The following is a 115343-nucleotide window of genomic DNA, read 5'->3' as shown; positions in this document are numbered from 1 at the left end:
AAAAATTCTGCTTCCGGACCGAAATAGGCGGTATCGCCAACACCGGAGGCCTTCAGGAAGGCTTCGGCCTTCTTGGCCGTGGTGCGGGGGTCGCGATTATAGGCTTCGCCCGTGCCCGGCTCGAGAATGTCGGCCAGAATGATCGCGGTCGGTTGTTGGTAAAACGGGTCGACCTCGCAATAGGAGGCGTCCGGCTTGAGCACCATGTCGGACTCGTTGATCGCCTTCCAGCCGGCAATCGAAGAGCCGTCGAACATGATGCCATCCTCGAAGAAGTCCTCATTGACTTCCGAGCGGTCGAAGGTGACGTGCTGCAGCTTGCCGCGCGGGTCGGTAAAGCGCAGATCGACATAATTGATGTCTTCGTCTTTGAGCTTTTTGAGAATTGCGTCTGACATGGGCCAGGCTCCGGATTGCTGGTCGAGTTGGATTAGAGGGCATCCCGGCCGGTCTCGCCGGTCCGGATGCGAATGACACTTTCGATCGGGCTGACGAAAATCTTGCCATCACCGATCCGGCCGGTCTGGGCCGCGGTCTGGATGGCTTCGACAGCGGCGTCCACACGGTCGGCGGGAAGCACCAGTTCGATCTTGATCTTGGGCAGGAAGTCGACGACGTATTCGGCGCCGCGATAGAGTTCGGTATGCCCTTTTTGCCGACCAAACCCCTTGGCTTCGATGACCGTCAGGCCTTGCACACCGATTTCCTGCAGGGCCTCCTTCACGTCATCAAGCTTGAAGGGTTTTATGATGGCTTCGATTTTCTTCATCACGGACTCCATGATCTCAAGTCGACGCTAGACACGGGCTGCGGGGTGACAAGACAGAAATGGGACTCGCTCGCAGCCGCCAGACTATATGCCTAATAAACGGGCAGGGCTGCCTCACAATGGTGCGTCAATGTTGAATGATATCCTCGCCACCGACGACTGCGCCCGATGCGACCGTTTTGCGGCTGAAAACGGCGTGAGCTCTCAGAGCCTTATGAACAAGGCCGGGGTAGCCGTCAGTGCAGCGATCCGGGCCCGCTGGGCGCCGCGTCCAACGCTGATCCTGGCCGGGCCCGGCAATAATGGCGGGGACGGCCTGATTGCGGCGGCGTCATTACGAGCGGCTGGTTGGCCTGTCCGTGTTGTTTTGTTCGCCGATCCAGACCTCCTGACCGGCGATGCCGCATGGGCGCTGGGTGTCTGGGGTGACGAGACCGAGCGCGCTGCGGAGGCTGTTTATTCGGGCGAGAGACTGGTTGTTGACGCGCTCTTCGGGGCCGGGTTGTCACGACCAATTGCCGGTGAGCCGGAGCGTTGGATCGAGCAGCTGAGGGCCGAATCGGTCACGGTTGTGGCTATCGACCTGCCCAGCGGCGTGCCAGGCGACGCCGGCGCCATCACCGGGGCAGCGTTCAGGTCGGCGCTGACCGTGACCTTTCATGCCCGCAAGCCGGCTCACATCATCGAGCCATTTGCTGAAATGTGTGGTGAAATCGTCTGTGCGGATATCGGAGTCCCTGAAGGCTGGCAGCATGTGGTCGCGCCGATCGCGCGTGAGAATGCTCCTCCTGACTGGCCGGAGGTCCGCCTTTCTGACGGGACAGCGCACAAGCATCAACGCGGCCGCGTCGCGGTTTTTTCCGGCGGCGCCCGTGCGACTGGCGCTGCCCGCCTGGCGGCCCGGGCCGCCTTGCGCTCCGGTGCTGGCCTGGTCACGGTCTGTTCACCACCGTCAGCGTCCCTGGTCAACGCCTCCCACCTGACAACTGAGATGCTGGCCCGCTGGACGGGCGGTAGCGACACGGCGCGCCTCCTCGCGGATTTGAGAGCCCAAGCTGCTGTGCTTGGCCCCGGCATGGGGGTGGGGGAGGCAACCCACGATGCGGTCTTGTCGGCGCTCTCGGCCGGCATGCCATTGGTGTTGGACGCCGACGCCTTGACCAGTTTTGCAGAGTGTCCTGATACCCTGTTCCAGGCCCTGCATGCGGCTTGTGTACTTACCCCGCACCAGGGAGAGTTTGATCGGGTATTCGGCTCTGGCCGGGACAGAACCAACAAACTCGACCGAACCATCGAAGCCGCCGAGACCGCGGGTTGCACAGTCCTTTTGAAAGGGCCGGCAACGGTAATCGCATCGCCAGGTATGACACCGCGGATCAATCGTCATGCAAGTCCGTGGCTCGCGACCGCGGGCAGCGGGGACGTGTTGACCGGAATCATCGCTTCAGGCCTCGCATCCGGCATGGCGCCAGATGACGCGGCAGCTGGTGCTGCTTGGCTGCACGGTGACGCCGGTCGGCAGCTCGGAGCAGGCCTGATTGCCGAAGACCTGCCGGAAGTCCTGCCCGAGGTCCTGCAGGCATTGGGCCGGCGCCGGCGTCGAGAAGCGGCGCTTGGTCATCTGCTCACGCATGGAAGCTAAGCGTTTGCGGGGCTTGGCACTTGTCGCGCAGCGGTGCAGGGTCGCTCCACGTCCTTCCCCTGGGGTGAAATATGGCTGAATCGACCTATCGCGCGGACAATCAACTCGACGCTGACGCGCTTGTTTTTCATATGAAACCAACGCCCGGAAAGCTGTCCGTGGCTGCGACCAAGCCCATGGCGACGCAGCGCGACCTCGCGCTGGCCTACAGTCCGGGTGTGGCCGCACCCGTGCGCGCGATCGCAGAGAATCCGGAGTCGGTTTACGACTATACCTCGAAGGGGAATATGGTCGCCGTCGTGTCGAACGGGACTGCCATTTTAGGCCTTGGCAATCTCGGCCCGGCGGCTTCAAAGCCGGTGATGGAAGGCAAGGCGGTGCTTTTCAAGCGCTTTGCCGACATCGACGCTGTCGATATCGAGGTCGACTATACCGACCCGGACAAGTTCATCGAATGTGTGCGCGGTTTCGGCGACACATTCGGCGGCATCAATCTGGAAGACATCAAATCCCCGGAATGTTTCGAGATCGAAACGCGCTTGCGAGACGAGCTCAACATTCCGGTTTTCCACGATGACCAACACGGTACGGCGATTATTGCTGCTGCCGGCCTGATCAATGCCTGCGACCTGACCGGCCGCAAAATGGAAGACCTGAAAGTCGTCCTTTGCGGTGCCGGTGCGGCCGGCCTCACCGTCCTCGAATTAATCGAGTCGATGGGCGTGAAGTCGGAAAACACGATCGTTGTGGACATTGACGGTGTGGTCTATGAGGGGCGTCCGGGCGGTCATGACCGTCTGAACAAGCACGCGATCAAGACGGATAAGCGCACCCTCGCGGATGCGGCGAAGGGCGCGGATGTCCTGCTCGGTCTGTCGGCAGCGGGTGTCTTTACCAAGGAAATCGTTGCGTCCCTGGCGCCAAATCCGATCATCTTCGCCATGGCCAATCCGACGCCGGAGATTACGCCGGAAGAGGTCAAGTCGGTCCGTGATGATGTTATCATGGCGACCGGTCGGTCTGATTATCCCAATCAGGTCAACAATGTTCTCGGATTTCCCTATATCTTCCGTGGTGCGCTCGATGTGCGGGCTCGGACCATCAATGAAGAGATGAAGATCGCGGCGGCGCGCGCCCTGGCCGCCTTGGCGCGCGAAGATGTGCCTGATGAAGTCGCTCAGGCCTACAAGGTTGATCGCCTGCAGTATGGGCCTGATTACATCATCCCGACGCCATTCGATCCGAGGCTTATCTCCTGGGTGCCGCCTTTCGTGGCGCAGGCAGCGATTGATAGCGGCGTGGCGCGCCGGCCGCTCGAGGACGCGGATGCCTACAAACAAGTCCTGGCACGCCGCCTCGATCCGACAGCCGCCGTCCAGCAGCGCATCTCTGCCTCCATCCGTGCAGAACAAAAGACCATCGTGTTTGCCGAGGGGGAAGAGCCGGCCGTCATCCGCGCGGCGCACGCATTCCAGACCCAGGGCCTGGGCAAGGCTGTTCTGGTCGCGCGCGAGGACGTCGTCGCTGCCAATATGAAAGAATTAGGCATTCCGGCCGGCTCACTTGAAGTCTGCAATGCGCGTCTGTCCGAGTATAATGCCGACTATTCCGACTATCTTTATGAGCGCCTTCAGCGGCGGGGCTATCTGCGCCGGGATGTCCAGCGGCGCGTGAACAATGACCGGAATGTTTTCTCTGCCTGCATGCTGAAAATGGGCCATGCCGACGGTATGGTCACCGGCGTGACGCGGCACTCCAACGTGGTCATGAATGAGGTCGAGCTTGTGCTGGACCCGATTGAGGGCAGCCGGCCAGTCGGAGTGACCATCGCGGTGACGCGCGGGCGCAGCCTGGTCATTGGCGACACATCGGTCACGGAATTTCCGGATGCGCAGGCGCTGGCCGAAATTGCTGTGGTCACTGCCAATGCCGCTCGCCGGTTCGGCATCACCCCGCATCTGGCCTTCCTGTCCTATTCCAGTTTCGGCAATCCGCCAGGTGAGCGGACCGCCAAGATCCAGCAGGCCGTCGAAATTCTCGATGCCGAGGGCGCAGATTTCGAGTATGAGGGCGAGCTTGCAGCCGATGTCGCGCTCGACCCGGACCACCACACACTCTACCCGTTCTCGCGGCTGACCCAGCCGGCCAATGTCTTGATCATGCCGGCGATCCACTCGGCGTCCATTGCCGTGCGCCTGCTCAAGGCGGCGGGCGGGGCGACAGTGATTGGTCCGATGCTGGTTGGTCTTGAAAAGCCGGTCCAGATCGCGCGTCTGGGAGCGAATGTAACCGATATCGTCAATCTCGCGGGTATTGCCGCCTATGACCTGAACAAGGTCCCCGGCTGATTTGCGCGCGGGCGTTCCGGCTGAACCGATCACCGGCATTCACAGTGAATTGACGGTCCGGCGGTGCAGACAGGAGGCGGACGACCTATCTATGCTCGTCTGTGAGTGAAGAGGGGACGCGTATGGCGGGACGGGCAGCACACGATATGACGGAAGGTCCGATTTTCGGGCATATCCTGCGCATGATCATGCCAATGAGTTTCGGCATTCTGGCCATGATGCTGGTCGGTATTGTTGATACCTATTGGGTTGGCACGCTGGGTACGGCCCAGCAGGCGGCCGTGCAGATGAGTTTCCCCGTCACCATGCTGGTGATGAGTGTCTCTATCGGGCTTGGCGCCGGCGCGGTCTCGGCGGTTTCCCGGGCCGCCGGGCGCAAGGACGGCACCTCGACCCTTGCCCGGATTTCCACCGATGCTATGAGCCTGGCGCTGCTGTCTGTCGGCAGCGTGTCGCTTCTGGGCGTGATCTTCGTCGAGCCGATCTTTCGCGGTCTCGGCGCTAGCGAGACCATGCTGCCGCATGTGGTCGACTACATGACGGTCTGGTTTGCCGGAATCGTGCTGATTGTCGGTCCCATGGTCGCCGGCAACATCCTGCGCGCGCTCGGCAATGCGTTGGTACCAAGCCTGATGATGATTGCGGCGGCCTTCGTCAATCTCATCCTCGATCCGATCTTTATCCTCGACGATGTCTTCGGCCTTTTCCCCGGCCTGGGCTGGGGCGTGTCCGGTGCGGCCTTGGCGACGGTCGCGGCCAATGCCGTGACCTTTTTGATGGTGGCCTGGTATCTGGGCGTTAAGGAAAAGCTGATCGATTTCAAGCCGGAAGACCTGGGTGAGGTCTGGCACCACTGGCTCGATGTCGCGCGTGTCGGGGCGCCGGCCTGCCTGTCCAACGTCTTTAATCCGCTGGCGATGACGGTGGCCATGTCCGGTCTTGCCATGGCGCGTTTCGGTGATGCTGCGGTCGGCGGGCTCGGCGTGGCCGGCCGGATCGAGGCGTTCGCCATTGTTCCGCTCTTTGCGCTATCGGCCTGTATCGGCGCCGTGACCGGCCAGAATGGTGGCGCGGACCGGCTTGACCGGGTCCGTGAAGCCTTCCGGTCCAGCTTTCTATTCTGCATGGGCTGGAGCCTGTCCATTGCCGCGATACTCTGGGTCACAGCGCCTTGGCTCGCAGCGGCCTTTCTGCCCAGTGAGGCCGGTCAATCGACGGCGATCGCCTATTGGCGGATCGTGCCGCTGACCATCGCGGGCTATGGCATTACAATTGCCGCATCGGCTGGCTTCAACGGGCTGGGGCGACCGGCGCACGGCATGGTCATCACCGCGTCGCGAGCGCTGGGCTTGATGATCCCCGCCGTGGTTATCGGCGCTCATCTGATGGATGCGCCGAACGGGGTTATCTGGGGCGTGGCATTTGCCAACATCATCGCCGGGGTCGCCGCCGCGGTCTTTGTGCTCACCCGGGCTCCGATGACCGCAAAGCACGGAAAGCAACGAAAGCGGCGGGCGCCGGTAACCGATCCGGCCGCCGCTCAGGACACGCCTTAGCGCCGGGTCAGGACGGCGGCGAGTTCTGGCTTGCCATTCAGATTAGGGTGGGGCCAGGCTTGGAACTCGTTCGGGTCCGGCCAGATCCAGTCGGTATCGCTAAACAGGTCTCGCATTGCATCGAGCGAGCAGCCAAAGGGTGGCCCGCCGCGCTCATCCTTCTGCATGAAGAGGGCGAGTAATTGCCCGCCCGATTTGAGCCAGAGATTGGCCAGGGCATAGGCATATTGCTCGCGAAGCCGCGGATGGATAGCGCACAGAAAGGTCTGGTCATAGACCCGGTCGACCGGGACGTCCGGGCACCAGCGCTGGTCGTCGGAGCGCAGGATGTCGCCCTCGAAATACTCGCAGGACAGCTGTTCGTCCCGGATTTTGGCCTTCTGCCAGGCAATCGCTGTGTCTGACAGATCGGCGGCGGTCACTTTCAGGCCTGCGCGTGCGAAGGCCGCGACTTCCGCGCACCGACCACAACCCGGAATGACCACAGACTGTCCGCGCGCCAGGACGCCGCGGGCCAGCCAGGCCTCGGCTGCTGGATGCAGACCCGGGCGTTCCCAAGGTGTGTCATCATTCTGGAAGCGGGCTTCCCAATCAAAAGCGGAACGGTCTTCGGTCTGGCTCATGCCTGCACTATCGGCAGGCAGTGTCCGTGCGTCTAGGCAGCTTTGTGCATGCGGTAGAGGTCCACCATGGAGAGGGGTTGGCCGGGAGCCGGGGCGGTCCGATCCGGCACAACGCTCTGGCCGGAAAAGAAGCGCACGCCACTGGCCATGGCGGCCTTCAGCACCAGAAGGTCACGCACATCGTGCATATACGTTGCGGCCGAGTGCGCGGCCGCAGCCTTGACCATCAGATTCAGCGCACGGGCGTCATGGTCCATCATGCCTTCCGAATTGGCATTGCTCGGTGCGGGTGAGGCGCAGGAGAAAAGACTGACCGAACACCCGGAGAAGGCGTCCAGTTCGGTCGCTCCGAACGGGATCTCCGCCATCAGCCCGACGCCCAGCTGGCCCAGTTCGGCGAGAGCCATCGCCTGTTTTTGTGGTTGATCCGTCAATCCGTCAATCCGCACCAGAAGCGATTTCCGCGCCGGTTCGGGCAGAGCCTCGATGCGGGCGCTCAACGCCGCCCTGTGGTCGCGGTCCGACCAGCAGCTGGCATGAAGGGCGATGCGAAGCGTGATGCGCTTTTGCTTGCGGGCGAGGGCGGTCATCATGGCGATCGCCGTGTCCAGCGCGCAGGCGTCCAGATCGAAGTGGCTGACCTTTGACATCCCGGTCGAGATCGCGCGCCGCCCTTCGAGCGCCCGACCGCCGACCACGACCTTGGCCAGCGCGGCATTGATGGCAATGCTCTGCTTCTGGGCATCCCAGAGTGGCCGGTAATGGGCCAGCACATCGCCGTCCTCGCACTCCGCAACCGGTCGGCTGCGCGGCAAGGGCGAGGCGGTGGAGGACGTCTTGTCCGGCGCGCTGGTACTGCTCGATGGTGGGGTCGTGCTCGCCGTGGCCAGCTGTGTAATTTCGTCGGCCGCGACCCGGCTTGCCGCGCTTTCTATGCCCAGTGCCGCGGTTTCCGTTGCCCCGAGGAAGAAGGCCATTAGCGCCTCGCCCAGTTCGGCCAGAAAGGTCGCCGGGTCGTCCGGTGCCTCGGCGAAAAGGACCAGAAAGCCTTCCTCGCAGGGAATGACGGCATCATCATCGGACAGGCGTTTGGCCAGGAATTGGGTCCCGGCCGCGAAGACTTTTTTCTTGGCGCTTGGCCAGTGATCGCCGGCCTTTTCCCGCACCGCCGCCAGATTGACCAGGCGAAACTGCCCGACATCAATGCGTTCGCCGCGCGCCATGGCCCGTTTGATGAATGTCTTGAGGTCCGCCGTCATGTATGCCCGTGCCTGGAATGCTGGACGGTAGTCTGCCGATGAATGTTTAAGGCCCAATTGACCGTAGCGCGTGCCGGACAGGGCGGAATGCAGTGCGTTGTAGCTCGGTCTTGCCTGACCTGAAAAGCCGCGCCATAACGCGCGCCCGGCCTGCGGATGTGGCGGAACTGGTAGACGCGCCAGATTTAGGTTCTGGTGCCGAGAGGCGTGGGGGTTCGAGTCCCTCCATCCGCACCACCCTTTGCCCTTTGGGCTTTGGGTGGCGGGCCAATGCCGTCGGGCCCTTTCCTTACCCGGGCGTCGCGTGCAGGGTCCGTCCTGGCGCATCAGTGGCTGCAAACTCTGCTGTCCTGTGCGGCTGAACCGCTGCGCAGCGTTGCCTACGCCGAATCCCCGTGACATAACGCGCGCTCGATTTTGCACGCGGTTTCTGACCGCCCGTCTGTTTGAACATCTAAGGCTAACCCATGAACGTCATCGAGAAAGCCTCCGAAGGCTTGAGCCGCACCTATGAGATCGTCATCCCGGCTGATGATCTGCAAGCTCGCCTGTCTGCGAAGATCGAAGAGATTCGCCCGGAAGTCCGCCTGAAGGGTTTCCGCCCGGGCAAGGTGCCGACCAGCCACATCCGCAAGATGTTCGGCGAAAGCATCATGGGCGACCTGCTCAATGAGCTGGTTCCGGAGACCACGCAGAAGACACTCGACGAGAAAAAGCTTCGCCCGGCATCGCAGCCCGATATCTCGGTGACCAGCGAAGCCAAGGACGTGCTCGGTGGCAAGGCCGACTTTGTCTTCGAGATCGCCCTAGAAATCATGCCTGATTTCGAGCCGGCTGATCCGGCCAAGCTGTCGGTGACCCGTCCGGTCGCCGAGGTCGAGGACGCTGAAGTCAATGAGGCGCTCGAGCGTCTGGCCAATGAAAGCCGGGAGTTTGCGGCCAAGAAGGGCGGCAAGAATGCCAAGGCGGAAGATGGCGATGTCGTCGTTATTGATTTCGTCGGCAAGCTTGACGGCGAAGCGTTCGAAGGCGGTTCGGCCGAAGATGCGCGCGTTGCCATCGGCGATGGTGCCTTTATCCCGGGCTTTGAAGATCAGCTTTTGGGCGCCAAGGTCGGTGAGGAGCGCGAGCTCAATGTCACCTTCCCGGAAAACTACCAGGCCGAGCAACTGGCCGGTAAGGCTGCCGTGTTCGAGGTGACCGTAAAGGGTCTCGAATCCCCGGAGGACGCCAAGGTCGATGACGAGCTGGCCAAGCGCCTGGGTCTGGAGAATCTCGATAGCCTGAAAGAGGCGCTGAGCAAGCGTTTCGAGGGCGAGCATGCCCAGCAGTCGCGCATGAAGGTCAAGCGTGACCTCCTCGACAAGCTGGACGCCGAGCACAAATTCGACCTGCCGCCGAAAATGGTCGAGGCCGAGTTCGAGAATATCTGGCGCGAAGTGGCTCATGCCATCGAGCACGATCACCTCGAAGAAGAAGACAAGAACAAGTCGGAAGACGAGCTCAAGGGCGAGTATCGCGAGATTGCCGAGCGCCGTGTCCGTCTGGGCCTCGTGCTGGCCGAGATCGGTCGCCGCAACAATATCGATGTGACCCAGGAAGAACTGTCCCGCGCCATCAACCAGGAAGCGGTGAAGTATCCGGGCCAGGAGCGTCAGGTCGTCGAGTTCTATCAGAAGAACCCGAATGCCGTGGCCCAGATGCGCGCGCCGATCTATGAGGAAAAAGTCGTCGACTACATCCTCGAGCTGGCGGAAGTGACCGAGACCAAGGTTTCCAGGGACGCACTCTACGCGGACGAGGACGACGCTCCGGCCAAGCCGGCCAAGAAGGCTGCTGCCAAGAAGAAGGCTCCGGCCAAGAAGGCTGCTGCCAAGAAAGACGAGGCGGCTGCCGAGACCAAGCCGGCGGCGAAGAAAAAAGCTCCGGCGAAGAAAGCCGCTGCCAAGAAAGACGATACGGCCGCCGCGAAGAAGCCGACCGCGAAGAAGGCGCCTGCCAAGAAGGCTCCGGCCAAGAAGGCGGCTGCGAAGAAGGACGCGTAGTTCACACGCGTTTCGCAATGAGACAGCGCCGGCGCTTATTCAGCGCCGGCGCTTTTCGTTTCGGGATGAATTGGCAGGTCTGGCTGCAGCGTGCGCCTTGCCTACAACTTCGACGCCCGCAATAGTTCGATTATCCCGTCTGATGAGAATCGGCCCGATCCCGGCGCCGTCACCCCAAGGAGCGCGATATGCATGATCCCCAGGACGTAATGATGAATCTGGTTCCGATCGTCGTCGAGCAGACAAGCCGCGGCGAGCGCTCTTTCGACATCTATTCGCGGCTGCTCAAGGAGCGCATCATCTTCGTCACCGGTCCGATTGAGGATCACATGGCGAGCCTGATCATCGCCCAGCTTCTCTTCCTCGAGTCCGAGAACCCGAAGAAAGAGATCTCGATGTATATCAACTCGCCGGGCGGCGTGGTTTCAGCCGGTCTCGGCATTTATGACACCATGCAGTATATCCGCTCGCCGGTCTCGACCATGTGCCTCGGCATGGCAGCCTCGATGGGCTCCCTGCTGTTGACCGCGGGCGAGAAGGACATGCGCTTTGCGGCGCCGAATGCCCGCATCATGGTGCACCAGCCGTCCGGCGGTTTCCGTGGCCAGGCGTCGGACATCGAGCGTCATGCGGCGGACATCCAGAAGATAAAGCGTCGCCTCAACGAGATTTACGTGCACCACACCGGTCGCAAGTATGACGAGATTGAGTCCGCGCTCGACCGCGACAATTTCATGTCCGCGGAAGAAGGGCTGGAATTCGGTCTGATCGACAAGGTTATTGAGCGTCGCAATGACGACGAGAAGGAAGGTTCTGACAGCTAGCGGCTCATCGGGATGCAGGCTTGATGCTTGATCGGGACTGCATCCATGTGATCGAATGCGCAGCGACAGAAACCTTTCGCTAAAGTTCGGCCTTGATTTTGCACGAGGTCGTAAGCGAAAGCCGGTATTGTTCCGATGCCGGCGGGTTGAAATGGAGCGGTCATGAGTAAGACGACGGGCGGAGACAGCGAGTCGAAGAACACTCTCTACTGCTCTTTTTGCGGAAAGAGCCAGCATGAGGTTCGCAAACTGATCGCCGGCCCGACGGTGTTCATCTGTGATGAATGCGTCGAGCTCTGCATGGACATTATTCGCGAGGAGAATAAATCCTCCCTGGTGAAGTCCAAGGAAGGTGTGCCTTCACCGCAGGAAATCTTCAACGTTCTCAACGACTATGTCATCGGCCAGTCGCATGCCAAGCGCGTGCTCGCGGTGGCTGTGCACAATCACTACAAGCGTCTCAATCACGCCTCCCAGAATGCGGATGTGGAACTGGCCAAGTCGAATATCCTGCTGATCGGCCCGACCGGTTGCGGCAAGACGCTGCTTGCGCAGACGCTCGCCCGCATCCTCGATGTGCCTTTCACCATGGCCGATGCGACCACGCTGACCGAAGCTGGTTATGTCGGTGAGGATGTCGAGAATATCGTTCTCAAATTGCTCCAGTCGGCGGACTACAATGTCGAGCGGGCCCAGCGCGGCATCGTCTATATCGACGAGATCGACAAGATTTCGCGCAAATCCGACAATCCGTCCATAACGCGCGATGTGTCGGGTGAGGGCGTGCAGCAAGCGCTTTTGAAGATCATGGAGGGCACGGTTGCCTCCGTGCCGCCACAAGGCGGTCGCAAGCATCCGCAGCAGGAATTCCTGCAAGTGGATACGACCAATATCCTCTTCGTCGTCGGCGGCGCCTTTGCCGGTCTCGACAAGGTGATCTCACAGCGTGGGCAGGGTTCGGCCATCGGCTTTGGTGCCGATGTGCGTGAACCCGATGCCCGTCGCACCGGTGAAATCCTGCGCGAAGTCGAGCCGGATGACCTGCTGCGTTTCGGCCTGATTCCGGAATTCGTTGGTCGACTCCCGGTCATCGCGACCTTGGAAGACCTCGATGTCGGCGCCCTGGTGCAGATCCTGACCGAGCCGAAGAATGCGCTCGTGAAGCAGTATCAGCGTCTGTTCGAGATGGAAGGCGTCGGCCTGACCTTTACAGAGGACGCCCTCAAGGGCATCGCCAATCGGGCCATCGCCCGCAAGACCGGTGCGCGCGGACTGCGGTCGATCATGGAAGGCATCCTTCTGGAAACCATGTTTGACCTGCCAAGCCTCGAAGGCGTCGAGGAAATCGTCGTCAATGGCGAAGTGGTCGAGGGCAATGCCAAACCGCTGTCCATCTATGCCGAGCGCAAGGATGACAAGCGGGAGGGTGCTTGACCTTTCTGGGTCGCGTCGCCACCTCTTGAGGTAAGCTGGATGACCGGGCTGCATGTTATTCATGCAGGCCCGGAGTCATCCGATTAGAGTCACGATCTGTATCAAGGTCTGCACGCGCCCCCTCCGGTGAGCGCGAATGGAGCAAGCATGTCCACCACGAAGACACTTCCCCTTCTGCCTCTGCGCGACATTGTCGTGTTTCCGCACATGATCGTCCCGCTCTTCGTCGGGCGTGAGAAATCGGTCAAGGCGCTGGAGGAGGTGATGAAGGCCGACAAGCAGATTCTGCTGGCCACCCAACGAACCGCCTCGGATGATGAACCCGCCGCCGATGCGATTCATACGACAGGTGTGATCGCGTCAGTTTTGCAATTGCTGAAACTGCCTGACGGCACCGTCAAGGTGCTTGTCGAAGGCGGCGTGCGCGTCGAAATTGGCGGCTATACAGAGCGGGAAGATTATTACGAGGCTGTCTGCACCGTGGTCGATGAAGACCCGGGCGACGCGTCCGAGCTGGAAGCGCTTATGCGGACTGTGTCGGCGAAGTTCGACGACTATGTGAAACTGAACAAGAAGGTCCCGCCCGAAGCCCTGGCCTCGCTGTCGCAAATCCGCGAGCCGCGCAAGCTGGCCGATTCCATTTCCGCCCATTTGGCGGTGAAGATTGAGGAAAAGCAGTCGCTGCTTGAAGAGCCGGACGTCAATCGCCGTCTCGAGCGCATTCTCGGATTGATGGAAGGCGAGATCGGCGTGTTGCAGGTCGAAAAGAAGATCCGTTCGCGCGTGAAGCGCCAGATGGAAAAGACCCAGCGCGAATACTATCTCAATGAGCAGATGAAGGCGATCCAGCGCGAGCTCGGGGAGACCGATGACAGCCGCGAGGAGCTGGCCGAGCTGGAAGAGAAGCTGGCCGAGGCCAAGCTCTCCAAGGAAGCGCGCACCAAGGCGGATGCCGAATTCAAGAAGCTGCGCAATATGAGCCCGATGTCCGCCGAGGCGACCGTCGTGCGCAATTATCTCGACTGGATCCTCTCGGTCCCGTGGGGCAAGCGCAAGCGCCTCAAGAATGATCTCGATCGCGCTGAAAACATCCTGGAGTCCGATCATTACGGGCTCGAGAAGGTCAAGGAGCGCATCCTCGAGCATCTTGCTGTGCAGGCGCGGACCCGAAAGCTCAAGGGCCCGATCCTCTGCCTGGTCGGACCGCCCGGCGTCGGCAAAACCTCGCTGGGTCGCTCGATTGCCAAGGCGACCGGCCGTGATTTCGTGCGCATGTCGCTCGGTGGAGTGCGCGACGAGGCGGAGATCCGCGGGCACCGCCGGACCTATATCGGCTCCATGCCGGGCCGCATCATCCAGTCGATGAAGAAGGTCAATTCATCCAACCCGCTCTTCCTGCTCGATGAAATCGACAAGCTTGGCGCCGATTATCGCGGTGATCCGGCGTCGGCCCTGCTGGAAGTCCTGGATCCGGAACAGAACGCCAATTTCAACGATCATTATCTCGAGGTCGATTACGATCTGTCCGACATCATGTTCGTGACCACGGCCAATACGCTCAACCTACCGCAGCCGCTTCTCGACCGGATGGAGATCATCCGGATCGCCGGCTATACCGAGGATGAGAAGGTCGAAATCGCCAAGCGTCACCTTCTGCCCAAGCAGATGAAAAACCATGCGCTCAAGGAGAGCGAATGGTCCCTGACCGAGGACGGGCTGCGGGACCTGATCCGCTACTACACGCGGGAAGCCGGCGTTCGCAGCCTCGAGCGAGAGATTGCCAATCTGGCTCGAAAGTCCGTGGTTCGTTTGGAGACCGGGAAGGCCAGTTCCGTCACGATCACGCCGGACAATCTCGGTGAGTTTGCCGGCGTGCGAAAGCACCGCTTCGGCGAAACCGAGGATCACGATCAGATCGGAATCGTCACCGGTCTGGCCTGGACCGAGGTTGGCGGTGACCTTTTGACCATTGAAGCGGTCCGCATGCCGGGCCGTGGCAAGATGATGGTCACCGGCAATCTGCGCGATGTGATGAAGGAGTCGATCTCGGCGGCCAATTCCTTCGTGCAATCGCGTGCCCCGTCACTGGGTATCAAGCCGACGATTTTCCGGGCTGCTGACATCCACGTCCACATGCCCGAGGGCGCGACGCCGAAGGACGGCCCTTCCGCCGGTGTCGGCATGATGACGGCGATTGTCTCGGTGCTGACCGGTATTCCCGTGCGCAAGGATATCGCCATGACCGGTGAGATCACTTTGCGGGGCCGCGTCCTGCCGATCGGTGGCCTCAAGGAGAAGCTTCTGGCGGCCCTGCGCGGCGGTGTGAAGACCGTTCTCATACCCAAGGACAATGAAAAGGATCTCGCCGAGATCCCGGACAATGTCAAAGAGGGGATGGAGATCATCCCGGTCGAGACGGCGGATGAGGTGCTGATGCGGGCCCTCGTCGAACCGGTTGAGCCGGTGGAATGGACCGAGGCTGACGAGGCCGCCCTGGCCGCCATGGCGGCGCAGCAGGGTCCTGATGCCAGTGGGCAGCCGATTGCGCATTAGGCGCTGAAAGTCGTTTCATTTGAAACAATCTTGGCCGGAGACGTTTTCTCCGGCCATTTTTGTGCAAAATATTCCGACTGGCGCGCACAAAGTGCATTGACCGTGCGGCGGCCTCCGGCCACTCTCATCACCATGACAAGCGCGACGTATTTCTTTGCGGCCTATTTTACCAACGCAACCTCGGTGGGGGCGGTGGCCGGCTAGCTTGTGTGAAAGCGCAGCGGAACCAGGGCCTCCCCCACGGGGAGGCCTTTTTTATTGTGTGAAGGGACGACCGGTATGACCACGGAAATGACGCGGGAGGATATCCGCAGTGCGATCAGCGAGATTGATCGGGAATTGATCGATGCCATCGCCCGGCGCTCGGATCTTGTGGAGGAAATCCTCAAGGAGAAAGCGCGGTCTGGTAGTCCGGTCCGTGACCGTGAGCGGGAACGAGAGGTCTTGCGGGCCGCGATAGAACGTGGCGCCGAGAAGGGGGTGTCGCCTGAACTCGTGGAAACCCTTTTCCATGCCCTGTTCGAGGCTTCGATCCGTCGTCAGCGCGAGAATTTCGACTCGATGCGCAATGACGAGCTCAACGAGGCCAGTGTCGCCTATCTCGGCGGACCGGGTAGCTACAGCCATATCGCCGCCCAGAAAGTCTTTCAGCGCCGCAATGCGACGGTTATCCCTTCACCCAAACGGGATTTCGTCTCGATCTTCCGCGCGGTCGAGAATGCCGAGGTCGATTACGGTGTCATCCCCATCGAGAACACCACGACCGGTTCGATCAATGAGGTCTATGACATCCTCATCAACTCCCACACCCAAATCATCGGGGAATTCCTGTTGCGGGTGGATCATTGTCTGGTCGGACGGGCCAGCGGGCAGGGGCGTGTGCGCCGGGTCTTCGGGCATCCCCAGGCGCTTGCGCAGTGCCGACGCTATATCGCGTCACACCCCGAGCTGGAGACCCATATGGCCGCCTCGACGACGCGGGCGCTGGAGCGCTTGCTGGAAGATGATGACACGGCTGTCGCGGTTGCCGGGGAAGACGCTGCGCGTCTCTTCGGGATGGATATTCTGGAACGCAATGTCGGCGACCATGAACAGAATATCACGCGATTCATTGTCATCGGCCGCAAGTCGAAGCTTCCGACCCGGGAGGTTGAGTGCAAGACCTCAATGATGTTCACCACGCGCGATACGCCCGGCTCGCTGGTCGATGCCCTTTTGGGGTTTCGCGATAATGAAATCAATCTGGTGAAGCTGGAGTCCCGTCCCATCGCCGGCAACCCGTGGGAAGAGATGTTCATCATGGATGTCGAGGGCCATCTCGAGGACCGGAAGATCAAGGAATCCATGTCCGTGCTGGAAGCGCATACCCGGGAGATCAAATTGCTGGGCTGCTATGCCATGGACGCGATCGACAAGGTCTCGGTTGCCGAATAGGCGGAGAGGGGGATTGATGATCCCAGACAGCGGTTCGTTGGAGCGAAATGCGTTGCTTGTTTGTCGAGCCGTACGCGCAAGCAGCTACTTTCCTGATGTTCTGGCGCGGGCGGCTGATTGTGGTGCCGGTTGGTCCGTGGCGGAAATCCAGTATTCGCGTCGATACGCAGGTCGCGGATCCGAGGTTTGGGCTTTGGGATACCAGGCAGGCGGGCCGAATAATGAACATTGTTCGGAGGCGCGGCTGGAGGTATCAGGACAAGATGACAGATACTCAGGATTCAGCCCGTCCTCGCGGTCGCCCGGCGCTGGCACCGGAAGCGCGCGCCCAAGCGCTGGCTGCCGCCGGCCAATTACTCGCAGAAGAAGGCCTCAAGGGCATGAAAGCGCGGGCGATTGCCGAACGGGCCGGGGTCAGTGTCGGGTCCATCTACAAGCTGTTCGGCGATATCGACGACCTGGTGCGCGAGCTGAATATGCTGACCTACCGGGACTTCGCGGCTCATCACCGCGATGCGCTGGCCAAGTCCGGTCTGGATGAAAGCGATGTTCATGGCCGCGTGATGGTTCTGGCACGAGCCTATGTCGACTTCGTCACCCGGGAAGACGCTCGCTGGCGGGCCCTCTTGACTTTCAATCGGCGTCAGTCGGGAACCGCGCCGCGCTACTACACCCAATACGAAGACGAGTTGTTCAATCTCGTCATCGATGTGCTCGCACCGGCGCCTGGTCTGGAAGGCCAGTCTCAGCGAGAAGCTGCGGCTCGGGCGCTATGGGCGGCGGTGCATGGCATTGTTCTGATTGTTCTGCCCAACGCATCCTACGATTCGCCGATGGATGCGGCGATGAGCCAGATCGAGATGATAGTAGGTGCCTTCATCCGGGATGCTGCAGCGCGGCGGTGAGACGGGCTTGCGCGGGCGGCCCTCAAGGCATTACAAGCGCCACCTCGCCCGGAAAACGGGCGGTATGGACCGGGCGGTTAGCTCAGCTGGGAGAGCATCTCGTTTACACCGAGAGGGTCGGGGGTTCGAGCCCCTCACCGCCCACCATTCCCTGATCACGTAACGCTGTTAGTCGAGCAGCGTGTCAGTGGCGCTTTCAAACAGATCCAGCAGGGCGCCGGGGTTCTCCGGATCGAAAACACGCACATCGGCACGCGAGGCGAAGCGGCTGATTGTGGCGGCCGTCTCGGCAACCGGCGTTTCGCTCTGCGGATGATCATTGAGGATCACCGTGCAGCGGCCGTCCAGCACGCGCAGGGCCGTCAGCGTATGCGAGATCGTGCCAAGATAACTGCCAGCGACAAGCACGGGTCGGGCATCGAGCTCGCGTATGAGGTCGAGATTAAGTCCGTCCGAGGCGATGGGTGACATCACACCTCCGGCGCCTTCGATGACCGTCGGGACTTCACGGTCAATGTGATCGAGGCACCAGCTGACAATCCGGTCGAGGGCAAGTTCGCGACGCTCCTTGCGGGCAGCCAGGTCAGGCGAGAGCGGCGCCCTGAAGCGCCAAGGCGAGACAGCCTGAACGCCTTCACCGGTCAGTGGATCGTCATTCGCGCGCATCAGGCGGATCGTGTCGGTCTCGTTTAGCGCGGACTGGTCGAAGCCCGAAATGACCGGCTTGAGCACACGCATTGTCTTGCCGTTGGCGCGCCAGGCGCTGATCAGGGCACACAAAATGTGGGTCTTGCCGATATCAGTTCCGGTTCCGGTGATGAAGAGCGGACGCATTACTCGGCCGCCTCGGCAGTTTGGAGGATTGTCTTGAGTGACCGGGCGAGGCGATCCACATCCGCTTCATCCTGTGCCGCGCTGAAAGTGATGCGCAGCCGTGATGTGCCGCGAGGCACGGTTGGTGGCCGAATCGCCGTGACCAGAAAGCCAGCCGACTCCAATTGTGCAGACGCTTGCAGGGCGGCGGTCTCGGAGCCGATCAGGATCGGCACGATGGGAGATCTCGGAGCGGCCAGGCCCAGGGATCGACAAAACCGTTGCGCCAATAGCATCGGCCGCTCACGCAGCGCGGGGTCGTTTTCGATCAGATCCAGTGCGGCGAGTGCCGCCGCGATGCAGGCCGGCGGCAGCGCGGTCGTGAAGACGAGGGGGCGGGCGCGGGTTCGCAGTAACTCACAGACGGATCGAGAGGCACAGACATAACCACCATAGCTTCCCAACGCCTTTGACAATGTGCCCATTTGCAGGGGCGCCAGCGCCGGCGGTGTGAAGGCATGGGCGGTGCCCCGGCCTTCGCCGATCACGCCGACGCCGTGTGCATCATCCACCAATGCCCAGGCATCATGTCGCTCGGCCAGTGCAAGCAGGTCGGGAAGCGGCGCCAGGTCGCCATCCATCGAAAAAACGCCATCGGTGAGGATCAGGGCACGACGGTGTGAGCTGCGCAGGGTGCTGAGCTGATCGGCCAGGTCGGTCATGTCGTTGTGTTTGAAAGTTTCCACGCGTGCGCCGGACAGGCGGGCACCGGCATGGAGACAGGCATGGGCGAGGGCATCGACGAGGACCAGGTCGCCCTTACCAGCCAGGGCGGGCGTGATGGCGAGGTTGGCCAGATAGCCCGAGCCGAAGATCACGCAGTCCTCGGTCTGCTTGAAGGCCGCAAGGCGGCGCTCAAGTTCGAACAGGAGCGGATGCCCGCCCGTGACCAGTCGTGAAGCGCCTGACCCGGCGCCATAAGTGCGGCTGGCGGTACAGGCAGCCTCGATCACGTCGGGATGCTGCGCCAGGCCGAGATAGTCATTGGAGCAGGCATTGACGAGGCGCTGCCCCTTGCGCTCCACGCGCGCACCGCCAAGCGGACGGGTTTCCTGCAAATGGCGTCGCAGATTGCGCCGGTCGAGCCCGGCCAGCTTGCCGGCCGCGAAACGATCAAGGGAAGCATGCGCGGATGTCATAGAAAGCCTGTCGCACAGAATTGTGGCCTGCTAAAGCCTCCACATGAACAAGGATGCAGACAAGCTGAGCTTCGAGCCTGCCGAACATGCGCTGTGGCGGCCCTATGCCCAGATGAAAACGACGCCGCCGGGCCTGCCTGTGGCAAGCGCTGAGGGCGTGCGGATTCGCCTCGAGGACGGGCGTGAGCTCATCGATGGCGTGTCGTCCTGGTGGACCGTCTGCCATGGCTACCGCCACCCTCATATCATCCAGGCGGTGAAGGCCCAGCTTGATGCCGTGCCGCACGTCATGCTGGGCGGTCTGACGCATCAGCCGGCCGAGGTTTTGGCGCGTCGCCTGGCCGATCTCGCACCCGGTGATCTCAACCATGTCTTTTTTTGCGAGTCCGGTTCGGTTTCGGTCGAGATCGCGATGAAGATAGCGGTTCAGTCTTTCATCAATCGGGGCGAGCGCGGGCGGACCCGCTTTCTCGCATTCCGCGGTGGTTATCATGGCGACACGCTGGCCACCATGTCGGTCTGTGACCCGGAGGAGGGGATGCACACCCTGTTTGCCGGCGCGATCGCGCGTCAGGTGATCGCAGATCTGCCGGTTGATGAGCAAAGCCATGATAGCCTCGCTGCATTGATGGAGGAGCAGGCGCCAAACCTGGCCGGGGTGGTTGTTGAGCCCTTGGTCCAAGGCGCCGGGGGGATGCGATTCCATGATGCCGAGACGCTGCGCTCCCTGCGTGCCTTGTGCGATCAGCACGGCCTGCCCCTGATCTTCGACGAGATCATGACCGGCTTTGGTCGCCTGGGGACGCTGTTCGCCGCTGAGAAGGCCGGTGTCACGCCCGACATCATGACGGTCTCCAAGGCGCTGACGGGCGGCACCCTGCCGCTTGCGGCGGCAATTGCGTCCACGCGATTGTTCGAAACCTTCTGGGATGAGGATGCTGGCAAGGCCCTGATGCACGGCCCTACCTATATGGGCAATCCGGCCGCCTGCGCCGCCGCCAGTGCCTCGCTCGACCTGTTCGAGCGCGAGCCGCGGCTTGCGCAGGTCCATGCCATCGAATCGATGTTCGCCGCCCTTTTACCTCAGGCGCGGGACATTCCCGGCGTGGTCAATGTGCGTTGGCAAGGCGCGATTGGTGTGATCGAGATGGCGAGCCTGCCCGAGCTGAACGTCCTGAAGGCGGAATTCGTCGATGCCGGTGTCTGGGTCCGCCCGTTCAACAACATCATCTATCTCATGCCACCCTTTGTGATCAGCGCAGAGGACCTCCAGGCTTTGATCGTAGCCACATTGCGCGTGACCGACGGCTGGGCGCGGCGACATTTTTCCGTCCGACAGGGGTAGACTGCATTCGATCTGCAATCGGTCTGCAAAGCGTGCTGAAACCCGCTTGACCGCACCGCGCTCTGCTCATAAACAACGCACCTCGCTTCGGCGAGACGCCTTACGCGGGTGTAGCTCAGTTGGTTAGAGCGCCGGCCTGTCACGCCGGAGGTCGCGGGTTCGAGTCCCGTCACTCGCGCCATTTCCTTTCGGGAAATCGCGCAAACAAGATGGCCGCCCCTCGGGGCGGCCATTTGCGTTTCAGCGCTGGGATGTGCGGTTACTCGGCCGCCACAGGCTCTGCGAGGTCGAGACGGGCCTCTGTCTCGGCGATCAGATGGCGATCATCGATCTGCCAGGGGTGAAAACCGGGCTGAAAATAGGCGAACCAGGCTGGCAGGACGCGGCGCAAAACGCCGGGACGGCCCCACAGATACCAGGCCAGTCGCGATCGTGCTTTCAGGCCTGTAATACCGTCCTGGGCAAGCAGGGCGAGGCATTCGCGCCAGCGCTTGAACACAAAGTCGCGGGAAACACGGGCAAAGACGGTGCAGCGGATGCCCCAGCGTTTCAGCGGTTTCACATCGCGCATGATGTGGGCATAGGTGTCGAAGGCGACACTCTTGTGCTCGACCTCCTCGATCGCATGCCAGAGCCACATGCGTTGCGATTCTCGATCGGTATCGGCGTAGAGAGTCACATCCTTCAGCGCGAGATGGGCGAAGATGGCGGTGAAATGCTCCAGCGAGACCGTGATGCTGAGCTGGGCGACCGGGTGACCTTCGCGGGCGTGCGCGAGGCTTTCCTCGACGGTCGCCAGTGCGTCGCTGACATCATACCCATCGTCGATGACGCGTTGGTTGAAGGCATTGTGCTCGCGCGTATGGAAGGCTTCCTGGCGTGCGAAGTCCTTGATCTGGGCCGCGAGTTCGTCGGGAACGCTCTTCTGGAACCGGCGAACACTCTCGATGAAGAAGGTCTCGCCGGCCGGAAAGGTCACGGAGAGAGCATTGTGCCAGGCCGTGGCCACAGCATCGCCGCCCATCCACCAGCGGCCGCGTCCGGGCGTATCCTTGAAGCGTCGATTGCGCGGCGTGATGACGAGGTCGGTCGGGGTTTTTGTGCGGGGCATATCAGGTCTCGATAAGAGAAGTAAACGCTGTTCACACTCACGCGGAGGCCCTTAACTGTCAATGCGGCCTCTTGCTGCAATTGCGAAATGATTTGCCATGCCCGGCGAAACATGGGACACGCCGCTCACGACCTGCCGCGTGTAGGCAGCCATGTGGCTGCAACGGCAGGCGTTGGCGAGACTGTCCGTCGGTGATCCGGCGCGTATTGATCATTGCCACCGCGGTGCCAGGTCCGGCGCCAGTCAATTGGCAGCTGATCTACGCAAGCTTCCGCAACGCAAAACCCCAAGGATCCGGCTGGACGCTGTGGCGCCGCCCGATTCCCGAGAAAGATATTGATTTTTGACCCAGTTTACTGATCTCGGCCTGGCCGAGCCCATTCTCCGCGCTTTGACCGATGAAGGGTATGAAACCCCGACCCCGATCCAGTGCGAAGTGATTCCCGCCATGATCGAGGGCCGTGACGTCCTCGGAATCGCCCAGACGGGCACCGGCAAGACGGCCGCCTTCACCTTGCCGATCCTCAACAGCATCCTGGAGCAGGATCAGCGGCCGCAGCCCAAGACGTGCCGCGCCCTGATCCTCTCGCCAACGCGCGAGCTGTCCGCCCAGATTCTCGAGAATGTGCGCGGCTATGGCCGCCATATGCGCGTCTCATCCACCCTCATCGTTGGCGGTGTGAAGCCGGGACCGCAGATTCGCGCCTTGTCCAAGGGTGTGGACGTTCTGGTGGCGACGCCGGGCCGTTTGCTCGACCTTATGGAATCCGGTGCTGTGCGCCTCAATCAGACGACGACGCTGATTCTGGATGAAGCCGACCAGATGCTGGATCTCGGTTTCTTCCCTGCAATCCGCAAGATTGTCGGCTTCCTGCCGAAAAAGCGCCAGACAGCACTGCTCTCGGCCACCATGCCGAAACCGATCCGCGCCCTGGCGCACGAGATGCTGGATGATCCCAAACAGGTCTCGGTCGCGCCGGCTTCGCGCCCGATCGAGCGGATTGAGCAGTCCGTGGTTCTGCTGCCCAAGGAATCCAAGAAGGACCTCCTGCTTGAGCTGATGTCGGATCGTGCTGTTGAGCGGGCCATCGTCTTCTCTCGCACCAAGCATGGCGCCGACAAGATCAATCGCCATCTGGTGGATTTCGGCCTGAAGTCTGCGGCGATCCACGGCAACAAGTCCCAGGCCCAGCGCATCAAGGCGCTAGATGGCTTCAAGACCGGTTCCGTAAAAATCCTGGTCGCAACCGACATCGCCGCACGCGGCATCGACGTCGACAATGTCTCGCACGTCGTCAATCACGACCTGCCGAATATTCCCGAAGCCTATGTCCACCGCATCGGTCGGACGGCGCGCGCCGGCAAGTCCGGTGTCGCCGTCTCCATGTGCGAGCCGGGCGAGTATGAATATCTGCGGGATATCGAGCGCCTGACCGGCCTCGATATCGAGCGCGTCTATCTGGGTGATGAAGACAAATTCCTGGCTGAAGCCAAGAATGCCACCCCGGCAGCCTCGCAGAAGAAGCAGCAGCGCCCCGCGCGCAAGAAGGCCTTCACTGGCGGTGGACGTCCGCAAGGGCAGGGCGGTGGCCGTCCGCGCTCAGCCGGTGGCGGTCAGTCATCGGGTGGAAGCCATGGCGGCGGTGGCGCGAAACGTCCACGTCGGCGCAATCGCTCCGGTGCCGGTTCCCCGGCTCGCGCTTAAATCAGCCGGTTGATCGCAGGGGCGTGTCGTGGCTAGTCCGCGGCGCGCCCTGCGTCGTTGACGGCAGGAAGGCGCGGAGGATTTCGCTGTCGCGAAACCCTTCCTCCAGCCGGGGCTTGCTGAAGACATAGCCCTGTACGAGCTGGATACCGGCATCCCGGACCGCGGCTATTTCAGCCACCGTCTCGATGCCTTCGGCAATAACCTGGATCCCGAGCTCCTCGCACAGGCGCGCCGTGTGGCGCACGATCGCCCTGCGGCGGCGATCCAGATCGAGATTGCGGGTAAGGTCCATATCCAGTTTGACATAGTCCGGCTGCAACTCGGCCAGCTTGTTGAGGCCGGAATAGCCGGCGCCGAAATCGTCGATTGCGGTGCGCAGGCCGTGGCGGGCATATTCCTGAATGATCTCGTTGAGCTTGTCGCTGCCAGTCATGTCTTCGCCTTCGGTGAATTCGAAGATGATCCGGTCGAGGGCAAAGCCCGTCTTGGCAGCGGCGCCCAGGGTCGCCCGGATGCAGTTTGCCGGCTCATAGACGGCATTGGGCATGAAATTGATGCTGATTGGCGTCTGGAGCTCAATACGGCTGGCGGTCTTGATCGCGGTGACGCGGCAGGTCTGATCGAAATTATAGCGGTTCTCGTCGGTGACCTGTGACAGGACATGCACTGCACCCTCGCCATTTGCACCGCGGACAAGCGCCTCGTGGGCGAAGACACGGCCGGCCTCAATGTCGACAATCGGCTGGAAGGCCATCCGGATGGCCGGAGCGAACCGTGTATTACCTCGCGTGCGGCATAAATCGCACGCCGCTTCTTTGTCGATTTTTTCCATGGTCCCGGCCAGCAACTGATGAAAAGAGCATTGCTAATGCACTTGCGTTAACATCGCGTTTTGGCCGGGACCATTGCCGGTTGTCTGTGTTGGTCTCAGCCGCCTGTCCCGGCTTCGGCCGGAGCGCTCGCAGCGGCCGGGACCTCGTAGGTGAAGCTCGCATCGTCCGGCCCCAGCGGCAGGTCAAAGGCGAACCAGACGAAGATCATGGCCAGTGACGAGACCAGAATGGCCATTGAATAGGGCAGCATGACCGCGATGAGGCTGCCGAGGCCGAACTCCGGCACATAGCGCTGACAGAAGATCAGGATCAGCGGCAAATACGGCATGAGCGGCGTGATGATATTTGTCGCTTGGTCCCCCATCCGATAGGCCAGCGTCGATCCTTCCGGTGAAATTCCCAGCAGCATCAGCATCGGCACGAAGACTGGTGCCAGCAGCGCCCATTTCGCCGAGGCTGAACCCATGAAGAGGTTGAGGAGGGCGACCAGCAGGACCATGCCGACAATCAGCAACGGGGCTGGCAGGTTCAGCGATTGCAGCCCTTCCGCGCCGGAAATCGCGATCACGGTGTCCATTTCCGAGGCGCCGAAGAGAAAGATGAAGTGCGCCATGGCAAAGGCAAGGATGATGTATCCGCCCATATCGGCCATCGATCGTGTGCCAAGGGCCACAACATCCTTGTCCGATTTCACATTGCCGACGGCGATGCCGTAGAGCGTGCCGGACACCAGAAAGGCGATCATCAGGATGGCTACAATGGACTGGAAGAAGGGGCCCAGTCCGCCATTCGCGTCGCGCAGTATCCCGTTGGAAGGGATTGTGAGCACCAGAACAACCGCACCGATCACCAGCAAGGAGATGCCGGCCCAGGCCAAGCCCTTTCGCTCATTGGCGCTAAGCGTGCCGTCGCCTTCCGGCGCGGCGAAATCATCCGGTCGTTTCCATTCGCCGAGGCGTGGCTCGACGATGTGGTCGTTCACAAGCGTGCCCACGGCAACCAGGATCGGGGTGAGCGCGAAAGTGAAATAGTAATTGTCCAGATTATTCAGCGTCCAGCCCGGCTCGATGGACTGGGCGGCTGTTTGGGTGATGCCGAACAGGAGCGGTTCGAGCGAGGTAACCACCAGATTGGCCGAGAACCCGGCGGATACGCCCGCGAAAACAGCGGCGATGCCGGCGATCGGGTGGCGTCCAGCAGCCGCGAACACGACAGCGCCGAGCGGGACCATGACGATATAGCCTGAATCAACGGCCAGATTGCCCATCACACCGGCAAAGACGAGGACCGGGGTAAGCAGGACGCGCGGCGCGCCGGACACCATGACTCGCATGCCGGCGGACAATAGGCCGGTCTTCTCAGCGATGCCTGCGCCGATCATCACGACCAGCACCATGCCGAGCGGCGCAAAACCCGTGAGCACGCCCGGCATGCCGACAAGCAGGGTCTGCAATTGGCTGCCGGTCAGAAGATTGATAACGGAAATCGTTTCGCCGGTCACCGGGTGGTCGACCGCCGTGCCAAGGCCGGCTAGCGCCAGCGAAGCCAGCATGACGACACCGATCAGGACCAGGAATATGGTCACCGGGTCGGGCAATTTGTTGCCGGCCTTCTCGACCGAATTGAGAATGGCTGATCCGATGCTCATCGCGTCTCTCCCCCGCGTTTCAACTGGTCGGGAGTTTGGACGTATTTGGTGGCCCACTGCAATGGTTTGTAAGAGCGAGGCGATTCGCGGCGCCGAGTTCAGGCTTCGCGGTGCGTGTCATCCGATGCGGGCATGGCCACGCTGCCCATTGCATCGTCTCCAGCAGACAGGGCTGCCAGGGCGGGCGAGAAGAACTGCCGCGACAATAAGAGGCCGGCGACAAGGAGGGTCACGCCGATCTGGGCAAGGGGGCCTGCGATCCAGGCGAGATAGCCGATCGACAAGAAGAGGGCGCGCAGTCCGCGATTGAATTGCCGTCCGGCGACCACATTCATGGCGCCGGCGCGATAGGCGCTGCGCAAGGCGTCGGTTGTGACGTCATTATCGCGCGGAATGTCCGGGGTCGCGCCCAGTAGCATGGCGGAATAATTGACCAACCGGTAGGCCCAGCCGAACTTGAAGAAGGCATAGGCATAGATCACCAGCAGGCCCAGCGACATGACTTCCCACTGGATGCGTGACGTGGTGTCGAGAAAGGGAACATCTGCGACAGCCGACATCACCGGGTCGAGCGCGGTGATGAGCGTGAAGGCGGCGCCGATTCCCAGCAATGCTGTCGAAGCGAAGAAGGCGATCCCGTTCTGCAGGCCGGCAATGATCTGGCTGTCCATGATCCGCACCGAGCGGCGCGCCATGTGCTGCATCCACTCTTTGCGGTGAACATCCATCCGGCGCGACAGGGTGCGATGAGACAATGGGCTGTGATCGACCAGCCAAGAAAAGCCGGCGGCAATCACGAAGAACCCGATCACGCCATAATAGTCTGACAGCATTGAGACGACCCTGATTACCCAGGGCCATGCAGCCACGGGCCGTCAGGCCAGGCAAGGCCTTTTGGGGCCCGTCCGCCGAAAAGCGCCCATTTAGCTGCCGGTCATCCCGAACAGGACCGCCAGCGCCAGGATGGCGAGGGTCAGAGACACGCCCAGAATCCAACGGACATGGTGGCCGCTCTCGCCCTGTCGAGCTTCATTGGTCGTCAGCTTGGTCATATTGATCTCCCTGATTTCCAAGTCCTCAGCTAGCCCTGACTGCGTGGTTTTCAACACTTGATGGTCCCAGGGGGCGGGATCGCCGGCACACCTGTCCCGCTAGGCGGTTCGGACTCCGCACGCGATAGCAGAGCGATGAAACGCTTTTTCCGGACCTTCAAGAATCAACTCTGGTTCTTCCGTGCCACATGGCCGCCCCTCCTCCTGGCCGTGTGTTGTATGGCTCTGGTGCGGCTGCACGCGCCGCTGTGGTGGGGCGGATTATGCGTGATCGGTGCCGTGCTCCTTTGCCTCGACAGCTTGGCGCGGCATCGCGAATTTCGGGCCTTGCGACATTCTGTCCGCCTCGCACGCGGGCTGAGCGGGGAGGCTCTGGCCCGGTTTCGCGCGGCGCGTTCGACCTGGTGTTCTCGCCGGGCAGCCATCGCAGCCGCCCAGGCCGAAGGCTTCGGAGCGGATGCCCGGTCTTTGGTGAGCGGCTGGGGATACAAGCCCTGGCACGTCTTTCCAGATCGGGCCTTCAGTCTGCGCTCGCCGTTTTTCCGGTCCTCATTCTGGCTTTCTGTGCTGGGACTGGGTCGTTGAAACGCGTCGGACCTGCAAAGTTCCGAAAAGAGTAGTTGCAAATAGCTCGCAACTGAGCTTCCTTCTCCCCGGACCGCGACACAAGGAACTGATGTCAGGCGGTCTTTAGCCCTTGCTCCGAGCGTCTCTGCGCTCTAGCTTCCGCGCCAAATCGGGCAGGGGGCCTTTCTGGTGTTCGCGATTCGCGTTTGCGCGTATCCAGCCAGCCATACCGAGGCCTCCCGCACCTTACCGGACGCTCTTCAAGGCGAGGCTTGGCGATGGACGCATTGCTCCTGGAATACCTGCCCATTCTGATTTTCTTCGCGATTGCCGCGGCGATCGGGATCGGGTTCATGGTTGCCGCTTTTGTGATCGCCCCTTCGCGGCCGGATCCGGAAAAGGTGTCGACCTATGAGTGCGGTTTCAACGCCTTTGACGACGCCCGGATGAAGTTTGATGTGCGCTTCTACCTGGTCGCCATCCTCTTCATCATCTTTGACCTCGAGGTCGCCTTCCTCTTTCCTTGGGCGGTGACCCTTCGTGAGCATCTCGGCCCCTTTGAGTTCTGGTCGATGATGGTTTTCCTCGCTGTTTTGACCATCGGCTTCGTTTACGAGCTGAGAAAAGGCGCGCTGGATTGGGAGTAGTCCAAAATGGCATCTGACCTGACCCCTCATGCCGGCATGGCTGGGCGCGCAACCGTTCCCGGCTATGACCCGAAGAAGCACGACCCGTTCTTTGACGGCGTCAGCGATGCGCTGGCCGACAAGGGATTCGTGGTTGCGGCCGCCGATGATCTCGTCACCTGGGCCCGGACCGGCTCGCTGATGTGGATGACTTTCGGTCTCGCCTGCTGCGCCGTGGAAATGATGCAGGCCTCGATGCCGCGTTATGACGTCGAACGCTTCGGTTTCGCGCCGCGGGCCTCCCCGCGCCAGTCGGACGTGATGATCGTCGCGGGTACGTTGACCAACAAGATGGCGCCGGCCCTGCGCAAGGTCTACGACCAGATGCCCGAGCCGCGCTATGTCATCTCGATGGGGTCGTGCGCCAATGGCGGCGGCTATTACCATTACTCATACTCGGTCGTGCGTGGCTGCGACCGTATCGTTCCGGTGGACGTCTATGTCCCGGGTTGCCCGCCGACCGCGGAAGCCCTGGTCTACGGCATTTTGCAATTGCAAAAGAAGATCCGCCGCGAAGGCTCGATCGAGCGCTAGGAGAGAACGGGATATGAGCGAAGCCCTCAAGGTTCTCGGCGAGCATATTGCCAACGCCCAGGATGCGGCCGTCACCGGCTGGTCGATCGCCAATGGCGAGCTGACGGTTGAAATCCATCGTGACCGCATCGAAGCCGTGCTGACCTGGTTGCGGGATGATCCGGCCTGCCGTTTTACGACCCTGATCGACATTTGTGGTGTCGACTATCCGCAGCGCGCCCAGCGCTTCGAGGTCGTCTATCACCTGCTCTCCATGCACCAGAATCACCGTATCCGCGTGAAATTGTCGACGGATGAGGAGACGCCGGTTCCAACGGTGATCCCGGTCTATCCGGTGGCCGACTGGTTCGAGCGCGAAGCCTTCGACATGTATGGCATCGTCTTCGCCGATCATCCGGACCTGCGCCGCCTGCTGACCGATTACGGTTTCGAGGGCTATCCGCTGCGCAAGGACTTCCCGCTCACCGGCTATGTCGAAGTGCGCTGGGATGAAGAGCAGAAACGGGTCGTCTACGAGCCCGTCGAACTGGTCCAGGAATATCGCGACTTTGATTTCATGAGCCCGTGGGAAGGTGCCAAATACATCATTCCGGGCGATGAAAAGGCCCAAGACGGCCAGAAGGGTGGCTGAGCATGGCTGACGACCTGATCGAAACCGGCAAGTCCGAACGCAATTTCACGATCAATTTCGGTCCCCAGCACCCGGCTGCGCACGGTGTGCTGCGTCTGGTGCTGGAGCTGGATGGTGAGGTCGTCGAGCGCGTCGACCCGCATATCGGTCTCCTGCATCGCGGCACCGAGAAACTCCTGGAGCACAAGACCTATCTCCAGGGCATCGGCTATTTCGACCGTCTCGACTATGTCGCGCCGATGAACCAGGAGCACGCCTTCTGCATGGCCGCGGAAAAGCTGGCCGGCATCACCGTGCCCAAGCGCGGCGAGTATGTCCGTGTGCTCTATTGCGAGATCGGCCGAGTGCTGAACCATCTGCTCAATGTGACCACGCAGGCCATGGATGTCGGCGCGCTGACGCCGCCGCTCTGGGGTTTTGAAGAGCGCGAAAAGCTGATGGTCTTCTACGAGCGCGCCTCCGGCTCGCGCATGCACGCCCATTATTTCCGTCCCGGCGGCGTCCATCAGGACCTGCCGATGAAGCTGGTCGAGGACATTCGCGCCTGGTGTGACCAATTCCCGGCCAAGCTGGACGATATCGACAGCCTTCTCACCGAGAACCGCATCTTCAAGCAGCGCAATGTCGATATCGGCGTTGTCACCAAGGAAGACGTGCTGGCCTGGGGTTTCTCCGGCGTCATGGTGCGCGGCTCGGGCCTGGCCTGGGACCTGCGCCGTTCGCAGCCCTATTCGGTCTATGACGAGCTCAAGTTCGACATCCCCGTCGGCAAGAATGGCGATTGCTATGATCGCTATCTCTGCCGCATGGAAGAGATGCGCGAGAGCGTGAAGATCATGATCCAGTGTTGTGACTGGCTCATGAAGGACGAGAATGCGGGCGAGGTGCTGGCCACTGACAGCAAGTTCTCGCCGCCGCGCCGGGCCGAAATGAAGCGCTCGATGGAAGCGCTGATCCAGCACTTCAAGCTCTATACCGAAGGTGTTCGGGTAGAGGAGGGCGAGGTCTATGTCGCTGTTGAGGCGCCCAAGGGCGAATTCGGCGTCTATCTCGTCTCGGATGGCTCGAACAAGCCTTACCGCCTGAAGATTCGCGCACCGGGCTTCGCCCATCTCGCCGCCATGGATTACATGAGCAAGGGCCACATGCTGGCCGATGTCTCCGCGATCATCGGTTCGCTGGATGTTGTGTTCGGGGAGATCGACCGCTGATGAAGCATGGCCTTGCCATACTTCCGCTGATCGCGGTCGCAGCCTGTTCAGGTGGTGGGAATGGTATCGATGCCGAAACCCGCGCCGCCTATGACTGGGCTGTGCTGGAAGCCGCGCCGGACGCGGCACCGGTCTATTCCGAGGTGGCCCTGATGGGCTGTCGCATGTCCGGCGGTGAAGCGCTGTGCGGTTCATGCAACACCACGGTCGCCGCGGCCGAGTACGACCATGTTGTGGGCGCGATCCTGGAAGAGCACAGCCTCGGCCGGGTCGATTCCCAGGGGCGGATCCGCGTCAGCGTGACGTCCGAAATGGATCATGCGGATTTTCCGCATAATGGAAGCCGGGCAGGGATCGAGGCGGCTATCGCCGACGCTCAGGCCTGGTGTGAAGCTTTTCATCCGGAACGGTCCGAGGTGATCACTGATCGCCGCGAGACTGACATCGCCACAGGGGATGATGAATGAGCGTTCGTCGCTTGGCAAAAGAACAGCCGGACAGCTTCGCCTTCAACGAGAAGAGCGAAGCCGAGATCAAATTCTGGCTGGCTAAATATCCCGAGGCCAAGAAAGCCTCGGCGGTCATTCCCATGCTGTGGATCGCGCAGAAGCAGGAAGGCTGGGTCTGCGAGCCTGCCCTTCGCGAGATCGCGGGCCGGCTGGACATGCCCTATATCCGCGTCTACGAGGTCGCGACTTTCTACACCATGTTCAATCTCGAGCCGGTCGGTGAGCACCTGATTCAGGTTTGCGGCACCACGCCCTGCATGCTGCGCGGGTCGGAAGAGCTGATTGATGTGTGCAAGAAGCGCATCGGCAAGCAGCACGAGATTTCCGCCGACGGCAAGTTCACCTGGGTCGAGGTCGAGTGCATGGGCGCGTGCGCCAATGCCCCGATGATCCAGCTCGCGAACAGCGATGGCGATCATTACATCGAGGATCTCGACGGTGCCAAGCTGGAAGCCCTGATGGACGATCTGGCGGCCGGCAAGACCGTCAAATACGGTCCGCAATCGGATCGCAATGCCTCCGAGCCGCACGGCACCAAGGTTTTGAGCGACCCGTCGCTCTATGACGGCTCGCGCGCCAAGAAGATCAAGCTGCCGAATACCGGCAAGGCGGAGGGCTAATCCATGGCGACGCAACTCCTCCAGGACAAGGACCGGATCTTCACCAACCTGTTCGGGCATCACAGCCCGGATCTGGAAGGCGCGAAGCAGCGCGGTTGCTGGAACGGGACCAAGGACATTCTCGACCAGGGCCGTGACTGGATCATCGACCAGATGAAAGCCTCCGGCCTGCGCGGCCGGGGCGGCGCCGGTTTCCCGACCGGCCTGAAATGGTCCTTCATGCCACGTGAAGTGGGCGCCCGCCCGCACTATCTCGTCGTCAATGCCGACGAATCCGAGCCGGGCACCTGCAAGGACCGCGAGATCATGCGGCATGATCCGCACCTTCTCATCGAAGGCTGTCTGATCGCGTCATTCTCGATGCAGGCCCATGCCTGCTACATTTATCTGCGCGGTGAATATGTCACCGAGCGCCTGGCCATGGAAAAGGCCGTCAAGGAGGCCTATGAGGCCAAGCTGATCGGCGAGAAGAACGTCCATGGCTGGCCCTTCCACGTCTATATCCATCACGGCGCCGGCGCCTATATCTGCGGTGAAGAGACAGCCCTTCTGGAAAGTCTGGAAGGCAAGAAGGGGCAACCGCGCCTCAAGCCGCCATTCCCGGCCAATGCCGGCCTCTATGGCTGCCCGACCACGGTCAACAATGTCGAGTCGATCGCCGTTGCCGGCACCATCCTGCGCCGTGGCGCCGAATGGTTCGCCAGCTTTGGTCGCGAGCGCAATGTCGGCACCAAGATCTTCTCGATCTCCGGCCATGTGAACAATCCGTGCAATGTCGAAGAAGCCATGTCGATCCCGATGAAGACCCTCATCGAGACGCATGCCGGCGGCGTGCGCGGTGGCTGGGATAATCTCAAGGCCGTCATTCCGGGCGGCTCTTCGGTCTCGCTCCTGCCGAAAGACATTTGCGACGACGTCTTGATGGATTTCGACGCGCTCTCGGCGCACAAATCGGGTCTGGGCACCGCCGCCGTCATCGTCATGGACAAGTCCACCGATGTGGTGAAGGCGATTGCCCGCATCTCCTACTTCTACCGCCATGAAAGCTGCGGCCAGTGCACGCCGTGCCGCGAAGGCACTGGCTGGATGTGGCGCGTTTTGACCCGCATGGCGGCCGGCGAGTCGGCGATTGAAGAGATCGACATGCTGCTCGACGTGGCCGGTCAGGTCGAAGGTCACACGATCTGCGCCTTGGGCGACGCAGCTGCCTGGCCGGTTCAGGGCCTGATCCGCCATTTCCGGTCCGAGATCGAGGATCGCATCAACAATTACCGCGCTGGCAAACCTGTCTTTGTCAGCCAGGTCGCGGCCGAGTAGGGGCATCATCCGATGAGCGAAGATCTCCGCAAAATCATTATCGACGGCGAGGAAATCGAGGTTCCGAATTCCTTTACGCTGTTGCAGGCGGCTGAAGCGGCTGGCCGGGAAATTCCGCGCTTTTGCTATCACGAGCGCCTGTCGGTCGCCGGTAATTGCCGGATGTGCCTGGTCGAGCTTGTCGGCGCGCCGAAACCGGCAGCGTCCTGCGCGATGAATGTGCGTGACATGCGCGGCGGGCCGAATGGCGAGCCGCCGGCGATGAATACGCTGTCGCCGCTGGTCAAGAAGGCGCGCGAAGGGGTGATGGAGTTCCTGCTCATCAACCACCCGCTGGATTGTCCGATCTGCGACCAGGGCGGTGAGTGCGACCTGCAGGACCAGTCCTTGGTCTATGGCCGCACCGGTTCCCGTTTCCCGGAGAACAAGCGCGCGGTTGAAGACAAGGAAATGGGTCCGATCATCGCGACCGAGATGACGCGCTGCATCCAGTGCACGCGCTGTGTCCGCTTCGTGACCGAAGTCGCCGGTTCGCCCGAGATCGGCATGATCGGTCGCGGCGAAGATGCCGAGATCACCACCTATCTCGAGAGCGCGGTCCAGTCGGAACTGTCCGGCAATGTCATCGATCTCTGCCCGGTCGGCGCACTGACCTCCAAGCCTTACGCCTTCAACGCCCGCCCGTGGGAGCTCAAGAAGACCGAGACCATCGATGTGATGGACGCGCTCGGTTCGAATATCCGCGTTGATGCGCGCGGTTCCGCTGTGCTGCGCATCCTGCCGCGCGTCCATGAGGGCGTGAACGAGGAATGGATTTCCGACAAGACGCGCTATGCTTGGGAAGGTCTGGGCCGCCAGCGCCTCGACAAGCCCTATGTCCGCGAGAATGGCAAGCTGCGTCCGGCGGACTGGCCTGAAGCGCTGACCATCGCGGCTGAAAAGCTGGGCGGTGACGCCTCCAAGATCGGCATGATTGCCGGTGACCTCTGCTCGGCCGAAGAAATGAAGGCCGCCAAGGATCTCGCCGACGCGCTTGGCGTGACCTCGATCGATTGCCGCCAGGATGGCGCGAAGGTGGGCGGCGGCGCGCGTGAGGATTACCTCTTCAATGCGACCATCGCCGGGATTGAAGACGCCGATGCGATCCTCGTCATCGGCGCCAATCCGCGCAAGGAAGCGGCCATTCTCAATGCCCGCATCCGCAAGACCTGGCTGCACAATGACACCCAGGTCGGCGTGATCGGCGAAGCGGTCGATCTGACCTACCCGTATGAGCATGTCGGCACGTCGGCCGATGTCCTCGCGGGCCTCAAGAAGAAGCGCTCCGGCTTCATCAAGACCCTCAAGGACGCCAAGCGTCCGCTCATCCTGGTCGGTTCCGGTGCGCTGACGCGCGCCGATGGCGCCCAGGTGCTGCGCGCCGCCGGTGAACTGGCTGATGCGGTCGGGGCTGTCAGCGCCGAGTGGAATGGTCTTTCCATCCTGCACACGGCGGCGAGCCGTGTGGCTGGTCTCGATCTCGGTTTTGTGCCGGGCGAGGGCGGGCATGATGTGGCGGGCATGCAGTCCACCGCGCTCGACACAATCGTCCTGATGGGCGCGGACGAGCTGGATATGAGCCAGTTCGGCGACGCCTTCGTGATCTATGTCGGCAGCCATGGTGATGCCGGGGCCCACCGCGCCGATCTCATCCTGCCGGGCGCCGCCTGGACCGAACAGGATGGTCTCTTCGCCAATACCGAAGGCCGCGTTCAGCTGGCTTACCGGGCGACCTTCCCGAAGGGCGAGGCGAAGGAAAACTGGGCCATTTTCCGGGCCTTGTCCGAGCGTCTGGGCAAGACCTTGCCCTATAACAACCTCACCGAACTGCGTCACAAACTGTTCGAGGATGTTCCCGTTCTGGCGGGAATCGATCACGCACCGGGTGCAAGTGAGGGTTATGACGCCAAGGCAGCGGGCGCTGCCGGTGATGTCGAGGCGACAGATTTCGTCCCGGCGGTTGGCAATTTCTACTTCACCAACCCGATCGTGCGGGCGTCCAAGACGCTGGCGGAATGCTCCGCCCTTGCGTCCGGTCCGGCCCAGATGGCTGCGGAGTAAGCGATGACGGATTTCATCGAACAATTCGGTGTCTGGGGCGGTTTGGGCATGTCCCTGCTGCAGATCCTGGCCTTTGCCGTGGTTCTGCTGATCTCGCTGGCCTTCCTCCTGCTGATGGACCGCAAGGTCTGGGCCGCCGTACAGATGCGCAAGGGCCCGAATGTGGTCGGCGCCTTTGGTCTGCTGCAATCCTTCGCCGACTTCTTCAAATTCGTGTTCAAGGAAGTCGTGATCCCGGCCGGTGCTGACCGTTCGCTCTATCTTCTGGCCCCGCTGATCACGCTGATCCTGGCCTTCGTGACCTGGGCCGTCGTGCCGGCGGCTCCGGGCTGGGTGATCGCTGATCTAAATGTCGGCATTCTCTACCTCTTCGCCATGTCTAGCCTGGGTGTCTACGGCATCATCATCGGTGGCTGGGCGTCGAACTCGAAATATCCCTTCCTTGGCGCGCTGCGCTCGGCGGCCCAGATGGTGTCCTATGAGGTCTCGATCGGCTTCATCATCGTCACCGTGCTGCTCTTCGCCGGGTCGATGAATTTGTCCGACATCACCGAGATGCAGGCCGGCGGCTTCTGGAACTGGAATGTGTTGTCATTCCACGCCTGGCCAATGCCGATGTTCCTGGTGATGATCCCGATGGCAGTGATCTTCTTCATTTCGGCCCTGGCCGAGACCAATCGTCCGCCTTTCGACCTTCCCGAAGCGGAATCGGAACTCGTGGCCGGTTACCAGGTCGAGTATTCCTCGACGCCCTACCTGCTCTTCATGGTGGGTGAGTATCTCAACATCGTTTTGATGTGTGCGATGACGTCGATCCTCTTCTTCGGCGGCTGGAATGACCCGTTCGGCCTGGATGTGTCGGACTGGCCCTACATGGCCTCGCACGCCTGGTACTTCTTCTGGTTTTCCGCCAAGATCGTCTTCTTCTTCTTCATGTTCGCGATGGTGAAGGCCCTGGTGCCGCGCTATCGCTACGACCAGCTGATGCGGCTGGGCTGGAAAATCTTCCTGCCCATCTCGCTGGCCGCGGTAGCGCTTGTCGGCGCCGCCGTCGTCTACGGACCGCAGGGGTAAGTCATGGGTCGAATTCAACAAGCATTTCGCGGCGCGCTCCTGATGGACTTCTGGTCCGCATTCGGGCTCGGCATGCGCTATTTCTTCGCCAAGAAGGCGACGCTGAACTACCCGTTTGAAAAGGGGCCGCTCAGCCCGCGTTTCCGTGGTCAGCACGCCCTGCGTCGCTACCCCAACGGGGAAGAGCGCTGCATTGCCTGCAAGCTGTGCGAAGCGATCTGCCCGGCCCAGGCGATCACGATCGAGGCCGAGCCGCGATCGGACGGTTCGCGCCGCACCACGCGCTACGACATCGACATGACCAAGTGCATCTATTGCGGTTATTGCGAAGAAGCATGCCCGGTTGATGCAATCGTGGAAGGCCCGAATTTCGAATTCGCCGCCGAGACCCGCGAAGAACTTTTCTACGACAAGGCAAAACTGCTCGAGAACGGCGATCGCTGGGAACGGGAAATTGCCAAGAATTTGGAACTCGACGCGCCTTACCGCTGACGCGGTAGGTGTCTTTGGGACGCATTTGAGAGGACGAGGGCGCCATGCTCGCTAATCTGGCTTTCTGGGCCTTTTCCGGAGTGGCGATTTTGTCGGCCTTGATGGTCGTCATCGCGCGCAACCCGGTGCGGTCAGTACTGTTCCTGATCCTGGCCTTCTTCTCGGCGGCCGGGCTCTTCGTGCTGCTCGGCGCCGAATTCCTGGCGATGCTTTTGATCGTTGTCTATGTCGGCGCGGTCGCGGTCTTGTTCCTCTTCGTTGTGATGATGCTGGATGTCGATTTCACCGAGCTGAAACAGGGCTTTTTGAGCTATCTGCCGCTGGGTGGACTGGTGGGGATCATTCTCGCCGTCGAGCTGGGCATGATCGGCATGACCTGGCAGGCCTCCGACCAGGCGATGGCGTTGCGCGACGCGGCCATTCCGGAAGGTCTGACCAATGTCGAAGCGCTCGGTCTCGTGATCTACGACCAGTATGTCTATTTCTTCCAGGCGGCTGGCCTTGTGCTTCTGGTCGCCATGATCGGCGCCATTGTGCTGACCCTGCGCCACAAGCCGGGTGTGCGCCGCCAGAGCGTCAGTGCGCAGGTCGCCCGCGACCGCAAGGACGCAGTCTCCATGCATGACATCAAGCCGGGACAGGGGATTGGGGAATGATGGACGTCGGACTGGGACATTATCTCGCCGTCGCCGGTGTACTCTTCACCATCGGCGTCTTCGGCATTTTCGTGAACCGCAAGAATGTCATCATCCTGTTGATGTCGGTCGAGCTGATCCTGCTCTCCGTCAATATCAATTTGGTGGCCTTCTCGGCTCATCTCGGCGACCTCGCCGGACAGGTCTTTGCGCTGTTCGTGCTGACCGTGGCGGCCGCGGAAGCGGCGGTCGGTCTGGCCATTCTCGTCGTCTACTTCCGCAACCGGGGTGATATCTCGGTTGAGGGCGTCAATCTGATGAAGGGCTAGGGGATCATGGCACCCATTATCGTCTTCGGGCCGCTCCTCGCATCGGCCTTTGCCGGTCTTCTCGGCAATCATGTCGGCCATCGTACGGCGCAAATCATCACCACGGCGACGGTCCTGCTGTCCTTCGTGCTGTCGGTGATTGTCTTCTTTGACGTCACCTATGGCGGCAATGCCCAGACCATTCATCTGGCGACCTGGATGAGTGTTGGTGCTTTTGATGTCTCCTGGGCGATCAAGCTGGACAGTCTGTCCGCGGTGATGCTCGTCGTGGTGACGTCGGTCTCCTCGCTCGTGCACATCTATTCCTGGGGTTATATGGAGCACGACCCGCACAAGGCGCGCTTCTTCTCCTACCTTTCGCTCTTCACCTTCGCGATGCTGTCGCTGGTGACCGCCGACAACTTCCTCCAGCTCTTCTTTGGCTGGGAAGGCGTGGGACTGGCCTCCTATCTGCTGATCGGCTTCTGGTACAAGAAGAAGTCGGCCAATGATGCCGCCATCAAGGCCTTCGTGACCAACCGGGTCGGCGATTTCGGCTTTGCGCTGGGCATTATGGCGCTCTTCCACGTCTTTGGTTCGGTGAGCTTTGACGATGTCTTCGCGGCTGTTCCCGAGCACACCGACGCGGTGCTGGCCTTTGCCGGCATGGAGCTCAATGCCATCGAGCTGATCGCCTTCCTTCTCTTCATTGGCGCGATGGGCAAGTCGGCGCAATTCTTCCTGCATGTCTGGCTGCCCGACGCCATGGAAGGTCCGACGCCAGTCTCCGCCCTGATCCACGCCGCGACCATGGTCACCGCGGGTGTCTTCCTGGTCTGCCGCGCCTTCCCGATTTTCGAGAATGCCGAGGCGGCTTCGGCCTTTGTCACCGTGATCGGGGCCACCACCGCGCTCTTTGCGGCGACGGTCGGCATGGCCCAGAATGACATCAAGCGCGTGGTCGCCTATTCGACCTGTTCGCAGCTCGGTTACATGTTCTTCGCCGCTGGCCTCGGCCTTTATGGCGCCGCCATGTTCCACCTCTTCACCCACGCCTTCTTCAAGGCGCTCCTCTTCCTCGGTTCCGGCGCGGTGATCCACGGCGTCCATGACGAGCAGGACATGCGAAAGATGGGCGGGCTCTACAAGATGATGCCCATGACCTGGCTGATGATGATTATCGGCACGGTGGCGCTGACCGGCGTCGGCTTCTCCTTTGGTGTGCTCGGCCTTCTGCCTTGGGATCTCGGCTTCGCGGGCTTCTTCTCAAAGGACGCGATCATCGAGGGCGCCTTCATGGCCGGCCGCGAAGGGGTCTTCTTCGGCATCCCGGCTTTCTGGTTCGGTGTTGTCGCAGCCCTGCTGACCAGCTTCTACTCCTGGCGCCTGATCTTCATGACCTTCCACGGCAAATTCCGTGGGCCGAAAGACGTGTACGAGCACGCCCACGACCCGAAATTCGCCATGGCCATGCCTCTGGTCGTGCTGGCCATCGGCGCCATCTTCGCCGGCGGTATCTTCAAGAAGGACTTCATCGGCGAGAATGCCGGTCATTTCTGGCATGATGCGGTGCCCGCCGCCTCGCATGGCCCGGCCGTGGCCGGCGATCACGGCGAGGCTGCAGTGTATGGTGATGACCATACCGAGGCGGATACACACGCCACGCCCGCCGACGATCATGGCACGGATGCCGCCCATGCGGCTGTGGACGATCATGCCGAAGCCGGTGAGGGCGATCATGGCGGTGGGCATCATCCGCCGACCTGGGTCTTGCTCTCGCCCTTCTTCGCGACCCTGTTCGGCTTCTTGCTGGCAATCTGGTTCTACCTGATCAATGAGGGCATGGGCGCCCGTATCGCTGCGCGCGGCGGTCCGCTCCATTCCTTCCTCTACAACAAGTGGTATGTGGACGAGATTTACCATTTCGTCTTCGTCCGCGGGGCCAAGGGCCTGGGCGACCTGTTCTGGAAGATCGGCGATATGAAGCTGATCGACGGGCTCGGTCCCAATGGCGTGGCCGGAACAACGCTGGCGGCTGCCCGCCGCCTGGCGAAAGGCCAGTCCGGTTTCCTCTATCACTACGCATTCGTCATGCTGATTGGTGTCCTCGGCTTCTCGGTCTGGATTCTTGTCAGCCAAGGGGGTCTTTAGATGTTCGGCGAATTTGAAGCCTTCCTGTCGATCCTGACCTTTGTTCCGGCGCTCGGCGCGCTGGTGATTGCGACTTTCCGCTTCACCGCCCGCAATGAAGACCAGGGACTGATCGACCGCAATTCGCGCTGGGTGGCCTGGCTGGCCACCATGGTGACGCTGGGCATGTCGATCCTGCTTCTGGCGAATTTCGACACCAAGGCGACCGGATTCCAGTTTGTCCATGAAGTGACCTGGCTCGAGCAGATTGGCCTGGGCTACCGCATGGGCGTGGACGGATTGTCGGTTCTCTTCGTGGTCCTGACCGCGTTCCTGATGCCGATCTGCATCATGGCGTCGGGCGCAATCAAGAACCGCGTAGCGGATTACATGATTGCCTTCCTGTTGCTGGAAACCCTGGTCATTGGCGTGTTCTGCGCGCTCGACCTGGTGCTCTTCTACATCTTCTTCGAAGGTGGCCTGATCCCGATGTTCATCATCATCGGTGTCTGGGGTGGGCAGAACCGCGTCTATGCCGCGTTCAAATTCTTCCTCTATACCCTGCTTGGCTCGGTGCTGATGCTGGTCGCGATGATCGTGATGTTCCTGCAGGCCGGTACGACCGATGTCACCGTGTTGCTGGAGACCGAATTCGCACGCAATGCCCAGATGTGGATGTGGCTGGCCTTCTTTGCCTCCTTCGCGGTGAAGATGCCGATGTGGCCGGTCCATACCTGGTTGCCGGATGCCCACGTCCAGGCCCCGACCGCTGGTTCGGTCATCCTGGCCGGTGTGTTGTTGAAGCTGGGCGGTTATGGCTTCCTGCGTTTCTCGCTGCCGATGTTCCCGGAAGCGAGTGCCTATTTCGCGCCCATGGTCTTCGTGTTGTCGATCATTGCCATCATCTACACCTCGCTGGTGGCCTTCCGGCAGACTGACATCAAGAAGCTCATCGCCTATTCCTCGGTTGCCCATATGGGCTTTGTGACGATGGGTCTGTTTGCGATGAACGAGACCGGCGTCCAGGGCGCGCTTTACCAGATGATCTCGCACGGCTTCATCTCCGGGGCGCTTTTCCTCTGTGTCGGCGTGATCTATGACCGCATGCACACACGCGAGATCGCCTTCTATGGTGGTCTGGTGCATCGCATGCCGGTTTTTGCGGCCATCTTCGGCCTGTTCGCCATGGCCAATGTCGGCTTGCCCGGTACATCCGGCTTCGTCGGCGAGATCATGACCATGGTTGGTGCCTTCCAGGTCAGCTGGTGGATCGCCACCGGTGCCGCGGTCGGTGTCATTCTCTCGGCCATGTACATGCTGACCGTCTATCGCGATGTCGTGTTCGGCGAGATGACCAATCCCAAGCTGGAGAACATCACCGACCTGAACCGCATGGAGTGGCTGATCTTCATCCCGCTCGTCATCGGTACGCTGGTCCTCGGCGTGTTTTCCACCTTGATCACGGATGTCACCGCGACCGCGGTCAATCATCTGATTTCCAATTACGATGCGGCGCTCGCTGCATCGGCCCAGTAGGAGAAGCCAGCCATGACGGCCGACATGCTTTCCCAGGATCTGTCGCTTCTCATTCCCGAGCTCGTCCTCGCCGGCGGTGCCATGGCATTGCTGATGCTGGGCGTTTTCCTGAAAGGTGAAAAGACCTCCGTCCTGATCCAGTGGCTGACCATCGGCCTGTTGGTCGCCGCCGGTCTGGCAGCACTCTTTCTGGTCAGCGGTGAGGGCACGGCCTTCAATGGCAGCTTCATTTTTGACAGCCTTGCGCGCTTCTCCAAAACCGCCATCGCATTGGTCGCGGCGATCGCGATGTTGCTGGCCATGCCGTATCTGAAGGCGGAAAATCTCGGCAAGATCGAGTATCCGGTCCTGGTCGCGCTCGCTGTGACCGGCATGGTCATGATGGTCTCGGCCAATGACCTGATCGCGATGTATATGGGTATCGAGCTGCAATCGTTGGCGCTCTATGTCCTGGCCGCCTTCAATCGCGACAGCTTGCGGGCCTCCGAGGCTGGTCTGAAGTATTTCGTGCTGGGCGCTCTGTCTTCGGGCCTGCTTCTCTATGGCGCGTCGCTGGTTTACGGTTTCGCCGGTTCGACCGGATTTGCCGATATCGCCCTGGCCGTGGAAAGCGGCAGCAATGTCGGCCTCACCGTTGGCCTGGTCTTCGTGATCTGTGGTCTGGCCTTCAAGGTCTCCGCCGCGCCCTTCCACATGTGGACGCCGGACGTTTATGAAGGCGCGCCGACTCCGGTGACCGCCTTCTTTGCCACGGCGCCGAAATTCGCTGCGATTGTTCTTCTGGCCCGCGTGCTGATGGAGCCTTTCGGTTCGGTCGTTGATCAATGGCGTGACGTGATCTGGATGATCGCCGTCCTGTCCATGGGCGTAGGGGCCTTCGGCGCCCTGACCCAGCAGAATATCAAACGCCTGATGGCCTATTCCTCGATCGGCAATATGGGTTATGCGCTCGTCGCCGTCGCCGCGGCCAGCCAGACAGGCCTGTGGGCGTTGCTGGTCTTCATGTCGCTCTACATGGTCGGCGTGATCGGTTCCTTTGCCGGCATTCTCTCCATGCGCACCCGCGAAGGCATGGTCGAGCAGGTCTCCGACCTGGCCGGTCTGGCACAGCGCAATCCGGGCCTGGGCTGGTCGATGACGGCGCTGATGTTCTCCATCGGCGGCCTGCCTTTCATGGTGGGCTTCTTCGGCAAGTTCTTCGTGGTCTATGCGGCCGTCCAGGCCGATCTGATGATCCTGGCCGTTCTGGCCGTGCTCTTCTCGGTCGTCGGCGCCGCCTATTATCTGCGTATCGTCAAGGTGATCTGGTTCGACAGCTCGGATATCGAATTTGTCCCGGCTGCAGTCTCCACCTATTGGGTGGCACGCATCGCCGGTCTGGCGACGATCCTGCTCCTGCCGGCGCTTGGCTGGCTGGTCTTCCGGGCCTATTCGGTCGGCTTGTCGCTCTAGCGGGCGCGCCTTGTCCGACCCCAAGCCCCGGATCGACTGGGTCGAGGAAACAACCTCGACCAATGCCGATATCAAGGCACGCGCCATGGACGGCGAGCGCGGTCCGCTATGGTTGGCCGCGCGGCGTCAGACGGCGGGGCGAGGGCGTCGCGGCCGGGCCTGGAGCGGTCTGACCGGCAATCTCTTCACCACCGGACTTTACACCTTCCAGTGCGATCCGGGCCGCGCCGCGGAACTCTCCTTTGCGGCGGCGAATGCGGTTGGTGCTGTTTGCGATGCCGCGCTGGGTGATCCCGCACAGACCCGCCTGAAATGGCCCAATGACGCCCTGGTTGCCGGTCGCAAGGCGGCCGGCATCCTGCTGGAAAGCGGACCGGCGCCGGGCGGGGGCCTGTGGCTCGCTGTGGGTATCGGAATCAATCTCGCCGAAGCCCCGGAGGATGTCGAACGCCCGGCCACCGCGCTCGCGCATCATGGCAAGGCCCTCACACCAGACACCGCTCTCGACATCTTGATCGCCGCTTTCGAACGCGAACGCCGCGACTGGCTTCTGGGCGGTTTTGGCCCGATCCGCGACCGTTGGCTGACACGCGCGCACGGGCTCGGACAGAGCTGCGAGGCGCGGCTGGAGAACGAGACGATCAAGGGTGTGTTCTCGGACCTCGGACCCGATGGCGCGCTGCGACTGGACTTGGTCGGCGGCGGTCGCCGGTATATCTCCGCAGGAGACGTGTTTTTCCCCGATGCGGGATGAAAGGACAGCCATGCTGCTCGCCATTGATTGCGGCAATACCAATACGCTCTTCGCCATCCATGACGGCAATGACTGGGTGGCGCAGTGGCGTTCGGGCACCGACTCGACCCGGACCGCTGACGAGCATGCGGTCTGGCTGTCCCAGCTTATGGCGCTGCAAGGCCGGTCCTTTGCTGACATTAGCGCCTGCGTGATCTCGACCGTGGTGCCGCAAGCCCTGTTTAATCTGCGCAATCTCTCGCGCCGCTACTTCAAGGCCGAGCCGGTCATCGTCGGTGAGCCGGGCGTGCGTATGGATATCGAGGTTCGTCTGGATCGGCCTCAGGATGCCGGTGCTGACCGTCTGGTCAACGCGCTGGGCGCGCGGGCGGTTTATGACGGCGCGCTGATCATCATCGATAGTGGCACGGCGACGACCTTTGACGTCATCGCCGCCGATGGCGCCTTTGAGGGCGGCATTATTGCGCCCGGCATCAATCTCTCCATGCAGGCGCTGCATGCGGCTGCCGCGAAATTGCCGCGTGTTGCCATAGCCAAGCCGGCCCGCGTGATGGGCAAGGACACGGTCTCAGCCATGCAGTCTGGCGTCTTCTGGGGTTATATCGACCTGATTGACGGGCTGGTGCAGCGCCTCAAGAGCGAGTACGCCCAGCCCATGACCGTAATCGCGACCGGCGGCGTGGTCTCCCTGTTCGACGGCGCCTCCAAGGCGATCGATCATTATGACGCGGACCTGACGATTCGCGGTCTCCTCGAAGTCTGGAAACTCAATGGCGGTACCAATTCTTGACCGATAGCCTCTACTTCCTGCCGCTCGGCGGATCCGATGAAATCGGCATGAATCTCAATCTCTACGGCTATGGGCCGGAGGGGCAGCAGAAATGGATCATCGTTGATTGCGGGGTCACCTTCGGGGATCTGAATACACCCGGCGTTGATCTGATCATGCCCGATCCGCGCTTTATCGAGGAGCGGCGGGATGATTTGCTCGGCATGGTGCTGACCCATGCGCATGAAGACCATATGGGGGCCGTGGCACATCTCTGGCGCCGCTTGCGTTGCCCGATCTGGGCGACGCCCTTCACCGCCTGGCTGGTGCGCGATCGCTTGCGCGAATATGGTCTGCTGGACGAGGTCGAGTTGCACGAGATCGCGCTGGACAGTCGCTTCAGCCTCGGTCCCTTCGACCTGCAAATGGTCACATTGACCCACTCCATCCCGGAGCCCAACGGGATCGCCATCCGCACCCCGGCCGGCATGGTTTTGCACACGGGCGACTGGAAGATCGACCCCAATCCGCTGATCGGGGAGGTCACTGACAGCGACGCCATCTCCGCCATCGGCGATGAGGGCGTGCTGGCCATGATCTGCGACAGCACCAATGTCTTCACACCCGGCGAGGCCGGTTCGGAAGGCGATGTGCGCGACGAATTGATCAAGCTGGTCGGCGAATGTGGCACCGGCAAGGTGGCGATTGCGTCCTTCGCGTCGAACGTCGCGCGGCTTCAATCCGCCATCCAGGCCGCCGAGGCCAATGGGCGTCGTGTGTGTCTGGTTGGCCGCTCCATGCATCGCATGACCGCGGCTGCGAAAGCCGTCGGCATGTTGTCCGATGTGAAGGATTTCATCAGCGAGGAAGACGCAGCGCGTTTTCCCAACGAGAAAATCCTCTATCTCTGCACCGGTTCGCAGGGTGAGCCGCGGGCGGCGCTGTCGCGTATCGCCGAAGGCAATCACCGCAATGTCTCGCTCAGCAGTGGCGACACGGTGATTTTCTCGAGCCGGGTCATCCCGGGCAATGATGTCGGGATTTTCCAGCTGCAGAACCGGCTGGCCGAGCGTGGCGTGAATATCTTCACCGAGAAGGATCGACCGATCCATGTGTCGGGCCATCCCTGCCGTGACGAGCTGGCGCAAATGTATGCCTGGGCCAAGCCGAAAGTGGCGATTCCGGTTCATGGCGAGCGCCGCCACCTGCTGGAGCATGCCGCCTTTGCGCGTGAGCTCCAGGTCCCCCAAGCCGTCTCGGTCCGCAATGGCGACATGGTCCAGATCCGCAGCGATGGCACGGCGTCCATCGTCGATGAAGCGCCTGCGAGCCGGCTGCATGTCGACGGCAATTTCATTGTCGATGCGGGCGCGGACTCCATGCGCGAACGGCGCAAGCTGGCCCATGCGGGCCAGATCGCCATCGCCATGGCGGTGACCGATACGGGCGAGCTGGTCTCGGGGCCGGAAGTGCGTATGCAGGGCGTACCGGAAGACGCGCAAATGTCGCTGGACGATTTCGCCGACGCCCTGGCCGACGAGGCCGAACGCGCCTTTGACCGCCTGTCCAAGCGCGATCGCCGCGATGTCGAACGGGCCGAGGAAGAGGTTCGCCGGGCCGTACGCCGTGAAGCGAGCCGGATCTGGGGCAAGAAGCCCTGGGTCGAGATTCTGATGCTGGAAGTCTGATGAGGAGATCATCGCCATGAAGATCGGACGTTTGAACCATGTCGGTGTCGCCGTGCCCGATATCGAGGCGGCCAAGAAGACTTATGCCGAGCTCTATGGCGCGACCGAGGCGACCGAGACCAAGGACTTCCCGCATCTGGGCGTGAAGGTCTCCTTCGTGCATCTGGACAATTCCGAGATCGAGCTGATCGAGCCTTCCGGAGATGACAGCCCGATCCACAAATTCCTCGAACGCAATCCCAAGGGCGGCCAGCACCATCTGTGTTTTGAAGTGCCGGACATCATCGCCGCGCGCGATGACATGGTCGCGAAGGGCGCAACCGTGTTGGGTACGGGCGAGCCCTATATCGGCGCGCATGGGGTCCCGGTGATCTTCATCCACCCGAAAAACAGCCATGGTCAGCTCATCGAACTGATGCAGGAGCCGGCGCGATGATGGACTGGCTCAAACGCGCGCCGGTCGCGATCGCCGGCCTGCTCTGGCTCTCCGGTTTTTTCATCCGCGATGGCGGGGTTGGCGTCGTGAATGGCGTCGTGGTTTTCCTGATCGTCTGGTGGCTCTTCTTTTTCACCATGCTGCCGATCGGCGTGCGCTCGCAGGAAGAGGCGGGGGATGTGGTTGAGGGGTCTGAGCGTGGTGCGCCACAGTCTCCAAACCTGACGCGGAAGATGTGGTGGTCGACCGTGGCGGCTTCGACCGTCTGGATCATCTATTTCATCGTTAATGAGAGCGGCGTTCTGGAGCCGTTCATGCCGTCTGGCGCTTACTAGAACAAACGAGATGCCGCACAGTCCCGAAACGGGGAGGGGCTGGGCCTGCAGGATGGGGAAACGTCATGACCAAGTCAGTTCCAACACCGGACACCAAGCGCCGCAGTGCCTTCACCCGCTTTCTTGACGGCGTTGAATGGCTCGGCAATCTCCTGCCGCACCCGGTCACGCTCTTCGCCATTCTTGCTGTGGGCATTGTGCTGCTGTCAGGCCTGTTTGGCTGGATGGGCCTCGCCGTCGAAGACCCGCGCCCGGCCGGTGCTCGTGGTGTGGCTGAGGACGGGATGATCCGCGCGGTCAGCCTGCTCGATGGCGACGGGATCCGGCGTATCTGGACCAGCCTCGTCTCCAATTTTACCGGTTTCGCGCCCCTGGGCGTCGTCCTGGTGGCGATGCTGGGCGTCGGCGTGGCCGAGAAGTCCGGTCTGCTGTCCGCGGCCGTTCGGTCCATGGTCCTGTCGGCACCGCGGCATGTCGTGACAGTGGCCATCGTCTTTGCCGGCATTGTCTCCAATACAGCGTCCGAGGTCGGCTATGTCGTTCTGATCCCCTTGGCGGGCGCGATCTTCTATGCATTGGGTCGCCACCCGCTGGCCGGCATGGCGGCGGCCTTTGCCGGTGTGTCCGGCGGCTATAGCGCCAATATTCTCATTGGAACCATTGATCCGCTCCTGGCGGGCATCACACAGGAAGCGGCGCGCCTGATTGACCCGGACTATGTCGTGGTCGCCACGGCCAACTGGTATTTCATGGTCGCGTCGACCTTTCTGATCACGGCCATCGGGTCCCTGGTGACCATCTTCATCGTCGAGCCCAAGCTGGGCCAGTACAATCCCTTGAACGCTGACGAGACCGTGCTCGACAAGAATATGATGCAGCCGCTGGAGGCCAAGGAACGCAAGGGCCTGGGCTGGGCCGGCCTGGCCATTCTGGGCGTTTTCGCGTTGATGGCGCTGACCTTGGCGCCCGAATGGGGCGTTCTGCGTAATCCGGACACCGGCGATCGTATCAATTCGCCCTTCTTCCGTGGCTTCGTCGTCTGGATCCTGATCTTCTTCATTGCCGCCGGCTATGCCTATGGCCGCGCGACCGGGACGATGAAGACGGACCGCGATGTCATCGACGCCATGGCCAGTGCGCTGAGTGCCTTGGGTCTCTATATCGTGCTGGTCTTCTTCGCGGCGCAGTTCGTCGCCTTTTTCGGCTGGACGAATCTCGGCGCAATCACGGCGGTGACCGGCGCGCAATTCCTGCAGGATAGCGGGCTGACCGGACCGTTGGTCTTCTTCCTCTTCATCCTGATGTGCGCCGTCATCAATCTGTCGCTGGGATCGGCCTCGGCCCAATGGGCGGTGACCGCGCCGATCTTCGTGCCCATGCTGATGCTGATCGGTTATGCGCCGGAAGTGATCCAGGCGGCCTACCGGATCGGTGACAGCTCGACCAATATCATCACGCCGATGATGAGTTATTTCGGCCTCATCCTCGCCTGGGCGACACGCTATGACCGCAATCTCGGGGTCGGCACGCTGATCGCGATGATGCTGCCCTATACGATCTTCTTCCTCATTTTCTGGTCGAGCTTCTTCTTTCTGTGGACCTTCGGACTGGACCTGCCGGTCGGACCGGGCTCGCCGACCTATTATCCGGCGGAGGGATAGCGCGTCGACGCGGTCCTTGCGAAAGCCGCATGTCGCCGCTCCATCTCCGTGCGCGATGGGCATCTAGCGTCGCAATCTGGCGTCGGACGCGAGGCGATCCATACATGTCTTGTGGGCCAGCTGGCCGCATCCCATTCTTGAGGTCAAGGGCGCGGAGCGCCGCTTCGCGGTAGAAACCCTTGAGCTCAAGAATGGGATGCGGCTTTCTCTCGGCAAGAGATGAATGGTGAGCTTTGCGCGCCGCGCCCGAGGCGAACCCTGGTCGTCCGAAAATATTGCTGAGCGGAATGAGTGTGGAGTTGAGGACCTGTCACGCCTGCACGCCATCCCGCTCTCTGCACCTTAGCCCCCATCCATCCTTGTATTACGCCGCTCAGCCGGTCTAATGGGCGTCAAACACGAACCCACCGGAATCGCCCCATGCGCCTGTCCCGCTACTTTCTGCCCGTCCTCAAGGAAACGCCCTCCGACGCCGAGATTGTCTCGCACCAGCTGATGTTGCGCGCGGGCATGATCAAGCAGCAGGCGGCCGGCATCTATTCCTGGCTGCCGCTGGGTCATCGCGTGCTCAAGAAGATCGAGCAGATCGTGCGCGAGGAGCAGGACCGGGCCGGGGCCATCGAACTCCTCATGCCGACCATCCAGTCGGCCGATCTGTGGCGTGAGAGCGGTCGCTATGATGATTATGGCGACGAGATGCTGCGCATCACCGACCGCCATGACCGCGAGCTTCTCTTCGGGCCGACCAATGAGGAGATGATCACCGAGATCTTTCGCTCTTACTGCAAGTCCTACAAGGACTTGCCGAAAATGCTCTACCACATCCAGTGGAAATTCCGCGATGAGCGTCGGCCCCGTTTCGGGGTCATGCGCGGCCGCGAATTCCTGATGAAGGACACCTATTCCTTCGATGTGGACGAAGAGGCGGCCCGTCGCTCCTATAACCGCATGTTCGTGGCCTATCTGAACACTTTCTCGCGGCTGGGCCTGAAGGCCGTGCCGATGAAGGCGGATACCGGGCCGATCGGCGGTGATCTCTCCCACGAATTCATCGTCCTGGCCGAAACCGGCGAGAGCGAGGTCTTCTGCCATGCCGATCTTGTCGAGATGGGCGCACCGGGTCTCGACGTCGATTTCGACGGCGACCTCCAGCCGCTGGTGGATCAGCGCACCGCGCTCTACGCTGCGACCGAGGAAATGCACCAGCCGGACGAGTTTGCCGCCGTTCCCAAGGACCGGCAACTTTCCGCCCGCGGCATCGAGGTCGGCCATATCTTCTATTTCGGCACCAAGTATTCCGAGCCGATGAAGGCGCTGGTCCAGCACCAGGACGGCCAGCCACGTCCGGTGCATATGGGCTCCTATGGCGTTGGCGTGTCGCGCCTGCTCGGGGCGATCATCGAAGCGCATCACGACGAGAAGGGCTGTATCTGGCCGGAGAGCGTCGCGCCCTTCGGTGTCGGCATCATCAATATGCGGGTTGGTGACGAGGCCTGTGATGTGGCGAGCGAAGCCGCCTATGCGGCGCTTGTGGAAGCCGGACTCGATCCCCTCTACGACGACACCGACAATCGCGCCGGCGCCAAATTCGCGACCGCCGACCTGATCGGTCTGCCCTATCAGATCGTGATCGGGCCGCGCGGCCTGAAAGAGGGCAAGATCGAACTGAAGGTGCGACGCACCGGCGAGACGCATGAGATGTCGCCGGAAGACGCCGTCAGCCGCTTGGCCGAGAGAGCCTTTGCCGATGACTGATACGGTTCGCGAGACAGGTCAGGCTTCGGCTGGCGGGGCGCGCCCCTTCAGCCCCTATGAATTCCTGCTCGCTTTCCGTTATCTCAGGGCCCGTCGCAAGCATGGTGGCGTAGCGCTGATTGCCTGGATATCCTTTGGCGGTATCGCGCTGGCGGTGACCGGTCTGATCGCGGTCATGTCGATCATGAATGGTTTTCGCGCCGAGCTCTTCAACCAGCTTCTTGGCTTTCAGCCACATGTATACGTGGATACACGGGAAATCGATCCGGGCAATATTGATCGCCTGATCGAGGAGATCGAGGCGATGCCCGGCGTGAAGAGCGCCAATCCGGTCACTGCAGGCCAGGTCATGGCAACCTCTGAGCGCTACGAGACCTTCCTTCAGGTCCTCGCGGTTCGCCCGGATGATCTCGCCGCAATGGATGTCGTGCGATCCGGCGAGGATCCTCGCTCGCAAACCGGCCTCACGCATGGCGACCTGTCCGAGTTCGGCACCGGCCGGTATGGCGGCGATGTCATTGTCCTGGGTTCTGGCGTCGCCAGGCGGCTGGGCGTCAATGTCGGTGACCGCGTCACCTTCCTGTCCGCTCGCGCCGCGCCGTCGGCCTTCGGGGCCCGCCCGCAGCAGAAAGCCTATTATGTCGGTGCCATCCTCGCGGCCGGCGTCTCGACGATTGATGACAGTCTGGCCTTCATGCCGCTGGAACAGGGTCAGCTCTTCTTTGTGCGCGGCGAGGGGGTCGACCAGATCCAGGTCCGCCTCGATGATCCTGACCTCGCCCCGCTCTTTGTCGATCCGATCCGCATGATCACCGGCCCCAATACCTCGGTGTATGACTATACCCGGCTCGACCCGGCTTTCTTCAACGCGTTGCAATTCGAGCGGACGGCCATGCGGCTTATCTTATCCATCGTGGTAGCGATTGCTGCGATGAACATCATCTCGGGCCTGGTCATGCTGGTGAAGAACAAGTCGCGCGATATCGCCATCCTGCGCACGATGGGCGCGACCCAGGCCTCGATCATGCGCGTCTTCTTGATCGTGGGCGCCAGTATCGGCATGGCCGGGACTTTTGCCGGGCTGATGCTGGGCATCCTCTTCGTCGTGAATATCGGACCGATCCAGGATTTCATCACCTGGACGACGGGCGCCCAGGTCTGGGATCCGACGGTTTACTACCTCTATCGCATTCCCGCTCAGCTGGACTGGGGCGAGGTGGGCTTCATCTCGATCTTCGGCCTGATCATCTCCCTGGTTGTGACCCTGCCGCCGGCCTGGCGGGCTGCGCGTCTCGATCCGGTGGAGGCGCTGCGCTATGAGTGATTTCGTCCTCGAACTTGATGCCATCGACCGGACTTATGTCACCGATGCGGGCGAGCTCCCGGTTCTGCAGGGCGCCAGCCTGGCCCTGTCACCGGGCGAGATTGTCGGTCTGGTTGGTCCGTCCGGTTCCGGCAAATCCTCGCTCCTGCATGCAGCCGGTTTGCTTGAGCGTCCCAATGCCGGTGAAGTGCGGGTGAGGGGGCGGGCCACGGTCGACCTGTCGGACCGCGAGCGCACCGCCATCCGTCGCCGCGAGATCGGCTTCGTCTACCAATTCCACCATCTCCTGCCCGAGTTTGATGCGCTGGAAAATATCGTCCTGCCGCAACTGATCGCAGGCGTGCCGTCGCGCAAAGCGCGGGAGCGGGCGGAAATGCTCCTCACACAGCTCGGTCTGGCGGACCGCCTCCTGCACCAGCCGTCGCAATTGTCCGGTGGCGAGCAGCAACGTGTCGCCATAGCCCGAGCCCTGGCCAATGCGCCCCATGTCCTGTTGGCCGACGAGCCGACCGGCAATCTGGATCCGACAACCTCCGAGACCGTGTTTGATGCTTTTCGCCAAACGGTGAAGGCAGAAGGCGCGGCGGCCCTGGTGGCCACCCATAATCACGAGCTTGCCGGACGGATGGACCGAATCCTGACCTTCGCGGACGGGCATCTCACGCCCTACATCCCTGACTGATCAGCCTGCGCGAACTGCATGAGAACAAAATTGGAACATTCCTCTTGACGCCTGCGTTGTGCCGCAATAGAACAAAAGCAGAACTCGCGATTGGGGAGAGCGTTATGCGCCGTGTTGTTCAAGATGTGTCTGCTGCGACTGCCGTTCTCGGCTTCGCCTGGATGATTGCCATGTGGGGATCGGTTCTCGGCGCGGCCTGAAGCGGCTAGACTGATGGCCTGACTCGACGTCGCCGCCCGTGGCGGCGGTCGGGGCAGGGCAGGATCAGTTTCGAGGCCGGACTTCAGGAGCGACGCATGGGCGTGCAACATCCCTTTGTGCATCTGCGTGTGCGGTCGCCCTATTCGGTCCTCGAGGGCGCGATCCGCATGCCGCAGATGGTGGAGGCCTGCCAGACTTACGGCATGCCGGCCATTGCGCTCACCGACACCAATAATCTGTTCGGGGCGCTGGAATTTTCCGAAGTCCTCTCCGGGGCCGGTGTGCAGCCCATTGTCGGTTGTACGCTGAAGGTCCGGATGGGCGACCCGCATCCCGGTGAACGGGCCGAGCCGGATGGCACACTCGTCCTCCTGGCCCAGGATCAGGTCGGCTATGGCAATCTGATGGCGCTCTCCAGCGCCGCTTATTGCGATGTTGATGGGTCCGAGGAGCCGCATGTGCCGCTGGCGCTTGTCCTGGAGCATGCGGCGGGTGTCATCGCGCTGACCGGCGGGCCGGACGGATTGCTCAACCGGTTGATTGTCGGGGGGCGGCAGCCGGAAGCGGCTTGCTATCTCGCCGACCTCCAGGCCGCCTTTGGCGACCGACTCTATGTCGAATTGCAGCGCCATGGCCAGGCCGAGGAACTACAGGCCGAGGACTGGCTGGTGCGCGAGGCCTATGCCCGCGATTTGCCAATCGTCGCGACCAATGAGGCCTATTTCCCTGACCCGTCCATGCACAAGGCGCATGACGCCCTATTGTGCATATCGGAGAGCTCCTTCGTCTCCGTCGCCGATCGTCGCCGCGTCACCGCCGATCATGATCTGGCCTCGCCGGAGACCATGCATGCGCGCTTCGCGGATCTGCCCGAAGCCCTCGAAAACACGATCACGATTGCGCGTCGCTGCGCCTTCCGCGTCCGCACCCATCCGCCCATTTTGCCAAGCTTTCCGACGGTTGGCGGTCGCGACGAAGCCGAAGAATTGGTCGCGCGCGCCCATGAGGGGCTGACCGAACGCCTGGCCAGCATCAATGCCGCTGCACCGGAGGCGGAGTATCGCGAACGGCTCGACTTCGAGCTCGGCATTATCAAGCAGATGGGCTTCCCGGGCTATTTCCTGATCGTTTCGGATTTCATCCAGTGGGCCAAGAATCATGACATCCCGGTCGGGCCGGGCCGGGGTTCCGGGGCCGGCTCGCTGGTCGCCTATGCGCTGACCATTACCGATCTCGACCCTTTGCGCTTCGGCCTGCTCTTCGAGCGCTTCCTGAATCCGGAACGCGTCTCCATGCCCGACTTCGACGTCGACTTCTGCCAGGAGCGACGCGGCGAGGTGATCCGCTATGTGCAGGAACAATACGGCCATGACCGTGTGGCCCAGATCATCACATTCGGAACGCTTCAGGCCCGCGCTGTGGTGCGTGATACCGGCCGCGTGCTCCAGCTCCCCCTCGGCTTGGTCGACCGCCTCGCCAAAATGGTTCCGGCCAATCCGGCCAATCCGGTTACCCTGGCCCAGGCGCTCGATCTTGAGCCGCGCCTTCGGGAAATGCGTCGGGATGATGACTCGGTCGACACGCTGCTCACGGTCGCATTGAAGCTGGAAGGCCTCTACCGCAATGCCTCCACCCATGCGGCCGGCGTGGTGATCGGCGATCGCAAGCTGTCCGAACTCGTCCCGCTTTATCGCGATCCGCGGTCCGACATTCCGGCCACCCAGTTCAACATGAAATGGGTCGAGCCGGCGGGCCTGGTAAAGTTCGACTTCCTCGGTCTGAAGACCCTGACCGTGATCGCCCGCGCGCTCGGCTATATCGCTTCGGCCGGCAAGGATGTGCCCGACGTCGAGGGGATTGATTTCGACGACCAGGCGACCTTCGATCTCCTCCAGTCCGGCCATGCGATTGGCGTGTTCCAACTGGAATCATCCGGTATGCGCGACACGCTCAAGAAGATGAAGCCGGATGCGATCGAGGATTTGATCGCCCTGATCTCGCTCTATCGACCGGGCCCGATGAAGAATATCGACGTCTATGTCGACCGGAAGTTTGGCCGGGCCGAGGTGGACAATCTCCACCCGGACCTGGAAGGCGTGCTGTCTGAAACCTACGGCGTTATCATCTATCAGGAACAGGTGATGCAGATCGCCCAAATCCTGTCCGGCTATTCGCTCGGTGAAGCCGACCTTCTGCGCCGGGCCATGGGCAAGAAGAAGAAGGAGGAGATGGACAAGCAGAAAGTCCGTTTTCTCGAAGGGGCCGAAGAGAAGGGCGTCAGCCGGGAGAAGGCGTCCTACATCTTTGAACTCGTGGCCGAGTTCGCCGGTTATGGCTTCAACAAGTCCCACGCCGCCGCCTATGCCGCGATCGCCTATCGTACCGGCTATCTGAAAGCCAATTACCCGGTCGAATTCATGGCCGCGCTGATGTCGCTGGACGCCGCCAATACCGACAAGCTGGCGGCGTTTTTCCAGGAAATCCGGCGCATGAAGATCGAGGTGCGCCCGCCGGACGTGAACGCCTCCCAAGCCGATTTCTCGGTCGAGGAGGGCACGATCCGTTTCGCCCTTGGCGCAATCCGCAATGTCGGCTTTGTGGCGATGGAACATATCGTCGAGGAGCGCGAGGCCAACGGGCCCTTCCGTGACCTCTATGATTTCGCCGAGCGGGTCGATCCGCGCCAGGTCAACAAGCGTACCTTCGAAAACCTCGCCAAGGCCGGGGCCTTTGACAGTCTCGATCCGGACCGGGCCCGCGTCATGGCGTCGGCGGAAACCCTGATTTCGATGGCCCAGCATGCGGCCGAACAGCGCGAGAGCGCCCAGGCCAGCTTGTTTGGTGGTGGGGGGGAAGAGGCGCAACTGGAGCGGCCTCGCCTGCCGCAGCCGGACCCCTGGACCGCCACACAGCGCCTTGATGCCGAATTGTCGGCCATCGGCTTTTATCTCTCAGGGCATCCGCTGGATGATCTGGCTGAGCATCTGGCCGGGCGCGGCGTTGTCTTCTTTGCCGAAGCCCCGGCCCGGGTCGCTGACGGGGCGACCGCCCTGCGTCTCGCGGGAATGGTGCGGCGTCGTCAGGAACGGGTCTCCAACAAGAATGGCGAGCGCTTCGCCTGGACGACCCTGTCCGATCCGACAGGCGAGTTCGAGGTCTTCGTCAATTCTGATCTCCTACAGAGCTCGCGGGACATTCTGGACAGCGGTCAGGCCGTGATGATCAATTGCCGGGTCGATGAGCGTGACGAGCAAATCTCATTCTTTGCCGACAAGATCGAACCGCTTGACACCAAGATCTCCGCAGAACGCCTGCGCATCCGGCTCGACGCCACTGACGCCCTGGCTGGCATACACGCGCGTCTCGAGCGGGCGAATGGGCGCAAGGACGCCTCCCATGATGCCGTGGTCGAGCTGTTGATGCCGCTACGTGATGGTGGCGAGATCGAGCTGCGTCTGCCCGGTCGACACAGCGCCGACGCGGCGCTGCAGGCTGCCCTGAAAGGGGTGAAGGGCGTCGCCTCGATCGAGAGTGCCTGATCGCGGTCCGGCATCGCATGCCAGCACTGCAATTCCGGCGGGTCTGCCCGCTTGCCAACACGCCCTTGCAAGCCTATAAGCCGCGCCATTACGCACACGGGGCTACGTCCGGTCTTTGACCTGACGCTCCGGTGTCACTTGCAGGTGCAGGTGACTCCGCTCCGTGGAGGCCAACCGGAAAAGGAAAAATCGATGGCTCTCCCTGATTTCAGCATGCGTCAGCTGCTTGAAGCTGGTTGTCACTTTGGACACCAGACCCACCGCTGGAACCCGAAGATGAAGGATTTCATCTTTGGTGAGCGGTCCAACATTCACATCATCGACCTCTCGCAAACCGTTCCGCTGCTGCACCAGGCCCTGGTGAAAGTGCGCGAGACGGCTGCCAAGGGCGGTCGCGTCCTCTTCGTCGGCACCAAGCGCCAGGCTTCGGAGCCGCTGGCCGCTGCCGCCGGTCGTTGCGCCCAGTATTACATGAACCAGCGCTGGCTCGGCGGCACGCTGACCAATTGGCGCACCATCTCCAACTCCATCGCCCGCCTGCGCGAGCTGGAAAGCATGTTTGAAGGTGAGGGCGGCCTGGCCGGTCTGACCAAGAAAGAACAGCTGATGCTGACCCGGGAGCGTGAGAAGCTTGATCGCTCGCTCGGCGGTATCAAGGACATGGGTGGCACGCCGGACCTGATGTTCGTGATCGACACGAACAAGGAAGGCATCGCCATCCAGGAAGCCAAGAAGCTTGGCATTCCGGTCATCGCCGTGGTCGACACGAATTGCGATCCGGACCTGATCGACTTCCCGATCCCGGGCAATGACGACGCCTCGCGCGCCATCTCGCTCTATTGCGACCTGATCGCGGATGCGGTTCTGGACGGCATGAGCGACAGCCAGATGGCGATGGGCATGGATCTGGGCGAAGCCGAAGCGCCGGTCGAGACCCTGGTCGACGCCGCGCCGGCAGAGGAAGCCAAGGCTGAAGCGGCTCCGGCCGAAGAGGCCAAGGCTGAAGAGGCTCCGGCTGCAGAAGCCGAGGCCGCTGCCACGGATACGTCATCTGAATCTGACAAGACCGAAGCGTAACGCTTCGATCCAAATCGAAATCCAGGAGAAACCGATGGCTGCCATTACCGCTGCTCTCGTGAAGGAACTGCGCGAAAAAACCGGCGTAGGCATGATGGACTGCAAGAAGGCGCTCAACGAGAATGATGGCGACTTCGAAGCCGCTGTCGATTGGTTGCGCAAGAAGGGCCTGTCCAAGGCTGCCAAGAAGGCCGACCGTGTCGCCTCTGAGGGCCTCGTCGCCGTGTCCACCGATGGTGGCAAGGGTGCCGTGGTTGAAGTGAATTCGGAAACCGACTTCGTGGCCCGGAACGAAAAGTTCCAGTCGGCCGTGAAGGAAATCGCGGCGCTGACCATCAGCGCAGGCGCCGATGTCGACGCCATCAAGGCCGCCAAGCTGGCCTCCGGTGACAGTGTTGAGGATCACCTCACCAATCTGATCGCCACGATTGGTGAGAACATGTCCCTGCGCCGTGCCGCCGTCGTGACGGCTGAGCCGGGCGTGGTTGCCTCCTACGTCCACAACCCGGCTGTCGCCGACATGGGCGCCATCGGCGTTCTGGTCGGTCTGAAGTCGGATGGTGACAAGGACAAGCTCGCTGAGCTGGGTCGCAAGATCGCCATGCACGTGGCTGCCGGTTCGCCGGCCGTGGCAGTCTCGGTCGATGTTGACGGTGTCGACAGCGCCATCGCCGACAAGGAACGCGAAGTCTTTGCTGACCAGGCGCGCCAGTCCGGCAAGCCGGAAAACATCGTCGAGAAGATGGTGGAAGGTCGGATGCGCAAATTCTTCGAGGAAGTCGTGCTCCTGAAGCAGGCTTTCGTGATGGATCCGGACAAGACCATCGAGCAGGTGCTCGAAGCGGCTGCCAAGGACCTCGGCGCTCCGGTCGAGATCTCCGGTTTCGTCCGCATGGCGCTGGGTGAAGGCGTCGAGAAGAAAGAAGAAGATTTCGCGGCCGAAGTTGCAGCTGCAACTGGCCAGTCCTGATTCTTCTGACAACAAGCGGCGGCGCTTCCCAGCGCCGCCGCTTTCTATATGCTGCACGCCGTGACTGATTCATCTGCATCCGGGCCGGCTGACGGCCATGCGGGAACGCCGAAATTTCGGCGGGTCCTGCTCAAAGTTTCTGGTGAAGCCCTCATGGGCTCCCAGAATTATGGCATCGACATCGATACCGCTGACCGGATCGCGCGCGAAGTCGCCGCAGCCGTGGCTGCCGGGACGGAGATGTGCCTCGTCATTGGCGGTGGCAATATCTTCCGCGGTCTTTCCGGTGCCGCGAAGGGCATGGACCGCGCCGCGGCCGATTACATGGGCATGCTGGCGACCGTGATGAACGCGCTGGCCATGCAGACCGCCCTCGAGCGTATTGGCGTCCAGACGCGCGTCCAGTCGGCCATTCCCATGACCACGGTCTGCGAACCCTATATCCGCCGCCGCGCCACGCGGCATATGGAAAAGGGCCGGGTCGTGATCTTCGCCGCCGGTACTGGCAATCCCTTCTTCACCACCGATACAGCGGCTGCCCTTCGCGCTGCCGAGATGAATTGCGATGCCCTCTTGAAGGGGACGCAGGTGGACGGGGTCTATTCCGACGATCCGCGTACCAATCCTGATGCCGAGCGCTATGACCAGCTCGACTATCTGGATGTCCTTACGCGGGACCTGCGCGTGATGGATGCCTCGGCGGTGACGCTGATGCGTGAAAATGCGATACCGATTGTCGTATTCGACATTCACAAGACCAATGGTCTTGCGCGTGTGCTGGCCGGGGAGGGCCTGTGCACCATGATCGGCAAGATGAAGACTGACGCGTCAGCCGGCTGACAACAGGAAAGAGCAAGAACGCCATGAGCGACGAGTATGACGAGAATGATCTGAAGCGGCGCATGGACGGCGCCATTGAAGCCCTGCGCAAGGAATTCGGCGGTCTGCGGACTGGCCGGGCCAGCGCCGGCCTTCTGGATCCGATCAAGGTTGAGGCGTATGGCACACCGACCCCGATCAGCCAGGTTGGAACCGTTTCGGTGCCCGAGCCGCGCATGATCACGCTCAATGTCTGGGACAAAGGGCTCGTCGCGGTGGTCGACAAGGCGATCCGCAATTCGGGTATTGGTCTGAATCCGGTCGTTGAAGGCCAGCTTCTGCGCATTCCGATTCCGCCGCTGAACGAAGAGCGCCGCGCCGAGATCGCCAAGCTGGCCGGCAATTATGCCGAGCATGCCCGCGTCGCGGTCCGCAATGTGCGCCGTGACGGCATGGACGCGCTCAAGAAGATGGAGAAGGATGGCGACCTGTCCGAGGACGAGTTGAAGGCCTTCTCCGAGGACGTCCAGAAACTCACCGATGAGGCCATCAAGCGGATTGATGAGAGCCTGAAGGCCAAGCAAGACGAGATCATGCAGGTCTGATCATCCCGTTTGGCGGAGCGAAAGAATGAGTGACGACGCTTCCGCTGACCAGCCCGGTCCGAGGCACGCAGCCATTATCATGGACGGCAATGGCCGCTGGGCGAAATCCCGCGGCCGGCCACGCTCCTTCGGGCATAAGCGCGGGGTTGAAACGGTGCGGCGCACCGTCGAGGACGCTGGTGATCTGGGTGTGCGCTATCTGACCCTGTTCTCTTTTTCGACAGAGAATTGGAGCCGACCGGCAGATGAAGTCGGAGCGCTTTTCGAACTGCTCAAGCATTATGTCGAGGCCGACCTGGAAGGGCTTGCCCAGCGCGGGGTCCGGATTCGCATCATTGGCCGACGCGACAATCTGGGGCCGGACCTGGTGGCGATCATTGATCGCGCCGAGGCCCGCACATGCGAGAATACCGACTTTCATCTGACCATCGCTTTCAATTACGGCGGACGCGATGAATTGCGGCGCGCCAGCCAGGCCATCGCGCGCGCCGCCGCGAGTGGCGCGCTTGATCCGGACCAGCTGGATGAGACAGTGCTGTCCGGCTTCCTCGACACCGCTGACCTGCCGGATGTCGACCTGATGATCCGCACCAGTGGCGAGCAACGCATCTCGAATTTCTTGCTCTGGCAGGCCGCCTATGCCGAGCTTGTCTTCCTGGAGGTGCTTTGGCCGGATTTCGATCGCCAGGATCTGGCCCGGGCCATCGACACTTATCGTCAGCGCAGCCGTCGTTATGGAGGCGTAGATGTCGGCGCCGCGTGATCCGGTCTTCCGGCGTCGTCTGATCTCTGCGCTTATCCTCGGCCCGCTGGCGGTCGCATTGCTCTGGGTTGGTGATCTCGCTTTCACAGCCTGGGTGGCGGCCTTCGCGGCTGCGATGGCCTGGGAATGGATCCACATGTCCGACCAGGACGCACCGCCGGTCGCTTATGCGATTGCCTGTGCGACAGCATCGGGCACGGTTCTTCTTGCCGGTCAGACCAGTGTCATGGACGCACTCGCCTGGGGCGCAGCAGGGACCTTGGCCAGTGGTATCGAGCGCTGGCGCCGCGGTTGGTCAAGCGAAGTGCTGGGCATTCTTTACGTCTCGCTCAGTGCAGCCCTGCTGGCCGCCATGCGCGCCGAGCCGGAACATGGATTGAAAGCCGTTATCCTCCTCTTCGCGATTGTCTGGGCGGCGGACAGCCTTGCCTATCTCGTTGGCACCTGGATCGGCGGGCCCAAGCTTCTGCCCCGGGCCAGTCCGAAGAAAACCTGGTCCGGCTTCCTGGCCGGTATCGTAGCGGGCGGCGCGGCGGGCTGGGCAGCAGGGGGCTTGTTCGGACTTGATCCGGTTCGAGTGCTTCCCTTTGCGCTTGTCGTTGCGCTGGCTTCGGTCGGTGGCGATTTGGCCATGTCGGTGTTCAAGCGCAGTTTCGGGGTCAAGGATTCCGGTACGCTCATACCGGGCCATGGCGGCGTGCTCGACCGGGTCGATGCGCTGATGCTGGCCGTGATCGGCGCGGTGCTGGCCATGCGCGTCTGGCCGCTGGGCTGGGAGGCGAGCTGATGTCACGCCGGATCTCCATCCTGGGCGCCACGGGGTCGGTTGGCTTGGCCACGCTGGACCTGATCGGACGCGCGGCGCCGGGTGCGTACAAGATCGTTGCCCTGACGGCGAAGACCAATGCCGCCGAGCTGGCACGGCAGGCGATCCGCTTCAATGCTGAATGTGTGGCCATCGCCGATCCGGCTGCGGCGAAGGCTCTGCAAGCCGCGCTCAGGGACCATCCGGGTATCGAGATCGGTGTGGGCGAGGCGGCGGTCTGCGAAATGGCGGCCCGTGATGCCGATTGGGTGATGGCCGCGATTGTCGGCGCTGCCGGTCTCAAGCCGACCCTGGCAGCCCTGCGGCAGGGCAGGTCGCTGGCCTTTGCCAACAAGGAATGCCTGGTCTGCGCCGGCGCGCTCTTCATGGATGAGGCGGCGCGCTGCGGCACGACGCTCCTCCCGGTCGACAGCGAGCACAACGCCGTCTTCCAGGTTTTTGACCCGGCCCAGCGCGACACCATTCGTTCGATCACGCTGACGGCCTCAGGCGGGCCTTTCCGCGAGGCCAGCCACGAGATGATGGCGCGCGCCTCGCGGGCCGACGCCCTCGCGCACCCGACCTGGGAGATGGGCGCCAAGATCACCATCGACAGCGCCACCATGATGAATAAGGGGCTGGAAGTCATCGAAGCCTGCTGGCTGTTCGATCTTCCACCCGACCAGGTCGACGTCGTGGTCCATCCGCAGTCCATCGTTCATGGCCTGGTCGAGTATGCCGACGGTTCGCTTCTGGCCCAGCTTGGGTCACCGGACATGCGTACACCGATCGCCAGCGCGCTGGCCTGGCCGAAACGGATGCCGGCACCGGTTGAACGGCTGCGCCTGACGGAGATCGGGCGGCTTGATTTCCAGCCACCGGACCTGACCCGGTTTCCGGCCATTCGTCTCGCGCGTGAGGCGATCCAGGCCGGCGGTATCGCGCCGGCTGTGCTCAATGCTGCCAATGAAATCGCGGTCGAAGCCTTCCTCGCGGATCGCATCCGTTTCCTTGACATCGCTGCGGGTGTTGAAGAGGTTCTCGAGCGCAGCCTGTCGGATGCGGACATGCCGCAGGCGCTAACGGCTTTTGAAGATGTTTTCGCCATTGATGGTCGGGCGCGCCAGATGGCACGGGACTTGATGGTCGAGCGCCAGACACTTCCATAATCACAGGCAATTTTTCATGGACCTGATCGGCAGCGGTTTCCTGACCATTTTCTCCTTTGTTTTCCTGATCTCGATTGTCGTCGTGATTCATGAGCTTGGGCATTATTGGGCAGGGCGCGCCTGCGGCGTTCACGCGGAAGCCTTCTCCATGGGCTTTGGCCCGACCCTGGTCTCCTGGCGGGACAAACGCGGCACCGTCTGGCGTGTCGCGGCCTTTCCGCTGGGTGGGTATGTGAAGTTTCTCGGCGATGCCGGCGCCGCCAGCGAGCCGGATTCCGACAAGCTGGACCAGCTCCGTGCCCAGATGGGTGCGGCGGCGGATCGCTGTTACCATTTCAAGCCGATCTGGCAGCGAGCCTTCATTACGGCGGCGGGCCCGATCGCCAATTTCATCCTTGCGATCTTCATTTTTGCATCGCTCGTGCTGACCCTGGGTAATCGTGAGCTCCAGCCGGTCGTGGGCGCTGTGGTTCCGAATTCGGCGGCCGCAGAGGCGGGGATCGAAATCGGGGATCGTTTCGTGTCGATAGACGGGCGCGATGTGGATACGTTCAACGATATCATGCGCATGGTGATATCCGGCGGATCCAGTGAGCTCGATGTGGTGATCGAGCGTGATGGCAGCCCGATTTCGCTGCAGATCGTCGCCCAGCGCAATAATGTTGAAGATGAATTCGGCGGATCGCGGCGCTTGCCGCAGCTGGGCGTGCAGGCCTATTCCGATCCGGTCATCGGCGGCGTTGTTCAGGGCAGCCCGGCCCATGCAGCCGGATTCGAAGCGGGCGATCGCATTCTCGCGGTCGACGGTGCGCCGGTACGCAGTTTCCAGGAATTTGCCAACCGGATCGATGGTGCCGCCGAGCGTGTCGAAGTCGAAATCGTTCGTGATGGCGAAAACCGGATCATCGGCACGGATGTGGGGCCGCCGACCGAAACGCCCGGAACCACTTCGCCAGCCTTCAGCCGGCTAGGCCTGGTTTCGATGGGTCTCATGGTTGATTACCGACGCTTCAATCCGATTGAGGCGATAGGGTATGGCTTCCAGCAGACCGGTGCCGTGGTTTCCACCACGGTTGACTATGTCGGCAATATCGTGACGGGGCAGGCGTCCCCGGAGCTTTTGAACGGTCCGCTTGGAATTGCCACCGCAGCGGGACAGGTCGCCCAGCGCTCGATCGACGGCCATGACAATGCCTTCAATGCTGCACGTTCCTTGCTTATAAACCTGATAAATCTGGCTGGTGTCCTGTCGGTCGGACTGGGATTGGTCAATCTTCTACCGATACCCATCCTCGACGGCGGGCATTTGGTGTATTACGCCTATGAAGCGGTGGCACGACGTCCGCTGAGCATGAAGGCACAAGCACTCGGTTTCCGGGTGGGGCTTGTTTTCGTGCTCGGTATGATGCTTGTAGCGACCTGGAATGACCTGAATTATTTGCTCGGACAGATATTCTGACAATTATCTGACTGAGCCCAGCAAGCGGCGATCTTCCATGGCGAGTGTTCTGCGTGTGCTCTTCGCAGCCCTGATGACTGTGACTGTGTCGGCTATAGCCTCGGCACAACAATCGGGTGCGGAAGTTCCCGCGACGACCCAGCAAGAGGTGCAACAACCCGCACCTGCACCGGTGATCCGGCAAATCCTGGTCGAGGGCAATCAGCGGGTCGAGGCGGACACGGTGTTGTCCTACTTGCTGATTCAACCGGGCCAGCCCTTTGACGAGCGCCTGGTGAATTTGTCGATCCAGACCCTGTTTGCGACGGGTCTGTTCTCGGACGCCCAGTTCGAGGATCGCGGCGAGATCGTGATTGTTCGAGTCCAGGAAAACCCGATCATCAACCGCGTCATCCTTGAGGGGAATAGCGCGATTGATGACGAAAAGATCACCGACGAGATCCAGGCCCAGCCACGCGCGATCTTCACGCGCTCGCGGGTTCAGTCGGATGTCCAGCGCATCATTGAGGTCTATCGCCGCTCCGGCCGGTTTGCCGCGACCGTGACGCCCAAGATTGTCGAGCAGGCCCAGAATCGCGTCGATCTGATCTTCGAGATATCGGAAGGCCCGGTTACCGGGGTTCGCCGCATCAATTTCATCGGCAATGAGAGCTATTCCGACCGTCGCCTGCGCCGCGAGCTGGTGACGCGCGAATCGCGTTGGTGGCGGTTCTTTTCGTCGAACGACAATTATGACCCGGATCGTCTGGAATATGACCGCGAATTGCTGCGTCAATTCTATTCAAACCAGGGTTATGCGAATTTCCGCGTCCTGTCGGCTGTGGCCGAGCTGACGCCGGACCAGCGCGATTTCTACATCACCATCACCATTGATGAGGGTGAGGTCTATAATTTCGGCGAGGTCAATGTGACCACCGAGATTCCGGACCTCAATCCGGACTTCCTGCGCGCCATCCTGCCGGTCCAGGAAGGCGATCTCTTCCAGGGTCAGCTGATCGAGGACAGTATTGATGCGTTGACCTTCTCGGCCGGCGCGGCGGGCTATGCCTTCGTCAATATCCGCCCGCTGACCTCGCGCAATCGCGAAGACCGCACCGTTGATGTTGAATTCGTCATCGATGAAGGGCCGCGCGTCTATATCGAACGCATCGACATTGCCGGGAATACCCGGACCCTGGACCGCGTCATTCGGCGTGAGCTGGACATTGTCGAGGGCGATGCCTTCAACCAGGTCCTGATTGACCGTTCGCGCAATAATGTCCGTCGTCTTGGCTTCTTCGAGGAAGTCGAAGTCGAGGAAACACCGGGCTCAGCGCCGGACCGCGCACGGGTGAATGTGTCGGTGTCCGAACAACCGACCGGCGAGCTGGCTTTTGGTGCCGGTTTCTCTTCCACAGATTCCTTCCTGGTCGATCTCTCGATCTCGGAGCGCAATCTGCGGGGCCGCGGCCAATTCCTTCGCTTCCGGATCTCCGCCTCGTCGAATCGTGAATCGCTGGATATTCGCTTCACCGAACCGCGTTTTCTGGATCGCAACCTGGCCGCCGGCTTCGACCTCTTCCGGGTCAATTCGGACTTCCTGTCGGAAGCCTCCTTCCAGACCGAGTCGACCGGTGCGAGCTTGCGGCTCGGCTTTCCTGTGACGGCCTCCACCAATCTGCAGCTTGGCTACACCTATCGTACGGATAACGTGCTGGTCTTTTCCTCGGCCTCCTCGGCCTTGCTGAACCAGGCTGGCAGCCGCAATACATCGGTGCTGACCTACACGCTGAACTGGTCGCGTCTGAATGACCCGATCGAGCCGAGCAATGGTTATCGCTTGCAGTTCACACAGGGTTTTGCCGGTATCGGTGGGGATGTCCGCTATGTGCGCTCCGAGTTCAATGGTGCCGTCTATCGGCCCTTCTTCCCGGGGCTTCTGGGCGATGATGTCGTTGCCAGCTTCACCATGAATGGCGGATTTGTCCTGCCTTGGGGCGGCGACTCGGTGCGTATCAATGACCGCTTCTTCAAGGGCGGCAACTCTTTCCGGGGCTTTGAAGTGGCCGGTATCGGTCCGCGCGCTGTCTCACGCGACCCGGATACAGGCGAATTGATCCGGGGTGATGCCCTGGGTGGCAGGCTTTATGCAGTGGGCGCACTGGAAGTCTCATTCCCGCTCGGTTTGCCCGAGCAATACGGGGTGAGAGGGAGCTTGTTCACGGAGTTCGGCACGCTTGGCATGCTCGACTCCGCGGATCAGGTAGACGAGGGAACAAACGCGGTGTTCACGGTTGACGATCTGGCGCTTCGCGCGTCAGCCGGCCTGAGCATCTTCTGGGATTCACCATTTGGACCGGTCCGGTTCGACTTTGCGCAGGCTTTCATTCGGGAAGACTATGACAGGGCCGAATTCTTCCGGTTCAGCACGCGAACAGGGTTCTAAAACCATGAAACTGCTTAAAACGCTTCTGCTCCTTCCGGTCCTCGTGGCCGGCATTGCCGCCCCGGCGATGGCACAGGCGAATATTGCCGTCCTCAACGAAGAGCGCGTCCTGCGCGAAAGTGCCGCCGGTCAGCATATCGCCGCGCGCATGCAGGAAATCGCGCAGGAGATCGATAGCGAACTCCAGGCCATGAGCCAGCCGATCCAGCAGGAAACCGAACGTCTCAACGCCGAGACCGCGTCCATGACGCAGCAGGCGATCCAGGAGCGTCCGGACCTGATGAGCCGTATCCAGACGCTCAATCAGCAGGCCCAGCAGTTTGAGGTCGTGCGTCGCGCCCGTCAGCAGGAAATCGTCCAGACCGAACGTCAGGCCATGCGCCCGGTTTACGAAGCACTCGGCCCGATCCTGGAAGAGGTCGTCGAGGCCCAGGGTATCGACATGCTGGTTGACCGGTCCAATCTGGTCTTTGCATCGCCGGATCTCGATATTTCCGATGACGTGATTGCGCTGCTCAACACGCGCCTGCCGACGGTTCCGGTGACCCGTGTGCGTTTGCCGCAGAACGGCGCTGGCCAGCAGCAGCCGCAGTAATCGCTGAACCTCAGGGGGCAAGAGTGGCGGATCCGCGTTTCTTCGACCGGCTTGGCCCGCTTTCCCTGCAAGAGATCGCCGCGCTTTCGGGTGCGGCGATTTCTGATTCTGCCCAGGCCGGAGTGTCCGTGACGACTGTGGCATCGCTCGCGGAGGCAAGCCCGGGGGCCTTGTGCTATGCCGAAAATGGCAAACTCTTCAAGGGCGCACCCGGAGGGGCCCTGACGGGGCGCGTCATCATCTGCCCCGAGGCCGCGGCCGAAGCCGCGCGCGAGCTAGGCGGGGTCGTTCTGACCCACCAGGCGCCGCGTACCGCGTTTGCAACCCTCCTGCCACACTTGTTCCGCTTGCGCGGGTTCGACGACGCTTGCTTCCTCCATCCCGATGCCCGGATTGATCCCGAAGCGCGCCTGGCAGCTGGCGTTGTCGTGGGTGAGGGGGCAGAGATCGGCACGGGCTGTGAAATTGGACCTCACAGCGTCATTGGACCCGGTTGCCGGATCGGCGCGGGGACACGACTGGCCGCGCGCGTCAGCCTGCTGTGCACGGATATCGGGGAAGATTGCAATATTCTTGCGGGAGCCGTGATTGGCGAGGACGGCTTCGGTGTCGCAATATTCGAAGGATCTAATACCGACATTCTGCATTTGGGGACTGTAGTCATCGGCGATGACGTTACCATAGGGGCCAATACGGCGATTGATCGAGGCCTATTTGGTGCCACCCGCATCGGGCGTGGCACGAAAATCGATAATCTCTGCCATATCGGGCATAACGCGCAGATCGGCGAGCAGGTCGTGATGGCCGGCTATTCCGGTCTCGCAGGTAGTGTGACCCTGGAGGACAATGCGGTCCTGGCCGGGCGTGTTGGAATTTATGATCATGTTCGGATCGGCAAGGGGGCGCAGGTGGGCGCGAACTCGGCAGCCAATCGTGACGTTCCGGCCGGTGAATTCTGGGTTGGCAATCCGGCGCAACCCATGCGGCAGTATATGCGCGAGATGGCGATCATCCGACGCATGGCGCGCCCGGATAACAAGTCCCCGAAGAAAGGCTGATCAGCGTGTCAGAACGCATCGAAAACGCGGAAATCCAGACCCTGCTTCCGCACCGCTACCCGTTCTTGCTGATAGATGCCGCTGAAGATTACGTGGCCGGCACATCCATTGTGGGCATCAAGGGCGTAACCGCCAATGAGCCCTTCTTTCCCGGGCATTTTCCCGGCAACCCGGTCATGCCGGGTGTGCTCATGATCGAAGCGATGGCGCAGGCGGGCGCCGTTTTGATGTACAAGACCCTGGGCGCCTCGCCGGACAGTGCGACGGTCTTCTTCATGGGCGCGGACAAGGTTCGTTTCCGCGCGCCCGTGCGCCCCGGCATGATGTTGCGCATGCCGGTCACGGTGACTGCGGCGCGCCATGGTGTCTTCAAGTTCAAGGGCGAAGTCTGGGCCGACGGGAAGCGTGCGGTACAGGCTGAGTTTTCCGCCAAGGCCATCGAGAATCCATGACCCAGTCTACCCAGATTCATTCCACGGCGATTGTCGATCCGGCTGCCCAGATCGGTGACGGGGTCGAGATCGGCCCGTTCAGCATCATCGGCCCGAAAGTGGTACTGAAGGACCGCGTGCGGGTGATTTCCCATGTCACGATCGCCGGCAACACGACGCTGGGAGAGGATTGCGTCCTCTACCCGGGCGCCCAGATCGGGCATCCACCCCAGGATTTCAAATACCAGGGCGAGGATACGGAGCTCATTATCGGCCCACGCAATATCCTGCGCGAGAATGTGACCATGCATCCGGGCACCACATTTGCCCGTGGCCGCACGGTGATCGGGAGTGATGGTTATTTCATGGTCGGCTCCCATGTCGCCCATGACTGCATCGTCGGGGATCGGGTTGTTTTCGCGAATTGTGCGGCAATCGGCGGGGAAACCATCATTGCCGATCACGCCATTCTCGGGGGGTATGCCGGTATTCACCAGAAAAGCCGGGTGGGGCGTCACGCCTTCATCGGTGCCATGGCCATGGTGACGGCCGACGTCATTCCCTATGGCTCAGTCATCGGCAATCACGCTCATCTGGCCGGGCTGAATGTGGTTGGTCTCAAGCGCCGCGGCATGCCCCGTGAGACCTTGCGTGAACTGCGAGCCGCCTATCGGCTTCTGTTCGCGCAGGAGGGAACATTTGACGAGCGGGTTGATGATGTGGCCCAGCTCTATTCCGGCAATGCGCCGATTGCGGAGATTATCGATTTCATTCGCACCGACGCCAAACGTTCGATCTGCATGCCGGATGACTGAGACGGGCTGGACAAAGCTTGGCCTGCTGGCCGGCGGCGGGGATTTGCCGCTGGAGATACTCAAGGCGCAGACCGAACGCCCGGTTCATGTTGTGGTGCTTCGGGGCTTCGCGGATCGGGACTATGCCGCCTACGAGACGACATCACGCTCGGTGGGCGAGATTGGCGGCATGATCCGGGATCTGCGCGTTGCTGGCTGTGATGCGGTTTGCTTCGCCGGCTATGTTTCCCGGCCGGATCTGTCTTCGCTCAAAATGGATGGGCATGGCCTGATCATGGTTCCCAAGGCTCTGGCGGCAGGCCGCAAGGGCGATGATGCCGTGATCCGCGTGGTTGTGAGCGAGTTCGAGCAAGCCGGATTCAAGGTGGTTGGCGCCGACAGCTTGCTCGGGCAGGAGGGGTTGCCAGCCGGCCTGATCGGTTCGGTTGAACCCGATTCCGCTCAACGCGCCGATGCCGCGAAAGCCATGGCGGTCGCCGCGGAGATCGGTCGACTTGATATCGGCCAGGGCGCTGTCGTGGTCGGTGGGGTCGTTCTGGCGGTTGAGGCGCAAGAGGGTACCAATGCCATGCTGGAGCGCGTGGCGGGCCTGCCACCGGCGCTGCGTGGCACGCCCGAGGCGCGCCGCGGCGTCCTCGCCAAGCGACCCAAGCCGATCCAGGAAAGACGGGTCGATCTTCCGACCATCGGCGTTGATACCGTCGCGCGGTGCGCGGCTGCGGGGCTGGCCGGGATTGTTCTGGAGGCTGATGGCGCACTGATCGTCGACCGGGAGGGTGTCAAGGCGGCCCTGGCGACCCATGGCTTGTTCCTTCTGGTCGAGGCGGCCTCATGAGTGTCCCGCATGTCTTTCTGGTCGCGGCTGAGCGCTCCGGTGACCTGTTGGGCGCTGGACTGGCGCGCGAGCTCAAGGCATTGACGGCGGGGGATGTCAGGCTGTCCGGTATTGGCGGGAGCGCCATGGCGGAGCAGGGCATCGTCAGCGCGACCAGTATTGAGGGCCTGAATATTCTCGGCTGGATCGATGGGCTCAAGGCCTACAAGCGCGTCAAACAGGCTGTGTCGGAAGCCGTGGAAGCGATCCTGACGTCCAAGCCGGATGTGGTCGTGCTGATCGATTCCTGGGGCTTCACCCTGCGTGTCGCCCGTGGTGTTCGCGCGGCGGACCCCTCCATCCGACTGGTCAAATATGTGGGGCCACAGGTTTTTGCGACCCGCCCCGGGCGAGCGGCTACGCTCGCGGCTTCGGTGGACGAACTCCTGACGATCTTGAGCTTCGATGCGCCTTATTATGAGGCTCATGGCCTGCCAGTGACCTTTGTCGGCAATCCAACGCTGGAACGCCTGCCGACGGGGGATGGGGCGGCCTTTCGGACCCGTCACGCGGTTCGGGCCGACGAGCCGGTCCTTGTTGTTCTTCCGGGCAGCCGGCCCTCCGAGATCCGGCGCATGGTGCCCCCCTTCATAAATGGTCTCAATCGACTGGTGCGCGATCATGGTGATTTGCGTCTCGTCCTACCGGTAGCGGATCCGGTTGCCGATCTCGTCGATGCTGCGATTGCCGAGCACCCTGTCCTGCGAGCCGCCATTCGCGTGGGAGAAGCGGAAAAGGCGGACGCCTTTGCCGCCGCTGACCTGGCGCTGGCCTGTTCGGGCACCGTTGTGACGGAATTGGCAACGGCCGGCGTGCCGACGATCGCAAGCTACAAGCTGGGCTGGATCACCTGGGCTTTGGTGCGCGCATTCAACTTGTTGAAAACGCAGCATATTTCTTTGGTGAATATTGCCGCGGATACCCGCCTGGTTCCGGAAATCATCCAGCTCAATTGTACCGGCAAGGTGCTCGCGCGCGAGGTGGAGAGCTTGCTGTGCGATGCGCAAGGGCGCGCAGTGATCTCGGAACGGCTCAAAGCGGTGACCACGAGAATGCGGGGCTCGGGACAGGCCAGCCGCCGCGCTGCCGAGGCTGTGCTGGCCGGCTTGGGTTGATCGGAAGAAAAAAGGCCGCTCCGATGGGAGCGGCCTTTGTCCTTGTTCGAACCGGACCGATCAGCGCTTGGATAGATCGACATAATCGCGCGGCGTGGCGCCGGTGAAGAGCTGGCGCGGGCGGCCGATTTTCTGACTTGGGTCCTCCAGCATTTCCGACCATTGCGCAATCCAGCCGACCGTGCGGGCCAGGGCGAAGAGGACGGTGAACATTTCGGTCGGGAAGCCCATCGCCTTGAGCGTGATGCCTGAATAGAAGTCGATATTCGGATACAGCTTCTTCTCAACGAAATAGGGGTCTTCCAGCGCGATGCGCTCGAGTTCCATGGCGACCTGGAGGGTTGGGTCGTTGCGGACGCCAAGGACGTCGAGGACTTCGTGGCAAGTGTCCCGCATGACCTTGGCGCGCGGGTCGTAATTCTTGTAGACGCGGTGACCGAAGCCCATCAGGCGGAACGGGTCCGACTTGTCTTTCGCCTTGGCGACATATTCGGGAATCTTGTCGACCGAGCCGATCTCGTTGAGCATATTCAGCGCAGCTTCATTCGCGCCGCCATGTGCCGGACCCCAGAGCGAGGCAATACCGGCCGCGATACAGGCAAACGGGTTGGCGCCCGAAGAACCGGCAAGGCGAACGGTCGAGGTCGAGGCGTTTTGCTCGTGGTCGGCATGCAGGATGAAGATCTTGTCCATCGCCTTGGCGAGGACCTTGTTGCTCTCATAATCCTCGGCAGGGACCGCGAAACACATGCGCAGGAAGTTGGCGGCATAGTCGAGATCATTGCGCGGGCTGATGAAGGGCTGTCCGATGGCGTATTTATAGGCCCGGGCGGCAATCGTCGGCATCTTGGCGATCATGCGATGGCTGGCAATCGTGCGCGCTTCCGGATCATTGATGTCCGTGGAGTCGTGGTAGAAGGCGGACAGTGCGCCGACCGTGCCGACCATGATGGCCATCGGATGGGCGTCGCGGCGGAAGCCCCGGAAGAACTGATCGAACTGGTCGTGCAACATCGAGTGGCGACGAATCGTCCAGTCGAAGGTTTCCAATTCGCCAGCTGACGGCAGCTCGCCATTCATCAGCAGATAGCAGACCTCGATAAAGGAGGAGCTGTCGGCCAGTTGATCGATCGGGTAGCCGCGATAGAGCAGGGTGCCTTTGTCACCGTCGATATAGGTGATCTGGCTCTCACAGCTCGCGGTCGAGGTGAAACCCGGATCATAGGTGAACATGCCGGTCTGGGCATACAGCTTGCGGATATCGAGAACATCCGGACCGATCTCGCCGGAATAAACCGGGAGTTCCAGCGATTGGCCATTATAGCTGAGCGTGGCCGATCCGTTCGGTTTGGCTTTGTTTTCCATCACGTCATCCCCATGGTTCGCGGCTACGCGGAGGCAGCCGGCGTCATCTGATCCTTGATACGAGCCAGCGCCTCGTCACGACCAAGAAAGGTCATCACCAGAGCCAGGTCGGGAGCGGGTGCTCCGCCGGTCAGGGCTGCACGCAGCGGCTGACCAATTTTGCCGAACCCGACCTGTTCGGCCTCGGCGAATTCCTTGAGCGCGTCCGACAACGCACCATCTGTCCAAGCATCCAAATCGCCGAGATGCGTGAACAGGCGGTAAAGCCGGGCGCGGGCTTCGTCATCTTTGAGCGGCTTGGCAGCCTTGCCCTCGATCCGGAACGGGCGCGGTTTCAGCAGAAAGTAGCTCTGGCCTGCCAGTTCTTCCAGTGTCGCGGCTCGGGTCTTGAGAACCGGCATGGCGGCCAGTAGTCGTTCCTGCGTGATATCGGCTTCCGGGATACGATCTTCAAGGCCATCGAGGAATGGCGTCACCAGTTCAACCAGCCGCTTGTCATCGGCCAGAGACAGATGATGACCATTGATATGGTTCAGCTTGTCCATGTCCATGCGGGCCGGGGCCTTGTTCAGCCCGGCGAGATCGAAAGCCGCAATGGCCTCTGCATCACTGAATAATTCCTGGTCGCCATGGGACCAGCCGAGCCGCAGGAGGTAGTTGCGCAGCCCTTCAGGCAGGTAGCCCATATCGCGATAGGCCTCGGCCCCGAGCGCTCCGTGGCGCTTGGACAGCTTCTTGCCGTCCTGGCCGTGGATCAGCGGGACATGGGCAAAGACCGGACGTTCCCACCCCATGGCATCATAAATCTGGCTCTGGCGACCGGCATTCACCAGATGATCATCGCCGCGCACAATATGGGTAATGTCCATGTCATGATCATCGACGACGACGGCGAGATTATAGGTGGGATTGCCGTCCGAGCGCAGCAGGATGAGATCGTCGAATTCCTTGGCGGCCCAGCGAACCCGGCCCTGGACGGCGTCCTCGAGCACGACGTCCGTATCAGGAGCCTTGAAGCGGACGGTGAAAGGCGTGTCGTCGGGAGCGTCGGCCGGGTCGCGGTCGCGCCAGGGCGAGCGCAAGGCGCGCCCGGCGGCGAAGGCTTCATCGCGCAACGCCTGGACCTCGTCCGGCGTGCAATAGCATTTGAAGGCGTGCCCGGCCTCGAGCAGGGCGTAGGCCACCTCCGCATGGCGATCTGCACGCTCGAACTGGGAGATGGCGTCGCCAGTCCAGCTCAGTCCCATCCAGCTCAGACCGTCGAGAATCGCGTCGATCGCGGCCTGGGTCGAGCGGGCGCGGTCCGTGTCTTCGATACGCAGAAGGAATTCACCACCAAGGCGCTTGGCCAGCAACCAATTGAACAAAGCCGTCCGCGCTCCCCCGATATGGAGGAAGCCGGTGGGCGAAGGCGCGAAGCGCGTGCGGATCATCTTGGCGTTGTTTTGCAATTGCGAATTCATGCTGCACTGCGAGAAGGGAAAAGCGTGTTAGCATGAATATCAGCTTTTGCGATAGACCGTAGGCTGCTTCGTGCTTCAACCTGACGCAATCCTGCCGCACCTGGCAGCAAATCGGACGAAGAAATCAGCCAAGCCGGTTGATCCTCTTGTGGAATTCAAACCCACCATTCTCGCCGCGTTGGCCGCGATTATCGGCTGCGGGCTCTATTTTTCTGTTCCCGAAGAGCCGTCACACAACTTCTTCGTCGGGCTGATCACCCTGGCGGGGGCCTTGGCGCTGGCGGCTCGCTTTTCCCCTGAGAGCAGAAAACGGGTTTCGCGCCTGATGGGGATAACTGCCCTGGTCCTGCTGATCGGGGCGGCATTTGCCTGGCGCGCGCAAAGTCACACGCTGGCGCACCATGCGGATCGGGAAGGGGTCGACAGCTACCGCGATGCGGTCAGTGTCGAGGGCTGGCTCGAAGCGATCGAGCGCAGCGGGTCCGGGCGAACGCGGCTCCTGATCCGGACGACCTTACGCGATGACGCGGGTGCGCGCCGGAACCGGATCCGGGTTCTGGGTGACCCGGGTGAGGTGTATCCGGGTGATCCGATCCGCATTCGTGCCGTGTTGGCGCCACCGCGCCCGGCGGCTGTGCCTGGCGGTTATGATTTTGCCTTTCACGCGGCCTTTTCGGACATAGGGGCGACAGGGTTCGCGGTCGAGACAGCCGTGCCTGGTCCGGCAATCGGGCAGGACCGAATGGTGCGACGCCTGGTCAGGCTGCGGGCGTCGCTGTCCAGCCATATCCGCCAGCGCATGGCGCCGCGCCCTGGTGGGTTGGCTGCCGCGCTCCTGACCGGTGATCGGGCCCATATTGCGCCGCGCGATGTGGACGCTCTGCGCCAATCCGGTCTTGGGCATGTACTGGCCATTTCCGGCATGCATATGGCGCTGCTGGCAGGCGGTGTCTTCTTCGCGGTGCGCCTTTGTCTGTCAGGTTTCAGCGCCTGGGCACGGCGGCATGATGCCGCCATGCCGGCCGCCTGGGTCGCGCTGGCGTTTGCCGCGGGCTATCTGGTGATGTCGGGGGCCGGAATTCCCACCCAGCGGGCCTTCATCATGACTGTATCCGTCCTGGGTGCCGTGCTCCTGCGCCGCCGGGCCTTGTCTCTGCACACTTTGGCCATTGCTGTCCTTGCTGTGTTGGCGATCCAGCCGCAAGCGGTCATCACGCCGGGCTTCCAGATGTCCTTCTCCGCCGCGTCCGCCCTCATCGTCGTCGCGCGTCTCTGGCAGGCCCGCCGACAAACCGGCGCCGGGCGCGGGGCTTTCTCGCAAGTCCGGCTCTTCGTTTCCGGCCTCGGTACGACCAGCCTCGTCGCCGGCAGCGCCACAGCGGGCTTCGCGGCCTTTCACTTTCACCGCATCGCGAGCTGGGGCTTGGCGGGCAATCTGCTGGTCATGCCCATTTTCTCGCTGATCGTGATGCCCGCCGGCGTGATCGGCCTCGTGCTGATTCCACTCGGGCTGGACGCCTTGCCCTTCGCGGTCATGGAGGCCGGCCTCGGCGTGATGCTGGACCTGGCGGCGCAGGTCGCCGCCTGGCCGGGCGCCCTTCGCCCGGTCGTTGCGGCGCCCGGGCTGGTACTGGGCCTGTTCGCGGCAGGGTTTGTCCTGACTCTGCTGGTGCGCGGACCGGCTCGCATGGTTGGCGGCGTTGTCATGCTGGCGGCCGGACTGAGCTGGGTTGTCCTGCCGCAACCCAATCTCCTGATCTCGGATACCGGCGTCGTGCTGGCGCGGGACGCAAGTGGTGAGTGGGTCGCCAGTGACCGCCGACGCTCGCGCTTTGCAGCCCGTGTCTTCCTGGAGGCGCGGGGAGAGCCGGGACTGCGGCCGGCACGATGGGCGGCGCGTTGCGATGGTCTGGGCTGCGGGGCGGAGATTGAGGGCGTTCGCCTGACTGTATTGGAGCGTCTGGATGACTGGGCGACGGACTGCGCCCGCGCTGATCTGATCATTACCCGCCTGACTGTTTCGCCCCGGATCGCGTCACAGTGTCGGGCAGAGCTCATTGATGCGGACACCTTGGCCCGTCGGGGCAGCCAGACCCTGCGCCTGGAGAATGGATCGATCCGCAGCTGGCGCAGTGCGCGTCCACGAAACCGGAATCGGCCCTGGTCGGGATAACGGGTGTGATGGGCGCGGGCTGGATAGGGAGATGCGCGTCAGGGCGCGATCGCAATTCGGGGGCCGTTCCGTCACCAGCAAGCGTTAGTGGTACGGGCGGCGCGGACTGGCATGGAGTCTTCCGGCCTCACGCAATGACCATGGGGATCGCTCGCGAAGGCTCAGGCGAGACCTCAGGCCCGTCCACAGGCCAATACTGGCGGCGTAGCCGTGCATTCGCGCCACGCGCGCGCCGGGCGATGAATCGGTAATCGCGCTTATCGATCCGAGAATAGCCGGCTTAATGGTAGCGGCGGATCAGGCCCACCAGGCGGCCCTGCACCTTGACGCGGTCCGGTCCGAAAATGCGGGTCTCGTACTCCGGGTTGGCGGCTTCGAGGGCGATGGAGCCGCCCTTCTTGCGCAGGCGTTTCAGCGTCGCTTCCTCATCATCGACGAGGGCGACAACAATATCGCCAGACTCGGCCGACTGGCAGCGGCGGATCAGGACGGTATCTCCGTCCATGATGCCCGCTTCAATCATGGAATCGCCCTTGACCTCGAGCGCAAAATGCTCGCCGCCCGTCACCATGTCGGCGGGGACCGGCATGCGATCAGTCTCGTGCTGGATAGCCGAAATCGGGACGCCGGCGGCAATGCGACCAAGGATTGGGATGTCTACGGTCGTCTCGCGGTCCTCACCACCAGGCTTGGCAAAATTCCCGCGGACTACGTTGGGACCGAGATCGCCCTTGGGGATGGCCGGATTGTCCATGGCAGCAGCCGATTCCGGCAGTTTGAGGACTTCCAGCGCCCGGGCGCGATGGGCGAGACGGCGGATGAAACCGCGCTCTTCCAGCGCCGTGATCAGGCGGTGGACGCCAGATTTCGAGGCCAATTGCAGCGCCGCCTTCATTTCGTCGAAGGAGGGCGAAACGCCGGTTTCCTTGATGCGTTGATGGATGAAGAGCAAAAGCTCGTTCTGTTTCCGCGTCAGCAAGGCAACCCCCTTGTTCGCATTCCCTGAATCCGACTCAGTGTCGCGGGAACAAATCAGGAATAGGAGGTTTTGTTCTACAAGTGTTCTGTGAGGCCGTCAAGCGCCCGCGCTCGGCCCCATGAGCGTGCGTGTTGCCGCTTCGACATCGTCCTGACGCATCAGGCTCTCGCCGACCAGAAGCGCCCGAGCGCCAGCCTCCTTGACGCGGGCGGCGTCCTCGGGAGTGAAAATCCCGCTTTCGGCGACCAGTATATGATCCTCACCGACCATGGGGGCGAGGGCGTCAAATGTGTCGAGGCTGGTCTCGAATGTACGCAGATTCCGGTTGTTGATGCCCAGAAGAGGCACGTCGAGCGCCAGGGCCCGCTCCATCTCCGGCGCGTCATGAACTTCAACCAGGACATCCATCGACCAGAGCGCCGCTTCCTCGATCAGGGCGCGAGCGGTGTCATCATCGACCGCCGCCATGATGACCAAGATGGCATCGGCGCCGAGCAGGCGAGCCTCGGCGACCTGGTAGGTGTCATACATGAAGTCCTTGCGCAAAGCTGGCAGGGAGACCGCATTCCGGGCGGCGGCGAGAAAGCTGTCCGCCCCCTGAAAGCTTGGGCTGTCGGTCAGGACTGAGAGGCAATCGGCACCGCCGGCTTCATAGGCGCGAGCGAGGGCTGGCGGGTCGAAGTCCGCCCGGATCAACCCCTTCGACGGGCTGGCTTTCTTGATCTCCGCGATCAGGCCCAGCCCGCCTGGCGCTTTGGCGAGCGCACAGGCAAAACCACGGACTGGCGATGCATCGCGCGCCGCCGCGGCGATTTCTCCGTAGGCCCGGGCGGATTTGCAGGCCTCGATATGCTCGCGCTTGTAGGCGCCGATCCGGTTCAGTGTGTCGGGCGTTGTACTCATGGGTCAGGCCTCGCCGCGGGATATGGCAACCATGCGCTCGAGCGCGGCCTTCGCCCGCCCGTCATCAATTGCGGCCTCGGCCAGCCGGGTACCGGCCGGAATGGTGTCCGCGAGGCCAGCCAGCATCAGGGCAGCCCCGGCATTGAGCACCGCGATATCGCGGAAGGGACCCGCTTCGCCATCGAGCAAGGCCCGGATGGCCTCCGCATTGCGCTCGGGCGTTCCGCCTTGCAGGGCCGCTGCGTCGACAGTCGGAAGACCGGCCTCCTCCGGATGGAAACTGTAAGTGCGGATCTCGCCGTGCTTGAGCTCGGCAATGTCCGAGCCGGTCGTTGTCGTCAGTTCGTCCATGCCATCCTGGCCGCAGATGACCACCGCATGCTCGCATCCCAGATCACGCAGGGCTTCAGCGATCGGAGACAACCAGCGCTTGTCGTAGACGCCCAGCAATTGCCGTTTCACACCGGCCGGATTGGAGAGGGGACCAAGCAGGTTGAAGACGGTTCGGACCTTGAGCGCCTGGCGCGCCGGGCCGACATGGCGCACGGCAGCATGGTGAGCCGGGGCATAGAGAAAGCCAACCCGCGCCTCGGCGAGGGAGCGTACCACTGCCGCAGGCGGACAGTCGAGCTTGACGCCGAGCTGGGCAAGGACATCCGAGGATCCGGATTTGGATGAGGCGGCACGATTGCCGTGCTTGGCGACCGTCGCGCCGGCGCCGGCCGCGATTATGGCCGCGGTAGTGGAGATGTTCCACGCGCCCTTTCCATCGCCGCCTGTGCCGCAGGTGTCGATGGCGCCGTCCGGTGCGGTGATGCGGGTCATGCGGCTGCGCAGGGCGCGGGCCCCGGAGGCGATATCACTCGGGCGCTCGCCGAGGGCTGCGAGGCCGATCAGGAAGCCGCCGATCGCGGCGTCGGGAACATCGCCCGACATCAGTTCGTCAAAAGCGCCCGCGATCGCCGCGTCGGCAGGAAAGTCACCGCGGGCAAAGGCGGTCAGGCATTCGGAAATGTTTTGCATGGTCTGTCGTTTCGCTGGGCAGGATCAAGCACGGCCCTAATGGCCGCTTACCGGTCGGTCAGGACGCGAGAAGGCGCCATCGATGATCCCTGCGCCATCGGCCTGCCGGTTGAGTGTATCGAACGCGCGTCGCGCCGCAGACAGCCAAGCGCTCGGCGCAAGGCACCGGCAAAATCGGATGTGGAGCGGGCAAGGACGGCATACCTGTCACCGGGTTGAACAAAGCGAACCCCCACGAGTTAGCGCGGGCGCTGCGGCAATTCAACGATCACCCGCTGCCGGCCTGGACAGGTGTCGGCTCAGGCCGCGGCTGCGCGGGGGAGACCGGTCAGGTCGAGGAAGTTGCGCAGCAGGGCGTGTCCGTGTTCCGACGCGATGGATTCAGGGTGAAACTGGACCCCGTGAATGGGACGGTCGCGATGCCTCAGGCCCATGATTTCACCATCGGCGGTGTGGGCATTGGCGATCAATATTTCCGGCACGCTTTCCGGCCGCACCGCGAGGGAGTGGTAGCGTGTCGCGGTGAAGGGGCTTGGCAGGCCGGTAAACAGGCCGCTGCCATCATGGGTCACCGGGCTGGTCTTGCCATGCATGATCGCCTTGGCGGAGACAACTTCGCCGCCAAAGACCTGGCCGATGGATTGATGGCCCAGACAAACACCGAGAATTGGCAGATCTTGGGGAGCCTGTGCGATCACCTCGAGGCAGATCCCGGCGCGATCCGGGTCACAGGGCCCGGGCGAGAGCACGATCCCGGTCGCGCCCAGGCCCAGCGCCTCGGCTGCGCTCATGGCATCATTGCGGATCACCGTCGTCTCTGCGCCCAATTCCTGGAAATAGTGGACGAGGTTGAAGGTGAAGCTGTCGTAATTGTCGATGATGAGCAGCATGGCGATCTCCCTGCCGCCAAACTAGTCAGGCCATCCGGTTTCGCCAATCCCGCCAGCGCATTAACGCCTGATTAACCGCGTTCGCGCGAGCTGGGGGCATGTCTTCCTTGCGCCGCACATCCCTTAAGGCTCGCCACTCCGCCATCCCCGCTTTCGCCGGGGCATTGGCAGCTGCAGCCTATCTGCTTGGTGCTGTTGTGTTTTCCGCCGCCAGCAATGGCGCGCTTCCAGCGCCGGCCAGCGCCTCGGCGGAGGTGCCGTCCCGCCACCAGGGCATTCGGGTCACCGGGGCACGCAATTTCGATTCGCTCGAATCGGAAGCGCCAAGCGTGGAAACCGCGGTGCTCGCGGCGCCGATCGACAATACTGCATCAAATATGAGCCCTGTTGTCATGGCCCCTGACAACGCGCCGACGCCCGCCACCGACAAGGCACGTCTGGTGCTGGTCATTGATGATGTCGGGCTCGACGTGGATGCTGCGCAACGGGTTCTGGCCTTGCCGGTCCCGGTCACCGTGGCGATCCTGCCCTATGCCGAAGCTGCGACACCGCTGGCGGCGCTGGCGCGGCAAGCGGGTCATGATGTGCTCCTGCATATGCCCATGGAACCGATCGGCCTGGCGGATCCGGGGCCGAATGCCCTGCGGATCGGCCTGAGTGATGTCGATCTGCAGGCCCGCATGCGCTGGGCCATGGCCCAAGTGCCGGGCGCGGTTGGGCTCAATAACCACATGGGCAGTCGCTTCACAGCCGACCCGAGGGCGCTGCGGGTCGCACTTTCGGCCATCTCGCACGAAAACCCGGTTTTTCTCGACAGTCTGACTACGGCGAATAGCCGCGGCGGTGCGGTTGCGGCCGGTCTGGGATTGCGCACGCTCGCGCGCGATATCTTCCTGGACCATGATCTCGACCACGCCGCGATCCAGGCCCGGCTCGAGGAAGCTGCCCAGCGGGCCCGCGATAACGGCTATGCTGTCATGATCGGGCATCCGCATGATCTGACGCTGGATGTGCTGGAAGCCTGGCTGGCAAGCGATGCGGTCTCGGACCTGGAATTCGTCACCACGGGGGCGCTGGCAGACCGGCTCTTCGCCGCGGAGCCCGGCCTACAGGCCTCGCTGACCGAGTGAGTCTTCCGCCGCGCGGAACAGGGCGGCCGCCTTGTTGACCGTCTCCACGCGTTCGGACTCCGGATCACTGTCGAGCACCACGCCAGCGCCAGCCTGGACGTACATGCGGCCATCCTTGAACACGGCGGTGCGCAAGGCGATCGCCGTGTCCATGCCGCCATCCGCGCTGAAATAGCCAACAGCACCGGCATAGACGCCGCGCCGGTGTGGTTCCAGCTCGTCGATGATCTCCATCGCCCTGACCTTGGGCGCGCCGGAGACCGTGCCGGCCGGGAAGCCGGCAAACAGGGCTGAAACCACGTCTTCCTTGTCGGCCAGATCGCCCTCGACATTGGATACGATGTGCATGACGTGGCTGTAGCGTTCAACGATCTCGCGCGCAGTAATGCGCACCGTTCCGGGCTTGGCGATACGGCCGACATCATTGCGGCCCAGATCCAGCAGCATGAGATGTTCCGAGCGTTCCTTCGGATCGGCCAGCAGGTCTGCCTCATGGGCATCGTCCTCGGCCGGCGTCTGCCCGCGCGGACGGGTGCCGGCAATCGGCCGGATGGTCACGACATCATCGCGCAGTCGGACCAGGATTTCCGGGCTGGAGCCCACCACTTCAAAGCCGTCGAAACGGAAAAAGAACAGGAAGGGCGACGGGTTAAGCCGTCGCAGGGAACGATAGACCCAGAAAGGATCGCCCGGATAATCGGCCGAGAAGCGCTGGCTGGGTACCACCTGGAAGGCGTCTCCGGCGCGAATATAGTCGCGGGCGGTGTCCACTGCCGCGCGGTAATCCTCCGGCGAGCGGTTGGATTGGCGTTCTCCCAGCGCGCCGACGGGACGAGCGAGCTCGGGCGTGCTACCGGCCAGCCGCTGCAATGTTGTCTGCAGGCGCTCGACGGCCGCGTCATAGGCCTCCCGGGCGGAATACTCGCCGGGACGGACCGGGCAATATACCTGAATTTCCTGCTTCAGCGCATCGAAGACGATCATGGTTTGAGGTCGCAGGAGGACGGATTCGGGCAAGCCAAGCGGATCCGGAGCTGCCCCCTCGGGCAGGCGCTCAAGGTAACGGACCATGTCATACCCGACATAGCCGAAAAGTCCGGATGCGAGCGGCGGCGCGTCGTCGGGGAGGGGACAGTGCGCGGCCTCTATGGCCTCCCGCAGCGCGGTCATGGGTTCCGTGTCGATCGGCGTGAACCGGCGCGCCGCGACATCCATTCCGGTGGCCTGCGAGACAACACCGTCGCGGCACTGCCAGATCAGGTCCGGATCGAGTCCGATGGCCGAGTAGCGGCCGCGCCAGGCGCCGCCTTCAACGGACTCCAGAAGGAAGCTGTTCGGCTGGTTGGTAGAAAGGCGCAGATAAGCCGCCACCGGCGTCAGGAGGTCATCCACACGCCGCGCCTGCAGGACGCAGGTCTCACCCTTTTCCAGACACTCGGCGACCGTCCGGAAATCGGGTGCGATCGGCGCGTGAGGTGTCATCGCGGCGCGTTGGGGTCGGTCTCGCCAATGGCCAGCGAGAACAGGCGGGCATCGACGGATTCATCGGTGATACCGTACTCCCGGATCAGATATTCGCGCGTTGCCTGAAGGACATCATTGCCAAGCTGGGCGTCGATGTCAGCGCTGATCCCGGCGAGGTCGGAGGCCGGTGCCTCGGCGATATCGGCCGGAATGATCTCATTGACGGTCAGCAGCAGATAACGACCTTCACCGACCGGAAGCATCTCGATGTCACCGACATTCATGTTGAACGCGGTCGAAACGGCCAGCTGATTGAAGGCGCCGGCGGTCTGTCCGCGCTGCAGGGTCGAGGTCTCGGTGCGGCCGCCCGACGTCAGCGATACGATTTCCATGTCGTCGCCGGATTCCAGTTGTGCGAGCGCTTCCTCGGCGCGGGCGCGGAGCTGGGTGTCGACTTGGATCGAACGCCAGCGGCTTTCGGCCTGTTCACGGACTTCGTCCAGCTCGAACGGCCGACTCGGAATGATCCGGTCAACGCGCAGGGTATAGAAGTCCGTGTCATTGAACGTGCGCAGGTCAATCGCAAAGCCTTCAACCGCGTCGAAAACGGCAGGGAGGAGTTCCGGAGCGAGGGCCTGATAGCGGGCAGGATCAAATTCAAGATCCTCATCAAACGAGTTCAAGGCCAGCGGCTGATAGATTTCCAGCGGGACGCCCGCGGTTTCCGCGGCAGACTCGAGTGAAGCGCCGTCGGCCCGTGCTGTCTCCAAGCGTTCCACAGCATCATAAAGGTCGTCGGTGGCCTGGGCCCGGGCGGCTTCAGTCTGCAGGCGATCACGCTCGTCTTCGAATGTCGGGACGACAGCCTCCTCGGCGGCGGTGACGAGGATTGCATTCCAGGCGAAACGGCCTTCCACAGCTGCCGCAGAATCGGCCGCCATGGCGAACACGGCCGCCGCCAGCTGGCTGTCCGGGATATCGTCGATCTCGACGTCGTCCTGTACCAGCGGGGCATCCAGACCGAGCGCTGCGGCAACAGCGGCCGGCGACTCGCCGGATTCCAGACGCGCGGCAGCGGCCTGGGCGGTGGCTTCATCCGGAGTGGTCAACTGGGCGAAGCTGCGCAGTGCCGGGCTGCCAAGCCGACCGGTGGCCAGCTCATATTCATAGGTCTCACGCAGGAAGTCCTCGTCGATCGCGACGTCGCGTATGAAGTCCTGGAGTTGCAGGCGGACCAGGGTGAAGGCGCGAAATTCAGGTCGGGTGAAGAGTGGCTGACCGTTCTGGCCGGGCGTCTCGGCGATGAAGGTCTCCAATTCCGCGTCGCTGGGATCGGGGATTTCATCGGCGGTCGACGCATCGATGAGCAAGCCTGTCACGCGGCGGCGCTCTTCCGCCACGAGATATCGTGTCTGGGCCATCTGGGCGGGCGAGCCGGAAAAACCGGCCAGGGTGGCAATGAGCTGACTGCGCAGCAGATCACCCTCGATATTGTCGGCGAACTGATCCTCGCTCATGCCGACGCGCCGCAGGGCCGCCACCATTGAATCGCGATCGAACTCTTCGGTCACCGGATTGAGAAAGGCCGGAATATCGGCGACCTCGCGCACGATGGCCTGGTTGGATACTTCCAGCCCAAGCTCCCGCGCTCGAGCCGCAAATGCCGCGAGCGTGATTTGCTGTTGCAAGACTTGTTGTCCAAGGCCCTGGGATCGCGCCTGTTCGGCAGTGATCGAGGAATCCTGTTCCTGCAGGCGGCGGACCTCGCCATTGAAGGCGCTGGCCAGTTCGCGTTGGCTGATCCGTTCCGGGCCCACCGTGACCACGGCATCACCGCTACCGGTGAAGATGCCGCCGCTGCCGGGCAGGGCAATGGCAAAGGCCAGGACGAGAAGAACAATGATGACCAGCGCGAAGGGCGACTGGGCGAAAGACCGGAAATTGGACAGCATGGAAGTGGAATGCCTTTGAAAAACGTCGCGCGGAAGGTAGCGGCGCGGTCAAGTGGTCGCAAGCACGAGGGGCGGTTGATCTGTGATTGTCCGTTCGACCCGTTGCGAAGCCCGGATTTGGCGATTACTCCTGCCGCCCATCGTGGGGATGGGATCAGCCAGTCGGGGAAGCATGATGGCGCGTCGCACACTTATCGCAGGCAATTGGAAAATGAACGGGTCGGTCTCATCGCTCGACTTCTTTGATGCCATCGCGCCGGCCGCGAGGAATTCTCAAGCCGAAATCCTGATCTGCCCGCCCAGCACCTTGCTCTACCAGGCGGCCCAGGCCTGTGCCGGCAGTGGTATCCGCGTTGGTGGCCAGGATTGCCATGCCCGACAATCCGGTGCCCATACAGGTGATATTTCCGCCCCCATGTTGCGTGAAGCTGGCGCGAGTCATGTGATTGTCGGTCATTCCGAGCGCCGGGCAGATCACGGCGAGACAGACGCGCTGGTGCGCGCGAAGTCAGAGGCCGCTCTCGAGGCCGGACTGGTACCGGTGATTTGCGTGGGTGAAACGCGCGAGGAGCGGGAAGCCGGCCGCGCAGTCGAGGTGGTCGCCAGCCAGCTGGCCGGTTCCTTGCCAGAAAAGTCGCGCGATATGCCTCTGGTCATAGCTTATGAGCCGGTGTGGGCGATCGGGACCGGTTTGACCGCTTCGGTTGACGATGTCGCGAACATGCATTCAGCCATTCGGGAATGCCTGCCTGACCCACTAACTACTTGTATTTTATATGGTGGTTCGGTGAAGCCCGGAAATGCCGCAGACTTGTTGGGCCTGGACGATGTGGACGGCGCGCTTGTGGGTGGCGCAAGCCTGAAATCCATTGATTTTTCAGCCATTATCGCGGCCGTCAGTCGCAAATCCGAACCACTTCGGTAAGCGGATCGAAACCTATTTGCGGCAGGGTCGATATTCCTAGTTTCCTGTTTCGCCGCTTGTGGAGCCGAACCGAGTATGGCCGATATCGACTACACCCGGGCTTCCGTCCTGCTTTTCGACCCCATTCACGTCAATCAGCGGACGACGCGATACGCGCTCTTCGAGATCGGCTTTCGCCAGATCGAGTGCGTCGCGTCCCTGACCGATTTCAAGAATGGAATCGCGGAGGGCGCTCACACCCTGATCGTCGCGGAATCGAGCGCGACCGATACGGACATATTCAACCTGGTGCGATCGATCCGTCGGGGCGAGGTGGGCTCTAACCCCTTCGTCGTGCTGCTCCTGACGACCTGGAGTCGCGATACGGGCCATATCCGCAAGGCGATTGAATGCGGTGCCGACGATGTCATCGTCCGCCCATTCTCGACCATGTTCGCCGAAGAGCGGGTCAAGACCCTGATCAAGGGCCGCAAGGACTTCATCGTCACTTCCGACTATATCGGCCCGGATCGCCGCAAGGACACTGAGCGCGCAACGGACGCTCCGCCGATTACCGTCCCGAATTTCCTGAAAGCGACCGTCGAGAACGATGAAGAGGCGCTGAACAACGGCCAGCAATGGGTGCGCGAAGCGCGTGAAGCCGTTACGGCCGAGCGCGTGCGCCGCGTGGCCATGCGCATTGTCATCTCGGTCGAGTTGGAAGCCTCGAAGAATAGCGAGCAGGGCAAGGTTCCGGTTGCCCTCGACGTCAAGGATCTCGAGCGGGCGGCGCGTGAGTTGAGAGCCCATGTCCTGCGCGCGGGGCGCCGCGAGGCGACAGAAGTCGCTGCGGCCCTGATCGATCAGATTGCTGTCCTTGGGGATGGTCGCAATGCCGACTCGGGGGTTCTGAAACTGGTCAAGGAATTGGCCATGGGTACCTATGCCGCCTTTGCCAATGGCGACACGATCGAGCGCTCGAAGGACGAGATCGGCCGCACAGTCTCCAATCTGCGCAAGCGCCTGCAGGCTCGCGCCGAAGCCGCCAAGCGAAAGGCCGAGATCGCCGCGCAACAGGCCGCAGCGGAAACCGCAGACGATGCTGGCCAAGACGGTGCGCCTGATATAAAACGCGCCGCCATGTGACCGGGCGGTGCTGACACCGCTCCGGAAACTCCCTATATCCACGGCCGAGCCGCCTGACCGGGCGGTGCGGCCTGACACATGGCGGTATTCATGACCACAGTCCTCTTGATCATCCAGCTCCTGGTCGCCCTTGGTCTCATCGGCGTCATCCTGCTGCAGCGGTCGGAAGGCGGGGCGCTGGGTATCGGCGGTGGCGGTGGTGGCGGCGGCATGATGTCCGGCCGTGGAGCTGCGAATATCCTGACCCGGACCACGATGGTGCTGGCCGCGGTCTTCATCGGCAATTCGATCCTGCTTGCCATCGTGACGGGCGTCACGGCGGAGGGGAATAGCGTGTTCGAAACCGAGATCGACAATCCGGCGACCGGCATTGTCGAACAAGAGGAAAGTGGCGCTCCGGTGCCGACGGACGGCTAGTCCTTCCTCATTTAATCATCACATATTTCAACTCGCGTCTTCCGACGCGTCCGAATCTGGGATAATCAGACGGCCCATGCCGCGATATATCTTTATTACGGGCGGCGTGGTCTCCTCCTTGGGAAAAGGCCTCGCTTCAGCCGCTATCGGAGCCCTGCTTCAGGCGCGTGGATATAAAGTCCGCCTGCGCAAGCTGGACCCCTATCTCAACGTGGATCCGGGCACGATGTCGCCCTACCAGCATGGCGAATGCTATGTGACCGATGACGGGGCCGAAGCTGACCTCGATCTCGGCCACTATGAACGCTTCACCGGCGTTGCGGCGAGCCAGGCCGACAATATCACCACGGGCCGGATCTATTCGCGCATCATCGAGCGCGAGCGCCGTGGCGACTATCTCGGTGCGACCGTGCAGGTCATTCCGCACGTCACCGACCAGATCAAGCAATTCGTCCTCTCCGACGCCGGTGATGTCGATTTCGTGCTGTGCGAGATCGGCGGCACGGTCGGTGACATCGAGGGCCTGCCTTTCTTCGAGGCGATCCGACAGCTCGGCCAGGAGCTGGGCGAGGGCAATGCGGTCTTCCTGCATGTTACCTTGCTGCCCTTCATCAAGGTGGCCGGCGAGATGAAGACCAAGCCGACTCAGCACTCGGTAAAAGAGCTCCGCTCGATCGGTATCCAGCCGGATATCCTCTTGTGTCGCTGCGAGATCCCGATTCCGCCGGGCGACAAGCGCAAGATCGGCCTGTTCTGCAACGTCAAGGAAAGCGCTGTCATCGAGGGCCGTGATGCGGCCTCGCTCTATGACGTGCCGCTTGAATATCACCGCCAGGGCCTGGATACGGAAATCCTGCGCTGCTTCGGGATCGACGACGCACCGGATCCCGATCTCACGCGCTGGGAAGGCATTTCCGACACCATCGCCAATCCCGATGGCGAAGTGACGATCGGTGTTGTCGGCAAATATGTTGGCCTGCTCGACGCCTACAAATCCCTCATTGAAGCGCTCGCCCATGGTGGTATCGCCAATGGGGTGAAGGTGAAGCTGAAATGGCTCGACAGCGAGCAGTTCGAAAAGGACGACCCGTTCGAACCGCTGGAAGACGTGCACGGCGTGCTTGTCCCGGGCGGCTTCGGCGAGCGCGGTGTTGAAGGCAAGATCGCCGCGGCCCGTTTTGCCCGCGAGCGCAAGGTTCCCTTCTTCGGGATTTGCTACGGCATGCAGATGGCGGTGCTGGAAGCGGCCCGCAATCTCGCTGGCGTAACCGATGCCGTGTCGTCGGAATTCTCCGACAAGGGCGAGAGCGTGATCGGTCTTCTGACCGAGTGGACGCGCGGCAATGAGGTCGAGACCCGCTCCGCCGATGGCGATATGGGTGGCACGATGCGCCTGGGCGCCTATCCGGCGGTTCTCAAGGACGGTTCGAAGGTTCGCGAGATCTACGGCCAGGCTCATATCGAGGAGCGTCACCGTCATCGCTATGAGGTGAATGTTGCTTACAAGGACAAGCTGGAAGCCTGCGGCCTGACCTTTTCCGGCCTGTCACCGGATGGCGTCCTGCCGGAAATCGTCGAGATTTCGGACCATCCCTGGTTCGTCGGCGTGCAATTCCACCCGGAACTCAAATCACGCCCCTTCGAGCCGCACCCGTTGTTTGCCAGCTTTATTGCGGCGGCGCTGCACCAGAGCCGAATGGTTTAAGGGCCGGGCGCCTCACGCCCTGGATTGTCATCCCGGATGGATGTCCGGCGAAGGCCGGGTGCAAGTCCGGGACCTATATCTATCTGAGAGTTAGATCCCCGTCCTGCGTCCGGCCTTCGCCGGACATCCGACGGGGATGACAAGGTTAGTCTTCTCCCCCCAACTCCCCGATCACCCGCACAGCCGTCATCACATCCGCCTGCGTGCAGTCAAACTGCCCGACCTGGAAGCGGATCACATAGCGGCCGTCATGGCGGGTCTGGGTGAGGTAGGTGCGGCCGTCGGCGTTAATGCGTTCCAGCAGGGCCGCGGTCGCTTCATCGCCCGCCACACAAGCAAAGCTGAACAGGCTGAAGCGGGGCTCGGTGACGATCTCGAGGCCGGGCAGGGCGCGGATGGCTTCGCAGGCCTCGTTTGACCAGGCGATATGGTTGCGGATGCGCTGGCGCAGGCCCTCCAGCCCGTAGGCGCGGATCAGGAACCAGAGTTTGAGGGCCCGGAAACGGCGGCCGAGCGGGATGGTCCATTCGGAATAATTGACCGCATCATCCATGCCCGGCGTTTCGAGATAATCCGGACGCAGGGTGAGGGATTTGAGCTGGCCGGTTGGGTCCTTCAGGAATTGCACCGAACAATCAAACTGGGCGCCGAGCCATTTGTGCGGATTGAAAACGATTGAGTCGGCCTGCTCGGCCCCGGCCCAGATGGGCCGCAATTCCGGGCAAATCATCGCAGAGCCGGCCCAGGCGGCATCGATATGGGTGTAGAGGCCTTCCTCGCGCGCAACTTCGATTATGGCCGCAATCGGGTCGCTGGCGCCAATGGAGGTGCCACCCACACAGATCACGATACCGGCGGGGAGGTGCCCGGCTGCCCGGTCGGCCTGGATCGCGGCCCGCAGGGCGTCCGGATCCATGCCGTAATCGTCCGTCGTGGCAATCTTGACCAGATTGTCCTGTCCGATCCCGGCGACCCAGCACGCCTTGTCGACCGAGGAATGCGTTTGCGCCGAGGCATAGATGCGTGGCGCGGGTTCGCCGCTGAGGCCTGCCCGGATGCCGCGCCAGTCCAGTGCCCGCTCCCGCATCGTCATGACGGCGGAGAGGGTCGCCGAAGACGCACTGTCCTGGATCACCCCGCGCCAGCCCTCCGGCAGGCCAAGTGCCTGGCGCAGCCAGTCGATCATGCGGGTTTCCATCTCGGTCGCCGCCGGTGAGGTCTGCCAGAGCATGCATTGTGCCGCCATCGCGGTGACGAGCTGTTCGGCCAGCATGGAGGCCGGTGCGGCATTTGCGGGGAAATAGGCAAAGAAGCGCGGGTGTTGCCAATGGGTCATGGCATCGGGGACGAGGCGTTCGAAATCGGCAAAGATCTCGGTCATCTCCACCGGCGTCTCCGGCGGCGTCGCGGGCAAGGCATCGAAGACCTCGCCCGGTTGCGCCCGGGCGCGTACCGGCCGGTCGCGCAAGCCGGCCAGGTAGTCTGCCGTCCAGTCCGCGATGCGTCGTGACCAGGTCCGAAACTCGTCGGTCTTCATGCTGTGACCCTCGCATCGCGCTGCACTGGTGTGTGCCCGTTTGCATCTAAACCGATTGTCACGCGCATCGAAGGAGAAATTCCGCTATTTGTCAGGCGGGGCAGATCAGGAGAATTCCATGCGCACACATCGTCTCACCCAGCTGGCTGGCGCCTCATTGGCCGCCTTGTGTCTGGCTGCACCCGGGCTCGCCCAGGATCGCGAAGTCCGCGAGTTGAGCGGTTTTGACTCCATTGACGCGAATGGCGGCTATGAGCTGGTCGTGGTTGCCGGCGATACCTGGTCGGTCGAACTGATCGGCGATGCCGATGATTTCGGTGAGATCGAAGCCGAGGTCGATGGCAGCAAGCTCGAGCTCGACCAGGACAGCGGATGGTTCTCGCGCCGCCACAGCCTGGATGTGGTCGTGCAGGTGACGATACCCGCCGCCATGCGCGAGTTGGAATTTGGCCGTGGTATCAGTGCGGAGGTCAGCGGCATCGACACGCCGGTGCTCGATGTCGACATCTCCACCGGTGCCAGCGCGCGCCTGAGCGGTGTTTGCGGTGAGGTCGAATATGACGCCTCGACCGGCGCCAGCCTGCGCGCCGCCAGCCTCATTTGTGAGCGTGTCGAAGCCGATGCGTCTACCGGGGCGAGCCTGTCCGTGCATGCGAGCGAAGCGGCGGATGCGTCGGCATCCATGGGCGCCTCGATCCGGGTTGAGGGCAATCCGACCCGTCAGCATTCTCGCAGCACGATGGGTGGATCGGTCGGCTTTTCCGGGCGCGGCTGACAATCAGGTGGCGACGGCCTGCAAGAGGTCGCCCGCCATGCTTGCAACGGGTCAATTAAGCCTGTATACGGCGCGGCTCGAACGGTTGGTGAAAGCTGGCCCGACCACTGATTCATAGCGCTGGAGAGGCTCAATGGCCGTCCCTAAAAGAAAAACGACGCCGAGCAAACGCGGCATGCGCCGGGCCCACGACGCCCTGTCGAGCCCGGTCTATATCGAAGACAAGGACAGCGGTGAACTGCGCCGTCCGCATCATGTCGACCTGAAGTCGGGCATGTATCGCGGTCGCCAGATCCTCGAGCCGAAGGACGACTGAGTCGTTTCCGGCTGACCGGTTCGCCGGTCGACAGGTCTGAAAAGAAAACGCGCCAGGTCATCACCCGGCGCGTTTTTCTTTGTCTCGATGGCTTTGAAAGTCTACGTCCCGGGCGAAATCTTCGACAGCTTGCAAGCGTGTTCAACATCCCCACACTGCCTGAACAGCAAACACAGGGGATGACATGACCAGCGACATCGAAATCGCTCGCGCAGCGAGCCTGAAGCCCATGGCCGAGATTGCTGCTTCGCTGGGCATCCCCGACGACGCCATCATTCCCTTCGGCCGCTCCAAGGCCAAGCTCTCCGGGGATTATATCGCGACCCTTCAGGATCGCCCGCGCGGCAAGCTGGTCCTCGTGACCGCGATCAGCCCGACCCCGGCCGGCGAGGGCAAGACCACGACGACGGTCGGTCTGGGCGATGGCCTGTCCCGGATCGGCAAGAAGGTCGCCATCTGCCTGCGCGAGCCCTCGCTGGGTCCGTGTTTCGGGATGAAGGGCGGAGCGGCCGGCGGTGGCAAGGCCCAGGTCGTGCCGATGGAGGATATCAATCTCCACTTCACCGGCGATTTTCACGCCATCACCTCCGCCCACAACCTGCTCGCCGCGCTGATCGACAATCATGTGCATTGGGGCAATGAGCAGGAGATCGACACCCGCCGCATCGCCCTCAAGCGGGTCATCGACATGAATGACCGCTCCCTGCGCAATCTGGTCACCGGGCTGGGCGGCCCGGCCCATGGCACACCGCGCGAAGGCGGGTTTGACATCACGGTTGCCTCCGAGGTCATGGCAATTCTGTGTCTGGCGCGTGATCTGGCCGATCTGGAGGACCGCCTCGGCAAGATCGTTATTGGCGAGCGTGCCGACCGGACCCGTGTCACGGCGGCCGATATCGGCGCGGCCGGCGCGATGACGGTGCTTCTCAAGGATGCCTTCCAGCCCAACCTGGTGCAGACGCTCGAACACACGCCCACCTTCATCCATGGCGGCCCCTTCGCCAATATTGCCCATGGCTGCAATACGCTGGTCGCGACCGACACGGCCCTGCGCCTGGCTGACTATGTGGTTACCGAGGCTGGCTTCGGCGCTGATCTGGGCGCGGAGAAATTCTTCGACATCAAATGCCGCAAGGGCGGGCTGGAGCCGTCAGCGGCGGTGCTGGTGGCGACAATCCGGGCGCTCAAGATGAATGGTGGGGTCGCCAAGGATCAGCTCGGCACCGAGAATGTCGCCGCGGTCGAGGCCGGGTGCGCCAATCTGGGCCGTCATATCGAGAACCTGGCCAAGTTCGGTGTACCTGTCGTGGTGGCGATCAATCACTTCACCGTGGACAGCGAGGCCGAGGTGGCTGCCGTCCAGGCCTATTGCGAGGCGCGCGGCGTGAAGGCCGTGCTGGCGCGCCACTGGGCCGAGGGCGGGAAGGGGACCGAAGCGCTCGCCGAGGCCGTCAGTGAGCTCGTGGAGGCCGGGACCAGCCGGTTTGCGCCGCTTTATGGCGATGATCTCTCCCTCGTCGACAAGATCGAGACGATTGCCCGTACAATCTACCGCGCCGGTGCGGTCACCTTCGAGCGATCGGCCCGCTTGCAGCTGGAGCGCTGGCAGGAGGCCGGATACGGACATCTGCCCGTGTGCATGGCCAAGACCCAGTACTCCTTCTCCGCTGACCCGGCCCTGATCGGGGCGCCGGAAGGCCATGAGCTGCCGGTGCGCGAAGTCCGGCTGTCCGCCGGCGCCGGTTTCGTGGTCGCCGTCTGCGGTTCGATCATGACCATGCCCGGCCTGCCGCGGAAACCGGCGGCGCTGGACATCCATCTCAATGCGGATGGCGAGGTCGAGGGGCTGTTCTAGGCATCCGACCTGCACGAACCGCACTTATTTCGGGTGTTCGCGGTAACACGGCGTTTTGCCCGCATGCGCGGGCTTGCGTCCCCGCCAGCCTTGGTTATGAAGCGGCCAACGCGCCTTTATCTTGAAGAGACCCTCATGACCGCCATCACCGACATCATCGCCCGCGAAATCCTCGACAGCCGGGGCAATCCGACCGTGGAAGTCGACGTGCTGCTGGAAGACGGTTCCTTCGGCCGCGCCGCCGTCCCGTCCGGCGCGTCGACCGGAGCGCATGAGGCCGTCGAGATGCGCGATGGCGATGAGCGTTATGGCGGCAAGGGCGTGCAGAAAGCCTGCGACCTGGTCGAAGGCGAGATCTTTGAAGCGATCGCCGGCATGGATGCCGAGGATCAGCGCCGCATTGACGAAGCGATGATCGAACTCGACGGCACGGCCAACAAGGCCCGCCTGGGCGCCAATGCGATGCTCGGCGTGTCGCTGGCGACCGCGCATGCCGCAGCCGACGTCCAGGGCCTGCCGCTCTATCGCTATATCGGCGGCATGAATGCCCGTGTCCTGCCGACGCCAATGATGAATATCATCAATGGCGGCGCCCATGCCGACAATCCGATCGACTTCCAGGAATTCATGATCATGCCGGTCGGCCTGCCGAGCTTTTCCGAAGCCCTGCGCTGTGGCGCCGAGGTTTTCCACGCGCTCAAGGCGCGGCTGAAGGCGGATGGCCTGAACACGAATGTCGGCGATGAGGGCGGTTTCGCCCCGCACCTGACCTCGGCCGAGCAGGCGCTCGACGTGATCATGGATGCCATCGAGAAGGCCGGTTACAAGCCGGGCGAAGATGTTGCCCTGGCCCTCGATGTGGCCTCGACCGAATTCTACAAGGACGGTCAGTATGTGCTGGAAGGCGCGGGCGAGAGCCATGACGCGGCCGGCTTCGCGCAATATCTCGAAAGGCTCGCCAGCAAATACCCGATCGTCTCGATCGAGGACGGCATGGCCGAGGATGACTGGGATGGCTGGCGCGCCCTGACCGAGCGTCTGGACGGGAAATGCCAGCTGGTCGGTGATGATCTCTTCGTGACCAATCCCGAGCGCCTCGCCCAGGGCATCGAAACCGGCGCCGCCAATGCCATCCTGGTGAAGGTCAACCAGATCGGCACGCTGTCGGAGACCCTGGACGCCGTCGATATGGCGCTGCGCTCGGGCTATGGTGCGGTGATGAGCCACCGCTCCGGCGAGACCGAGGACGCCACCATTGCCGATCTCGCTGTCGCCACCAATTGCGGACAGATCAAGACCGGCTCGCTGGCCCGCTCCGACCGCACCGCCAAGTACAACCAGCTGCTGCGAATCGAGAGCATGCTGGGCGAGACCGGGATGTATGCCGGCTCTTCGGGCCTGGCGAGCTAGTCACTCAGATTTGTCATCCCTGATGGAGGCCCCGCGCAGGCGGGGCGCAAGTCAGGGACCGAAATGCCTGCAATCACATAGGTCCCCGCCGTGCGTCCGGCCTTCGCCGGACATTCCGCGGGGATGACAAAACAGGGTGTTTTCGCCCCATTTGAGTCCAATCCCTTACCCAGTCCTGAATCCCGGATTCACGACTCCTAAAGTGTGATCGTGTTGAATCACCGCTGTAGAAGAACACGGCGTATGAGCGCCGGTCTCAACAAGGGTGAACGGGTTTGGACGCGATCAAGCGCTTTTCCACGACAGCATTGCTTACCGTCGCGATTGCCTATTTCGGCTATCACGCACTGACGGGCGAGCAGGGCGTGCTGAACTGGATCGTCGTGAAGACCGAGATCTCCGAAGCCGAAGCCGAACTGGCCATCGCCCGCGCCGAGCGTGAGGCCCTGGAAGTCACCGCCGCCCGCCTGCGCTCCGACAGTCTCGATCTCGACTATGTCGAGGAACGCGCCCGCGACATTCTTAATGTCGCCCACCCGCGTGAATTCATCGTCGAGATTGAACCGGAGGCCCGTCGCTAGCGACGGGTTCCGGTGCTCTCGCCATTTCTCCATCTGATTGAATTTCCGCTTCATCGCTTGCCCCTGCGGTGCGGCATCTGCTATGCGGCGAGGAACGTCAGATGGGAGCGCGAAGGTTTTATTTCGCGTGCGAATTAATGGCTAGCAAGCGCACAAGCAAGACCACCACCTCGAAATCCGCCGCCAAGGGCGCCGGAAAAGACGAGCTGCTTCAATACTATCGCGAGATGTTGATGATGCGCCGTTTCGAGGAAAAGGCGGGTCAGCTCTACGGCATGGGGCTGATTGCAGGCTTCTGTCACCTCTATATCGGCCAGGAAGCGGTCGTCACCGGCATCCAGGCCGCGCTGGAGGAGGGTGACCAGGTCATCACCGGCTATCGCGACCACGCTCATATGCTGGCCTGTGGCATGGACCCGAATGGCGTCATGGCCGAGCTGACCGGCCGTGAAGGTGGCTATTCGCGCGGCAAGGGCGGCTCCATGCACATGTTCTCCCGCGACAAGCAATTCTATGGCGGTCACGGCATTGTCGGCGCCCAGGTGGCGCTGGGCACGGGCCTCGCCTTTGCCGATCGCTACAAGGAGAACAAGAAGGTTGCCGTGGCCTATTTCGGCGATGGCGCAGCCAATCAGGGTCAGGTCTATGAGAGCTTCAACATGGCCAAGCTCTGGGACCTGCCGGTCGTCTATGTGATCGAGAACAACCAGTACGCCATGGGCACCTCGGTCAAGCGCGCTTCCTCGGAGACGGCGCTGCACAAGCGCGGCATCTCCTTTGGCATTCCCGGCGAGGAAGTCGATGGGATGGATGTCGAAGCGGTCAAGCGCGCCGCCGAGAAGGCCGTCAAGCACGCGCGCGAGGGCAAGGGCCCCTATATTCTGGAAATGAAGACCTATCGCTATCGCGGCCACTCCATGTCCGATCCGGCCAAATACCGCACCCGCGAGGAAGTCGACGATATCCGCTCGCATCATGACCCGATAGACCTGATCAAGAAGCGCTTGATCGAGGGCAAGCACGCATCCGAAGACGAGCTCAAGGCGCTCGACAAGGATGTGAAGAAGATCGTCGGCGACGCCGCCGAATTCGCCAAGGAGAGCCCCGAGCCCGATCCGTCGGAGCTCTACACGGATGTGCTGGTGGAGGTGTAGCGGCATTGCCCTACTGGGTTGCGGCATATCTGGGCCTCGGGGCACTGATCTGGCTGGCTACCGGCTTTTTCATGCTGAGGAGCTGGCTCGTTCAAAAACGCCTGTCTGAGAAGAGCGCGCTTGTTCCCGCGCCGGTCTGGACCTGGAGTGTCGCGCCTGGAGAAACACTAAAGGCCATGGCCGAAGCTGGTGATGCAGATGCCGTTTCGCTGCTTCATTCCCGATCCCAGGTAAAGCTCGCTTGGAAAACACTCGTGGGATGGCTGGTTTTGGGCTTCATTGCGCTGCCGTTTGGCTTTGTGCTCAATGCGCGTCTGACCTGACCAAGAAAGAAATTCAATGACACCGCAAGTGAAACACTTCCTCGACAATTGGCACCGGGCGGTGCGGGAGCGTGATGCCAATCGCCTGTCCTCGATCATCGCTGAGGGCTGCGAGCTGCATTCGCCGGTCGTGTGGAAGCCGTCGGCGGACAAGCATTATCTGCTGCACATCCTGATGGGCGTGATCACGGTGGTTGAAGGCTTCGACTATCGCCAGGAATGGGTCGACGGCAACGAGCTCATGCTCGAATTCACCGGCACGGTGGAGGGCAAGGGGCTCGTCGGGATCGACAAGATCACCCTCGATGATGACGGCCAGATGGCCCGAATCGAAGTGCTGATCCGGCCGATGAACACGTTGATGGAATTCGCCGGAAAGATGCGCGAGCACGCGCTGCGTTACAAACCCGAAGCCGCCAACGGCTGATGCCGTGCCGGTCTTCGGCGCTTTGCAAGATTTGACACAGGACAGGTAGAGCCATGTCGATTGAAATCCTTATGCCGGCCCTTTCTCCCACCATGGAAGAGGGCACGCTCGCCAAGTGGAATATCAAGGAAGGCGACACCGTCGAGAGCGGTGACGTGATTGCCGAGATCGAGACCGACAAGGCCACGATGGAAGTCGAAGCGGTCGAGGAGGGCGTGGTCGCCAAAATCCTGGTCGCGGAAGGCACCGAGAATGTGAAGGTCAATTCGCCGATCGCCATCCTGGCCGAGGAGGGTGAGGACGCCAGCGCGGTCGAAGCGCCGAAAGCCGATAGCGCTGACACGTCCAAGGATGAGGCCGCGAAGGAGGCAGAGGCCGCCGGTGACAATGAGGCCGATGACGGCGACGACGATGCTGGCGAAACCGGCGAGCCGACGGTCATCGACTATGCCAATCCGGATGCCTCTGACCCGGATATTCCGTCCGGCACCGATATGGTTTCAACCACGGTCCGCGACGCCCTGCGCGATGCAATGGCCGAGGAGATGCGCCGCGACGACACGGTCTTCGTGATGGGTGAGGAAGTCGCCGAGTATGAAGGCGCCTACAAGGTCACACGGGGTCTGCTGGCCGAATTCGGGCCCAAACGCGTCGTCGACACGCCGATCACCGAGCACGGCTTTGCCGGTCTGGGTGTGGGCGCGGCCTTCAATGGTCTCAAGCCGGTCGTGGAATTCATGACTTTCAACTTCGCCATGCAGGCGATCGACCACATCATCAATTCCGCGGCCAAGACGCTCTACATGTCCGGTGGCCAGATGGGTTGTCCGATCGTCTTCCGCGGTCCCAATGGCGCAGCGAGCCGCGTCGGTGCCCAGCACTCCCACGACTATTCCTCCTGGTATGCCAATGTGCCGGGCCTCAAGGTGATCGCGCCCTATGATGCCGCCGACGCCAAGGGTCTCCTGAAAGCCGCCATCCGCGACCCCAACCCCGTCGTCTTCCTCGAGCATGAGTTGATCTATGGCGAGAGCTTTGACGTGCCGGAGATGGAGGACTGGGTCCTGCCGATCGGCAAGGCCAAGGTGCGCCGCGAAGGCACGGACGTCACCATCACGGCTCACAGCCGCATGGTCGGCTATGCCCTCGAGGCCGCCGAAATCCTGGCCAAGGACGGTATCTCTGCCGAGATCATCGATCTGCGCACTTTGCGTCCGCTCGACACCGATACGGTCGTGGAATCGGTCAAGAAAACCAATCGCATCGTCTGTGCCGAAGAGGGCTGGGGCCGGATGGGGGTCGGCGCGGAAATCGCGGCCGTCGTCACCGCCGAGGCCTTCGACTATCTCGACGCCCCGCCCGCCCGCGTCCACCAGGAAGACGTCCCGCTGCCCTATGCCGGCAATCTGGAAAAGCTCTCCCTGCCGGGCGTGGATGATATCGTGAAGGCAGCCAAGGCTGTCTGCTACGCGGAGTAGGGTCCATGGCGTCTCCAGCGAAATCCTGGCGTCACGGCGAGTGTCATTGCGGCGAGGTCGGCTTTGCCGTGAACCTGCCGGACAGTGTCGTCGCCCTGTCGTGCAATTGCTCGATCTGCACCAAGACCGGCTTCATCCATCTCATTGTCGAGAAGGGTGATTTCAAGATCGAACGCGGGGCGGAGAGCCTGACGAATTACACATTCGGCACGCATGAAGCCAAACACATGTTCTGCTCGAAATGCGGCGTGAAGAGCTTCTATGTGCCGCGCTCGCATCCCGATGGCTGGAGCGTCAATCTGCGCGCCCTCGACGCCGACGCCAATTTGCAGCTGCGGTTCGAAGAATTCGACGGCGCGAACTGGGAAACGAACGTCTCCAAGATCAACCCTGAACTGGCCCCACCGGGCGCCAATGACGCCTGAGGCGAGGACTGAAACATGTCGATTGAAATCCTGATGCCCGCCCTGTCGCCCACCATGGAAGAGGGCACGCTTGCCAAATGGCACGTCAAGGAAGGCGATACCGTAGAGAGCGGTGACGTCATTGCCGAGATCGAGACCGACAAGGCGACGATGGAAGTTGAAGCGGTCGACGAGGGCAAGGTCGGCAAGATACTGGTCGAGGAAGGCGCCGAAGGCGTGAAGGTCAATGCCGTGATCGCCGTGCTGCTGGAAGAGGGTGAGGACGAGAGCGCGCTCGACAAGGCGAGCTCATCAAAATCCGACGCACCGGCCAAGGACAACAAGAAGGCCGATCAGGCCGATTCCAAGTCAGCCAAACCTGATGAGGGTAAATCTGCGACTGGTAAATCGGACACGTCCGAGCCGAAAAAGCCGGCCAAATCAGAAAGTGCGTCCAGGCGTGACGGCGACCGCATCAAGGCCAGCCCGCTCGCCAAACGGATCGCCGCCGACAAGGGCCTGGATCTCAAAACCATCGATGGATCAGGTCCCTATGGCCGGATCGTGAAGCGCGATGTCGAGAATGCGCAACCGTCCAAGGCCTCTGCGTCCACGGCCACCGAGGCCCCCGCGGCCAAGCCGGTCGACATGGACGATCCGCTGGCGGCCTATGGCATTGCCCGCGACCGTTACGATGTGGAGAAGGCCGACGGGATCACCAAGATCTCGGCCAAGCGTCTGTCGGAGAGCTTCCGCGACATCCCGCATTTCCCCCTCACCGTGGATTGTCGCATCGACGCGCTGATGGATTTCCGCAAGCGCGTAAATGCCGCCGCCGAGAAGGATGGCGACAAGGTTTCGGTCAATGACATCCTGATCAAGGCCTCGGGCCTGGCGCTGAAGAAGGTGCCGGCGGCGAATTCGTCCTGGATCGAGGGCGGCATGATTGCCCGCCACAAGCATGCCGATGTTTCCATGGCCGTGGCTATTGAGGGCGGGCTGATCACCCCGATCATCACCGATGCCGACCAGAAGGGCCTGGTGCAGATTTCCCGCGAGTCGAAAGATCTCGCGACGCGGGCCCGCGATCGCAAGCTGAAGCCGGAGGAATTCCAGGGCGGGACCTTCTCCCTGTCCAATCTGGGCATGTTCGGGATCGACAGCTTTGCCTCCATCATCAATCCGCCCCAGGGCATGATCCTGTCGGTCGGTGCTGGCGAAAAGCGTCCGGTCGTCAAGGATGACGCGCTGGCGATTGCCATGGTGATGACGGTCACGCTGACCTGCGATCACCGTGTCGTCGATGGCGCCACAGGCGCGAAATGGCTGCAGGCCTTCAAGACCTATGTCGAAGACCCGATGACGATGCTGATGTAGGGGGGTCAGCGCCCAGACCCCACCTAACCGAAGGTCAATCTTCCGGCCAACTTCTCGTTGGACGCGGTGCGTATTCTACCCTCAGGACCTGTCCGGCAGCCGGACCGGTCGGCACACCAAATGGGGGAATAGATGACATTCAGGAAATTGATGACCGGCTCGGTTGCAGGGCTCGGCCTGCTTTCACTCGGATTGACGGCAACGGCGCATGCGCAGGATGATCGTTGCGAAACCTACCCGCTGCCTACCGCGACAGCACCGGCTGAGTTGGGCTGGACAGTGGAAGAACTCGCGAGTCTCGACGCGCTGGCCAATGAACTCAACTCGACGGCCCTGATGGTTGTCCAGAGCGGACAGGTCGTGTTCGAGCATGGCGAGACGGATCGCCTGATCATGGTGCACTCCCTGCGCAAATCCCTGATGAGCGCGATGATCGGGGTGCTCGTTGATGCCGGAGCACTATCGCTGGATGCCAGTCTTGCAGATCTCGGGATTGATGATCTGGTGGGCCTGAGCGAGCAGGAACGCTCGGCCACGGTGCGCGATGTGATCATGGCCCGGTCTGGCGTTTATATCCCGTCTGCCGCCGAAACCCCGCAGATGCGTGAATCGCGTCCCGAGCGCGGCGAATTCGCCCCCGGTGAGCACTGGTATTACAATAATTGGGACTTCAACGTCGCCGGCCATATTTTCGAGCGCGCCTCCGGCCGCAATTACGACTCGGCCTTCCTGCGTGTCTTCGCGGAGCCACTCTGTATGCCCGATTTCGACGTTTTCGAGACCCATCGCCAACACGCGCCGGGAACGATGTTCTCGGCCTATCACATGCGGCTTTCTGCGCGGGATACGGCTCTGTTCGGCCAGCTCTTCCTGCAAGAGGGCGAATGGGAGGGCGAGCAGATCCTCTCCGCGGACTGGGTGCGGGAGAGCACGGCTGATTATTCCGACACCGGATGGCCCGGTCCCTGGATGGGCGGATATGGCTATATGTGGTGGCGTCCGGCCGATGCCCAGGTCGCAGACGATCACGGGCTCGCAGCGGACATGTATACTGGGGCCGGTTATGGCGGCCAGTATGTCACCGTCATCCCCAGTCTCGATCTTGTCATCGTCAACCGGATGAATACCGACATCCCTGACGGACCCCGCATGGGGGGGCGCGATTACACCAGCATCCTTCGCGCCGTGACGGCAGCGTCCATGTCCGACGACTAACGTCCGTCACAAGGGCGGGGCTGGCCCTGGCAGCAGAATCCGCGCACCGACAGGCGCAAGGAGTATCTGCCCATGACCCAGCCCCGCCACCTCGCCGAGATCCGTCACGCCGACCTGGTCTTCCCGCACTAGACCAATCACCAGGGCAGTTATTTCGGCGGCGCGGCCATGGCCGAGATGGACAAGATCGCCTTTCTCATTGCAGCCCGACACGCCCGACGGCCCTTTGTGACGGCGTCTTGCGACAAGCTGGATTTTGTCGCCCCGGCCCATGTCGGTGATCTGGTCGAGTTGACCGGCCAGGTTCGCATGATCGGCCGGACGTCAATGATCGTCGATGTCGAACTGGCCGCCGAAAACCTGCTGACCGGGGTCCGCCATGTCTGCACACGTGGGGCTTTCACCATGGTCGCGGCCGATCGCAAGACCAATCCCGACCGGCTGCCGCCATCGCCGGACGCCAAGCCGGAATTCGCGGCCAGCCCACCCGGTTACGCCCGCACGCTGCAACTCGTTTTCCCCGGCGACACCAATCATCTCGGACAACTCTTTGGTGGCAATGCCATGTCGATCATGGGCAAGGCGGCCTATATCGCTGCCTCCCGGCATACCCGCTGTGATGTCGGTATGGCGGCGTCGGACAAGATCGATTTCATTGCCCCGACCCGGGAGGGCGAGATGCTCGATGTCATCGCCACGATTGCCTCGGTAGGCCGGACATCCATGACGATTGCGGTCCTGGCAGAAGCCGAGGATTTGATGACCGGTGAACGCCGCAAGGTTGGTGAGGCGGACTATGTCATGGTCGCGCTCGACGCTGACGGCAAGCCAACGCGGGCCAAGGCACTCGGCTAGGGCGCAATCGGTAGGGCGCGGACCTGAAGTGCCGGCGCGAGGCCGCGATCATTGCAGCGATGCCAACCGGCAATCGAGAAACGCTCACGGTGCGAGATCGTGACCTCGTGCGGAATGTCTTCGGACAGGAAGACGGCGAGCGTCCCGAATTCCGGACGCAGCTCGGTCAGGATTTCCTTGCCCGCGCCAAATATCCGCAAATGCCCGCCATCGCCCGCGCGCCAATCCGGGTTGAGGTATAGCACCGTTGACAGGACCCGGTTCCGGGCGCCGCGAAAACTGTCGACATGGCGTTTGTAGAAACCGCCTGATTCATAGACTGCGAAATGGGCCTCGAAGGCGAACAAGCCGAGCATGAGCTGCGCATTGATGTCTCGGCGCAGGGCTTCGGCAAAGGCGAGATAGGCGATCTGCCCAAGGCTCGAGCCGTCCAGCCATTTCGTCTTGTCGCGGCGGACGCGGGCGATCAGCTCGTGATCCTCGGCGCGGCCGATGCCGGCCGGTGTCAGGGCGTCTTCGGTCCAGAGGGCTTCGGCTTCCTGGCGCAACGCGGCCAGCATCTCGGTGTCGGTCAGGCGCACAGCGACGTATCCGGGGCCGGCGAGGGCCTCGCAGACTGTGTCGATGTCGAAGGCGGGCAGGCCGGTCAGGCCGGAAGGGAGAAGACTCACGCGTTGCGGTCCGATCAATCAGGGTGCGCGCTGGTACGACCACCCACGGCCGGGGTCAATCGAATTCGCGCCCGCTGGCGCGGGCAAGGGCCTTCAGCGCCGCCAGTGCGTCGCCCAGCCGATCCTCAGGCACGAAGACATGGTCGTGGAAATAGCCGGCCACCGGATTGCAGCCAATCCCTTCGGCGGCCAGTGTCGCGGCAATCCTGGCCATGAAGCCCACCGCCTCAAGCGAAGAGTGGACTGCCAGCGTGATGCGCCGACAGGGGAAGACCGGCTCCAGTCCCGCCGCCTCGGCCGTGTCGAAGGGCAGGATGAGGGTTGTGCCTTCTGCTTCGACAAAGCGCATCAGCGCAGATCCGGCATGAGGCGCGAGGCTTGCGTCGGGCCCGGTGACAAAGCCATAGCGCACCGGATCCGGTTCCGGACGCAGACCGGCGAGCAAGGTGCCGAGATCACTGATACCGGTCATTTGGCTGGCTCCGTTCAGCGGGTAGGGTCGTTGCAACAGGCGACAGTGATACGTGAGTCGCGATGTCGGGGAGAAAGCGATGACCGTTGAAGCCATCTCACTGGTCGAAAAACACAGCCAATTTGACGATGTCTGGTCGCCCAAGCGTATCGCCAGGCTGGACAATTACGAGCTCAAACTCGCCAAGGGTGAAGGGGCTTTTGACTGGCACAGCCATGTCGAGGAAGACGAGCTCTTTCTGGTCACCCAGGGCGTCCTGCGGATCGAGATTGAAGGCCAGGACGCGGTCATCCTCGGCCCGGGCGAGCTCTGTGTCATTCCAAAAGGGGTGAGGCACCGTCCGGTCACCCAGACCGAGACCGTGCATATCCTGCTGATCGAAAAAGCCGGCGTTACCAATACCGGCGATAATCCGGACAGTGACCTGACCCAGACGATCGAGGACATCTAGTCGCTGCGCCTTGTCCTTCCCGGCATTCGAGGTCAGGGTATGGCAAACGGGAGGTCATGATGTCGATGAATAATGACAAGGCACCGCGCGCCAAATTCGCTGCGATGGAGGAGGGGACGGCGGAAGACTGGGGTGTCATCGCCAGCCAATTCGGTCCGTTTGCGAAGAAACTTCCAGAGCGGGTGCTGGACCATCTGCGGCTGCTCGACGGCGATTTTGGCGGATTTCCGATCGACCGTCTGCAGCACTCCCTGCAGACCGCGACCCGCGCTCATCGCGACGGGCGCGACGAGGAATATGTCGTCATGGCTTTGCTGCATGACATTGGAGACACGCTCGGCAGCTATAATCACCCCGATATTGCCGCGGCCATCCTCAAACCCTTCATCAGTGAGGAAAACCACTGGATCGTGGCCCATCACGGGATTTTCCAGGGCTATTACTTCTTCCATCATATCGGTGCTGACCGGGATATGCGCGAGCAGTTTCGGGATCATCCGCATTTTGCGGCCTGTGAGGAATTTTGCGCCAAATACGATCAGGCCGCGTTTGCGGCTGATTATGACAGCGAGCCGCTCTCCTTTTTCGAGCCCATGGTCCGGCGTGTTCTGGCCGCGCCGAAGGCGTCGGTCTATGCCGCTGCCGAGACAGCGGCGGAATAGCTGCCACAGTTCCGCGCAGGCGCGCTTCTTGGCGGATTGATCCAAACCGGTCTGACTGGTATCCCGCTTGGACCGGAACCCAATTTGGTTCGCTAGCGAAATAAATGAGGATGCCATGAGCGCAGGCGCTTTCGACGTGATCGTAATCGGCGGTGGGCCCGGCGGCTATGTGGCAGCGATCCGCGCCGCACAGCTGGGCATGAAGACCGCGGTCGTCGAGCGCGACAATCTCGGCGGCATCTGCCTCAATTGGGGCTGCATCCCCACCAAGGCGCTGCTGCGCTCTGCCGAAGTCTATCACCTCATGCAGAATGCGGCTGATTTCGGACTGTCGGCGGAAAAGGTCGGGTTCGACATCAAGGCGGTCGTGCAGCGCTCTCGCAAGGTCTCCTCGCGGCTCACCGGCGGCATTGGGGGCCTGATGAAGAAGCACAAGATCACGGTGATTGAAGGCAGCGCCGCCCTGGAAAAGGGCACGGACGCGCCGACCGTCGTGGTCGGCAAGGACACATACACCGCCAAACACGTCATTCTCGCCACCGGGGCCCGCGCCCGGACGATTCCCCAGGCTGGCCTCGAGCCGGATGGCGACAAGATATGGACCTATCGCGAAGCCATGGTGCCGGACTCCATGCCGAAATCGCTTCTGGTCATCGGATCCGGCGCGATCGGCATCGAGTTTGCCAGCTTCTACAAGACGATGGGTGCTGAGGTGACCGTGGTCGAGATGATGGATCGCGTTCTGCCGGTGGAAGACGAGGAAATCTCGGCCTTTGCCGCCAAGAGCTTCAAGAAGCAGGGTCTGAACCTGATGGTATCGGCCCAGGTCGAAAAGCTCGAGAAAACGGCCAAGACCGTCAAGGTCCACGTCAAGAACGGCAAGGGCAAGGTCGAGATGATCGAGGTCGAGAAGGTGATCATGGCGGTCGGCATTGTTGCCAATGTCGAGGATATGGGCCTGGACAAGCTCGGCGTGAAAATCGAGCGCGGCCATGTCGTCAATGACGGGTTTGGCCGCACCAATGTCAAAGGTCTTTACGCCATCGGTGATGTCGCCGGCCCGCCCTGGCTGGCGCACAAGGCGAGCCATGAGGGCGTCGTGTGTATCGAGAAGATCGCCGGCGAGGATGTGCATGCCTTCGAGACCGGAAATATTCCCGGCTGCACCTATTGCCACCCGCAGGTCGCGTCGGTCGGGTTGACAGAGGCCAAGGCGAAGGAAGCCGGGCATGATGTGAAAGTCGGACTCTTTCCCTTTGTGGGCAATGGCAAGGCCATCGCACTGGGTGATGACCAGGGTCTGGTGAAAACCGTTTTTGATGCCAAGACCGGCGAGCTCCTGGGTGCCCATATGGTCGGCCCGGAAGTCACCGAAATGATCCAGGGCTATGTGGTCGGGCGCCAGCTCGAGACCACCGAGGCCGAGCTCATGCACACCGTTTTCCCGCATCCGACCCTGTCGGAGATGATGCATGAGAGCGTGCTCGACGCTTATGGACGGGCCCTTCACATCTGACGGCTGAAATAATTATCGCCTGATTGCATCCAATCAGCATCGGCGCAGCATCCAAGGGTCAACACAGCCCAAGCGAGGATGCCATGCTGACCCGAATTCTGCTTTCCGCCACCGCGGCCATCGCACTGTCTGCCTGCACCTATTCGGTGTCCGGGCAAGGGGAGGGGCGTTCTGTTGAATCGGCGGGCCTGGTGGCCTCCCGCAATGTGGATGTCCCAGGCAATGCCGAATTTGCCGGCATGCTGGTCGGCGCAGATGGCCGTGTCGGCGGTGATCTCGACCTGGCCGGCGCCAGCGTGCGTTCCAATGCCCGCGTCGGCGGCAATCTGAGCGCAGCCGGGGGGCGCGTGCGCTTTACCGGTGAAGTGGATGGCGATGCCGCGATTGAGGCCGGTACCGGCTATGTGGATGCCATCATTCGCGGTGATGTCGTCGTGGCTGCCGGGCGCATCACATTGGACGGCGATATTGGCGGTGGCCTGGAAATGGATGGCGGCCGCATGACGCTCCGGGCGGACATTGCCGGCCCGGTTCATGTGCGCGGGCATGGTCGGGGCGATCGCGGTAATGGCCGGGTAGAACTGTCCGGGCGACTGCAGCAGGGCGGCACCATTTGCGCCGCGGAAGTCGAGATACGGCGCGGCGCACGCATCGAAGGCGAATTGCGCGTGATCTCTGATCGTCGCCCGGATGGTGAGGGCTTCACCTATGAGGCGCTTGCCGGTCGCGATTGCGACCACCTCTAGGACAAGGTTTTCAAAGATATGCCGGCGTTTTTCTGATCAATGCCGGCATGCCCCTCCGGGGTCTGTCACACATGCTTTCCGCGAGGAAGGCCCGCCGGGTCCAGCTCCCTCTTGTTCCGGCGGTGTGTGGCAGGCCCCGGTTTCCTGTATTGCCTATTCAGCCGGTTCGGGCACGGGTTTGGCGTCTTCAGCCATCAGGGCCTCGACGGTTTTCTGGACCGTGCCGTAATCGGTCTTCCCAGTCCCGAGGACAGGAATGCTCTCGACCTGGATGATCTTGCGCGGAATGGCCAGGTCGGAAATGCCGTGATTGCGCGCAAAAGCGACAAGATCGGCGCGATCGGCCTTGGCGTAATCGGTCAGAAGGATGACCTGCTCGCCCTTGCGCTTGTCGGGGATCGCCGCCGCGGCATGCATATTGTCCGGCCAGAGTGAGGTGGCGCAATTCTCGACGACGGCCAGCGACACCATTTCGCCACCCAGCTTGGCGAAGCGTTTCACGCGACCGCGTATGGAGATATACCCATCCTCGTCAATCGAGACGATATCGCCCGTGTCGTGCCAGCCATCGGCCGGCGGGTCGAGCACAAGCGGGGCATCCGGGCGGATATAGCCCTTCATGATGTTCGGGCCCTTGATGTGGAGCTGTCCGCCCTCACTGATGCCGTCGACCTTCACCAGTTTGGCCTGACAGCCAGGCATGATCTGACCGACTGTGCCAGGGCGGTTATTATCCGGCTGATTGACCGAAAAGACGGGCGCCGCCTCTGTCAGGCCATAGCCTTCGACGATCTCGAGGTTGAAGCGCCGACGCAGTGAGGACCGGGTCTCGTCCTTTACCCGCTCCGCTCCACACACCGCCATGCGCAGGGATGACAAATCATTCTCATCGGCGGCGCGCGCATACTGGTTCATGAAGGTGTCGGTGGCGAACAGGATGGTCGCCTTGGTCTCGGCAATCCGTTTGACGATCGTTTTCGCCTGGAGCGGGGTGGGGTGACAGATTGCCGGCACGCCGAGGCCGAGCGGCACCAGAACCCCGCCGGTCAGCCCGAAGCAGTGGAAGGTCGGTAGCGGGTTGAACAGGATATCGGTGGGGAGGATGCGGATATGGTCGCGCACCTGTTCCACATTGGCCAGAAGATTGGCATGGCTGAGGACGACACCCTTGGGGTCACCTTCCGTGCCGGAGGTGAAGAGATAGACGGCCGGGCTGTCCGGATCGGGATGGGCGCGCACCAGGAAAGGGGCAACCATGCCAATGGCGGCGGCGACCTTGTCCATCATCGACAGGTTTTCGCGCACATCTTCCAGATAGATCAGTTCGTGATCTTCCTTCAGTGCCGCTTCCAGCTCCTCGAGTTCACCGAGTTCGATGAAACGGCGCGCTGTCACGATCCGCTTGGCCTTGCAGGCACGGCAGGCGGCCTTCAGCGCCCGCTCACCAGCGGTGAAATTGAGCATGGCGGGGACGCGTCCGTAGGCGGACACGGCATAGAAGGAGATGATGGCGCCGACACCGGTGGGCAGCAGCACGCCCACCGCTTCGCCTTTTTCAGTTCCGGCCTTGAGGGCGTGGCCGAGCGCGAAGACGGCCTTGGTCAGGTCTCCGAAGGTCAGTTCGCGACCGTCCGCATCGACGGCAGCGAGTTTCTTGCTGCCGTACCGGCGCTTTGAATCAAGCAGGGCGGCAAAAACCGATTTCCGGATTCTGTTGAGGTTGAAGTCAGGTCCGTTGAAAACCGCACCAGTTTCCGGACCATTGGGGTCCGTTGCAGCGGTTCTGGCCGGCATGTCGCCGGCGGCTGTCATGTCAGCCATATAATCCTCCCATCAACGCTCATCTTGCGTGAGCGCTTGCTTGATCACGGATATTACGCCTGGCTGACGCATAGGGAAGGGGGAGGAATGATTCACATCGCTTTGGCACAGGCGACATCGCGATATACGGAAATAATTTATCGAAAAACGGAAAAAGTGGTTGATATCGAAATTCGATAATGTAAGCTTCCACTCAACGCTGGGGAGCGTCTGACCGGGGTTTCGAATGCCCCGACCTAAACGGGAGACTGACATGCAAAAGGTCCTGCTGGCCGCTTCGGCCCTGACCACCGCGCTGATGACATCAGGCTGCGTAATCGTGGTCGATGGTGAAGATGACAGCAAAATGCTGCGTGGCCATGGCGCACGGACTGTCGACGGCTATGTCGTCCTGGACCGTGACGGAGATTACAGTCGGCTCGCTGGCGACATGAATTTGCGTGGCCGCATTGGCGGCGATCTCAGCCTGGTGGCTGGCGATATTGATGCCGATGACCTCGAAGTCGGCGGCGATGTTTCCATTGCCGGTGGCGATATCAATTATTCCGGCCGTATCGGTCGCGAGGCCTCGATTGCCGGTGGCCAAATTACCTTTGCGGCCGATGTCGGTGACGACCTCAATCTGGCCGGTGGCGAAATCGAGTTTTCCGGTCGTGTTGATGGCGAGGCGGCCCTGGCTGCCGGCGAGATGACGGTCGGTGGCTGGTTCGGGGACGAACTTCACGCCCACGCTGAAGAAATCCGTTTCACAGGTGAAGCCACCGGACCGGTCACATTTGTCTCTGCCAAGGAGCTCAACCGTAATCGGCGAAACCGGGATCGTGGCCAGGTCGAGATCAGCGGGTCGCTGGAAAATGGCGGCCGGATCTGCGCGATCGACGTCGTTTTCACTGAAACGGCCCGGGTTCGCGGAAGCCTGACAGTCTGGTCGGAAAATCCGCCAGTCACACGATCCGGTGCGCAGGTTTCCGGGCTTGACTACCAGCCACGGAATGGTCGCGATTGCGACGACTTGACCGGCGACTGAATCCGCGCAGTTTGAACGTTTTGATCCTGACCTGATCGCCGGGGGGCGCAGGGAGATTTAACAATGAACATCAATATGATGCGAAGAATGGTAATGGCCGGGGGGCTGGCCATTACCCTTTTCACCGGTGCCGCGACCGCTCAGGTCATCGGCGGCGAGGTGAATGTCGAAGGCAGCAGTCATGACGTCATCTTCCTGGGTGGCGAAATGGATGTCCGCGGCCAGATTGATGGCGACATCAAAGGCATTGCCGGAAGCATCCAGGTCGATGCCGATGTCAGCGGTTCGGTACAGCTGGTCGGCGGCGAAATCGATGTCTCCGGGACGATCGGCAATGATCTTGATGTTGCCGGCGGCGAGGTTGATTCCGACGCCCGTGTAACCGGCGATGCCAATTTCGCCGGTGGCGACAGCCGTGTCGGCGGGACAATTGGCGGCATGCTGAACGCCGCATCCGGTCATCTTGAAGTCACAGCCCAGATTGGCGGGGATGCCAAACTGGCAGGCGGCTATATCGAAACCGGTCGCACCAGCAATATCGCCGGCGAGGCCGAGATCGTCGGTGGTGAAGTTCACCTGGAGGGCCAGATCGGTGGCGCAGTCGATATCGAAGGCGGCGAAATCCACCTCTCCGGCACCTTTCTGGGTGATGTCGAAGTCCTGGCGGAAGAGGTCTATGTTCTCGACGGCACGCAGATTTCCGGTGAGTTGCGCATTCGTTCCTCGCACGATCCGGTCATTGCCGACGGCGCGACCTTCGGCAGTTATGATTACGAATATGAGCGCTTCAATTTCGGCGCCAAGGATTGGGAACATGTCGATTTCGGTCCGAGTTTCGACTTCCCGACGGGCGTGTTCAGCCTTTTCATTCCGGGGGCGGCCTTCCTGCTGGCGGCCTTCGCCTGCCTGATCGCGCCGGGCGGATGTGCTTCGGTGGCAGCCCGCTTCCGCGACCGGCCGGTCGTCAGCGGCTTTCTCGGCTTCATCAGTTTCGCCATGTCGCCAATCTTCATGATCATGATGACCATCCTCCTGGCCATCACTGTTGTCGGCATCCTGCTGATCCCGATCATGTGGATCATCTTCTGGCCCTTCATGCTGTTGTGCATGGGCTTCGGTGCGATCGCGGTTGGCGACATGATCTTCAATCGCCGGCCGGAGGAACGCAGCCTCGGCCTGGGCATGCGTCTATTGTCGACCTTCGTCGTCGTCGCGGTTTTTGCCGCCCTGGGTGCCCTTCCGGGCGTGGGCGTGCTGGCCGGCTTCTTCCTGCTCTTCATCGGGCTTGGGGCCTGGGTCATGTCCCTGGGCAAACGCCGTCAGGCTCCGCCGCCCGCCATGGAGGCATCCGCGGCGGTTTGACCGGATGGTGGCACCACGCATCATGACAATGCGGAAAGGCGGGGGTGACCTCGCCGGGACCGCGCGCTAAATCTCCGAACAATGTCCCACAACAGGGGTAACGGGGAAAATGCGTACACTTCACATGATTGCACTGGCTGCAGCGGCTGCGACGTTCAACGTCGCGGTCGCCCAGCCTGTTGAGCAGACCGTCAATGACTGGCGTGATGCCTTCCGCCAGCTCGAGGACGAGGACTGGCCATCGCCGAACCGGGAGCGCCGCGCCACCGGCGCGCCGGGGCCGGACTACTGGCAGCAGCAGGTCGATTACGATATCGACATTCGTCTCGATGAAGAGGCCAAGCATCTCTTCGGCACCGAGACCGTTACCTATACCAATAACGCCCCGGACACGCTGGACTTCCTGTGGTTCCTGCTCGATCAGAACCGCTTCCGTCCTGATTCCATCGCCGTGATGACCGAGACGGTTGGTGGCGGCGGGCGCGCCTCGGGCCGTGTCGGGGACTCCATGCCGGAAGGCATCTCCGCCAGCTCCCTGCGGCGTCGCCAGATGCTCGAGGAGGATGGCTACGGCTTCAACATCACCGGTGTCACGGACGCCAATGGCGAGCCGATGGACTTCACCATTGTCGACACGCTCCTGCGCCTCGACCTCGCTGAGGACCTGGAGACCGGCGACAGCGTCACCTTCACCATTGAATGGGATTACCGTCTCGTTGAAACCCGTGTCGTGGGTGGCCGGGCTGGCTGGGAATGTTTTGAAGAGACCGAAGATACCGGTGCTGACTGCATCTACCAGATCGCACAATGGTTCCCCCGCGCCGCTGTCTTCTCTGACTATGAGGGCTGGCACAACAAGGCTTTCCTCGGTCGCGGTGAATTCGGTCTGGAATTCGGCGACTATAACGTCTCGATCAGCGTGCCGCAGGACTTTATCGTCTCTGCGACCGGTGTGCTTCAGAATCCGGATGAGGTCCTGACCCAACCGCAGCGTGAGCGCCTGGAAGAGGCCCGCACGGCTGACGAGCCGGTCTTCATCGTCACGCCGGCGGAAGCCCGCGCCAATGAGCGCCGCGGCACCCGGTCCATGGCGACCTGGGAGTTCCGGGCCGAGAATGTCCGCGATTTTGCCTGGGCCGGTTCGCGCAAATTCATCTGGGACGCGGTCGGTGTCGAGCAGGACGGGATGGGCGAGGCGCCCGACCTCGTCATGGCGATGTCTTTTTATCCCAATGAGAGCGAACCGCTCTGGTCGACCTATTCGACCCGCGCCGTCGAGCACACGCTGGACGTCTATAACGAGTTCGCCTTCCCTTACCCTTACCCGGTCGCGCAATCGATTGCCGGTCCCCAGGGCGGGATGGAATACCCGATGATCACCTTCAATGGCGGCTCCTATGGCCGTCCGATGGTCGATGATGACGGCAATCTGAGCTATTCACTCACCGCCAAGCGCGGTCTGATCGGCGTGATCATCCACGAGATCGGCCACATCTATTTCCCGATGGTGGTCAATACGGATGAGCGTCAATGGACCTGGATGGATGAGGGCATCAACACCTTCCTGCAATTCCAGGCCGAGCAGCGCTGGGAAGAGGGCTTCCGCTCCCGCCGCGGTGATCCCGACTTGATGACGGACTACATGGCGTCGAGCACGCAGATGCCGATCATGACCCAGTCGGACTCGATCCTTCAGTTCGGCTCCAACGCCTATGGCAAGCCGGCTACCGCGCTGGTCGTGCTGCGCGAGACGGTGCTGGGCCGCGAGCTCTTCGACGACGCCTTCCGCGCCTATTCCGAGCGCTGGCGTTTCCGTCGTCCGACGCCTTACGATTTCTTCCGCACCATGGAAGAAGTGTCCGGCGTTGATCTCGACTGGTTCTGGCGTGGCTGGTTCTACTCCACGGACCATGTCGACATCTCGCTCGACCGCGTGATCGAAGGCACATTCAACACCGAGGATCCGGCTGTTGAGAGCTTGCTGGAGCGCGCGGACGACACCGAGATTCGCGAAAACCTCACCCCGCAGCGCAATGCGGAAGAGGGCATTGTCACCTATGCCGATCGCAATCCGGAAGTGCAGGACTTTTACTCGCGCAATGACCCCTTCACGGTCACCGAGCGCCAGCGCGAGGCCTTTGAACGCTTCCAGGGCGAGATCGAGGACTGGGAACAGGACATCCTGGAGAGCGGTGACCGCGTCTATTATCTCGACTTTACCAATGAAGGCGGCGTCGTGATGCCGATCATCCTCGAATTCACCTTCGCGGATGGCACTACCGATCTGGTCCGCATTCCGGCCGAGGTCTGGCGCTATGATCCGCGCAATGTCACCTGGACCTATGTCACCGACCGCCAGGTCGTCTCGGTCGAGCTCGACCCGCTGCGCGAGACCGCCGATGCCGACCGAACGGACAATTACTATCCGCCGCGCATCGAACCGACGCGTCTGGAGCTCTATCGCTCCAGCTCCAACCCGTCGAGCCAGATGGACGATATGGACCAGCGCGTGACGCGCGACAGCGTCCGTACGCGTCCGGAATAGGTGAAAGGGAGGGCAAGCGCCGCATGCGTATCACGCTGACCCTCCTGACCGCATTGGCGGGGCTGTCGCTTGTGACAGCCCCGTCGCTCGCCCATCGCATGCATGCCGGCGTCACCGAGATCGCCGTCAATGAACGCACCGACGAGATGGAGATTATCCATCGCGTCTATACCCATGATCTGATGGAAGCCCTCGGCCGGACCGAACAGGATTCCGAGCAATATCTCGCCACCGAGGCCGGTCTGGCCGCGGTCGGTGCCTATGTCGGCCCGCTCTTTCGCATGGCGAGCGGTGAGGGCGATTTGGTGGAGCTGCGCTATATCGGTGCCGAGCTCGATGGCGAATTCGCCTGGATCTATTTCACCGCCGACGTGCCGACCGACCAGGCCAGCTTCATCGTCGATAATGACCTGCTCGCCGAAACCTTCGACGATCAGGTCATGATGACCAATCTGCGTTTCAATTCACGGGTCCGCACAGCCATGCAGGGACCGGGACGCCGCGCCCCCATCCGCGTCCGCTTCAGCGACGACTGAGACGGGTCAGACCTTGTGAACCAGGGCCGGGCAGCGACAGTCAAACGCACCGGCCAGATCGCCTTCCGTGCGCGTATAGTCGAAGGTCACTTCCTCACCCGCCGCCAGATCACGCAGCGCCACCAGGGTCGGCAGGGCGGTCTCGCTGTCATAGACGATCTCGCAGCTCGGCTCGCAGGCATGATTGACAAAATGCCCGTATCCGGTCGGCTCGACATGGCGATCATCATCGGTGCGGAAAGAATAGGGCGTCTGGCGCGCACCGATCGGTCCGAATATACCCAACACCGTCTCACCGGCGGCGACCGGTAATTCCAGCACCGTGCCCCAGCCATGGGTGGGTGAGCGATCGAGCCGCGCCGCCGGGGCATGGGCCATGACATAGGGTTGCACTGTGGGGGCGGATTCGCCATCGCTTGAGGCATCGGGCGCCGCTTGACCGGCAATCCGCCCCACCAGCGCCGCCCCATGCCGCCGGGCCTCCGGCGCCAGGTCGAGCATGACGCCGGCCTCGGTCGTCGTTGATCCATCGGAAAATTCGAGCATCAGGGCGAGCTGTTCACCCATCACCATTCCGCGCGCTTCGGCCGGACGCGGCACCCCATCACGCTCGGCAATCCGGTCGACCTGGCCCGAAACCCGGCCATCGGCCTCGATCACCAGGGCCAGCCGGTCATAAAGCCGGGTCCCGTCCGCAGCGACATGAAAGCCGATCAAATGCACCGGCACAGACGCCGATCTGGTAGCCCCAAGAAACAACGTCATGACCGAATCCCCAACACAAACAACAAGGTGAGGCGAGGTTAGGGGATTGATGCTGCGGTGCAAGTTTGGGTTGGGTATGCGCACTATTCGGCAAAGCCCATTCCGACGCGCGTTCGGGAATCATGGCGAGCCGGTTTGAGCGTCTTCTTTCCTCCCCGCTCTGTGGGGAAAAAGGAGGCCCCGCCAATCCCTCTTCCCCGGGAGAGGGTGGCCGAAGGCCGGGTGAGGGGGACATCCCGGTGCCTGGGTGCTGATCCCCCCTCATCCGTCGCTCCGCGACACCGTCTCCCCAGGGAGAAGGAAGGCAGCACAGCGGATCGGAGGGTGCGGCGCCCACCCCCACCCATTTTTTCCGGGCGAAGACCCGGGACCCACCGAGCGACCCTTCAGGCAAAGCGTTTCCGGTAGATCCCGGATCGCGCCGAGGCGCGTCCGGGAAAAATGGGGCGGCGAGTATCAGCTCCGCCTTTCCTCCCCACACCGTGGGGAGGTGGATCGCCCGCCGGGGCGAGACGGAGGGG

General features: G+C 62.0%; 103 protein-coding genes, 3 tRNA genes and 1 pseudogene (1 of these 107 running past the window's edge). 83 read left to right on the top strand and 24 right to left on the bottom strand.

Annotation, left to right across the window (positions count from 1 at the left end; genetic code table 11):
• Window positions 1-398, bottom strand: the beginning of a protein-coding gene (gene glnA / locus Q0X62_RS15060; RefSeq protein WP_297737712.1) for a type I glutamate--ammonia ligase. The gene continues 1006 nt to the left of window position 1, outside the view; 398 of the gene's 1404 nt are visible here — the first part of the coding sequence; it begins with the start codon at window positions 396-398; the stop codon falls past the left edge of the window.
• 32 nt (window positions 399-430) lie between these two features.
• Window positions 431-769: a P-II family nitrogen regulator gene (locus Q0X62_RS15055; protein WP_295692425.1), complete on the bottom strand. Its 339-nt coding sequence runs from the start codon at window positions 767-769 to the stop codon at window positions 431-433.
• A 130-nt stretch (window positions 770-899) separates the two neighbouring features.
• On the opposite strand from Q0X62_RS15055, the gene Q0X62_RS15050 reads away from it, so the two are divergent.
• The 3 genes from Q0X62_RS15050 (at window position 900) to Q0X62_RS15040 (ending at window position 6315) form a co-directional block, all read left to right on the top strand.
• Window positions 900-2411: an NAD(P)H-hydrate dehydratase gene (locus Q0X62_RS15050; protein WP_297737709.1), complete on the top strand. Its 1512-nt coding sequence runs from the start codon at window positions 900-902 to the stop codon at window positions 2409-2411.
• 71 nt (window positions 2412-2482) lie between these two features.
• On the top strand, window positions 2483-4759 hold the full coding sequence (locus tag Q0X62_RS15045) for an NADP-dependent malic enzyme (protein ID WP_297737706.1): 2277 nt from the start codon (window positions 2483-2485) through the stop codon (window positions 4757-4759).
• Window positions 4760-4905: 146 nt separating this feature from the next.
• On the top strand, window positions 4906-6315 hold the full coding sequence (locus Q0X62_RS15040; protein ID WP_297737703.1) for an MATE family efflux transporter: 1410 nt from the start codon (window positions 4906-4908) through the stop codon (window positions 6313-6315).
• Here the strand turns inward: Q0X62_RS15040 and Q0X62_RS15035 are convergent.
• Together Q0X62_RS15035 and Q0X62_RS15030 are read right to left on the bottom strand one after the other, a co-directional pair.
• The gene (locus Q0X62_RS15035; RefSeq protein WP_297737699.1) at window positions 6312-6938 is read right to left on the bottom strand and encodes a methyltransferase domain-containing protein; all 627 of its coding nucleotides are present in this window, start codon (window positions 6936-6938) and stop codon (window positions 6312-6314) included. The two genes, Q0X62_RS15040 and Q0X62_RS15035, sit on opposite strands and share 4 nt — an antisense overlap.
• Window positions 6939-6970: 32 nt before the next feature.
• Window positions 6971-8197, bottom strand: coding sequence for a hypothetical protein (locus Q0X62_RS15030; RefSeq protein WP_297737696.1), 1227 nt, complete (start codon window positions 8195-8197; stop codon window positions 6971-6973).
• A gap of 152 nt (window positions 8198-8349) precedes the next feature.
• Here Q0X62_RS15030 and Q0X62_RS15025 point away from each other — a divergent pair.
• The 8 genes from Q0X62_RS15025 (at window position 8350) to Q0X62_RS14990 (ending at window position 17539) form a co-directional block, all read left to right on the top strand.
• Window positions 8350-8434: transfer RNA gene (locus Q0X62_RS15025), tRNA-Leu, on the top strand.
• Between the two features lie 230 nt (window positions 8435-8664).
• Window positions 8665-10242 carry a trigger factor gene (tig, locus tag Q0X62_RS15020; RefSeq protein WP_297737691.1) on the top strand — a complete coding sequence of 526 codons (1578 nt, stop codon included), beginning with the start codon at window positions 8665-8667 and terminating at the stop codon, window positions 10240-10242.
• Window positions 10243-10430: 188 nt separating this feature from the next.
• The gene (locus tag Q0X62_RS15015) at window positions 10431-11066 is read left to right on the top strand and encodes an ATP-dependent Clp protease proteolytic subunit (RefSeq protein WP_297737687.1); all 636 of its coding nucleotides are present in this window, start codon (window positions 10431-10433) and stop codon (window positions 11064-11066) included.
• A gap of 162 nt (window positions 11067-11228) precedes the next feature.
• A complete protein-coding gene (gene clpX / locus Q0X62_RS15010) occupies window positions 11229-12500 on the top strand; it encodes an ATP-dependent Clp protease ATP-binding subunit ClpX (RefSeq protein WP_297737685.1) in 1272 nt (423 codons plus the stop codon).
• 147 nt (window positions 12501-12647) lie between these two features.
• The gene (gene lon, locus Q0X62_RS15005; RefSeq protein WP_297737682.1) at window positions 12648-15053 is read left to right on the top strand and encodes an endopeptidase La; all 2406 of its coding nucleotides are present in this window, start codon (window positions 12648-12650) and stop codon (window positions 15051-15053) included.
• A 279-nt stretch (window positions 15054-15332) separates the two neighbouring features.
• Entirely contained in the window at window positions 15333-16487 is a 1155-nt protein-coding gene (gene pheA, locus Q0X62_RS15000) for a prephenate dehydratase (RefSeq protein WP_297737680.1), read from the top strand.
• Window positions 16488-16750: 263 nt separating this feature from the next.
• Complete coding sequence (locus Q0X62_RS14995) at window positions 16751-17392, top strand: TetR/AcrR family transcriptional regulator (RefSeq protein ID WP_297737676.1); 642 nt, start codon at window positions 16751-16753, stop codon at window positions 17390-17392.
• A gap of 71 nt (window positions 17393-17463) precedes the next feature.
• A tRNA-Val gene (locus Q0X62_RS14990) sits at window positions 17464-17539 on the top strand.
• 21 nt (window positions 17540-17560) lie between these two features.
• On the opposite strand, the gene bioD is transcribed toward Q0X62_RS14990, so the two are convergent.
• Together bioD and bioF are read right to left on the bottom strand one after the other, a co-directional pair.
• Complete coding sequence (bioD, locus tag Q0X62_RS14985; RefSeq protein WP_297737673.1) at window positions 17561-18226, bottom strand: dethiobiotin synthase; 666 nt, start codon at window positions 18224-18226, stop codon at window positions 17561-17563.
• Window positions 18226-19404 (bottom strand): 8-amino-7-oxononanoate synthase, encoded by a 1179-nt coding sequence (gene bioF, locus Q0X62_RS14980; protein WP_297737670.1) that lies wholly within the window; start codon window positions 19402-19404, stop codon window positions 18226-18228. Before bioF ends, bioD begins: the two co-directional genes overlap by 1 nt.
• A 43-nt stretch (window positions 19405-19447) precedes the next feature.
• On the opposite strand from bioF, the gene Q0X62_RS14975 reads away from it, so the two are divergent.
• Both Q0X62_RS14975 and Q0X62_RS14970 read left to right on the top strand, forming a co-directional pair.
• Complete coding sequence (locus Q0X62_RS14975; protein WP_297737668.1) at window positions 19448-20749, top strand: adenosylmethionine--8-amino-7-oxononanoate transaminase; 1302 nt, start codon at window positions 19448-19450, stop codon at window positions 20747-20749.
• A 104-nt stretch (window positions 20750-20853) separates the two neighbouring features.
• Window positions 20854-20930 (top strand) — tRNA-Asp (locus Q0X62_RS14970).
• A gap of 78 nt (window positions 20931-21008) precedes the next feature.
• Here the strand turns inward: Q0X62_RS14970 and Q0X62_RS14965 are convergent.
• A complete protein-coding gene (locus tag Q0X62_RS14965) occupies window positions 21009-21860 on the bottom strand; it encodes a metal-dependent hydrolase (RefSeq protein ID WP_297737664.1) in 852 nt (283 codons plus the stop codon).
• Between the two features lie 343 nt (window positions 21861-22203).
• Between Q0X62_RS14965 and Q0X62_RS14960 the strand changes: the two genes are divergently transcribed.
• Window positions 22204-23565, top strand: a complete 1362-nt coding sequence (locus Q0X62_RS14960; protein ID WP_297737662.1) for a DEAD/DEAH box helicase — start codon at window positions 22204-22206, stop codon at window positions 23563-23565.
• A gap of 1 nt (window position 23566) precedes the next feature.
• Here Q0X62_RS14960 and Q0X62_RS14955 read toward each other — a convergent pair whose 3' ends face one another.
• From Q0X62_RS14955 to Q0X62_RS14940, 4 genes are all read right to left on the bottom strand, one after another.
• Window positions 23567-24400 (bottom strand): EAL domain-containing protein, encoded by an 834-nt coding sequence (locus Q0X62_RS14955; protein WP_297737659.1) that lies wholly within the window; start codon window positions 24398-24400, stop codon window positions 23567-23569.
• Between the two features lie 95 nt (window positions 24401-24495).
• Window positions 24496-26049, bottom strand: coding sequence for an AbgT family transporter (locus Q0X62_RS14950; RefSeq protein ID WP_297737656.1), 1554 nt, complete (start codon window positions 26047-26049; stop codon window positions 24496-24498).
• 98 nt (window positions 26050-26147) lie between these two features.
• Window positions 26148-26882 carry a DUF599 domain-containing protein gene (locus tag Q0X62_RS14945; protein WP_297737653.1) on the bottom strand — a complete coding sequence of 245 codons (735 nt, stop codon included), beginning with the start codon at window positions 26880-26882 and terminating at the stop codon, window positions 26148-26150.
• 90 nt (window positions 26883-26972) lie between these two features.
• Window positions 26973-27101 carry a hypothetical protein gene (locus tag Q0X62_RS14940; protein ID WP_297737650.1) on the bottom strand — a complete coding sequence of 43 codons (129 nt, stop codon included), beginning with the start codon at window positions 27099-27101 and terminating at the stop codon, window positions 26973-26975.
• Window positions 27102-27236: 135 nt separating this feature from the next.
• Between Q0X62_RS14940 and Q0X62_RS14935 the strand changes: the two genes are divergently transcribed.
• The 41 genes from Q0X62_RS14935 to lpxB all read left to right on the top strand — a co-directional run bounded on the left by Q0X62_RS14935 (window position 27237) and on the right by lpxB (window position 71027).
• The gene (locus Q0X62_RS14935; RefSeq protein WP_297737647.1) at window positions 27237-27686 is read left to right on the top strand and encodes a hypothetical protein; all 450 of its coding nucleotides are present in this window, start codon (window positions 27237-27239) and stop codon (window positions 27684-27686) included.
• Between the two features lie 260 nt (window positions 27687-27946).
• The gene (locus tag Q0X62_RS14930; protein ID WP_297737644.1) at window positions 27947-28315 is read left to right on the top strand and encodes an NADH-quinone oxidoreductase subunit A; all 369 of its coding nucleotides are present in this window, start codon (window positions 27947-27949) and stop codon (window positions 28313-28315) included.
• Between the two features lie 6 nt (window positions 28316-28321).
• Window positions 28322-28888 carry an NADH-quinone oxidoreductase subunit B family protein gene (locus Q0X62_RS14925; RefSeq protein ID WP_291885663.1) on the top strand — a complete coding sequence of 189 codons (567 nt, stop codon included), beginning with the start codon at window positions 28322-28324 and terminating at the stop codon, window positions 28886-28888.
• A gap of 13 nt (window positions 28889-28901) precedes the next feature.
• Window positions 28902-29519 (top strand): NADH-quinone oxidoreductase subunit C, encoded by a 618-nt coding sequence (locus tag Q0X62_RS14920; protein WP_297737639.1) that lies wholly within the window; start codon window positions 28902-28904, stop codon window positions 29517-29519.
• Between the two features lie 2 nt (window positions 29520-29521).
• On the top strand, window positions 29522-30730 hold the full coding sequence (locus Q0X62_RS14915) for an NADH-quinone oxidoreductase subunit D (RefSeq protein WP_297737635.1): 1209 nt from the start codon (window positions 29522-29524) through the stop codon (window positions 30728-30730).
• Window positions 30730-31197 carry a hypothetical protein gene (locus tag Q0X62_RS14910; protein ID WP_297737632.1) on the top strand — a complete coding sequence of 156 codons (468 nt, stop codon included), beginning with the start codon at window positions 30730-30732 and terminating at the stop codon, window positions 31195-31197. The genes Q0X62_RS14915 and Q0X62_RS14910 overlap by 1 nt, the downstream gene beginning before the upstream one ends.
• Entirely contained in the window at window positions 31194-31859 is a 666-nt protein-coding gene (gene nuoE, locus Q0X62_RS14905; protein ID WP_297737629.1) for an NADH-quinone oxidoreductase subunit NuoE, read from the top strand. Before Q0X62_RS14910 ends, nuoE begins: the two co-directional genes overlap by 4 nt.
• 3 nt (window positions 31860-31862) lie before the next feature.
• Entirely contained in the window at window positions 31863-33176 is a 1314-nt protein-coding gene (gene nuoF / locus Q0X62_RS14900; protein WP_297737626.1) for an NADH-quinone oxidoreductase subunit NuoF, read from the top strand.
• Between the two features lie 12 nt (window positions 33177-33188).
• Window positions 33189-35276, top strand: coding sequence for an NADH-quinone oxidoreductase subunit NuoG (gene nuoG / locus Q0X62_RS14895; RefSeq protein WP_297737623.1), 2088 nt, complete (start codon window positions 33189-33191; stop codon window positions 35274-35276).
• Window positions 35277-35324: 48 nt separating this feature from the next.
• On the top strand, window positions 35325-36350 hold the full coding sequence (nuoH, locus tag Q0X62_RS14890; RefSeq protein WP_366946183.1) for an NADH-quinone oxidoreductase subunit NuoH: 1026 nt from the start codon (window positions 35325-35327) through the stop codon (window positions 36348-36350).
• Between the two features lie 3 nt (window positions 36351-36353).
• Complete coding sequence (gene nuoI, locus Q0X62_RS14885; RefSeq protein ID WP_297737618.1) at window positions 36354-36842, top strand: NADH-quinone oxidoreductase subunit NuoI; 489 nt, start codon at window positions 36354-36356, stop codon at window positions 36840-36842.
• 44 nt (window positions 36843-36886) lie between these two features.
• On the top strand, window positions 36887-37498 hold the full coding sequence (locus tag Q0X62_RS14880; protein WP_297737615.1) for an NADH-quinone oxidoreductase subunit J: 612 nt from the start codon (window positions 36887-36889) through the stop codon (window positions 37496-37498).
• Window positions 37498-37806: an NADH-quinone oxidoreductase subunit NuoK gene (gene nuoK, locus Q0X62_RS14875; RefSeq protein ID WP_301063207.1), complete on the top strand. Its 309-nt coding sequence runs from the start codon at window positions 37498-37500 to the stop codon at window positions 37804-37806. Before Q0X62_RS14880 ends, nuoK begins: the two co-directional genes overlap by 1 nt.
• 6 nt (window positions 37807-37812) lie before the next feature.
• Window positions 37813-39936: an NADH-quinone oxidoreductase subunit L gene (nuoL, locus tag Q0X62_RS14870; protein ID WP_297737611.1), complete on the top strand. Its 2124-nt coding sequence runs from the start codon at window positions 37813-37815 to the stop codon at window positions 39934-39936.
• Window positions 39937-41451 (top strand): NADH-quinone oxidoreductase subunit M, encoded by a 1515-nt coding sequence (locus tag Q0X62_RS14865; protein ID WP_297737608.1) that lies wholly within the window; start codon window positions 39937-39939, stop codon window positions 41449-41451. It abuts the gene before it with no gap.
• A gap of 12 nt (window positions 41452-41463) precedes the next feature.
• Entirely contained in the window at window positions 41464-42903 is a 1440-nt protein-coding gene (gene nuoN, locus Q0X62_RS14860) for an NADH-quinone oxidoreductase subunit NuoN (protein ID WP_297737605.1), read from the top strand.
• Between the two features lie 10 nt (window positions 42904-42913).
• Window positions 42914-43657 carry a biotin--[acetyl-CoA-carboxylase] ligase gene (locus Q0X62_RS14855; protein WP_297737602.1) on the top strand — a complete coding sequence of 248 codons (744 nt, stop codon included), beginning with the start codon at window positions 42914-42916 and terminating at the stop codon, window positions 43655-43657.
• A 10-nt stretch (window positions 43658-43667) separates the two neighbouring features.
• Window positions 43668-44447 carry a type III pantothenate kinase gene (locus Q0X62_RS14850; RefSeq protein ID WP_297737599.1) on the top strand — a complete coding sequence of 260 codons (780 nt, stop codon included), beginning with the start codon at window positions 43668-43670 and terminating at the stop codon, window positions 44445-44447.
• 47 nt (window positions 44448-44494) lie between these two features.
• Window positions 44495-46114: a ribonuclease J gene (locus Q0X62_RS14845; RefSeq protein ID WP_366946182.1), complete on the top strand. Its 1620-nt coding sequence runs from the start codon at window positions 44495-44497 to the stop codon at window positions 46112-46114.
• A 16-nt stretch (window positions 46115-46130) separates the two neighbouring features.
• Window positions 46131-46550, top strand: coding sequence for a methylmalonyl-CoA epimerase (gene mce / locus Q0X62_RS14840; RefSeq protein ID WP_297737593.1), 420 nt, complete (start codon window positions 46131-46133; stop codon window positions 46548-46550).
• Window positions 46547-46885 (top strand): DUF1467 family protein, encoded by a 339-nt coding sequence (locus Q0X62_RS14835; RefSeq protein WP_297737590.1) that lies wholly within the window; start codon window positions 46547-46549, stop codon window positions 46883-46885. Before mce ends, Q0X62_RS14835 begins: the two co-directional genes overlap by 4 nt.
• A 65-nt stretch (window positions 46886-46950) precedes the next feature.
• Window positions 46951-48546: an AbgT family transporter gene (locus Q0X62_RS14830; RefSeq protein ID WP_297737587.1), complete on the top strand. Its 1596-nt coding sequence runs from the start codon at window positions 46951-46953 to the stop codon at window positions 48544-48546.
• A 420-nt stretch (window positions 48547-48966) separates the two neighbouring features.
• Window positions 48967-50301: a proline--tRNA ligase gene (gene proS / locus Q0X62_RS14825; protein ID WP_297737584.1), complete on the top strand. Its 1335-nt coding sequence runs from the start codon at window positions 48967-48969 to the stop codon at window positions 50299-50301.
• Window positions 50294-51625, top strand: coding sequence for a lipoprotein-releasing ABC transporter permease subunit (locus Q0X62_RS14820; RefSeq protein ID WP_297737582.1), 1332 nt, complete (start codon window positions 50294-50296; stop codon window positions 51623-51625). The genes proS and Q0X62_RS14820 overlap by 8 nt, the downstream gene beginning before the upstream one ends.
• Complete coding sequence (locus tag Q0X62_RS14815; protein WP_297737579.1) at window positions 51618-52307, top strand: ABC transporter ATP-binding protein; 690 nt, start codon at window positions 51618-51620, stop codon at window positions 52305-52307. Before Q0X62_RS14820 ends, Q0X62_RS14815 begins: the two co-directional genes overlap by 8 nt.
• Window positions 52308-52603: 296 nt before the next feature.
• Complete coding sequence (dnaE, locus tag Q0X62_RS14810) at window positions 52604-56047, top strand: DNA polymerase III subunit alpha (protein ID WP_297737576.1); 3444 nt, start codon at window positions 52604-52606, stop codon at window positions 56045-56047.
• 192 nt (window positions 56048-56239) lie between these two features.
• Complete coding sequence (gene rpsB, locus Q0X62_RS14805; protein WP_297737573.1) at window positions 56240-57124, top strand: 30S ribosomal protein S2; 885 nt, start codon at window positions 56240-56242, stop codon at window positions 57122-57124.
• A 34-nt stretch (window positions 57125-57158) separates the two neighbouring features.
• A complete protein-coding gene (gene tsf, locus Q0X62_RS14800; RefSeq protein ID WP_297737570.1) occupies window positions 57159-58094 on the top strand; it encodes a translation elongation factor Ts in 936 nt (311 codons plus the stop codon).
• A 48-nt stretch (window positions 58095-58142) separates the two neighbouring features.
• A complete protein-coding gene (pyrH, locus tag Q0X62_RS14795) occupies window positions 58143-58934 on the top strand; it encodes a UMP kinase (protein WP_366946178.1) in 792 nt (263 codons plus the stop codon).
• Between the two features lie 23 nt (window positions 58935-58957).
• The gene (gene frr, locus Q0X62_RS14790) at window positions 58958-59518 is read left to right on the top strand and encodes a ribosome recycling factor (protein ID WP_297737564.1); all 561 of its coding nucleotides are present in this window, start codon (window positions 58958-58960) and stop codon (window positions 59516-59518) included.
• A 25-nt stretch (window positions 59519-59543) separates the two neighbouring features.
• Entirely contained in the window at window positions 59544-60281 is a 738-nt protein-coding gene (gene uppS, locus Q0X62_RS14785) for a polyprenyl diphosphate synthase (protein WP_297737562.1), read from the top strand.
• Entirely contained in the window at window positions 60265-61068 is an 804-nt protein-coding gene (locus tag Q0X62_RS14780; RefSeq protein WP_297737557.1) for a phosphatidate cytidylyltransferase, read from the top strand. The genes uppS and Q0X62_RS14780 overlap by 17 nt, the downstream gene beginning before the upstream one ends.
• Window positions 61068-62255 carry a 1-deoxy-D-xylulose-5-phosphate reductoisomerase gene (locus Q0X62_RS14775; RefSeq protein ID WP_297737554.1) on the top strand — a complete coding sequence of 396 codons (1188 nt, stop codon included), beginning with the start codon at window positions 61068-61070 and terminating at the stop codon, window positions 62253-62255. The genes Q0X62_RS14780 and Q0X62_RS14775 overlap by 1 nt, the downstream gene beginning before the upstream one ends.
• Before the next feature lie 16 nt (window positions 62256-62271).
• Entirely contained in the window at window positions 62272-63714 is a 1443-nt protein-coding gene (rseP, locus tag Q0X62_RS14770) for an RIP metalloprotease RseP (protein WP_297737551.1), read from the top strand.
• Window positions 63715-63751: 37 nt separating this feature from the next.
• Window positions 63752-66139 carry an outer membrane protein assembly factor BamA gene (gene bamA / locus Q0X62_RS14765; protein ID WP_297737548.1) on the top strand — a complete coding sequence of 796 codons (2388 nt, stop codon included), beginning with the start codon at window positions 63752-63754 and terminating at the stop codon, window positions 66137-66139.
• 4 nt (window positions 66140-66143) lie between these two features.
• A complete protein-coding gene (locus Q0X62_RS14760; RefSeq protein ID WP_297737545.1) occupies window positions 66144-66734 on the top strand; it encodes an OmpH family outer membrane protein in 591 nt (196 codons plus the stop codon).
• Between the two features lie 23 nt (window positions 66735-66757).
• On the top strand, window positions 66758-67792 hold the full coding sequence (gene lpxD, locus Q0X62_RS14755) for a UDP-3-O-(3-hydroxymyristoyl)glucosamine N-acyltransferase (RefSeq protein ID WP_297737542.1): 1035 nt from the start codon (window positions 66758-66760) through the stop codon (window positions 67790-67792).
• Window positions 67793-67797: 5 nt separating this feature from the next.
• Complete coding sequence (gene fabZ / locus Q0X62_RS14750) at window positions 67798-68244, top strand: 3-hydroxyacyl-ACP dehydratase FabZ (protein WP_297737539.1); 447 nt, start codon at window positions 67798-67800, stop codon at window positions 68242-68244.
• Window positions 68241-69038 carry an acyl-ACP--UDP-N-acetylglucosamine O-acyltransferase gene (gene lpxA / locus Q0X62_RS14745; protein ID WP_297737536.1) on the top strand — a complete coding sequence of 266 codons (798 nt, stop codon included), beginning with the start codon at window positions 68241-68243 and terminating at the stop codon, window positions 69036-69038. The genes fabZ and lpxA overlap by 4 nt, the downstream gene beginning before the upstream one ends.
• Complete coding sequence (gene lpxI, locus Q0X62_RS14740; protein WP_297737532.1) at window positions 69031-69873, top strand: UDP-2,3-diacylglucosamine diphosphatase LpxI; 843 nt, start codon at window positions 69031-69033, stop codon at window positions 69871-69873. The genes lpxA and lpxI overlap by 8 nt, the downstream gene beginning before the upstream one ends.
• Window positions 69870-71027 (top strand): lipid-A-disaccharide synthase, encoded by a 1158-nt coding sequence (gene lpxB, locus Q0X62_RS14735; protein WP_297737529.1) that lies wholly within the window; start codon window positions 69870-69872, stop codon window positions 71025-71027. The genes lpxI and lpxB overlap by 4 nt, the downstream gene beginning before the upstream one ends.
• Window positions 71028-71087: 60 nt before the next feature.
• Here lpxB and gltA read toward each other — a convergent pair whose 3' ends face one another.
• Window positions 71088-72392 carry a citrate synthase gene (gene gltA / locus Q0X62_RS14730; RefSeq protein ID WP_297737526.1) on the bottom strand — a complete coding sequence of 435 codons (1305 nt, stop codon included), beginning with the start codon at window positions 72390-72392 and terminating at the stop codon, window positions 71088-71090.
• A gap of 23 nt (window positions 72393-72415) precedes the next feature.
• On the bottom strand, window positions 72416-73855 hold the full coding sequence (gene gltX, locus Q0X62_RS14725) for a glutamate--tRNA ligase (RefSeq protein ID WP_297737524.1): 1440 nt from the start codon (window positions 73853-73855) through the stop codon (window positions 72416-72418).
• Window positions 73856-74003: 148 nt separating this feature from the next.
• Here gltX and Q0X62_RS14720 point away from each other — a divergent pair, with 148 nt between their 5' ends.
• Window positions 74004-76028: a ComEC/Rec2 family competence protein gene (locus tag Q0X62_RS14720; RefSeq protein ID WP_297737521.1), complete on the top strand. Its 2025-nt coding sequence runs from the start codon at window positions 74004-74006 to the stop codon at window positions 76026-76028.
• A 280-nt stretch (window positions 76029-76308) separates the two neighbouring features.
• Here the strand turns inward: Q0X62_RS14720 and lexA are convergent, their stop codons facing one another.
• The 4 genes from lexA to Q0X62_RS14700 all read right to left on the bottom strand — a co-directional run bounded on the left by lexA (window position 76309) and on the right by Q0X62_RS14700 (window position 79823).
• Complete coding sequence (lexA, locus tag Q0X62_RS14715; protein WP_297737518.1) at window positions 76309-77007, bottom strand: transcriptional repressor LexA; 699 nt, start codon at window positions 77005-77007, stop codon at window positions 76309-76311.
• Window positions 77008-77103: 96 nt separating this feature from the next.
• Window positions 77104-77910 (bottom strand): indole-3-glycerol phosphate synthase TrpC, encoded by an 807-nt coding sequence (gene trpC / locus Q0X62_RS14710; protein ID WP_297737515.1) that lies wholly within the window; start codon window positions 77908-77910, stop codon window positions 77104-77106.
• A 3-nt stretch (window positions 77911-77913) separates the two neighbouring features.
• Window positions 77914-78933, bottom strand: a complete 1020-nt coding sequence (trpD, locus tag Q0X62_RS14705) for an anthranilate phosphoribosyltransferase (protein ID WP_297737512.1) — start codon at window positions 78931-78933, stop codon at window positions 77914-77916.
• 299 nt (window positions 78934-79232) lie between these two features.
• A complete protein-coding gene (locus tag Q0X62_RS14700; protein WP_297737509.1) occupies window positions 79233-79823 on the bottom strand; it encodes an aminodeoxychorismate/anthranilate synthase component II in 591 nt (196 codons plus the stop codon).
• 98 nt (window positions 79824-79921) lie between these two features.
• On the opposite strand from Q0X62_RS14700, the gene Q0X62_RS14695 reads away from it, so the two are divergent.
• The gene (locus Q0X62_RS14695; RefSeq protein ID WP_297737506.1) at window positions 79922-80953 is read left to right on the top strand and encodes a divergent polysaccharide deacetylase family protein; all 1032 of its coding nucleotides are present in this window, start codon (window positions 79922-79924) and stop codon (window positions 80951-80953) included.
• Here the strand turns inward: Q0X62_RS14695 and trpE are convergent.
• Entirely contained in the window at window positions 80930-82435 is a 1506-nt protein-coding gene (gene trpE, locus Q0X62_RS14690; protein WP_297737503.1) for an anthranilate synthase component I, read from the bottom strand. The genes Q0X62_RS14695 and trpE overlap by 24 nt on opposite strands.
• Complete coding sequence (locus tag Q0X62_RS14685) at window positions 82432-84369, bottom strand: peptidylprolyl isomerase (protein WP_297737500.1); 1938 nt, start codon at window positions 84367-84369, stop codon at window positions 82432-82434. The genes trpE and Q0X62_RS14685 overlap by 4 nt, the downstream gene beginning before the upstream one ends.
• Before the next feature lie 175 nt (window positions 84370-84544).
• Between Q0X62_RS14685 and tpiA the strand changes: the two genes are divergently transcribed.
• The 4 genes from tpiA to Q0X62_RS14665 all read left to right on the top strand — a co-directional run bounded on the left by tpiA (window position 84545) and on the right by Q0X62_RS14665 (window position 88541).
• Complete coding sequence (gene tpiA / locus Q0X62_RS14680; RefSeq protein WP_297737497.1) at window positions 84545-85294, top strand: triose-phosphate isomerase; 750 nt, start codon at window positions 84545-84547, stop codon at window positions 85292-85294.
• Between the two features lie 75 nt (window positions 85295-85369).
• A complete protein-coding gene (locus Q0X62_RS14675; RefSeq protein WP_297737494.1) occupies window positions 85370-86419 on the top strand; it encodes a response regulator receiver protein in 1050 nt (349 codons plus the stop codon).
• A gap of 90 nt (window positions 86420-86509) precedes the next feature.
• Window positions 86510-86836, top strand: a complete 327-nt coding sequence (secG, locus tag Q0X62_RS14670; RefSeq protein ID WP_297737491.1) for a preprotein translocase subunit SecG — start codon at window positions 86510-86512, stop codon at window positions 86834-86836.
• A gap of 76 nt (window positions 86837-86912) precedes the next feature.
• Window positions 86913-88541: a CTP synthase gene (locus Q0X62_RS14665; protein WP_297737471.1), complete on the top strand. Its 1629-nt coding sequence runs from the start codon at window positions 86913-86915 to the stop codon at window positions 88539-88541.
• A 145-nt stretch (window positions 88542-88686) separates the two neighbouring features.
• Here the strand turns inward: Q0X62_RS14665 and Q0X62_RS14660 are convergent, their stop codons facing one another.
• Window positions 88687-90078, bottom strand: a complete 1392-nt coding sequence (locus Q0X62_RS14660; protein ID WP_297737470.1) for a pyridoxal-dependent decarboxylase — start codon at window positions 90076-90078, stop codon at window positions 88687-88689.
• Window positions 90079-90196: 118 nt separating this feature from the next.
• Here Q0X62_RS14660 and Q0X62_RS14655 point away from each other — a divergent pair, with 118 nt between their 5' ends.
• The 14 genes and pseudogenes from Q0X62_RS14655 to Q0X62_RS14590 all read left to right on the top strand — a co-directional run bounded on the left by Q0X62_RS14655 (window position 90197) and on the right by Q0X62_RS14590 (window position 102248).
• A complete protein-coding gene (locus tag Q0X62_RS14655; protein WP_297737467.1) occupies window positions 90197-90853 on the top strand; it encodes a DUF2807 domain-containing protein in 657 nt (218 codons plus the stop codon).
• A gap of 133 nt (window positions 90854-90986) precedes the next feature.
• Window positions 90987-91169: a 50S ribosomal protein L32 gene (gene rpmF / locus Q0X62_RS14650; protein WP_011643350.1), complete on the top strand. Its 183-nt coding sequence runs from the start codon at window positions 90987-90989 to the stop codon at window positions 91167-91169.
• A gap of 184 nt (window positions 91170-91353) precedes the next feature.
• Window positions 91354-93024, top strand: coding sequence for a formate--tetrahydrofolate ligase (locus Q0X62_RS14645; protein WP_297737463.1), 1671 nt, complete (start codon window positions 91354-91356; stop codon window positions 93022-93024).
• Between the two features lie 135 nt (window positions 93025-93159).
• Entirely contained in the window at window positions 93160-94434 is a 1275-nt protein-coding gene (gene eno / locus Q0X62_RS14640; RefSeq protein WP_297737460.1) for a phosphopyruvate hydratase, read from the top strand.
• A gap of 275 nt (window positions 94435-94709) precedes the next feature.
• A complete protein-coding gene (locus tag Q0X62_RS14635) occupies window positions 94710-95015 on the top strand; it encodes a septum formation initiator family protein (RefSeq protein ID WP_297737457.1) in 306 nt (101 codons plus the stop codon).
• Window positions 95016-95152: 137 nt separating this feature from the next.
• On the top strand, window positions 95153-96169 hold the full coding sequence (gene pdhA / locus Q0X62_RS14630; RefSeq protein WP_297737454.1) for a pyruvate dehydrogenase (acetyl-transferring) E1 component subunit alpha: 1017 nt from the start codon (window positions 95153-95155) through the stop codon (window positions 96167-96169).
• A gap of 5 nt (window positions 96170-96174) precedes the next feature.
• Window positions 96175-96492, top strand: coding sequence for a hypothetical protein (locus Q0X62_RS14625; RefSeq protein ID WP_297737451.1), 318 nt, complete (start codon window positions 96175-96177; stop codon window positions 96490-96492).
• 16 nt (window positions 96493-96508) lie between these two features.
• Window positions 96509-96919 carry a hypothetical protein gene (locus tag Q0X62_RS14620; RefSeq protein WP_297737448.1) on the top strand — a complete coding sequence of 137 codons (411 nt, stop codon included), beginning with the start codon at window positions 96509-96511 and terminating at the stop codon, window positions 96917-96919.
• A 53-nt stretch (window positions 96920-96972) separates the two neighbouring features.
• Window positions 96973-98397, top strand: a complete 1425-nt coding sequence (locus tag Q0X62_RS14615) for a pyruvate dehydrogenase complex E1 component subunit beta (protein ID WP_297737446.1) — start codon at window positions 96973-96975, stop codon at window positions 98395-98397.
• A gap of 5 nt (window positions 98398-98402) precedes the next feature.
• On the top strand, window positions 98403-98822 hold the full coding sequence (locus tag Q0X62_RS14610; RefSeq protein WP_297737443.1) for a GFA family protein: 420 nt from the start codon (window positions 98403-98405) through the stop codon (window positions 98820-98822).
• A gap of 15 nt (window positions 98823-98837) precedes the next feature.
• Window positions 98838-100178, top strand: a complete 1341-nt coding sequence (locus Q0X62_RS14605; protein WP_297737440.1) for a pyruvate dehydrogenase complex dihydrolipoamide acetyltransferase — start codon at window positions 98838-98840, stop codon at window positions 100176-100178.
• A gap of 132 nt (window positions 100179-100310) precedes the next feature.
• Window positions 100311-101393, top strand: a complete 1083-nt coding sequence (locus tag Q0X62_RS14600) for a serine hydrolase (RefSeq protein ID WP_297737438.1) — start codon at window positions 100311-100313, stop codon at window positions 101391-101393.
• A 156-nt stretch (window positions 101394-101549) separates the two neighbouring features.
• Window positions 101550-101741 (top strand): annotated as a pseudogene (locus tag Q0X62_RS14595) (hotdog domain-containing protein); the annotation flags it as partial.
• The gene (locus Q0X62_RS14590) at window positions 101721-102248 is read left to right on the top strand and encodes an acyl-CoA thioesterase (RefSeq protein WP_366946181.1); all 528 of its coding nucleotides are present in this window, start codon (window positions 101721-101723) and stop codon (window positions 102246-102248) included. The pseudogene Q0X62_RS14595 and the gene Q0X62_RS14590, both read left to right, overlap by 21 nt.
• Here Q0X62_RS14590 and Q0X62_RS14585 read toward each other — a convergent pair.
• Together Q0X62_RS14585 and Q0X62_RS14580 are read right to left on the bottom strand one after the other, a co-directional pair.
• The gene (locus tag Q0X62_RS14585) at window positions 102245-102919 is read right to left on the bottom strand and encodes a 2OG-Fe(II) oxygenase (RefSeq protein ID WP_297737435.1); all 675 of its coding nucleotides are present in this window, start codon (window positions 102917-102919) and stop codon (window positions 102245-102247) included. The genes Q0X62_RS14590 and Q0X62_RS14585 overlap by 4 nt on opposite strands.
• 55 nt (window positions 102920-102974) lie before the next feature.
• Window positions 102975-103391 (bottom strand): ACT domain-containing protein, encoded by a 417-nt coding sequence (locus tag Q0X62_RS14580; protein ID WP_297737432.1) that lies wholly within the window; start codon window positions 103389-103391, stop codon window positions 102975-102977.
• A gap of 79 nt (window positions 103392-103470) precedes the next feature.
• Between Q0X62_RS14580 and Q0X62_RS14575 the strand changes: the two genes are divergently transcribed.
• From Q0X62_RS14575 to Q0X62_RS14560, 4 genes are all read left to right on the top strand, one after another.
• Complete coding sequence (locus tag Q0X62_RS14575; protein ID WP_297737429.1) at window positions 103471-103842, top strand: cupin domain-containing protein; 372 nt, start codon at window positions 103471-103473, stop codon at window positions 103840-103842.
• Between the two features lie 65 nt (window positions 103843-103907).
• Window positions 103908-104504 carry an HD domain-containing protein gene (locus Q0X62_RS14570; protein ID WP_366946180.1) on the top strand — a complete coding sequence of 199 codons (597 nt, stop codon included), beginning with the start codon at window positions 103908-103910 and terminating at the stop codon, window positions 104502-104504.
• Between the two features lie 115 nt (window positions 104505-104619).
• A complete protein-coding gene (gene lpdA / locus Q0X62_RS14565; RefSeq protein WP_297737424.1) occupies window positions 104620-106020 on the top strand; it encodes a dihydrolipoyl dehydrogenase in 1401 nt (466 codons plus the stop codon).
• Between the two features lie 83 nt (window positions 106021-106103).
• Window positions 106104-106766 carry a hypothetical protein gene (locus Q0X62_RS14560; protein ID WP_297737421.1) on the top strand — a complete coding sequence of 221 codons (663 nt, stop codon included), beginning with the start codon at window positions 106104-106106 and terminating at the stop codon, window positions 106764-106766.
• A gap of 153 nt (window positions 106767-106919) precedes the next feature.
• On the opposite strand, the gene Q0X62_RS14555 is transcribed toward Q0X62_RS14560, so the two are convergent.
• Window positions 106920-108587: an AMP-binding protein gene (locus tag Q0X62_RS14555; protein ID WP_297737418.1), complete on the bottom strand. Its 1668-nt coding sequence runs from the start codon at window positions 108585-108587 to the stop codon at window positions 106920-106922.
• Between the two features lie 253 nt (window positions 108588-108840).
• On the opposite strand from Q0X62_RS14555, the gene Q0X62_RS14550 reads away from it, so the two are divergent.
• The 4 genes from Q0X62_RS14550 (at window position 108841) to Q0X62_RS14535 (ending at window position 114057) form a co-directional block, all read left to right on the top strand.
• Complete coding sequence (locus Q0X62_RS14550; protein WP_297737415.1) at window positions 108841-109614, top strand: hypothetical protein; 774 nt, start codon at window positions 108841-108843, stop codon at window positions 109612-109614.
• A 63-nt stretch (window positions 109615-109677) separates the two neighbouring features.
• Window positions 109678-110976, top strand: coding sequence for a hypothetical protein (locus Q0X62_RS14545; protein WP_297737412.1), 1299 nt, complete (start codon window positions 109678-109680; stop codon window positions 110974-110976).
• Between the two features lie 109 nt (window positions 110977-111085).
• Window positions 111086-113521, top strand: coding sequence for a M1 family metallopeptidase (locus tag Q0X62_RS14540; protein WP_297737408.1), 2436 nt, complete (start codon window positions 111086-111088; stop codon window positions 113519-113521).
• Window positions 113522-113544: 23 nt separating this feature from the next.
• Window positions 113545-114057: a DUF6702 family protein gene (locus tag Q0X62_RS14535; protein WP_297737406.1), complete on the top strand. Its 513-nt coding sequence runs from the start codon at window positions 113545-113547 to the stop codon at window positions 114055-114057.
• Window positions 114058-114063: 6 nt separating this feature from the next.
• Here Q0X62_RS14535 and Q0X62_RS14530 read toward each other — a convergent pair whose 3' ends face one another.
• Complete coding sequence (locus tag Q0X62_RS14530; RefSeq protein ID WP_297737403.1) at window positions 114064-114822, bottom strand: SET domain-containing protein-lysine N-methyltransferase; 759 nt, start codon at window positions 114820-114822, stop codon at window positions 114064-114066.
• Between the last annotated feature and the right edge of the window lie 521 nt (window positions 114823-115343).

The sequence above is a fragment of the uncultured Maricaulis sp. genome, from assembly GCF_947259345.1.
In the GTDB taxonomy this organism is placed as follows: Bacteria; Pseudomonadota; Alphaproteobacteria; order Caulobacterales; family Maricaulaceae; genus Maricaulis.
This window is presented reverse-complemented; position numbering and strand designations above follow the sequence as displayed.

Excerpts from the sequence above, each read along its gene's own strand:
- Q0X62_RS14940 (WP_297737650.1), bottom strand. The coding sequence starts at position 27,101 with ATGACCAAGCTGACGACCAATGAAGCTCGACAGGGCGAGAGCGGCCAC.
- nuoN (WP_297737605.1), top strand. The coding sequence starts at position 41,464 with ATGACGGCCGACATGCTTTCCCAGGATCTGTCGCTTCTCATTCCCGAG.
- Q0X62_RS14920 (WP_297737639.1), top strand. The coding sequence starts at position 28,902 with ATGAGCGAAGCCCTCAAGGTTCTCGGCGAGCATATTGCCAACGCCCAG.
- Q0X62_RS14575 (WP_297737429.1), top strand. The coding sequence starts at position 103,471 with ATGACCGTTGAAGCCATCTCACTGGTCGAAAAACACAGCCAATTTGAC.
- Q0X62_RS14880 (WP_297737615.1), top strand. The coding sequence starts at position 36,887 with ATGCTCGCTAATCTGGCTTTCTGGGCCTTTTCCGGAGTGGCGATTTTG.
- Q0X62_RS14615 (WP_297737446.1), top strand. The coding sequence starts at position 96,973 with ATGTCGATTGAAATCCTTATGCCGGCCCTTTCTCCCACCATGGAAGAG.
- Q0X62_RS14550 (WP_297737415.1), top strand. The coding sequence starts at position 108,841 with ATGCAAAAGGTCCTGCTGGCCGCTTCGGCCCTGACCACCGCGCTGATG.
- Q0X62_RS14945 (WP_297737653.1), bottom strand. The coding sequence starts at position 26,882 with ATGCTGTCAGACTATTATGGCGTGATCGGGTTCTTCGTGATTGCCGCC.
- gltA (WP_297737526.1), bottom strand. The coding sequence starts at position 72,392 with ATGGAAAACAAAGCCAAACCGAACGGATCGGCCACGCTCAGCTATAAT.
- Q0X62_RS14535 (WP_297737406.1), top strand. The coding sequence starts at position 113,545 with ATGCGTATCACGCTGACCCTCCTGACCGCATTGGCGGGGCTGTCGCTT.
- Q0X62_RS14815 (WP_297737579.1), top strand. The coding sequence starts at position 51,618 with ATGAGTGATTTCGTCCTCGAACTTGATGCCATCGACCGGACTTATGTC.
- Q0X62_RS14590 (WP_366946181.1), top strand. The coding sequence starts at position 101,721 with ATGATCGTCGATGTCGAACTGGCCGCCGAAAACCTGCTGACCGGGGTC.
- bioF (WP_297737670.1), bottom strand. The coding sequence starts at position 19,404 with ATGACATCCGCGCATGCTTCCCTTGATCGTTTCGCGGCCGGCAAGCTG.
- Q0X62_RS14695 (WP_297737506.1), top strand. The coding sequence starts at position 79,922 with ATGTCTTCCTTGCGCCGCACATCCCTTAAGGCTCGCCACTCCGCCATC.
- Q0X62_RS14780 (WP_297737557.1), top strand. The coding sequence starts at position 60,265 with ATGTCGGCGCCGCGTGATCCGGTCTTCCGGCGTCGTCTGATCTCTGCG.
- Q0X62_RS14545 (WP_297737412.1), top strand. The coding sequence starts at position 109,678 with ATGAACATCAATATGATGCGAAGAATGGTAATGGCCGGGGGGCTGGCC.
- Q0X62_RS14950 (WP_297737656.1), bottom strand. The coding sequence starts at position 26,049 with ATGAGCATCGGATCAGCCATTCTCAATTCGGTCGAGAAGGCCGGCAAC.
- nuoG (WP_297737623.1), top strand. The coding sequence starts at position 33,189 with ATGAGCGAAGATCTCCGCAAAATCATTATCGACGGCGAGGAAATCGAG.
- Q0X62_RS14865 (WP_297737608.1), top strand. The coding sequence starts at position 39,937 with ATGTTCGGCGAATTTGAAGCCTTCCTGTCGATCCTGACCTTTGTTCCG.
- Q0X62_RS14835 (WP_297737590.1), top strand. The coding sequence starts at position 46,547 with ATGATGGACTGGCTCAAACGCGCGCCGGTCGCGATCGCCGGCCTGCTC.
- nuoH (WP_366946183.1), top strand. The coding sequence starts at position 35,325 with ATGTCCCTGCTGCAGATCCTGGCCTTTGCCGTGGTTCTGCTGATCTCG.
- Q0X62_RS15015 (WP_297737687.1), top strand. The coding sequence starts at position 10,431 with ATGCATGATCCCCAGGACGTAATGATGAATCTGGTTCCGATCGTCGTC.
- Q0X62_RS14820 (WP_297737582.1), top strand. The coding sequence starts at position 50,294 with ATGACTGATACGGTTCGCGAGACAGGTCAGGCTTCGGCTGGCGGGGCG.
- Q0X62_RS14530 (WP_297737403.1), bottom strand. The coding sequence starts at position 114,822 with ATGACGTTGTTTCTTGGGGCTACCAGATCGGCGTCTGTGCCGGTGCAT.
- Q0X62_RS14660 (WP_297737470.1), bottom strand. The coding sequence starts at position 90,078 with ATGAAGACCGACGAGTTTCGGACCTGGTCACGACGCATCGCGGACTGG.
- Q0X62_RS15050 (WP_297737709.1), top strand. The coding sequence starts at position 900 with ATGTTGAATGATATCCTCGCCACCGACGACTGCGCCCGATGCGACCGT.
- Q0X62_RS14760 (WP_297737545.1), top strand. The coding sequence starts at position 66,144 with ATGAAACTGCTTAAAACGCTTCTGCTCCTTCCGGTCCTCGTGGCCGGC.
- rseP (WP_297737551.1), top strand. The coding sequence starts at position 62,272 with ATGGACCTGATCGGCAGCGGTTTCCTGACCATTTTCTCCTTTGTTTTC.
- lpxB (WP_297737529.1), top strand. The coding sequence starts at position 69,870 with ATGAGTGTCCCGCATGTCTTTCTGGTCGCGGCTGAGCGCTCCGGTGAC.
- lpdA (WP_297737424.1), top strand. The coding sequence starts at position 104,620 with ATGAGCGCAGGCGCTTTCGACGTGATCGTAATCGGCGGTGGGCCCGGC.
- Q0X62_RS14570 (WP_366946180.1), top strand. The coding sequence starts at position 103,908 with ATGAATAATGACAAGGCACCGCGCGCCAAATTCGCTGCGATGGAGGAG.
- dnaE (WP_297737576.1), top strand. The coding sequence starts at position 52,604 with ATGGGCGTGCAACATCCCTTTGTGCATCTGCGTGTGCGGTCGCCCTAT.
- Q0X62_RS14775 (WP_297737554.1), top strand. The coding sequence starts at position 61,068 with ATGTCACGCCGGATCTCCATCCTGGGCGCCACGGGGTCGGTTGGCTTG.
- Q0X62_RS15045 (WP_297737706.1), top strand. The coding sequence starts at position 2,483 with ATGGCTGAATCGACCTATCGCGCGGACAATCAACTCGACGCTGACGCG.
- trpD (WP_297737512.1), bottom strand. The coding sequence starts at position 78,933 with ATGCAAAACATTTCCGAATGCCTGACCGCCTTTGCCCGCGGTGACTTT.
- Q0X62_RS14975 (WP_297737668.1), top strand. The coding sequence starts at position 19,448 with ATGAACAAGGATGCAGACAAGCTGAGCTTCGAGCCTGCCGAACATGCG.
- gltX (WP_297737524.1), bottom strand. The coding sequence starts at position 73,855 with ATGAATTCGCAATTGCAAAACAACGCCAAGATGATCCGCACGCGCTTC.
- Q0X62_RS14845 (WP_366946182.1), top strand. The coding sequence starts at position 44,495 with ATGAATCTCAATCTCTACGGCTATGGGCCGGAGGGGCAGCAGAAATGG.
- Q0X62_RS15030 (WP_297737696.1), bottom strand. The coding sequence starts at position 8,197 with ATGACGGCGGACCTCAAGACATTCATCAAACGGGCCATGGCGCGCGGC.
- uppS (WP_297737562.1), top strand. The coding sequence starts at position 59,544 with ATGAGTGACGACGCTTCCGCTGACCAGCCCGGTCCGAGGCACGCAGCC.
- Q0X62_RS14605 (WP_297737440.1), top strand. The coding sequence starts at position 98,838 with ATGTCGATTGAAATCCTGATGCCCGCCCTGTCGCCCACCATGGAAGAG.
- pheA (WP_297737680.1), top strand. The coding sequence starts at position 15,333 with ATGACCACGGAAATGACGCGGGAGGATATCCGCAGTGCGATCAGCGAG.
- tsf (WP_297737570.1), top strand. The coding sequence starts at position 57,159 with ATGGCTGCCATTACCGCTGCTCTCGTGAAGGAACTGCGCGAAAAAACC.
- Q0X62_RS14995 (WP_297737676.1), top strand. The coding sequence starts at position 16,751 with ATGACAGATACTCAGGATTCAGCCCGTCCTCGCGGTCGCCCGGCGCTG.
- pyrH (WP_366946178.1), top strand. The coding sequence starts at position 58,143 with ATGCTGCACGCCGTGACTGATTCATCTGCATCCGGGCCGGCTGACGGC.
- bamA (WP_297737548.1), top strand. The coding sequence starts at position 63,752 with ATGGCGAGTGTTCTGCGTGTGCTCTTCGCAGCCCTGATGACTGTGACT.
- Q0X62_RS14915 (WP_297737635.1), top strand. The coding sequence starts at position 29,522 with ATGGCTGACGACCTGATCGAAACCGGCAAGTCCGAACGCAATTTCACG.
- Q0X62_RS15055 (WP_295692425.1), bottom strand. The coding sequence starts at position 769 with ATGAAGAAAATCGAAGCCATCATAAAACCCTTCAAGCTTGATGACGTG.
- proS (WP_297737584.1), top strand. The coding sequence starts at position 48,967 with ATGCGCCTGTCCCGCTACTTTCTGCCCGTCCTCAAGGAAACGCCCTCC.
- Q0X62_RS14925 (WP_291885663.1), top strand. The coding sequence starts at position 28,322 with ATGGCATCTGACCTGACCCCTCATGCCGGCATGGCTGGGCGCGCAACC.
- Q0X62_RS14930 (WP_297737644.1), top strand. The coding sequence starts at position 27,947 with ATGGACGCATTGCTCCTGGAATACCTGCCCATTCTGATTTTCTTCGCG.
- Q0X62_RS14540 (WP_297737408.1), top strand. The coding sequence starts at position 111,086 with ATGCGTACACTTCACATGATTGCACTGGCTGCAGCGGCTGCGACGTTC.
- tpiA (WP_297737497.1), top strand. The coding sequence starts at position 84,545 with ATGGCGCGTCGCACACTTATCGCAGGCAATTGGAAAATGAACGGGTCG.
- Q0X62_RS14645 (WP_297737463.1), top strand. The coding sequence starts at position 91,354 with ATGACCAGCGACATCGAAATCGCTCGCGCAGCGAGCCTGAAGCCCATG.
- nuoK (WP_301063207.1), top strand. The coding sequence starts at position 37,498 with ATGGACGTCGGACTGGGACATTATCTCGCCGTCGCCGGTGTACTCTTC.
- Q0X62_RS14830 (WP_297737587.1), top strand. The coding sequence starts at position 46,951 with ATGACCAAGTCAGTTCCAACACCGGACACCAAGCGCCGCAGTGCCTTC.
- rpmF (WP_011643350.1), top strand. The coding sequence starts at position 90,987 with ATGGCCGTCCCTAAAAGAAAAACGACGCCGAGCAAACGCGGCATGCGC.
- nuoE (WP_297737629.1), top strand. The coding sequence starts at position 31,194 with ATGAGCGTTCGTCGCTTGGCAAAAGAACAGCCGGACAGCTTCGCCTTC.
- tig (WP_297737691.1), top strand. The coding sequence starts at position 8,665 with ATGAACGTCATCGAGAAAGCCTCCGAAGGCTTGAGCCGCACCTATGAG.
- lpxA (WP_297737536.1), top strand. The coding sequence starts at position 68,241 with ATGACCCAGTCTACCCAGATTCATTCCACGGCGATTGTCGATCCGGCT.
- Q0X62_RS14850 (WP_297737599.1), top strand. The coding sequence starts at position 43,668 with ATGCTGCTCGCCATTGATTGCGGCAATACCAATACGCTCTTCGCCATC.
- Q0X62_RS15040 (WP_297737703.1), top strand. The coding sequence starts at position 4,906 with ATGACGGAAGGTCCGATTTTCGGGCATATCCTGCGCATGATCATGCCA.
- secG (WP_297737491.1), top strand. The coding sequence starts at position 86,510 with ATGACCACAGTCCTCTTGATCATCCAGCTCCTGGTCGCCCTTGGTCTC.
- Q0X62_RS14580 (WP_297737432.1), bottom strand. The coding sequence starts at position 103,391 with ATGACCGGTATCAGTGATCTCGGCACCTTGCTCGCCGGTCTGCGTCCG.
- Q0X62_RS14675 (WP_297737494.1), top strand. The coding sequence starts at position 85,370 with ATGGCCGATATCGACTACACCCGGGCTTCCGTCCTGCTTTTCGACCCC.
- trpC (WP_297737515.1), bottom strand. The coding sequence starts at position 77,910 with ATGAGTACAACGCCCGACACACTGAACCGGATCGGCGCCTACAAGCGC.
- frr (WP_297737564.1), top strand. The coding sequence starts at position 58,958 with ATGAGCGACGAGTATGACGAGAATGATCTGAAGCGGCGCATGGACGGC.
- pdhA (WP_297737454.1), top strand. The coding sequence starts at position 95,153 with ATGGCTAGCAAGCGCACAAGCAAGACCACCACCTCGAAATCCGCCGCC.
- mce (WP_297737593.1), top strand. The coding sequence starts at position 46,131 with ATGAAGATCGGACGTTTGAACCATGTCGGTGTCGCCGTGCCCGATATC.
- lon (WP_297737682.1), top strand. The coding sequence starts at position 12,648 with ATGTCCACCACGAAGACACTTCCCCTTCTGCCTCTGCGCGACATTGTC.
- Q0X62_RS14700 (WP_297737509.1), bottom strand. The coding sequence starts at position 79,823 with ATGCTGCTCATCATCGACAATTACGACAGCTTCACCTTCAACCTCGTC.
- Q0X62_RS14665 (WP_297737471.1), top strand. The coding sequence starts at position 86,913 with ATGCCGCGATATATCTTTATTACGGGCGGCGTGGTCTCCTCCTTGGGA.
- Q0X62_RS14910 (WP_297737632.1), top strand. The coding sequence starts at position 30,730 with ATGAAGCATGGCCTTGCCATACTTCCGCTGATCGCGGTCGCAGCCTGT.
- Q0X62_RS14935 (WP_297737647.1), top strand. The coding sequence starts at position 27,237 with ATGAAACGCTTTTTCCGGACCTTCAAGAATCAACTCTGGTTCTTCCGT.
- clpX (WP_297737685.1), top strand. The coding sequence starts at position 11,229 with ATGAGTAAGACGACGGGCGGAGACAGCGAGTCGAAGAACACTCTCTAC.
- bioD (WP_297737673.1), bottom strand. The coding sequence starts at position 18,226 with ATGCGTCCGCTCTTCATCACCGGAACCGGAACTGATATCGGCAAGACC.
- nuoI (WP_297737618.1), top strand. The coding sequence starts at position 36,354 with ATGGGTCGAATTCAACAAGCATTTCGCGGCGCGCTCCTGATGGACTTC.
- rpsB (WP_297737573.1), top strand. The coding sequence starts at position 56,240 with ATGGCTCTCCCTGATTTCAGCATGCGTCAGCTGCTTGAAGCTGGTTGT.
- Q0X62_RS14610 (WP_297737443.1), top strand. The coding sequence starts at position 98,403 with ATGGCGTCTCCAGCGAAATCCTGGCGTCACGGCGAGTGTCATTGCGGC.
- Q0X62_RS14560 (WP_297737421.1), top strand. The coding sequence starts at position 106,104 with ATGCTGACCCGAATTCTGCTTTCCGCCACCGCGGCCATCGCACTGTCT.
- Q0X62_RS14955 (WP_297737659.1), bottom strand. The coding sequence starts at position 24,400 with ATGGAAAAAATCGACAAAGAAGCGGCGTGCGATTTATGCCGCACGCGA.
- Q0X62_RS14965 (WP_297737664.1), bottom strand. The coding sequence starts at position 21,860 with ATGCCCCGCACAAAAACCCCGACCGACCTCGTCATCACGCCGCGCAAT.
- trpE (WP_297737503.1), bottom strand. The coding sequence starts at position 82,435 with ATGACACCTCACGCGCCGATCGCACCCGATTTCCGGACGGTCGCCGAG.
- lpxI (WP_297737532.1), top strand. The coding sequence starts at position 69,031 with ATGACTGAGACGGGCTGGACAAAGCTTGGCCTGCTGGCCGGCGGCGGG.
- Q0X62_RS14600 (WP_297737438.1), top strand. The coding sequence starts at position 100,311 with ATGACATTCAGGAAATTGATGACCGGCTCGGTTGCAGGGCTCGGCCTG.
- Q0X62_RS14685 (WP_297737500.1), bottom strand. The coding sequence starts at position 84,369 with ATGCTGTCCAATTTCCGGTCTTTCGCCCAGTCGCCCTTCGCGCTGGTC.
- Q0X62_RS14555 (WP_297737418.1), bottom strand. The coding sequence starts at position 108,587 with ATGGCTGACATGACAGCCGCCGGCGACATGCCGGCCAGAACCGCTGCA.
- Q0X62_RS14655 (WP_297737467.1), top strand. The coding sequence starts at position 90,197 with ATGCGCACACATCGTCTCACCCAGCTGGCTGGCGCCTCATTGGCCGCC.
- eno (WP_297737460.1), top strand. The coding sequence starts at position 93,160 with ATGACCGCCATCACCGACATCATCGCCCGCGAAATCCTCGACAGCCGG.
- Q0X62_RS14620 (WP_297737448.1), top strand. The coding sequence starts at position 96,509 with ATGACACCGCAAGTGAAACACTTCCTCGACAATTGGCACCGGGCGGTG.
- Q0X62_RS15035 (WP_297737699.1), bottom strand. The coding sequence starts at position 6,938 with ATGAGCCAGACCGAAGACCGTTCCGCTTTTGATTGGGAAGCCCGCTTC.
- nuoL (WP_297737611.1), top strand. The coding sequence starts at position 37,813 with ATGGCACCCATTATCGTCTTCGGGCCGCTCCTCGCATCGGCCTTTGCC.
- nuoF (WP_297737626.1), top strand. The coding sequence starts at position 31,863 with ATGGCGACGCAACTCCTCCAGGACAAGGACCGGATCTTCACCAACCTG.